111 protein-coding genes and 1 riboswitch (1 of these 112 only partly in view) are annotated in these 114261 nt (G+C 67.6%); of the genes, 37 read left to right on the top strand and 74 right to left on the bottom strand.

What is annotated here, in order from left to right; translation table 11 throughout:
* On the top strand, positions 1-1129 hold the 3' portion of the coding sequence (locus BN973_RS11775; RefSeq protein ID WP_036468271.1) for an RNA polymerase sigma factor. It extends 389 nt beyond the left edge of the window; 1129 of the gene's 1518 nt are visible here — the last part of the coding sequence; the start codon falls outside the window, past its left edge; its stop codon occupies positions 1127-1129.
* 95 nt (positions 1130-1224) lie between these two features.
* Positions 1225-1602 (top strand): RidA family protein, encoded by a 378-nt coding sequence (locus BN973_RS11770; RefSeq protein ID WP_036472313.1) that lies wholly within the window; start codon positions 1225-1227, stop codon positions 1600-1602.
* Here the strand turns inward: BN973_RS11770 and BN973_RS11765 are convergent.
* A complete protein-coding gene (locus tag BN973_RS11765; protein WP_036468269.1) occupies positions 1587-1955 on the bottom strand; it encodes a DUF952 domain-containing protein in 369 nt (122 codons plus the stop codon). The genes BN973_RS11770 and BN973_RS11765 overlap by 16 nt on opposite strands.
* A 135-nt stretch (positions 1956-2090) precedes the next feature.
* On the opposite strand from BN973_RS11765, the gene BN973_RS30460 reads away from it, so the two are divergent.
* Complete coding sequence (locus tag BN973_RS30460) at positions 2091-2279, top strand: DUF7455 domain-containing protein (protein ID WP_036468267.1); 189 nt, start codon at positions 2091-2093, stop codon at positions 2277-2279.
* Between the two features lie 65 nt (positions 2280-2344).
* A complete protein-coding gene (locus tag BN973_RS11755) occupies positions 2345-3349 on the top strand; it encodes a YihY/virulence factor BrkB family protein (RefSeq protein WP_036468265.1) in 1005 nt (334 codons plus the stop codon).
* Here the strand turns inward: BN973_RS11755 and BN973_RS11750 are convergent, their stop codons facing one another.
* Positions 3350-3589: a DUF3039 domain-containing protein gene (locus tag BN973_RS11750; protein ID WP_036468264.1), complete on the bottom strand. Its 240-nt coding sequence runs from the start codon at positions 3587-3589 to the stop codon at positions 3350-3352.
* 45 nt (positions 3590-3634) lie between these two features.
* Here BN973_RS11750 and BN973_RS11745 point away from each other — a divergent pair, with 45 nt between their 5' ends.
* From BN973_RS11745 to ideR, 3 genes are all read left to right on the top strand, one after another.
* The gene (locus BN973_RS11745; RefSeq protein WP_139830267.1) at positions 3635-4087 is read left to right on the top strand and encodes a DUF3099 domain-containing protein; all 453 of its coding nucleotides are present in this window, start codon (positions 3635-3637) and stop codon (positions 4085-4087) included.
* Between the two features lie 149 nt (positions 4088-4236).
* Positions 4237-5199, top strand: a complete 963-nt coding sequence (gene sigB, locus BN973_RS11740) for a sigma-70 family RNA polymerase sigma factor SigB (RefSeq protein ID WP_036468260.1) — start codon at positions 4237-4239, stop codon at positions 5197-5199.
* Positions 5200-5332: 133 nt separating this feature from the next.
* A complete protein-coding gene (gene ideR / locus BN973_RS11735) occupies positions 5333-6022 on the top strand; it encodes an iron-dependent transcriptional regulator IdeR (RefSeq protein ID WP_036468258.1) in 690 nt (229 codons plus the stop codon).
* A gap of 7 nt (positions 6023-6029) precedes the next feature.
* On the opposite strand, the gene BN973_RS11730 is transcribed toward ideR, so the two are convergent.
* Complete coding sequence (locus tag BN973_RS11730) at positions 6030-7088, bottom strand: DUF4192 domain-containing protein (protein WP_036468257.1); 1059 nt, start codon at positions 7086-7088, stop codon at positions 6030-6032.
* 114 nt (positions 7089-7202) lie between these two features.
* On the opposite strand from BN973_RS11730, the gene sthA reads away from it, so the two are divergent.
* Complete coding sequence (gene sthA / locus BN973_RS11725) at positions 7203-8609, top strand: Si-specific NAD(P)(+) transhydrogenase (RefSeq protein WP_139830280.1); 1407 nt, start codon at positions 7203-7205, stop codon at positions 8607-8609.
* 4 nt (positions 8610-8613) lie between these two features.
* Here the strand turns inward: sthA and BN973_RS11720 are convergent, their stop codons facing one another.
* Positions 8614-9435, bottom strand: a complete 822-nt coding sequence (locus tag BN973_RS11720; protein WP_036468254.1) for a trypsin-like serine peptidase — start codon at positions 9433-9435, stop codon at positions 8614-8616.
* Positions 9436-9642: 207 nt separating this feature from the next.
* Between BN973_RS11720 and BN973_RS11715 the strand changes: the two genes are divergently transcribed.
* From BN973_RS11715 to BN973_RS11705, 3 genes are read left to right on the top strand one after another with little or no spacing between them, the layout of a single operon-like run.
* The gene (locus BN973_RS11715) at positions 9643-10617 is read left to right on the top strand and encodes a proteasome assembly chaperone family protein (protein WP_036468252.1); all 975 of its coding nucleotides are present in this window, start codon (positions 9643-9645) and stop codon (positions 10615-10617) included.
* 35 nt (positions 10618-10652) lie between these two features.
* Positions 10653-11684 carry an alpha/beta fold hydrolase gene (locus tag BN973_RS11710; RefSeq protein WP_036468250.1) on the top strand — a complete coding sequence of 344 codons (1032 nt, stop codon included), beginning with the start codon at positions 10653-10655 and terminating at the stop codon, positions 11682-11684.
* Between the two features lie 34 nt (positions 11685-11718).
* On the top strand, positions 11719-12405 hold the full coding sequence (locus tag BN973_RS11705; RefSeq protein WP_036468247.1) for a PhzF family phenazine biosynthesis protein: 687 nt from the start codon (positions 11719-11721) through the stop codon (positions 12403-12405).
* Between the two features lie 2 nt (positions 12406-12407).
* Here the strand turns inward: BN973_RS11705 and BN973_RS11700 are convergent, their stop codons facing one another.
* The 3 genes from BN973_RS11700 to BN973_RS11690 form a co-directional block, all read right to left on the bottom strand.
* Positions 12408-12893, bottom strand: coding sequence for a peroxynitrite isomerase (locus BN973_RS11700; RefSeq protein WP_036468246.1), 486 nt, complete (start codon positions 12891-12893; stop codon positions 12408-12410).
* 5 nt (positions 12894-12898) lie between these two features.
* Positions 12899-13363: a transcriptional regulator NrdR gene (gene nrdR / locus BN973_RS11695; RefSeq protein ID WP_036468244.1), complete on the bottom strand. Its 465-nt coding sequence runs from the start codon at positions 13361-13363 to the stop codon at positions 12899-12901.
* 158 nt (positions 13364-13521) lie between these two features.
* Entirely contained in the window at positions 13522-14031 is a 510-nt protein-coding gene (locus BN973_RS11690; RefSeq protein WP_036468243.1) for a LysM peptidoglycan-binding domain-containing protein, read from the bottom strand.
* 296 nt (positions 14032-14327) lie between these two features.
* Between BN973_RS11690 and lexA the strand changes: the two genes are divergently transcribed.
* Positions 14328-15029, top strand: a complete 702-nt coding sequence (lexA, locus tag BN973_RS11685; RefSeq protein WP_036468241.1) for a transcriptional repressor LexA — start codon at positions 14328-14330, stop codon at positions 15027-15029.
* A gap of 16 nt (positions 15030-15045) precedes the next feature.
* On the opposite strand, the gene BN973_RS11680 is transcribed toward lexA, so the two are convergent.
* From BN973_RS11680 to BN973_RS11650, 7 genes are all read right to left on the bottom strand, one after another.
* Entirely contained in the window at positions 15046-17427 is a 2382-nt protein-coding gene (locus BN973_RS11680) for an LGFP repeat-containing protein (protein WP_198048919.1), read from the bottom strand.
* 526 nt (positions 17428-17953) lie between these two features.
* Complete coding sequence (locus tag BN973_RS11675) at positions 17954-19114, bottom strand: acyl-CoA dehydrogenase family protein (RefSeq protein WP_036468237.1); 1161 nt, start codon at positions 19112-19114, stop codon at positions 17954-17956.
* Between the two features lie 92 nt (positions 19115-19206).
* Positions 19207-20646 (bottom strand): GTPase HflX, encoded by a 1440-nt coding sequence (gene hflX / locus BN973_RS11670; RefSeq protein WP_036468235.1) that lies wholly within the window; start codon positions 20644-20646, stop codon positions 19207-19209.
* A gap of 46 nt (positions 20647-20692) precedes the next feature.
* The gene (gene dapF / locus BN973_RS11665) at positions 20693-21559 is read right to left on the bottom strand and encodes a diaminopimelate epimerase (protein WP_036468233.1); all 867 of its coding nucleotides are present in this window, start codon (positions 21557-21559) and stop codon (positions 20693-20695) included.
* Between the two features lie 15 nt (positions 21560-21574).
* Entirely contained in the window at positions 21575-22528 is a 954-nt protein-coding gene (miaA, locus tag BN973_RS11660) for a tRNA (adenosine(37)-N6)-dimethylallyltransferase MiaA (protein ID WP_036468231.1), read from the bottom strand.
* Entirely contained in the window at positions 22525-23217 is a 693-nt protein-coding gene (locus BN973_RS11655) for a class III extradiol ring-cleavage dioxygenase family protein (protein WP_036468229.1), read from the bottom strand. Before BN973_RS11655 ends, miaA begins: the two co-directional genes overlap by 4 nt.
* A gap of 29 nt (positions 23218-23246) precedes the next feature.
* Entirely contained in the window at positions 23247-24185 is a 939-nt protein-coding gene (locus BN973_RS11650; RefSeq protein ID WP_036468227.1) for a DMT family transporter, read from the bottom strand.
* Between the two features lie 828 nt (positions 24186-25013).
* Between BN973_RS11650 and BN973_RS11640 the strand changes: the two genes are divergently transcribed.
* Entirely contained in the window at positions 25014-26348 is a 1335-nt protein-coding gene (locus BN973_RS11640; RefSeq protein WP_084163370.1) for a DUF349 domain-containing protein, read from the top strand.
* Here BN973_RS11640 and BN973_RS11635 read toward each other — a convergent pair.
* Genes BN973_RS11635 through recA form a run of 4 tightly spaced genes read right to left on the bottom strand, consistent with a single transcriptional unit; the run spans position 26345 to position 30036 of the window.
* Positions 26345-26974, bottom strand: coding sequence for an Rv2732c family membrane protein (locus tag BN973_RS11635; RefSeq protein ID WP_139830268.1), 630 nt, complete (start codon positions 26972-26974; stop codon positions 26345-26347). The genes BN973_RS11640 and BN973_RS11635 overlap by 4 nt on opposite strands.
* Entirely contained in the window at positions 26962-28464 is a 1503-nt protein-coding gene (miaB, locus tag BN973_RS11630; protein WP_036468221.1) for a tRNA (N6-isopentenyl adenosine(37)-C2)-methylthiotransferase MiaB, read from the bottom strand. The genes BN973_RS11635 and miaB overlap by 13 nt, the downstream gene beginning before the upstream one ends.
* A 44-nt stretch (positions 28465-28508) precedes the next feature.
* Entirely contained in the window at positions 28509-29030 is a 522-nt protein-coding gene (recX, locus tag BN973_RS11625) for a recombination regulator RecX (RefSeq protein WP_036468220.1), read from the bottom strand.
* Positions 28996-30036, bottom strand: a complete 1041-nt coding sequence (gene recA, locus BN973_RS11620) for a recombinase RecA (protein WP_025735478.1) — start codon at positions 30034-30036, stop codon at positions 28996-28998. The genes recX and recA overlap by 35 nt, the downstream gene beginning before the upstream one ends.
* Positions 30037-30202: 166 nt before the next feature.
* A riboswitch (cobalamin riboswitch) is annotated at positions 30203-30330 on the top strand.
* Positions 30331-30373: 43 nt separating this feature from the next.
* On the opposite strand from recA, the gene BN973_RS11615 reads away from it, so the two are divergent.
* Entirely contained in the window at positions 30374-31051 is a 678-nt protein-coding gene (locus BN973_RS11615) for a (2Fe-2S)-binding protein (protein ID WP_051641226.1), read from the top strand.
* A 133-nt stretch (positions 31052-31184) separates the two neighbouring features.
* Here BN973_RS11615 and BN973_RS11610 read toward each other — a convergent pair whose 3' ends face one another.
* Together BN973_RS11610 and BN973_RS11605 are read right to left on the bottom strand one after the other, a co-directional pair.
* Positions 31185-31379: a DUF3046 domain-containing protein gene (locus BN973_RS11610; RefSeq protein ID WP_407067591.1), complete on the bottom strand. Its 195-nt coding sequence runs from the start codon at positions 31377-31379 to the stop codon at positions 31185-31187.
* 23 nt (positions 31380-31402) lie between these two features.
* Positions 31403-32569, bottom strand: a complete 1167-nt coding sequence (locus BN973_RS11605; protein WP_036468216.1) for a glycosyltransferase — start codon at positions 32567-32569, stop codon at positions 31403-31405.
* Between the two features lie 49 nt (positions 32570-32618).
* Here BN973_RS11605 and BN973_RS11600 point away from each other — a divergent pair, with 49 nt between their 5' ends.
* The gene (locus BN973_RS11600; RefSeq protein WP_036468214.1) at positions 32619-33050 is read left to right on the top strand and encodes a limonene-1,2-epoxide hydrolase; all 432 of its coding nucleotides are present in this window, start codon (positions 32619-32621) and stop codon (positions 33048-33050) included.
* Here the strand turns inward: BN973_RS11600 and pspM are convergent.
* From pspM to pgsA, 4 genes are all read right to left on the bottom strand, one after another.
* A complete protein-coding gene (pspM, locus tag BN973_RS11595) occupies positions 33047-33880 on the bottom strand; it encodes a phage shock envelope stress response protein PspM (protein WP_036468213.1) in 834 nt (277 codons plus the stop codon). The genes BN973_RS11600 and pspM overlap by 4 nt on opposite strands.
* A 15-nt stretch (positions 33881-33895) precedes the next feature.
* Positions 33896-34711, bottom strand: coding sequence for a phage shock protein PspA (pspA, locus tag BN973_RS11590; RefSeq protein WP_036468212.1), 816 nt, complete (start codon positions 34709-34711; stop codon positions 33896-33898).
* 75 nt (positions 34712-34786) lie between these two features.
* Complete coding sequence (gene clgR / locus BN973_RS11585; RefSeq protein ID WP_036468211.1) at positions 34787-35116, bottom strand: transcriptional regulator ClgR; 330 nt, start codon at positions 35114-35116, stop codon at positions 34787-34789.
* Positions 35117-35177: 61 nt separating this feature from the next.
* Positions 35178-35768, bottom strand: coding sequence for a CDP-diacylglycerol--glycerol-3-phosphate 3-phosphatidyltransferase (gene pgsA / locus BN973_RS11580; protein WP_036472311.1), 591 nt, complete (start codon positions 35766-35768; stop codon positions 35178-35180).
* A gap of 56 nt (positions 35769-35824) precedes the next feature.
* Between pgsA and BN973_RS11575 the strand changes: the two genes are divergently transcribed.
* Complete coding sequence (locus BN973_RS11575; protein ID WP_198048918.1) at positions 35825-36343, top strand: amino-acid N-acetyltransferase; 519 nt, start codon at positions 35825-35827, stop codon at positions 36341-36343.
* Between the two features lie 64 nt (positions 36344-36407).
* Here BN973_RS11575 and BN973_RS11570 read toward each other — a convergent pair whose 3' ends face one another.
* Positions 36408-38999: an FtsK/SpoIIIE family DNA translocase gene (locus tag BN973_RS11570; protein ID WP_139830269.1), complete on the bottom strand. Its 2592-nt coding sequence runs from the start codon at positions 38997-38999 to the stop codon at positions 36408-36410.
* A gap of 84 nt (positions 39000-39083) precedes the next feature.
* On the opposite strand from BN973_RS11570, the gene BN973_RS11565 reads away from it, so the two are divergent.
* From BN973_RS11565 to BN973_RS11555, 3 genes are read left to right on the top strand one after another with little or no spacing between them, the layout of a single operon-like run.
* Complete coding sequence (locus tag BN973_RS11565) at positions 39084-39398, top strand: putative quinol monooxygenase (protein ID WP_036468209.1); 315 nt, start codon at positions 39084-39086, stop codon at positions 39396-39398.
* Positions 39395-40216 carry a mycofactocin-coupled SDR family oxidoreductase gene (locus BN973_RS11560; protein WP_036468208.1) on the top strand — a complete coding sequence of 274 codons (822 nt, stop codon included), beginning with the start codon at positions 39395-39397 and terminating at the stop codon, positions 40214-40216. Before BN973_RS11565 ends, BN973_RS11560 begins: the two co-directional genes overlap by 4 nt.
* Positions 40217-40221: 5 nt before the next feature.
* Complete coding sequence (locus BN973_RS11555; protein ID WP_051641225.1) at positions 40222-41094, top strand: SAM-dependent methyltransferase; 873 nt, start codon at positions 40222-40224, stop codon at positions 41092-41094.
* Between the two features lie 8 nt (positions 41095-41102).
* Here the strand turns inward: BN973_RS11555 and BN973_RS11550 are convergent, their stop codons facing one another.
* Both BN973_RS11550 and BN973_RS11545 read right to left on the bottom strand, forming a co-directional pair.
* A complete protein-coding gene (locus tag BN973_RS11550) occupies positions 41103-41417 on the bottom strand; it encodes a type VII secretion target (RefSeq protein WP_036468207.1) in 315 nt (104 codons plus the stop codon).
* Positions 41418-41464: 47 nt separating this feature from the next.
* Positions 41465-42847, bottom strand: a complete 1383-nt coding sequence (locus BN973_RS11545; RefSeq protein ID WP_156959172.1) for an EspA/EspE family type VII secretion system effector — start codon at positions 42845-42847, stop codon at positions 41465-41467.
* Between the two features lie 257 nt (positions 42848-43104).
* On the opposite strand from BN973_RS11545, the gene BN973_RS11540 reads away from it, so the two are divergent.
* Complete coding sequence (locus BN973_RS11540) at positions 43105-43470, top strand: YbaB/EbfC family nucleoid-associated protein (RefSeq protein ID WP_036472308.1); 366 nt, start codon at positions 43105-43107, stop codon at positions 43468-43470.
* A gap of 29 nt (positions 43471-43499) precedes the next feature.
* Here BN973_RS11540 and BN973_RS11535 read toward each other — a convergent pair whose 3' ends face one another.
* From BN973_RS11535 to BN973_RS11490, 10 genes are all read right to left on the bottom strand, one after another.
* Positions 43500-45176 (bottom strand): ribonuclease J, encoded by a 1677-nt coding sequence (locus tag BN973_RS11535; protein ID WP_036468205.1) that lies wholly within the window; start codon positions 45174-45176, stop codon positions 43500-43502.
* Between the two features lie 7 nt (positions 45177-45183).
* Positions 45184-46086, bottom strand: coding sequence for a 4-hydroxy-tetrahydrodipicolinate synthase (gene dapA / locus BN973_RS11530; protein WP_036468204.1), 903 nt, complete (start codon positions 46084-46086; stop codon positions 45184-45186).
* A gap of 186 nt (positions 46087-46272) precedes the next feature.
* Positions 46273-47025 carry an FAD-dependent thymidylate synthase gene (gene thyX, locus BN973_RS11525; RefSeq protein ID WP_036472306.1) on the bottom strand — a complete coding sequence of 251 codons (753 nt, stop codon included), beginning with the start codon at positions 47023-47025 and terminating at the stop codon, positions 46273-46275.
* 30 nt (positions 47026-47055) lie between these two features.
* A complete protein-coding gene (locus BN973_RS11520) occupies positions 47056-48612 on the bottom strand; it encodes an MFS transporter (protein WP_232232068.1) in 1557 nt (518 codons plus the stop codon).
* A gap of 219 nt (positions 48613-48831) precedes the next feature.
* Positions 48832-49944, bottom strand: a complete 1113-nt coding sequence (locus tag BN973_RS11515; protein ID WP_051641574.1) for a restriction endonuclease subunit S — start codon at positions 49942-49944, stop codon at positions 48832-48834.
* Complete coding sequence (locus BN973_RS11510) at positions 49941-51323, bottom strand: class I SAM-dependent DNA methyltransferase (protein WP_036468203.1); 1383 nt, start codon at positions 51321-51323, stop codon at positions 49941-49943. The genes BN973_RS11515 and BN973_RS11510 overlap by 4 nt, the downstream gene beginning before the upstream one ends.
* Positions 51323-52555 carry a winged helix-turn-helix domain-containing protein gene (locus BN973_RS11505; RefSeq protein WP_036468202.1) on the bottom strand — a complete coding sequence of 411 codons (1233 nt, stop codon included), beginning with the start codon at positions 52553-52555 and terminating at the stop codon, positions 51323-51325. Before BN973_RS11505 ends, BN973_RS11510 begins: the two co-directional genes overlap by 1 nt.
* 41 nt (positions 52556-52596) lie before the next feature.
* Positions 52597-53295 (bottom strand): coiled-coil domain-containing protein, encoded by a 699-nt coding sequence (locus tag BN973_RS11500; protein WP_036468201.1) that lies wholly within the window; start codon positions 53293-53295, stop codon positions 52597-52599.
* 115 nt (positions 53296-53410) lie between these two features.
* Positions 53411-53896, bottom strand: coding sequence for a dihydrofolate reductase (locus tag BN973_RS11495; protein ID WP_036468200.1), 486 nt, complete (start codon positions 53894-53896; stop codon positions 53411-53413).
* A complete protein-coding gene (locus BN973_RS11490; RefSeq protein WP_025736172.1) occupies positions 53893-54693 on the bottom strand; it encodes a thymidylate synthase in 801 nt (266 codons plus the stop codon). The genes BN973_RS11495 and BN973_RS11490 overlap by 4 nt, the downstream gene beginning before the upstream one ends.
* Before the next feature lie 96 nt (positions 54694-54789).
* On the opposite strand from BN973_RS11490, the gene BN973_RS11485 reads away from it, so the two are divergent.
* Positions 54790-55539 carry a dienelactone hydrolase family protein gene (locus BN973_RS11485; protein ID WP_036468199.1) on the top strand — a complete coding sequence of 250 codons (750 nt, stop codon included), beginning with the start codon at positions 54790-54792 and terminating at the stop codon, positions 55537-55539.
* Here BN973_RS11485 and BN973_RS11480 read toward each other — a convergent pair.
* From BN973_RS11480 to BN973_RS11465, 4 genes are read right to left on the bottom strand one after another with little or no spacing between them, the layout of a single operon-like run.
* Positions 55536-56765, bottom strand: a complete 1230-nt coding sequence (locus tag BN973_RS11480; protein ID WP_036468198.1) for a glycosyltransferase — start codon at positions 56763-56765, stop codon at positions 55536-55538. The genes BN973_RS11485 and BN973_RS11480 overlap by 4 nt on opposite strands.
* A gap of 5 nt (positions 56766-56770) precedes the next feature.
* Positions 56771-57868, bottom strand: coding sequence for an acyl-CoA dehydrogenase family protein (locus BN973_RS11475; protein ID WP_036468197.1), 1098 nt, complete (start codon positions 57866-57868; stop codon positions 56771-56773).
* On the bottom strand, positions 57865-59046 hold the full coding sequence (locus BN973_RS11470; protein ID WP_036468196.1) for an acyl-CoA dehydrogenase family protein: 1182 nt from the start codon (positions 59044-59046) through the stop codon (positions 57865-57867). The genes BN973_RS11475 and BN973_RS11470 overlap by 4 nt, the downstream gene beginning before the upstream one ends.
* Positions 59043-59825, bottom strand: a complete 783-nt coding sequence (locus tag BN973_RS11465) for an SDR family oxidoreductase (protein ID WP_036468194.1) — start codon at positions 59823-59825, stop codon at positions 59043-59045. Before BN973_RS11465 ends, BN973_RS11470 begins: the two co-directional genes overlap by 4 nt.
* 135 nt (positions 59826-59960) lie before the next feature.
* Here BN973_RS11465 and BN973_RS30455 point away from each other — a divergent pair, with 135 nt between their 5' ends.
* The gene (locus BN973_RS30455; RefSeq protein WP_084163601.1) at positions 59961-60290 is read left to right on the top strand and encodes a PE-PGRS family protein; all 330 of its coding nucleotides are present in this window, start codon (positions 59961-59963) and stop codon (positions 60288-60290) included.
* A 21-nt stretch (positions 60291-60311) separates the two neighbouring features.
* Here BN973_RS30455 and BN973_RS11455 read toward each other — a convergent pair whose 3' ends face one another.
* Both BN973_RS11455 and BN973_RS11450 read right to left on the bottom strand, forming a co-directional pair.
* Positions 60312-63539, bottom strand: coding sequence for an acetyl-CoA carboxylase family protein (locus BN973_RS11455; protein ID WP_036468190.1), 3228 nt, complete (start codon positions 63537-63539; stop codon positions 60312-60314).
* Positions 63536-65068 carry a class I adenylate-forming enzyme family protein gene (locus BN973_RS11450; RefSeq protein WP_198048917.1) on the bottom strand — a complete coding sequence of 511 codons (1533 nt, stop codon included), beginning with the start codon at positions 65066-65068 and terminating at the stop codon, positions 63536-63538. The genes BN973_RS11455 and BN973_RS11450 overlap by 4 nt, the downstream gene beginning before the upstream one ends.
* Positions 65069-65107: 39 nt before the next feature.
* On the opposite strand from BN973_RS11450, the gene BN973_RS11445 reads away from it, so the two are divergent.
* Both BN973_RS11445 and BN973_RS11440 read left to right on the top strand, forming a co-directional pair.
* Positions 65108-65941, top strand: a complete 834-nt coding sequence (locus BN973_RS11445) for a thioesterase family protein (RefSeq protein WP_036468187.1) — start codon at positions 65108-65110, stop codon at positions 65939-65941.
* 212 nt (positions 65942-66153) lie between these two features.
* Complete coding sequence (locus tag BN973_RS11440) at positions 66154-69309, top strand: AAA family ATPase (RefSeq protein ID WP_036468185.1); 3156 nt, start codon at positions 66154-66156, stop codon at positions 69307-69309.
* Here BN973_RS11440 and BN973_RS11435 read toward each other — a convergent pair.
* Entirely contained in the window at positions 69233-70318 is a 1086-nt protein-coding gene (locus tag BN973_RS11435) for a DUF7065 domain-containing protein (protein WP_051641224.1), read from the bottom strand. The genes BN973_RS11440 and BN973_RS11435 overlap by 77 nt on opposite strands.
* Positions 70319-70537: 219 nt before the next feature.
* Here BN973_RS11435 and BN973_RS11430 point away from each other — a divergent pair, with 219 nt between their 5' ends.
* Positions 70538-71788 carry an oxygenase MpaB family protein gene (locus tag BN973_RS11430; RefSeq protein WP_139830271.1) on the top strand — a complete coding sequence of 417 codons (1251 nt, stop codon included), beginning with the start codon at positions 70538-70540 and terminating at the stop codon, positions 71786-71788.
* A gap of 79 nt (positions 71789-71867) precedes the next feature.
* Here the strand turns inward: BN973_RS11430 and BN973_RS11425 are convergent, their stop codons facing one another.
* The 7 genes from BN973_RS11425 to BN973_RS11395 form a co-directional block, all read right to left on the bottom strand.
* Entirely contained in the window at positions 71868-72269 is a 402-nt protein-coding gene (locus tag BN973_RS11425; protein WP_169718232.1) for a flavodoxin family protein, read from the bottom strand.
* A 50-nt stretch (positions 72270-72319) separates the two neighbouring features.
* On the bottom strand, positions 72320-72778 hold the full coding sequence (locus tag BN973_RS11420) for a hypothetical protein (RefSeq protein ID WP_036468181.1): 459 nt from the start codon (positions 72776-72778) through the stop codon (positions 72320-72322).
* Complete coding sequence (gene dapB / locus BN973_RS11415; RefSeq protein ID WP_036472298.1) at positions 72775-73512, bottom strand: 4-hydroxy-tetrahydrodipicolinate reductase; 738 nt, start codon at positions 73510-73512, stop codon at positions 72775-72777. The genes BN973_RS11420 and dapB overlap by 4 nt, the downstream gene beginning before the upstream one ends.
* Before the next feature lie 85 nt (positions 73513-73597).
* Positions 73598-74923 carry a type II toxin-antitoxin system HipA family toxin gene (locus BN973_RS11410; RefSeq protein ID WP_051641222.1) on the bottom strand — a complete coding sequence of 442 codons (1326 nt, stop codon included), beginning with the start codon at positions 74921-74923 and terminating at the stop codon, positions 73598-73600.
* Entirely contained in the window at positions 74904-75164 is a 261-nt protein-coding gene (locus tag BN973_RS11405; RefSeq protein ID WP_036468180.1) for a helix-turn-helix transcriptional regulator, read from the bottom strand. The genes BN973_RS11410 and BN973_RS11405 overlap by 20 nt, the downstream gene beginning before the upstream one ends.
* 150 nt (positions 75165-75314) lie before the next feature.
* Positions 75315-76403, bottom strand: a complete 1089-nt coding sequence (locus tag BN973_RS11400) for an NAD(P)H-dependent amine dehydrogenase family protein (protein WP_036468178.1) — start codon at positions 76401-76403, stop codon at positions 75315-75317.
* Positions 76400-77434, bottom strand: coding sequence for a Rieske 2Fe-2S domain-containing protein (locus BN973_RS11395; protein WP_036468176.1), 1035 nt, complete (start codon positions 77432-77434; stop codon positions 76400-76402). The genes BN973_RS11400 and BN973_RS11395 overlap by 4 nt, the downstream gene beginning before the upstream one ends.
* Positions 77435-77649: 215 nt before the next feature.
* Here BN973_RS11395 and BN973_RS11390 point away from each other — a divergent pair, with 215 nt between their 5' ends.
* Positions 77650-78228: a TetR family transcriptional regulator gene (locus BN973_RS11390; RefSeq protein WP_036472296.1), complete on the top strand. Its 579-nt coding sequence runs from the start codon at positions 77650-77652 to the stop codon at positions 78226-78228.
* A 15-nt stretch (positions 78229-78243) separates the two neighbouring features.
* Complete coding sequence (locus BN973_RS11385) at positions 78244-78765, top strand: GNAT family N-acetyltransferase (protein ID WP_036468174.1); 522 nt, start codon at positions 78244-78246, stop codon at positions 78763-78765.
* A gap of 4 nt (positions 78766-78769) precedes the next feature.
* Here BN973_RS11385 and BN973_RS11380 read toward each other — a convergent pair whose 3' ends face one another.
* The 5 genes from BN973_RS11380 to aldR form a co-directional block, all read right to left on the bottom strand.
* Positions 78770-79846 carry a PDR/VanB family oxidoreductase gene (locus BN973_RS11380; RefSeq protein WP_036468172.1) on the bottom strand — a complete coding sequence of 359 codons (1077 nt, stop codon included), beginning with the start codon at positions 79844-79846 and terminating at the stop codon, positions 78770-78772.
* 20 nt (positions 79847-79866) lie between these two features.
* Entirely contained in the window at positions 79867-81633 is a 1767-nt protein-coding gene (locus tag BN973_RS11375) for an SDR family oxidoreductase (RefSeq protein WP_036468170.1), read from the bottom strand.
* Positions 81634-81636: 3 nt separating this feature from the next.
* Positions 81637-82545, bottom strand: a complete 909-nt coding sequence (locus BN973_RS11370) for a metal-dependent hydrolase (RefSeq protein ID WP_036468168.1) — start codon at positions 82543-82545, stop codon at positions 81637-81639.
* A 123-nt stretch (positions 82546-82668) separates the two neighbouring features.
* Positions 82669-84132 carry a flavin-containing monooxygenase gene (locus BN973_RS11365; protein ID WP_036472295.1) on the bottom strand — a complete coding sequence of 488 codons (1464 nt, stop codon included), beginning with the start codon at positions 84130-84132 and terminating at the stop codon, positions 82669-82671.
* Positions 84133-84174: 42 nt separating this feature from the next.
* The gene (gene aldR, locus BN973_RS11360; protein WP_036468166.1) at positions 84175-84690 is read right to left on the bottom strand and encodes an HTH-type transcriptional regulator AldR; all 516 of its coding nucleotides are present in this window, start codon (positions 84688-84690) and stop codon (positions 84175-84177) included.
* Between the two features lie 67 nt (positions 84691-84757).
* Here aldR and ald point away from each other — a divergent pair, with 67 nt between their 5' ends.
* Positions 84758-85873, top strand: a complete 1116-nt coding sequence (gene ald / locus BN973_RS11355) for an alanine dehydrogenase (RefSeq protein WP_036468165.1) — start codon at positions 84758-84760, stop codon at positions 85871-85873.
* A 3-nt stretch (positions 85874-85876) separates the two neighbouring features.
* Here the strand turns inward: ald and bla are convergent, their stop codons facing one another.
* The 6 genes from bla to BN973_RS11325 all read right to left on the bottom strand — a co-directional run bounded on the left by bla (position 85877) and on the right by BN973_RS11325 (position 93192).
* Positions 85877-86761 carry a class A beta-lactamase gene (gene bla, locus BN973_RS11350; protein WP_139830272.1) on the bottom strand — a complete coding sequence of 295 codons (885 nt, stop codon included), beginning with the start codon at positions 86759-86761 and terminating at the stop codon, positions 85877-85879.
* Positions 86762-86768: 7 nt separating this feature from the next.
* Positions 86769-87797: a nitronate monooxygenase gene (locus BN973_RS11345; protein ID WP_036468163.1), complete on the bottom strand. Its 1029-nt coding sequence runs from the start codon at positions 87795-87797 to the stop codon at positions 86769-86771.
* Positions 87798-87857: 60 nt separating this feature from the next.
* Positions 87858-89240 (bottom strand): M16 family metallopeptidase, encoded by a 1383-nt coding sequence (locus BN973_RS11340; RefSeq protein WP_051641221.1) that lies wholly within the window; start codon positions 89238-89240, stop codon positions 87858-87860.
* Positions 89218-91482, bottom strand: a complete 2265-nt coding sequence (locus BN973_RS11335) for a polyribonucleotide nucleotidyltransferase (protein ID WP_036468161.1) — start codon at positions 91480-91482, stop codon at positions 89218-89220. Before BN973_RS11335 ends, BN973_RS11340 begins: the two co-directional genes overlap by 23 nt.
* Positions 91483-91808: 326 nt before the next feature.
* Positions 91809-92078 (bottom strand): 30S ribosomal protein S15, encoded by a 270-nt coding sequence (gene rpsO, locus BN973_RS11330; protein ID WP_036468159.1) that lies wholly within the window; start codon positions 92076-92078, stop codon positions 91809-91811.
* Positions 92079-92220: 142 nt separating this feature from the next.
* Positions 92221-93192, bottom strand: coding sequence for a bifunctional riboflavin kinase/FAD synthetase (locus BN973_RS11325; protein WP_036468157.1), 972 nt, complete (start codon positions 93190-93192; stop codon positions 92221-92223).
* Positions 93193-93335: 143 nt separating this feature from the next.
* Between BN973_RS11325 and mntR the strand changes: the two genes are divergently transcribed.
* The gene (gene mntR, locus BN973_RS11320; RefSeq protein WP_036468155.1) at positions 93336-94040 is read left to right on the top strand and encodes a manganese-binding transcriptional regulator MntR; all 705 of its coding nucleotides are present in this window, start codon (positions 93336-93338) and stop codon (positions 94038-94040) included.
* 78 nt (positions 94041-94118) lie between these two features.
* Here mntR and BN973_RS11315 read toward each other — a convergent pair whose 3' ends face one another.
* From BN973_RS11315 to BN973_RS11295, 5 genes are all read right to left on the bottom strand, one after another.
* Positions 94119-95369, bottom strand: coding sequence for an acyl-CoA dehydrogenase family protein (locus tag BN973_RS11315; protein WP_036468153.1), 1251 nt, complete (start codon positions 95367-95369; stop codon positions 94119-94121).
* A 6-nt stretch (positions 95370-95375) separates the two neighbouring features.
* A complete protein-coding gene (locus BN973_RS11310; RefSeq protein WP_036468151.1) occupies positions 95376-96566 on the bottom strand; it encodes a lipid-transfer protein in 1191 nt (396 codons plus the stop codon).
* A gap of 92 nt (positions 96567-96658) precedes the next feature.
* Entirely contained in the window at positions 96659-97552 is an 894-nt protein-coding gene (gene truB / locus BN973_RS11305; protein ID WP_036468149.1) for a tRNA pseudouridine(55) synthase TruB, read from the bottom strand.
* Positions 97549-98235: a 4'-phosphopantetheinyl transferase PptT gene (gene pptT, locus BN973_RS11300; protein WP_036468147.1), complete on the bottom strand. Its 687-nt coding sequence runs from the start codon at positions 98233-98235 to the stop codon at positions 97549-97551. The genes truB and pptT overlap by 4 nt, the downstream gene beginning before the upstream one ends.
* Positions 98232-99197: a metallophosphoesterase family protein gene (locus BN973_RS11295; protein ID WP_036468146.1), complete on the bottom strand. Its 966-nt coding sequence runs from the start codon at positions 99195-99197 to the stop codon at positions 98232-98234. Before BN973_RS11295 ends, pptT begins: the two co-directional genes overlap by 4 nt.
* A gap of 170 nt (positions 99198-99367) precedes the next feature.
* On the opposite strand from BN973_RS11295, the gene BN973_RS11290 reads away from it, so the two are divergent.
* Together BN973_RS11290 and BN973_RS11285 are read left to right on the top strand one after the other, a co-directional pair.
* Entirely contained in the window at positions 99368-99955 is a 588-nt protein-coding gene (locus BN973_RS11290; RefSeq protein WP_036468144.1) for a DUF3558 domain-containing protein, read from the top strand.
* Between the two features lie 87 nt (positions 99956-100042).
* Positions 100043-101749 (top strand): CocE/NonD family hydrolase, encoded by a 1707-nt coding sequence (locus tag BN973_RS11285; RefSeq protein WP_036472292.1) that lies wholly within the window; start codon positions 100043-100045, stop codon positions 101747-101749.
* Here BN973_RS11285 and BN973_RS11280 read toward each other — a convergent pair.
* The 4 genes from BN973_RS11280 to BN973_RS11265 form a co-directional block, all read right to left on the bottom strand.
* Positions 101708-102268 carry a DUF1802 family protein gene (locus tag BN973_RS11280; protein ID WP_036468142.1) on the bottom strand — a complete coding sequence of 187 codons (561 nt, stop codon included), beginning with the start codon at positions 102266-102268 and terminating at the stop codon, positions 101708-101710. The genes BN973_RS11285 and BN973_RS11280 overlap by 42 nt on opposite strands.
* Entirely contained in the window at positions 102265-102534 is a 270-nt protein-coding gene (locus BN973_RS11275) for a DUF2277 domain-containing protein (RefSeq protein WP_036468141.1), read from the bottom strand. Before BN973_RS11275 ends, BN973_RS11280 begins: the two co-directional genes overlap by 4 nt.
* Positions 102535-102577: 43 nt before the next feature.
* Positions 102578-103507: a histone deacetylase family protein gene (locus BN973_RS11270; protein ID WP_036468139.1), complete on the bottom strand. Its 930-nt coding sequence runs from the start codon at positions 103505-103507 to the stop codon at positions 102578-102580.
* An 81-nt stretch (positions 103508-103588) separates the two neighbouring features.
* The gene (locus tag BN973_RS11265) at positions 103589-104713 is read right to left on the bottom strand and encodes a glycerate kinase (RefSeq protein ID WP_036468137.1); all 1125 of its coding nucleotides are present in this window, start codon (positions 104711-104713) and stop codon (positions 103589-103591) included.
* Between the two features lie 241 nt (positions 104714-104954).
* Between BN973_RS11265 and BN973_RS11260 the strand changes: the two genes are divergently transcribed.
* The 6 genes from BN973_RS11260 to BN973_RS11235 all read left to right on the top strand — a co-directional run bounded on the left by BN973_RS11260 (position 104955) and on the right by BN973_RS11235 (position 110829).
* Positions 104955-105815, top strand: a complete 861-nt coding sequence (locus BN973_RS11260; protein ID WP_051641220.1) for a hydroxypyruvate isomerase family protein — start codon at positions 104955-104957, stop codon at positions 105813-105815.
* Complete coding sequence (locus BN973_RS11255) at positions 105812-106705, top strand: 2-hydroxy-3-oxopropionate reductase (RefSeq protein ID WP_036468136.1); 894 nt, start codon at positions 105812-105814, stop codon at positions 106703-106705. Before BN973_RS11260 ends, BN973_RS11255 begins: the two co-directional genes overlap by 4 nt.
* Positions 106702-108495 carry a glyoxylate carboligase gene (gcl, locus tag BN973_RS11250; protein ID WP_036468134.1) on the top strand — a complete coding sequence of 598 codons (1794 nt, stop codon included), beginning with the start codon at positions 106702-106704 and terminating at the stop codon, positions 108493-108495. The genes BN973_RS11255 and gcl overlap by 4 nt, the downstream gene beginning before the upstream one ends.
* Before the next feature lie 43 nt (positions 108496-108538).
* The gene (locus tag BN973_RS11245; RefSeq protein ID WP_269147643.1) at positions 108539-109273 is read left to right on the top strand and encodes an IclR family transcriptional regulator; all 735 of its coding nucleotides are present in this window, start codon (positions 108539-108541) and stop codon (positions 109271-109273) included.
* A gap of 47 nt (positions 109274-109320) precedes the next feature.
* Positions 109321-110070, top strand: a complete 750-nt coding sequence (locus BN973_RS11240; RefSeq protein WP_036468132.1) for an enoyl-CoA hydratase — start codon at positions 109321-109323, stop codon at positions 110068-110070.
* 177 nt (positions 110071-110247) lie between these two features.
* Positions 110248-110829 carry a hypothetical protein gene (locus BN973_RS11235; RefSeq protein WP_036468130.1) on the top strand — a complete coding sequence of 194 codons (582 nt, stop codon included), beginning with the start codon at positions 110248-110250 and terminating at the stop codon, positions 110827-110829.
* A 6-nt stretch (positions 110830-110835) separates the two neighbouring features.
* Here BN973_RS11235 and BN973_RS11230 read toward each other — a convergent pair whose 3' ends face one another.
* From BN973_RS11230 to infB, 3 genes are all read right to left on the bottom strand, one after another.
* Complete coding sequence (locus BN973_RS11230) at positions 110836-111846, bottom strand: DHH family phosphoesterase (RefSeq protein ID WP_036468129.1); 1011 nt, start codon at positions 111844-111846, stop codon at positions 110836-110838.
* The gene (rbfA, locus tag BN973_RS11225) at positions 111821-112309 is read right to left on the bottom strand and encodes a 30S ribosome-binding factor RbfA (protein ID WP_036468128.1); all 489 of its coding nucleotides are present in this window, start codon (positions 112307-112309) and stop codon (positions 111821-111823) included. The genes BN973_RS11230 and rbfA overlap by 26 nt, the downstream gene beginning before the upstream one ends.
* A partial coding sequence (gene infB, locus BN973_RS11220; RefSeq protein ID WP_036468126.1) for a translation initiation factor IF-2 occupies positions 112309-114261 on the bottom strand: 1953 nt, incomplete at its 5' end. The genes rbfA and infB, both read right to left, overlap by 1 nt.

Here is a 114261-nt window from a genome sequence, read left to right as displayed (position 1 = left end):
CGACGCGGACGACGACGCCGACGCCGGCGACGGGGACGAGGCCGAGGACGGCGCGGAGGCCGCCAAGCCGGCCGCCAAAAAGGCGGCGGCCGAGGACGAGGAGGAGATCGCCGAGCCGTCCGAAAAGGACAAGGCGTCCGGCGATTTCGTCTGGGACGAAGACGAATCCGAGGCGCTGCGGCAGGCCCGCAAGGACGCCGAACTCACCGCGTCCGCGGACTCGGTTCGCGCGTACCTCAAGCAGATCGGCAAGGTGGCACTGCTCAACGCCGAGGAAGAGGTCGAGCTGGCGAAGCGGATCGAGGCCGGCCTGTATGCCACCCAGCTGATGGCCGAACTGGTCGAGCGCGGCGACAAACTGCCCGCCGCTCAGCGTCGCGACATGATGTGGATCTGCCGCGACGGCGACCGCGCCAAAAACCATCTGCTGGAAGCCAACCTGCGACTGGTGGTATCGCTGGCCAAGCGCTACACGGGCCGCGGAATGGCCTTCCTCGACCTGATCCAGGAGGGAAACCTGGGTCTGATCCGCGCGGTCGAAAAGTTCGACTACACCAAGGGTTACAAGTTCTCGACCTACGCGACGTGGTGGATCCGCCAGGCGATCACCCGCGCGATGGCCGACCAGGCCCGCACCATCCGCATCCCGGTGCACATGGTCGAGGTGATCAACAAGCTGGGCCGCATTCAGCGCGAGCTGCTGCAGGACCTGGGCCGCGAGCCCACGCCCGAGGAGCTGGCCAAGGAAATGGACATCACGCCGGAAAAGGTGCTGGAGATCCAGCAGTACGCGCGTGAGCCCATCTCGCTGGACCAGACCATCGGCGACGAGGGGGACAGCCAGCTCGGCGACTTCATCGAGGACAGCGAAGCCGTCGTGGCCGTCGACGCGGTGTCGTTCACGTTGCTGCAAGACCAGTTGCAGTCGGTGCTCGAGACGCTCTCGGAGCGTGAAGCCGGCGTAGTACGGCTGCGCTTCGGTCTCACCGACGGCCAGCCCCGTACCCTCGACGAGATCGGCCAGGTCTACGGCGTGACCCGCGAGCGGATCCGCCAGATCGAATCCAAGACCATGTCGAAATTGCGCCACCCCAGCCGTTCTCAGGTTCTGCGCGACTACCTCGACTAGCGCACAAGCCAAACTTGTTGCCGCACAGGCAAAGTCGATGTTGCGTACTGTGCCGTGCCGGAAATCCCCGCCGGCATCGCCGTAGTGTGACACCCATGTCCGGTAACCGCAGACTCGTCTCGTCAGGATCCGACTTCGAATCCACGGTCGGCTATTCGCGCGCGGTGCGGGTAGGCGCGTACGTGGCGGTCGCCGGCACCACCGGCGCCGGGCCCGCGGACGACATCGCCGCGCAGGCCCAAGACGCCTTGCGCCGCATCGAGATTGCGCTGCAGCAGGCCGGCGCAACGCTGTCCGACGTGATCCGCACCCGCGTCTACGTGACGGATATTTCGCGGTGGCGCGAGGTCGCCGCGGTGCACGCCCGGGTCTTCGGGCAGATACGGCCGGCGGCGACCATGGTCGAGGTCTCGGCGCTGATCGCACCGGAGTTGCTGGTGGAGATCGAAGCCGACGCCTACGTCGAGCCCTGAGGACCGGCCAGCGGCGCGAAGGTGCCCCCGGGACCGGGCGAATAAGCCGTGACCCTTTTCACAGCGGTGACCGGCAGCGGCCCGTACAGGTGCGGGAACAGCATGGCTTCCGGGTCCGTCGGCACACCTGGCTCCCACCGCACGGGCGAGTCCAGCAAAGCCGAGTCGATGTGCAGCAGCACCAGGTCCCGGCGACCCCGGTAGAGCCGATTGGCCGGCAGGTGTACCTGCTCGGGCGCCGACAAATGGATGAAGTCCGCGGCGGCGCCGGGCCGGATCTCACCGCGGCGCTGGGCGTCCGACCATTCGTCGGCCGCGCACAGGTGCACGAGCAGCTCAGGAGGGAATGTCACAGTTGACGACTCTAGAAAGCCCGACGAAACCAGACGTTTACAGCTCGTGAGAAACGACACACCCGATAACGATCAGGGAACAACGCAAAAACGCCAAACGTCTGAGACAGTGAATACAAGAGAACGGAGAAGCCAGTGAATGCAACTTTGACGACAAGTGCCGAGCTGACTAGAGCCGACCGCTGCGACCGCTGCGGTGCCGCAGCTCGGGTACGTGCCAAGCTGCCTTCAGGAGCCGAGCTTCTCTTCTGCCAGCACCACGCCAACGAGCACGAGGCAAAGCTGGTCGAGCTCGCCGCCGTGCTGGAGGTCAGCGGAAGCTAGGTCCAGCGAACTCGCCCATCCACAATGTGAGGCGTGGGCGAACTCATCGGCAATGCTGGACCGGTATGAGTGATCAGACCGTAAAGCCGTCGCGCCATCACCTGTGGCGAATCACGTTGCGGACTCTCGGGAAAAGCTGGGACGACTCCATCTTTGCCGAGTCCGCTCAGGCGGGCTTCTGGTCGGCGCTTTCCACACCGCCGCTGCTGTTGGGAATGCTGGGCAGCTTGGCCTATGTGGCCCCGCTGTTCGGGCCGGACGCGTTGCACAGCATCGAGAAGAGCGCGATCTCGGCGGCGCACAGCCTGTTCTCGTCCAGCGTCGTCAACGAGATCATCGAGCCCACCGTGCGTGACATCACCGCGCACGCCCGCGGCGAGGTGGTCTCGCTCGGTTTCCTGCTGTCGTTGTGGGCGGGGTCGTCGGCGATCTCGGCGTTCGTCGATTCCGTGGTCGAGGCGCACGACCAGACACCACTGCGCCACCCGGTGCGCCAGCGGCTGTTCGCACTGTTCCTCTACGTGGTGGGACTGGTGTGCGCGGTCGTGGCCGCGCCGGTCCTGGTGGTGGGCCCCCGCACGGTGTCCGAACACATCCCTTACGCACTGGCCAATGTGCTGCGCTACGGCTATTACCCCGCACTGGTCCTCGGGCTGATGACCGGCGTCGTCATCTTGTACCGGGTGTCGCTGCCGGAGCCGCTGCCGACGCATCGGCTCGTCTTGGGCGCCATCCTGGCGACCGCCGTGTTCGTGATCGCGACGCTGGGCCTGCGCGTCTACTTGCGGTGGATCACCAGCACCGGCTACACCTACGGCGCGCTGTCCACGCCAATCGCGTTTCTGTTGTTCGCCTTCTTCGGCGGCTTCGCGATCATGCTCGGCGCCGAGCTCAATGCCGCGATCCAGGAGGAGTTCCCCGCGCCCCGCACGCACGCCCACCGGCTGCGCAAGTGGTTGATTTCGCGGTCGCCCACCCTGAAGCGGACGGCGGAGGCCCTGTCGAACCCGGTGACGACGAATCCCGCGACGCGGGAACGCGATGTCGAGCCGGCGGGGCCGCCGACCTGATCAGCCCTTCTTGAGCTGGTCGTAGATCCTCTTGCAATCCGGGCAGACCGGTGAGCCCGGCTTGGCCGCGCGCGTGACGGGAAAAACCTCACCGCACAGCGCGACCACGTGGTTCCCCATGACCGCGCTCTCGGCGATCTTGTCCTTCTTGACGTAATGAAAGTACTTGGGGGTGTCGCTGCCGGTCCCGTCGTCGACGCGTTCGTCGGTGTCAGTGCGTTCGATCGTCTGGGTCTGCATACCTCACATTGTGCCTGCCAAGGCGCCCCGACCGGAATCGGCCAGATGTGGGACAGTGGAGGAATGAAGCGCGGCCCGGAGCTAGGGTTCGATGACAACGGCCGGCCGGTGCTCATCACCGCCGCCGAACCGTCCTACGAGGAACAGCATCGCGCGCGGGTCCGTAAGTACCTGACGCTGATGGCCTTCCGGATTCCGGCGCTGATCCTGGCCGCGCTGGCCTACGGCGCCTGGCACAACGGGCTGATCTCGCTGCTGATCGTGGGCGCGTCGGTGCCGCTGCCGTGGATGGCCGTGCTGATCGCCAACGACCGGCCGCCCCGCCGCAAGGACGAACCCCGCCGGTTCGACGACGCGAGGCGGCGCACGCCGTTGTTCCCGACGGCCGAACGACCCGCACTCGAGGCGCCGCGATCCGCGCCGCCGCAACCGGGTTCGCCCGACCACGAGCACCGAGGTTACGACGCCGGTCACGGGTACGACGCCGGTTCCGGTTGACCGGCGGCGGAGCACTCTTCTCAGGACATTCTCAGGTCGTCGGCACATTTGTGCACGTCAAAGCGTGTGAGATGACGCCGACGCGGGAACTCTCAGGGCTGATATGTCGTTTAACACCATGACAGCTACAAGCCAATCGGGAGGCCGCCATGGCGAATGCCATCACAGGCAGGATCGACACCAGCGATCTTGATGCTCAGAGCCCTGCAGCGGACCTCGTGCGCGTATATCTGAACGGCATCGGGAAGACGGCGCTGCTGACCGCCGCGGACGAAGTCGAACTGGCGAAGCGTATCGAGGCCGGACTGTATGCCGAGCATCTGCTCGCGACGCGGAAGCGCCTGGGCGAGAACCGCAAACGCGATCTCGCCACCGTCGTACGTGACGGCCAGGCGGCGCGCCGTCACCTGCTGGAGGCGAACCTGCGTCTGGTGGTCTCATTGGCCAAGCGCTACACCGGCCGGGGAATGCCGCTGCTCGACCTGATTCAGGAGGGCAACCTCGGACTGATCCGCGCGATGGAAAAGTTCGACTACACAAAGGGATTCAAGTTCTCGACGTACGCGACGTGGTGGATCCGTCAGGCCATCACCCGCGGTATGGCCGACCAGAGCCGCACCATCCGGCTGCCCGTTCACCTCGTCGAGCAGGTCAACAAGCTGGCGCGAATCAAGCGCGAGATGCACCAGAACCTGGGGCGGGAAGCCACCGACGAGGAGCTGGCCACCGAGTCCGGAATCCCGGTCGAGAAGATCAACGATCTGCTCGAGCACAGCCGCGACCCGGTAAGCCTGGACATGCCGGTCGGTTCCGAAGAGGAAGCGCCGCTGGGCGACTTCATCGAGGACGCCGAAGCGATGTCCGCGGAGAACGCGGTGATCGCCGAGCTGCTGCACACCGACATCCGCAGTGTGCTGGCGACTCTCGACGAGCGCGAGCACCAGGTGATCCGGCTGCGGTTCGGTCTGGACGACGGCCAGCCGCGGACGCTGGACCAGATCGGCAAGCTGTTCGGCCTGTCCCGGGAGCGGGTCCGGCAGATCGAGCGGGACGTGATGGCCAAGCTGCGCAACGGAGAGCGTGCCGACCGGCTGCGCTCGTACGCGAGCTGAGGCGCCGCTCAGCCAGGTAGCGCCGACAGTATGCCCGCCGCGAATTCGCGGCGGGCATACTTGCTTGCCTAGGAAGCGTTAGACCCATTTCGGCAGCTGGCCAAGTAGACTCGGCGTCAATGGAGGGTGCTGAATGAACGACCTGGTTGATACCACCGAGATGTACCTGCGGACCATTTACGACCTCGAGGAAGAGGGCGTGACGCCGCTGCGCGCCAGGATCGCCGAACGACTCGACCAGAGCGGGCCGACCGTTAGCCAGACCGTCTCCCGGATGGAGCGCGACGGACTGCTCCACGTGGCCGGGGACCGGCATTTGGAACTCACCGACAAGGGCCGCGCCCTGGCCATCGCCGTGATGCGCAAACACCGCCTCGCCGAGCGACTGCTCGTCGACGTCATCGGTTTGCCGTGGGAAGAAGTGCACGCCGAGGCCTGCCGGTGGGAGCACGTGATGAGCGAGGATGTCGAGCGCCGGCTGGTCAAGGTGCTCAACAACCCCACCACCTCCCCGTTCGGCAACCCGATTCCGGGTTTGCTGGACCTGGGCGTGGGCCCGGACTCCGGCGCCGACGACGTCAACCTGGTCCGGCTGACCGAGCTGCCGGCGGGATCGCCGGTCGCGGTCGTCGTCCGCCAGCTCACCGAGCATGTCCAGGGCGACATCGACCTGATCGCCCGGCTCAAAGACGCCGGCGTTGTGCCGAACGCGCGGGTGACCGTCGAGACCGGTCCCGCCGGGGTCACCATCCTGATCCCCGGGCACGAGAACGTCACCCTGCCGCACGAGATGGCGCACGCCGTCAAGGTCGAAAAGGTCTGATCCTCCCCTATCCCGCACGGCGGCCGAACGCGCGCCGCGGCGGTAGCCGCACTCCGAGCCGCTTGGCCAGCCGGTAGCCGGTCCTCGCAAGTTCGCGGATCTGTTCGGGTCGCAGGCCCGACTGCAACGCCGTATCCAGCATGCCCGCCATCCGGTGGTCCGGGTCGCAGCGCAGCGCGGCCTCCAGAGACACCCCCGCCAGCGGGCCGTCGCCGCGCACATACGCGCTGAACGCCAGCAACACCAGCGCTTCGACCCGCCACGGCGTGGGCAGGGCGCGCGCCAGCGCCGCCCACAACGCTTCGGCTTCCCCGGCCTTCACGCCGACCGCGAGGGCGTACAGCGTGTCGCGCACCTGACCGTCGTCCAGCGCGCAGCCCTGCGCGGCCAGCTCGGCGTCGCACAGCGTCTGCCCGGCGCCCACGCGGGCGGCCGCGGCCATCGCGCTTTCCAGGTCGCGACGGATACAGCCCGCGGGATCCGCACGATGCGCCGCCGCGCGCGTGGCCGCCTGCTCGCTGACCAGATCGGCCAGCGCGGCGCTGCGGGCCGGATCCTCGACGGCGATCACCGCCTGCAGATCGGCGCGACGCGCATACAGCCGCCGGCCTTCCAGCACCGCCGCGGCGGCCAGCGGCGACGCGGACGGATCGTCGACCGTGCCACTCGCGCCGCAGCCGTCCACGCAATGCCAGCGCCCGCCGCGGGCCACCCGGTCCACCACATGCGCCGCGTACAGCTCAATGTTGTGCTCCGACAACACCTCTGCGAGCATCGCGCACAGCTGCCGGTACTCCTCGTTGCACAGTGGGCATTCGGCACCCTCGTCGTCGACGATCACGGCGATCGCGGCCTCGGGCGCCGCCGCCGCGGCGACCTCGACCAGATGCCCGAGCCGGCCTGCGAGCTCCTCGCTGAGGTCGACCCGCAGCACGGCTCCCAGTTCGCCATGTTCCAACGACACCAAAACCAATGAATTCTCCGGAACGAAGCCGAGAACGGCCGGTAGCGCGGCGATCAGTGTGCCGGGGCGGTTCAGTTCGAAATCGGGTGCATGCGGTGTCATGAGGCCCAACGCTGATCGCCGCCACCGTCAGAACGCGCTCGCGCAACGCAATTGAGCCATCCGTCTGTGGAGAAAGTCTCGACTGTGGGCTCTATCGTCTATCTCATGGGATCGATGCAGGAATACGACATGGTCGTGATCGGCTCGGGGCCCGGCGGCCAGAAGGCCGCCATCGCCTCGGCCAAGCTCGGCAAATCGGTCGCGATCATCGAACGCGGCCAGATGCTGGGTGGCGTGTGCGTCCAGACCGGCACGATCCCGTCAAAGACGTTGCGCGAAGCGGTGCTCTACCTCACCGGGATGAGCCAGCGCGAACTCTACGGCGCGAGCTACCGGGTCAAGGAGAAGATCACCCCGGCCGACCTGTTGGCCCGCACCCAGCACGTGATCGGCAAGGAAGTCGACGTGGTGCGCAACCAGTTGATGCGCAACCGGATCGACCTGTTGATCGGGCATGGACGATTCATCGACCCGCACACCATCGAGATCGAAGACCCGTCCCGGCGCGAAAAGCTAACCATCAGTGGCAAATACGTCGTGATCGCCACCGGCACCAGGCCGGCCCGGCCGTCCGGGGTCGAGTTCGACGAGGACCGGGTGCTCGACTCCGACGGGATCCTCGATCTCAAGACGCTGCCCACCTCGATGGTGGTCGTCGGCGCCGGTGTGATCGGCATCGAGTACGCGTCGATGTTCGCCGCGCTGGGCACGAAGGTCACCGTCGTCGAAAAGCGCGGCGACATGTTGGACTTCTGCGATCCCGAGGTCATCGAGGCGCTGAAATTCCACCTGCGCGACCTGGCGGTGACGTTCCGGTTCGGTGAGGAGGTGACCGCGGTCGACGTCGGCTCGGCCGGCACCGTCACCACCCTGGCCAGTGGCAAGCAGATCCCGGCCGAGACGGTGATGTATTCCGCTGGGCGCCAAGGGCAGACCGACCACCTCGATCTGCACAACGCCGAGCTGGAGGCCGACAACCGCGGCCGGATCTACGTCGACGACTTCTTCCAGACCAAGGTGCCCCACATCTACGCCGTCGGCGATGTGATCGGCTTCCCCGCGCTGGCCGCCACCTCGATGGAACAAGGACGGCTGGCCGCCTACCACGCGTTCGGGGAGCCCACCGAAGGCATCACCGACCTGCAGCCGATCGGCATCTACTCCATTCCCGAGGTCTCCTACGTCGGCGCCACCGAGGTGGAACTGACCAAGAACTCGATCCCCTACGAGGTGGGCATGGCCCGCTACCGCGAGCTGGCCCGCGGCCAGATCGCCGGCGACTCGTACGGCATGCTCAAGCTGCTGGTATCCACCGACGACCTCAAGCTGCTCGGGGTGCACATCTTCGGCACCAGTGCGACCGAGATGGTGCACATCGGGCAGGCCGTGATGGGCTGCGGCGGAACCGTCGAATACCTGGTCGACGCGGTGTTCAACTACCCGACGTTCTCCGAGGCGTACAAGGTGGCCGCGCTCGACGTGATGAACAAGGTGCGCGCGCTGAACCAGTTCCGCCGCTGACCGGCTAGCAGGTGTCGTCCAGGTCGACCGGTATCGGATCGCCCGGTCCGCCGGCTTCGGCGCGGGCCAGTAGTGCGGCGATGTGGTCGTCGAACGGCGCGGAGTAGGACACGTTCTCGGCGCAACCGCCGCGTTCGAGTCCACCGATCAGCCCGACGACGCTGGTTCCGCTGACCCACGGCGCGCCGCTGGTGCCGCCGACCAGCCCTTGGCACACCAGTGACGGGAATCCACCGTCGGTGACCGCGGTGCTGCCCTGACAGCCGATCGGCGAGCCGCCCACGCCGGACGGATAGCCCACGACGGTGACGTGACTGCTGGGCGGCGGGGCCGTTCCCAGGGTCAGCGCCAAACCGGCGCGCGACTCCACCGATCCGCCCTGGTCGCTGTTGACCCGCGCGATCGCGTAGTCGGCGTGCGGATCTTTGCTCGAAACCCAGCGGGGATCCAGGTAGACGTTGTCGGCCGTCCACAGATCCGGCGGCACGCCGTCGCCGGACAAGCCGGGCACGAATGTGATCCGGGCAGCTCCGGCCAGGCAGTGTGCGGCGGTCAGCACCAGGTTGCCGGCCTCCGAATGCAGCACCGAGCCGGTGCACACGTGCTGGGTGCTGCCGTCTAGGAAGATCGCTCCCACCCGCCGGTCCGGATCCACCGGGCCCGCAACCGCACCCGGCTCGGGCTGGCTGAGGCGCTGGACGGACATGCTCGTCTTCGGCGCCTGGGTGCTGGTGGGCAGCGATACGTGCAGCACCGGGCGCCCGCACGACGCCAGTAACGTCGCCAGGCCGACCAGTGGGCACAGCAGTAACATCCGGACGCGCATCGATTTCCATCATGCCCGACCACGGGGGTGGAAGCGGAATTCGACGCCGCACACCGCGGCGGTAGATTTGCCGGCAGATCCGGTGCCGCCGGAAATGTTCCACCCGGATTACGTTCACGCGTCATCCCGTTTCATGTACGGGTGCCTATTGATTCGGGGGACACTGGTTGGGGCACCCTGGAGGATCCCCGAGAGGAGGCGAACCCGATGTCTGACGAGCAACGCGACGACGATCTCTACTACCAGCCAGGGCAACCCGGCATGTACGAGCTGGAGTTCCCGGCGCCACAGTTGGTCACCTCGGACGGCCGCGGCCCGGTGCTGGTGCACGCCTTGGAAGGCTTCTCGGACGCCGGGCACGCGATACGGCTGGCCGCTGCACACCTCAAGGCCGCCCTGGACACCGAGCTGGTCGCGTCGTTCGCGATCGACGAGCTGCTGGACTACCGCTCGCGCCGACCGTTGATGACCTTCAAGACCGATCACTTCACCAACTACGACGACCCGGAGCTGAGCCTGTACGCGCTGCGCGACAGCGTCGGCACCCCGTTTCTGTTGCTGGCCGGGATGGAACCGGATCTGAAGTGGGAGCGCTTCATCAACGCGGTGCGCCTGCTGGCCGAGCGGCTGGGGGTGCGGCAGATCATCGGCCTGGGCACCGTCCCAATGGCGGTTCCGCACACCCGGCCCATCACGCTGACCGCGCATTCCAACAACCGCGAGTTGATCACCGATTTCCAGCCCTGGATCTCGGAGATCCAGGTTCCCGGTAGCGCGTCCAACCTGCTCGAATACCGGATGGCTCAGCACGGGCACGAGGTGGTCGGTTTCACCGTCCACGTCCCGCACTACCTGACCCAGACCGACTACCCCGCCGCCGCCCAGGCGCTGCTCGAGCAGGTCGCCAAGACCGGCTCGCTGGACCTACCGCTGTCGGCGCTGACCGAGGCCGCGGCCGAGATCCGCGCCAAGATCGACGAGCAGGTCGAGGCCAGCGCCGAGGTCGCTCAAGTGGTGGCCGCACTCGAGCGCCAGTACGATGCCTTCATCGACGCTCAGGAGAACAGGTCGTTACTAACGCGCGACGAGGACCTGCCTAGCGGCGACGAGCTCGGTGCCGAGTTCGAGCGATTCCTAGCCCAGCAGGCGGAGAAGAAGCGCGACGACGACGACCCGGCTTAACCGTCCGAAAGGGGCGCGACGACAGGGGTGCCGAGGTGACTGAGCGCAAGCGCAAGAGCAACCTTCGGCCGGTGCGCGAAGTGACCACCCCCAGGCTCGAGTTCCGCACCATCCACGGGTACAAGCGAGCGTTCCGAATCGCGGGCTCCGGGCCGGCGATTCTGTTGATTCACGGCATCGGCGACAACTCCACGACGTGGAATACCGTGCAGGCCAAGCTCGCTCAGCGGTTCACGGTGATCGCGCCCGATCTACTGGGACACGGGCAGTCCGACAAACCGCGCGCGGACTACTCGGTGGCGGGCTACGCCAACGGAATGCGCGACCTGCTGTCGGTGCTCGATATCGAGCGTGTGACGATCATCGGCCACTCCCTCGGCGGCGGGGTGGCAATGCAATTCGCGTATCAGTTCCCGCATCTGGTCGAGCGGCTCATCCTGGTGGCCGCCGGCGGCGTCACCAAGGACGTCAACATCGCCTTCCGGTTGGCCTCGCTGCCGATCGGGTCGGAGGCGCTGGCGCTGCTGCGGCTGCCCCTGGTGCTGCCGGCGGTCCAGCTGGCGGGACGGCTCGCCGGCCTGGCGATCGGGTCGACCGGATTGGGCCGGGATCTGCCGAACGTGTTGCGCATCCTGGACGACTTGCCGGAGCCGACGGCCTCGTCGGCGTTCAGCCGGACGCTGCGGGCCGTGGTGGACTGGCGCGGGCAGATCGTCACCTTCCTGGATCGATGTTATTTGACCGAGGCCATCCCGGTGCAGATCGTCTGGGGCACCAAGGATGTGGTGGTTCCCGTCCGCCATGCCTGGATGGCGCACGCCGCAATGCCCGGCTCCCGGCTGGAGATCTTCGCCGGCTCCGGCCACTTTCCGTTCCACGAAGACCCCGCCCGCTTCATCGATGTCGTCCAGCGCTTCATCGACACCACCGCCCCCGCCGAATACGACCAGGCCGCGCTTCGCGGGCTGCTGCGCACCGGCAGCGGCGAACGCACCGTCACCGGCCCGGCCGACACCCGCGTCGCGGTGCTCAACGCGATGGGATCCGACGAGCGCAGCGCCACTTAGAAAATTGGTTTGACCCGGCCCGTACAGTCGGGCCATGGGCATCGATGTGACGGTGTTGCGTGTCTTCACCGACCGAGACGGCAACTTCGGCAATCGGTTGGGCGTCGTCGACGCCAGCCGGGTCGCTCCCGCCGATCGCCAGCAGCTGGCCACCCAATTGGGTTACAGCGAAACGGTATTCATCGATCTTCCGGCCACCGGCGCAACCACGGCCCATGCCACCATCTACACCCCACGCGTCGAGATTCCGTTCGCCGGTCACCCGACGGTCGGGGCGGCGTGGTGGTTGCGCGCCAACGGCACGCCGATCAACACCCTGCAAGTACCGGCCGGCGCGGTGCAGGTGCACTACGACGGCGACCTGGTCGGCGTCCGCGCCCGCCCGGAATGGGGTCCCGAGTACGTCATGCACGAATTCGACTCCGTCGAACCGCTTCTCGCGGCCGACCCCGGCGAGTTTCCCGACGACAGCGCGCACTACCTGTGGGCCTGGATCGACCGGTCCGCCGGCTCGTTGCGCTCCCGGACGTTCGTCGCGAATCTCGGTGTGCCCGAGGACGAAGCGACCGGCTCCGCCGCGCTGCGGATCGCCGGCCAGCTGCGTCGCGACCTGAGCATCACCCAGGGCAGGGGATCGAGGCTGGAAACCGTCTGGAGTCCCGACGGCTGGGTCCGCGTCGCCGGCCGGGTCGTCAACGACGGTGTGACGCAACCAGATTGAGATCAGGGCTTGCGCCGCAGCACCGCGGCGAGATGATGCTGCAGGGGCTGCCCGACCGCACCCATCCGCACCGAGTAGGAAAGCTGGCCGCCGTCGACGCGGAACGAACGGCCAAGGGCGGAAACCTCTTTGGCGGTCGGTGTCAATCCGACCGACGTGGTGGCCAGCTCCATTTCGATGAGGCCGCCGGTCACGGAAAAGGTGCCGACCTCGATTTCGGTGATGCCGCTGGGATGTGCCAGCACCAACTCGACGTGACCGGGCTCGGGCACCCGAAGGTAGCCGGTCTCGGCGTGCAGCGGTTTGCCGTCGGCCGCACCCTTGGTCTTTTGCGCGTAGGCCAGAAACGGTTTGCCGACATGGGAAAACACCACTTCTTCGAGATATTCGAAGGGCTGGATCGTCGGGTATTCGCCCGAACCCCGGCCGGCCCAGGTGCCGAGCAGCGGGGCGAGTGCCTCGAGATCGGGATGCAGGTCCGGGGCCATCGAAGTCAGCTCGGTGACGATACTTTGCGGTGCTTGCGCAGCGCCGCGATCTCGCGTTCGAAATCGTCGGCCGACGAGAAGGACCGGTACACCGAGGCGAAGCGCAGGTAAGCCACCTCGTCCAGGTCGCGCAGCGGGCCGAGGATCGCCAGGCCGACTTCGTGACTGGGAACCTCCGGCGAACCGGCGGCACGCACGGTGTCTTCCACCTGCTGGGCCAGCAGATTCAACGCATCCTCGTCGACCTGACGGCCCTGGCAGGCGCGGCGAACGCCCTTGATGACCTTTTCGCGGCTGAACGGTTCGGTGACACCGCTGCGCTTGACGACGGCCAGGACCGCGGTCTCTACCGTGGTGAACCGGCGCCCACACTCCGGGCAGGATCGGCGGCGCCGAATGGCTTGGCCTTCATCGGTTTCCCGCGAGTCGATCACCCGGGAATCGGGATGGCGGCAGAACGGGCAATGCATGACCGCTCCTTCGCTGTGCCGGCATCTCGGAAGAACACTCCGAGCGTACCCGTGCGCTCCCCCGCCGGGCCAATGCAGCCGCAGCACGTGGTCTGCCTCCGACGGGAGAACCGAGGAGCCTTGGCGTAGAGCGGTTTTCGCCCTACTCGGTGGTGCGGTCAGCCGACCGGCGCGATCAGGGTCTGGCCGCCGGCCAGCGCCGGGGAGCGCAGGTTGTTGAGTTCGCGGATACGGTCGGCGACCTGGCGGGCCGGCGCTTCCGGCGCCACCCGGTGCGCCACGTCCTGAAGGGACTCGCCCGGCTCGACGCGCACGACGGACAGCCGGTCCGGCACCGGAGCGGCGGCGGCGGCGCCGTTGGCGATCTGACCGAGGTTCGCGACCAGGCCCAGCCACAGCGTGATCATCCCGGCCATCAGGGCCAGGCCCACCGTCGTGCCGAGCCTGACCGGGCGGCGGCCATGCGGCGCGTCCGACATCGAGACGCCGGTACCGCGGTATCGCATCGGCGCTCCGGCCGGCCGGGCCGGCACGGGCCGGCGCGAGCGCACCACGCGTTCCTGGCCATAGCGCGACCGTGCGATGTCGTAGCGAGGCCGTACGACCAGCCCATCGCTCGGGCGCCGCACATTACTGGTCCGCGGTGAGACTGTGTGCATGAGCGTCATGGTGCGTTCCTCCGGTCTCTAAATGCTCGCTCGTGTGTTCGACACTATCGCTCGTGTGTTCGAAATCCGAACATTTGAGCGAAGCGTGTCGCACGAGCAAAACGCTAGACCACGCCACCGACAACTTCTCCCGGTCGCCGTCCGTGCCATGCGCCTCAAATACCCGATCTTTGCCAGAGTTACACCATTGTTATTCGCGGAGTGCCGCGGATCACTCGCCGCGAAACACCGAGGCCGCGACACGCCAGTCGAACACATGTTTGATTCTCGGGTGCAAGGCGGCTACATTCAGTGCCATGAGCGACAGCAACGACACTTCGGCAACCGGCTCCGACACCCGGCTGCATTCCGTGGATTCATCGCTTACGCAGCGGCAACGCACCATCTTGAATGTCATCCGGGAGTCGGTGACCACCCGTGGCTATCCGCCGAGCATCAGGGAGATCGGCGACGCCGTCGGCCTGACGTCGACATCGTCGGTGGCCCACCAACTGCGCACCCTCGAACGCAAGGGATACCTGCGCCGCGACCCGAACCGTCCCCGGGCCGTCGACGTCCGCGGCGCCGACGACACGGGAGCGGCCGCGCCGGCGACCGAGGTCGCCGGGTCCGACGCCCTGCCGGAACCCACGTTCGTCCCCGTGCTCGGGCGCATCGCGGCCGGTGGACCGATCCTGGCCGAGGAAGCCGTCGAGGACGTCTTCCCGCTCCCCCGCGAGCTGGTCGGCGAGGGCACGCTGTTTCTGCTCAGGGTGGTCGGCGACTCAATGGTCGAGGCTGCGATCTGCGACGGCGACTGGGTGGTGGTGCGACAGCAGAACGTCGCCGACAACGGCGACATCGTCGCCGCCATGCTCGACGGTGAGGCCACCGTCAAGACGTTCAAGCGCGCGGGTGGTCAGGTGTGGCTGATGCCGCACAACCCGGCGTTCGATCCGATCCCCGGCAATGACGCGACCGTGCTCGGCAAGGTCGTGACGGTGATCCGCAAGGTGTAACCGCCGGAAGCCCCGGTTAGTCGGCTTTCACGAAGCCGTTGACCAGTGCGGCTTCCTCGCTGGACAGCCAGATCTCGGCCAGGGTGTCGTGGTAGAGGTCGCTGTCCGGCGTGTAGTACAAGCCGAAGCGGGCGCTGGCCTTGATCGGATAGCCGTCGGGTATCTGGTAGGGGTCTTCCAGCGGCAGGTGGATCGTCGGGCGTCCGGCCGGGCCCAGCGCCCCGATGCCCGGTGCCGGCGCATAGTCCACCTCGTCGTCCGCCGCCGCGTGCCGTCCGGCTCGTGGCCCGGTACCGGACGCGGCGCTCAGCGCGGCCGCCAGGCTGGATGCGGCCCCACCCGCCGCGGCGCCACCTGCGGCAGCGGCACCGGAGGTTGCACCGCCCGCGCCGGCGAGATCCGGCGGCGTGTGCGGCACGGCGACATCGGGATACGCGGCCTCCGGCTCTTCGGCGGGATAGGCGGCACCGGCATAGGCCTCATCCTCGGCGCCCGGGTAGCCCGCCTGCGCATAGGCGCCACTCTCGTCGGCGACTTCCGGATAGCCGGCCTCGGCGGCCGCCGCGTCGGGGTAGGCGCCTTCGCCCGCGTCGGTGTAGTCGTCTACCGCAACGACATCCGGGTACGCGGCCTCCGGCACATCGGGGCTCTCGGGGTAGCCGGCTTCCGGAAGCTCGCCGCCATAGCCGGCCTCGGACAGCTCCGCTGCCGACACCACGGGGATGGAATCGGTGTCGACGGAGTCGGGATCCCGGTCGTCGACCTCCAGCTGATCCCATTCCTCTTCGGTGACCGGCGCCGCTGGCTCGTCGTACCCGCCGTTTTCGTCCAGGTCGGCCGTTTCCGGCGAGTGCGGCCACCTGGCCAGCGGTGCGTCAGGGGTGTCGTGGTGTTCCGGTGCGTGCGCGTCGCCGAACGAGAAGTGCTCGGTGGAGGCCTGAGGGTAATCGGAGGCGTAGTCGGGTCCCCACCGCGGCTCGCCCGAGTCGTCATAGCCACCGACGTCGACGTCGCGCTCCAGGTCATAGGGTGCGCTGTCGCGCCGGGCGCGATGCCGGCGCCAGCGCAGCGCCACGAACACCGCCAGCAGCACCAGAACCAGCAGCGGAACCAGGGCGAACAGGTACCACCAGCTCCAGGTGAACCACTTCTTGGCGTGCGGCGGCGTCGCCGAACCGCTCGGCTGGTTCTGCCCCTGCACCTGCAAGCCGGACAACAGCGGAGCCAGGTTGGCCGGGTCGGTGGAGAAAGTGTTCTTGGCGCGGTTCCACGAAATCTTGCCGCCGGTGAACTTCTGCGAGATCACGTCGCCGTCGACGCTCTGATCGGCGACGGGTGCGCCCAGTTTTCCGGTGGGGCCGCGCAGCTTGTCCCAAGCGGCCTTCATGGCGCCGCGCACGACGAAAGCGCCGTGGTCGGAAGTCCAGAAGATCACCGGCTTGTCGGCCGCCGAGAAGGTGACGATCCGGCTGTTGGGGCTGACGCCGCCGTCGGACTCGTTGGCGGTCGGGAACCCGAGGTCGCTGCTGACCGGGCCACCCACCGCCTCGTACTTCGCCAGGATGTCGCTCTCGACGGCGGCCGCGCCGGTCGCGGGGCTGAAGTACACCTTGCCGCCGGCGAAGTTCTGGACGATGCCGTCGCCACCGATCGGATTCTGGCCGCCCTGCTTGGCACCCAGCGGGCCGTTGACGCCGCCGGCCGCGCGCCAGGCCATGTTGATGGCCGCGGTCGGATCGATCGCTACCTGCAGACCCTTGAGCTGTTCGGCTAAATTCCCTGGCTCGGTGGTGAACTCCTTGGTTTTGCGGTTCCAGGAGATCTGGCCGTTGCTGAATTTCTGCGAGGACACCTCGCCGTCGTAGGTCTCGTCGGAGACCGGGGCTCCGAGCACACCGCCGGAACTGCCGAGCTTGTCCCAGGCGGCATTCAGGGCGCCGCGCACGACGAACGCGCCGCGATCGGGCGTCCAGTAGATCACCGGCTTGTCGCTGGCCGAGAAGGTGGCGACCCGGGTGTCGGGCCCGGCCAGACCGGGCACCTCGTTGATCGTCGGAAAGCCCAGGTCGCTGCCGGCCGCGCCGCCCAGCATGTCGTACTTTTCCAGGATCGGCCCGTAGATGAACTTCGCTCCGGTGGCCGTCGTGAAGTACATCTTGCCGCCGTCGAAGTCGCACGCGAAGCCGTCTGCGACCGGGTAGACATCGCCCTTGCGGGGTCCCAGCGGTGACGTGTCGCCGCCGGCCTTGCTCCACTCGGCCATGATCGCGGCCTCGGCGTCACCGATCGGAGACGCCGACACGGTAGGTGCCAACAGCACGACGGCCAACGCTGTGGTCGCCACGCTGATCAGCGCCCGACCCGCGAGCCTGCGCACTTGACCTCTCTTCCCGTTCACCAAGCCTCCCAGCCGACGGATATGCCCTTATGTATGGCCATGCCCGTACCCTGCGGCCCCTGCGAGCGGTTGGTACGCCGAACGCGGGTGACGAACCCCACCGCTTTCGTATTATCGCCGGGCTCGCATAACTTTGCTCCAGCGAACGAGAAATACGAAGGCAATTCGCGAATATTACGAAAACGGAGACCACTCCGATGTCGAAATGATGCGGGACGACGATCGTGTCGCGACCGGTCCTGCCTCAGCACACGCCGGGGGCGGGCGATGACGCGCTCCGTGTGCCCGATGGACATGCGCCGACCGTACGCGAGGCGCCGGCTATCCACTCGAGCAAAGGAGCTATTCATGGGCATCGACTATTTTGCCGTAAACCCAAGCAATGACAGCGTAACCCGGCGACTTGCGCGTGGTTCGTGTCATCATCCGCGCGGATGCCGCGCGCCTGTCCGCGATTCGTTGTTGCGCGACAGCGAGATTGGTTCACCGCCGCCGACGTTAGCCGATGGGCGGTGCGATCACGGGGCTAGACCCCGAGACTGCGCCCGACGATCTCCTTCATGATCTCGGTTGTGCCGCCGTAGATCGTCTGCACCCGGGCGTCGAGATAGGAACGAGCGACTGGGTATTCGCGCATGTAGCCGTAGCCACCGTGCAACTGCAGGCACCGGTCGATCAGGTGCACCTGCTTTTCGGTGGAGTACCACTTGGCCATCGCCGCCTGCTCGGCCGTCAGCTTCTTGTCCAGATGCAGTCGCACGAACTCGTCGACCATGATGCGCACCACGGTGGCCTCGGTCGCCAGCTCGGCCAGCACGAAGCGGCTGTTCTGGAAGCTGCCGATCGGCTTGCCAAAGGCTTTGCGCTCCTTGGTGTATTGCAGCGTCTGCTCGAGCACCTGCTCCATCGCCGCGGCCGCCATGACCGCGATGTTGATCCGTTCCTGCGGCAGGTTCTGCATCAGGTAGATGAAGCCCTTGCCCTCCTCGCCGAGCAGGTTTTCGACGGGAACCTTGACGTCGGTGAACGACAGCTCCGCGGTGTCCTGCGCGTCGAGTCCGATCTTGTCCAGATGCCGGCCGCGCTCAAAGCCTTCCATGCCGCGCTCGACGACCAGCAGCGAAAAGCCCTGTGAGCCCTTGTCCGGATCAGTCTGCGCAACCACGATCACGAGGTCGGAGTTGATTCCGTTGGTGATGAACGTCTTTGCGCCGTTGAGCAGATAGTGGTCGCCCTGCTTGACCGCTCGGGTCTTGATCCCCTGCAGGTCGCTGCCGGTTCCCGGCTCGGTCATCGCGATCGCGGTGATCATTTCCCCGGTGCAGAACTTCGGCAACCAGCGTTGCTTCTGCTCGTCGTTGGCCAGCTCCAGCAAATACGGCGCGATGATGTCGTTGTGCAGTCCGAAGCCAATTCCGCTGTATCGCCCGGCGGTCGTCTCCTCGGTGATGATCGTGTTGTAGCGGAAGTCGGGGTTGCCGCCGCCGCCGTACTCCTCGGGCACCGCCATGCCGAGGAATCCCTGTTTGCCGGCCTCCAGCCAGACGCCGCGGTCGACGATTTTCGCCTTCTCCCACTCGTCGTGGTACGGCGCGACGTGGCGCTCGAGAAAGGCCCGGTAGGACTCGCGGAACAAATCGTGCTCGGGTTCAAACAGTGTGCGCTGGTACTTGATTGCACTGCCCATGGATAACCTCCGGCCGCCGGGAACTCTGCCGCCCAAGATATACCAACCAGACGGTTGGTCGGCGGCTGGCCCCGGCGTGCCTCGCGCCGTGGCTAGTCGGCGGCGTATTGCCGCAGACTGGCAGCCAGCGCCACCGGGACCCGGGCCTTGATCCGCGTCCCTTCGGGGTTGTGCTCGGCCTGCTGGACCCGGCCGTCGGAGTGCACGCGGGCCACCAGGTCGCCGCGGTCGTAGGGGATCACCACGTCGACGGCGGCGTCGGTGGGAGCGGCCAGTTCGGCCATCCGGCGGCGCAACGCGTCGATGCCGTCACCGGTGTGCGCGGAGACGAACACCGCGCCGGGCAGCCCGTGCCGCAGCTTGGCCAGCATCAGATCGCCGGCCGCGTCGATCTTGTTCACCACCAACAGCTCTGGCGGCGGCTCCCCGTTGTGGTCGGAGATCACTTCGGAGATCACCTGACGCACCGCATTGATCTGGGCGAACGGGTTGACGTCGGAGCCGTCCACGACGTGCAGCAGCAGATCGGCGTCGACGACCTCCTCCAGCGTCGAGCGGAACGCCTCGACCAGCTGGGTGGGCAGATGTCGCACGAAGCCGACGGTGTCGGTCAGCACGAGTGGCCGGCCGTCATCGAATTCGGCGCGCCGGGTGGTGGGCTCCAGGGTGGCGAACAGCGCGTCCTGCACCAGCACCCCGGCCCCGGTGAGCGCGTTGAGCAGGCTGGACTTGCCGGCGTTGGTGTAGCCGACAATCGCGACCGACGGCATATCGCTGTGCAGACGGCGACTGCGCTGGGTGTCGCGGGCCTGCTTCATGTCCCTGATTTCGCGGCGCAGCTTGGACATCCGCTCGCGGATGCGGCGCCGGTCGGTCTCGATCTTGGTCTCACCGGGACCACGCAGGCCCACGCCGCCGCCGCTGCCGCCGGCGCGGCCACCGGCCTGCCGGGACATCGACTCACCCCAGCCGCGCAGCCGCGGCAGCATGTATTCCATCTGCGCCAGCGACACCTGCGCCTTGCCCTCGCGGCTGGTGGCGTGCTGGGCGAAGATGTCCAGGATCAGCGCGGTGCGGTCGATGACCTTGACCTTGACGGCCTTCTCCAGCGCGGTCAGCTGGGCCGGCGACAGCTCACCGTCGCAGATGACGGTGTCGGCGCCGGTCGCCAGGACGACTTCACGCAACTCCTGCGCCTTGCCCGAGCCGATGTAGGTCGACGGGTCGGGCTTGTCGCGGCGCTGGATGAGCCCCTCGAGCACCTGCGAGCCGGCGGTTTCGGCCAGGGCGGCCAGCTCGGCCAGGCTGGCCCGGTTGTCGGCCGCACTGCCCTCGGTCCACACCCCCACCAACACGACGCGCTCCAGTCGCAGCTGTCGGTACTCGACCTCGGAGATGTCGGCGAGTTCGGTCGACAGCCCGGCGACGCGGCGCAGTGCCGATCGGTCTTCGAGCGCGAGTTCGCCGACGCTGGGCTCGGACGCGAGCTGGTCGGGCGGCTGATCGTGGAACGGAGTTTCGGGATGAGTCATGGGCAATTAGCAATAGTGCACGCCAAATCCGTGACGTGCATCCGAATTATTGGGCGTGCCACCAGTCCTCGCTCACTAGGCCGCGGGCCAGCAGCACCGACGGCCCGCGCAGGTAACTGGTGGCGTCGGTGACGGTGACGACGACGTCGCCGCCGGGCACCCGCACGGTCAGCGTGCCGGTGTCGGCCCCGGTGTCGGCGAGCGCGGCCACCGCCGCCGCGACCGTTCCGGTTCCGCACGAACGGGTTTCGCCGACGCCGCGCTCGTGCACCCGCATCTGCACCACGCCCCCGGCGGCCGCGGTGAGCACTTCGACGTTGACCCCGTCCGGGAACTGCGCCCGGTCGAACTGCACGGGCGCGGCGACATCCAGCGCGGCGAGCTCGTCGCCGGTCAGCCGCGGGTCCACGCACGCCAGGTGCGGATTGCCGACGTCGATCGCCAGCCCGTCGAATCTGCGGCCGCCGACGACGGCCTCCCCTGTTCCCAGCCGGTTGGCCTTGCCCATGTCGACGGTGACGTCGGCGTCGGTGGCGTCGGCGTCGTGCAGGGTGACCATCCGCGGCCCCGCCAGCGATCCGACGACGAACTCGTCGCGGGCCTCCAGCCCGCTGGCACGCAGGTAATGCGCGAACACCCGCACGCCGTTGCCGCACATCTGCGCGGTCGACCCGTCGGCGTTGCGGTAGTCCATGTACCAGTCGCCGGCGTCCACACCGTCGGGCAGCCGCTCGACGACACCGGCCTGCAGGGCGGCGCCCGCGGTGGTGATCCGCAACACGCCGTCGGCACCCAGCCCGCGGCGACGGTCGCACAGCGCGGTTACCCGCGCCGCCGTGAGCTGCAGCTCGGCGTCCAGGTCGGGCAGCAACAGGAAGTCGTTCTGGGTGCCGTGGCCCTTGGCAAAGATCATCGGCGGATCACCCGTTCAGGGTACGTGCCGCCACGCCCGCAGGGTGTCCGCGACGATGCGGGCGCGATCGGACCCGGTCGCTTCGCCCACGTCGACCCAGTGCACCCGGTGATCGCGGCGAAACCACGACCGTTGCCGCCGCACGTAGCGCCGGGTGCCGACAAACGTCAGCTCCTGCGCGTCGCGCAAGGCGTCGGGGTCGTCGGCATCCAGAGCGGCGAGAACCTGCGCGTAGCCGAGCGCGCGCGATGCGGTGACGCCGTCGCGCAGGCCTTCGCGCAGCAGCCCGCGCACCTCGTCGATCAATCCGTGGGCGAACATGGTCTCGGTGCGGCGGGCCAATCTCTCGTCGAGAATGGTTGTTTCACAGTCCAATCCGACGATGGCGGTCCCCCAGCGCGGTGCACCGATGCGGGGCGCGGACGCGGCGAACGGCTGACCGGTGAGCTCGACGACCTCGAGCGCGCGCACCGTGCGGCGGCCGTCGGTGGGCAGGATCGCCGCGGCGGCCGCCGGGTCACGGCGGGCCAGCTCGGCGTGCAGCGCGCCCGCACCGACCTCCGCCAGGCGCTGCTCCCAGCGCGCCCGCACCGCGGGATCGGTCGCGGGGAACGTCCAGTCGTCCAGCAGCGACTGGACGTAGAGCATCGAGCCGCCCACGATGACCGGCACCGCGCCGCGGGCAGCGATCGCCTCGATGTCCGCGGCGGCGGCTCGCTGATAGCGGGCGACGGTCGCGGTCTGGGTGACGTTCAGGACGTCGAGTTGGTGATGCGGGATGCCGCGACGCTCGTCGACGGGCAGCTTGGCGGTCCCGATGTCCATGCCGCGGTAGAACTGCATGGCGTCGGCGTTGACGATTTCCGCGTCCACCTCGCCGCTGAGATGCTCGACGACGTCGAGGGCCAGCTGCGACTTGCCGGTCCCGGTGGGGCCGATGATCGCCAGCGGTCGCGGGGCTTGTCTCACAGCTGCCAGGCGCCGACGAAGTACCCCACACCGTAGGGCGCTCCCCGGTACAGCTCCTTGGCCGAACGCGGTCCCGGCTCGGTCAGCCCGGCCAGCACTCCGAACGCGACCCGCCCCAGAATCTGTTCCGGCAGCGCGCTCAGCGCGCCGATATCGCCGTTGGCCAGGGCGTCGTCGAGGGCCCGTTGCGCGGCGGGACTCTCGGGGTCGTAGCCCCCGGGAGCGCCCTCGGTCAGGCTGTTCGCACCGTCGGCGACGATCAGCACACCCACCGGTTCGGGCGCCCCGTCGAGCTCCGCGCGCAGCCGCCGGCCCAGTCCCAGCGCGGTATCGACGTCATGGTCGCCGCGGTAGACGCGAACCTGCGCGCCGGCCTCGGGCCGGGCCCGGCCGCGCACCCAGCCGGCGATCAGCGCGCAGATCGGGAATTCGGCCGGCTGCCGGGCCGGCTCGGCGGTTGGCGAGAGTCCGACGCGCACGTCGGCGCCGTAGCCCGCGAAGCTGCCGATCTCGTTGTGGCCCAGTACCTCGTCGGCGCCGCCCGTCCCGATCGCGACCCACCGCGGCGGCAACAGCGCCGCCGCCGCCAGTACTGCCGTGGTGAGCTCGGCCACCTCGGCGGCCGCTGCCCCGCAGAGCTCGGGCACCAACATCGGTGTGGACGGAACGATCGCGATGGCGCTCAGCACGACATCAAACTAATCGAGGGCCACCAGGGTCAGCTGCTGCACTCGGCCTCGGCGAGCCGGATTTCGCCGGACCGGCGCAGCGCTTTTTTCGCCAGCTTCTCCGCGAGACTGCTCGACATGGTCGCGGCCTCACCGCGGGCCAGTGCCACGGTCGCGACGGCCACCACCACGACCCCGACGGCGAGCACGATCTTCGCCGTCCCGTCGCAGTCCAGGTACTCACCGAGCACGGCCATGCCCAGGATCGAGCCGACGACCGGCTTGGCCACCACAGACGTCGGCAGGGAGGCCGTCAGCGAACCGGCGCGGAACGACGACTGCTGGAAGATCATGCCCGCCAGCGCGGCGGCTATCCACGCGTAGAACTCTGGCGCGGTCAACAGCGCACCGACGCCGTCCCCGACGATCACCACGACGGCCTTGGTCAGCACCGCGAACAGCGCCAGCGACGAACCGGCGACGATGGCCAGCAGGACCGCGGCCACCGAGCCGGGCCACTTCCGGGCGCCCCACACGCAGAACACCAGCGCCGGGCCCATCACCAGTGCCACCACCAGCCAGGTTTCCAGCGAACCGCGCGAGGCGCCGGGATCCGGGTCGCCGACGACGACCACCACGGCCAGCGCGGCGGCCAGCAGCAGCGCCCAGGTCCATTCCCAGCGCGTGACCGAGCGCCGCGTCATGCGCGCGTAGATCGGCAGCGCAAACAGCAGGGCCGTCACCTGCAACGACGTCACCAGCATCACGGAGCCCAGCGTCAGCGCGGCGGCCTGCAGGGCGTAATTGGCGACGGCGCCGCCGGCCCCCAGCCACCATTTCGAATCGCGCACCGACATCCGGAAGAGCTCGAGGTGGCCTACCGGTTTGTCGGTGATCTCCTGCGCTGAACGCTGACGGACGACATTCCCCAGTGCCGACGCAAACGCGGCGAGCAGCGCGAGGAAAACCGCGGCATCTGCCTTCTCCATCTGCGACCTCCTCCCCGGCGTGCGGCCACGTGGGCCATCATCTGCGGCGGGTATTCACTACCCGGTTCGGATCCGTCTTCGTCGGTGTCGGACTGAAATCGCCCGCGCCACTTGGCGAAGAAACGGTCCTGCGCAATAACTAGTTCACGAACCTATGTAGAGCCTGTGGCAAGACTGTGGCTGGCTGGTGACGCCCGATAGGACCGAAGAACCAGCCCCCCATGCTGTCACAGCCGGACGGCCCGCCGCCGCCCCGGCTTGCTCACCGACGACGATCCCGGCGGTCGTGCACGGACCGAATCCGTTGCCGCGGCCACCCCACCCTCGCTATCTTGACGCGTCCCCTCCAGCCCCACAAGTACCAACAACACCAATTGTCACTACACGGTACCGGGCGCCGGGCGGTCGCCCTACGGGTCCGGCAACGGTGGAATCGAACCGTTACCCGGTCCGGGCGCGGCAGCTTCGCCGGTTGCTCGGCGGCGCCATCGAGCGCGGCCTCGACGCGTTTGCTGGTCGCGACGCACAGCGCGGAACTCAACGCGAGCAGTACGGCGATATCCAGCTGTCCAGGTGCGGTTTCTCCCCGGAGTCGAGGGCGGTTCACGAGTAAAGATGCTGGACGCACCCACTGTTTCACACCGAAGGCGCACGCGGCGACAATCAGGTTGCGGCGTACAGCCCGCCAAGCTGCTTGAATACTGGTGGAATCGGTGACGGAGCAGCCGTTAGACACAGCAGGTCTCCCGACCGTAGAGGTGCCGCTACGCGCGGCAGGTGCGCGGGAAAGCGAGCGCGCGAAAGGGTGTAGAAGATGGTGACGAGCGCATGACCGACGACGAGCCCCGCTCCAGCGACGCACCCAAGCCGGCACCACGTCCCGGTCCGCGACCGGGCCCCCGCCCGGGGCCGGCACCGCGACCCAGCGCCCACCCGGTGGTGTTGCCCCCGACCAGCAATCCGCACCAGTACGGACGCGTCGACGACGACGGGACGGTGTGGCTGGTCAGCTCGGCCGGCGAACGCATCATCGGCTCCTGGCAGGCCGGTGACCGCGAGGCGGCTTTCGCCCACTTCGGCCGGCGATTCGAGGACCTCAGCACCGAGGTCACCCTGATGGAGGAACGGCTGGCCTCCGGGAGCGGCGATGCGCGCAAGATCAAGGCCAACGCCGCCGCCCTGGCCGAGACCCTGCCGACGGCTTGCGTACTGGGCGACGTCGACGCGCTCGCGGGCCGGTTGACCACGCTGGTGGAGCTCGCCGACGCCGCCGTCGCCGCCGATCGCTCCCGCCGCGACGAGCATCGCGCCGCGCAGACCGCCCGCAAGGAAGCGCTGGCCGCGGAGGCCGAGGACCTGGCCGCCAACTCGACGCACTGGAAGGTCGCCGGGGACCGGATGCGCGAGATTCTCGACGAGTGGAAGACGATCACCGGCCTGGATCGCAAGGTCGACGACGCGCTGTGGAAGCGCTATTCCGCGGCGCGCGAAGCGTTCAACCGGCGGCGGGGTTCCCACTTCGCGGAGCTGGACCGCGAGCGCGCGGGCGTGCGGCAGGCCAAGGAGCGGCTGTGCGAGCGCGCCGAGGAGATGTCCGATTCGACGGATTGGGCCGCCACGAGTGCCGAATTCCGCAAGCTGCTGACCGAATGGAAATCCGCGGGGCGCGCCAGCCGGGAGGTCGACGACGCGCTGTGGAAGCGCTTCAAGGCCGCCCAGGACGCCTTCTTCACCGCGCGCAACGCCGTCACCGCGGAGAAGGATCAGGAGTTCCGGGCCAACGCCGCCGCCAAGGAGGCGCTGCTGGCCGAGGCCGAGAAGATCGACACCAGCAACCACGAAGCCGCCCGGGCGGCACTGCGGACGATCGCCGACAAGTGGGACGCGATCGGCAAGGTGCCCCGGGAGCGCTCGGCCGACCTGGAGCGGCGGCTGCGCGCCGTCGAGAAGAAGGTGCGCGACGCCGGCGAAGCGAATTGGACCGACCCCGAAGCGCAGGCACGCGCCGAGCAGTTCGCAACCCGCGCCGAGCATTACGAGCAGCAGGCGCGCAAGGCCGCCGCGGCCGGCCGGACCAAGGAAGCCGAAGAGGCACAAGCCAACGCCGAACAATGGCGGCAGTGGGCCCAGGCCGCCGCCGACGCGCTGACCCGCCGGTCCTAGCGGCCGGGGGCCTGGTCCGGCGGCGTCTCGGCGTCGGGGCTGTCGGGGGTGTCCTGGTCGCCCAGGCTCTGTAGCAACGTCCTGGACTGTTGCTCGGCGCTGATCCGGCGCCGCTGCTCTTCGGCCGCCAGCTGCACGATCGTGCGGGACCACACCACCCGGGCCCAGTGGAATGTCAACAGGATCACCAGGATCCATGCCACCCACAGCCCGATGCCGGGGCCCGGATGACCGGCGGCCGCGGTCTGGCGCGACCACACCGCCAAGAGCCCGGTCGCGCTGGCCATCGACGAGCCGGCCAGCGCGATCCACGCCAACGCCCAGCGACGGGTCAGCAACGCCAGCATGGAGAATCCGACGCCGAAAACCAGTGTCAGCCAAGCGAATACCTTGGACGGCAGCGACAGCGCGGCCGCACCGGCGCCGTGACTGCTGAACAGCACGTCCCAGCCGCGGACCTGGCCGGTGTGCGGCAAGACGAACGATCCCAGCAGCAGGAACACCAGGATGGCGACGACGAATCCCCGTGGTCCGGGGTCGATTTCGCGTGCGACGCGGCGTTCTGCGGCCTCGATCTCGGCGCGCAGGGCGTCAATGTCGGTGTGTTCTTTGGTCATCGGGCACATCCCTGGGTCTCGACGGTGTGAACGGCCGGCCCGATGCCGGGCATGCCCAAACCGATACCCCGCGGGCGCGTTCCGGCGGCGTGCGCGTCACCGGCTCGGGTACGGCGGTGGGTCAGGATGCCGGCGTCGGCGATCAGGTGGTGCGGCGCGGCCTCGGTGACCACGGTGGTGATGATGTCTCCGGGCCGCACCGCGGTGTCGGCGGTGAAGTGCACCAGCCGCCCGTCGCGGGCGCGCCCGGTCATGCGGGCGGTGCGAGCGTCCTTACGGCCTTCGCCGGCGGCGACCAGCAATTCGACGGTCTGGCCGATCAGGTTGCGGTTGGACTCCAGCGAGATCTGCTCCTGCAGTTCGATCAGGCGCATATAGCGTTCCTGCACAACGTCTTTCGGCAGCTGACCGTCGAGCTCGGCGGCCGGGGTGCCGGGCCGCTTGGAGTACTGGAAGGTGAAAGCCGCGGCGAACCGGGCCCGGCGTACCACGTCGAGGGTGGCCGCGAAGTCCTCTTCGGTCTCGCCGGGGAATCCGACGATGAGGTCGGTGGTGATGGCCGCATGCGGCATCGCCGCCCGCACCCGATCGATGATGCCGAGGTAGCGCTCGGCGCGGTACGAGCGCCGCATGACCCGCAGCATCCGGTCCGACCCCGACTGCAGCGGCATGTGCAGGGCGGGGCAGACGTTGGGCGTCTGCGCCATGGCCTCGATGACATCGTCGGTGAACTCCGCGGGATGCGGCGAGGTGAACCGCACGCGCTCCAGCCCGTCGATGTCACCGCAGGCCCGCAGCAGCTCGGCGAAGGCGCCGCGGTTGCGGGGCAACACCGGGTCGGCGAACGAGACGCCATAGGCGTTGACGTTCTGCCCCAGCAGCGTGACCTCCAGCACGCCGTCGGCGACCAGCGATCGCACCTCGGCCAGGATGTCGGCCGGACTGCGGTCCACCTCCTTGCCGCGCAACGACGGGACAATGCAGAACGTACAGCTGTTGTTGCAGCCGACGGAGATGGAAACCCAAGCGGCGTAAGCAGATTCGCGAGCACTCGGCAGCGACGAGGGAAATTCCTGCAGCGCCTCGACAATCTCCACCTGGGCGGCCTTGTTGTGCCGGGCCCGCTCCAGCAGCGTGGGCAGCGACCCGATGTTGTGGGTGCCGAACACGACATCGACCCACGGCGCCTTGCGCAGCAACGAGTCTCGGTCTTTCTGGGCCAGGCACCCACCGACCGCGATCTGGAATTCCGGGTTGTCGCGTTTGCGCGGGGCCAGGTGGCTGATGTTGCCGTACAGCTTGTTGTCGGCGTTTTCGCGTACCGCGCAGGTGTTGAAGACGACCACATCCGCGTCGGTGCCCTCGTCGGCCCGCCGGTAGCCCGCCGCCTCGAGCAGACCCGCCAACCGCTCGGAGTCGTGGACGTTCATCTGGCAGCCGTAGGTGCGCACCTGGTAGGTACGCGCCCCCGAAGCTTCTCGGGCCACCGTCGAAGTCACGGGGCCATGGTACGGCGACCAGCGCCCGAGGTATTAACCCCCAGCTAGACGCGGCGACGTTCCCGCTCGGCGTTCAGCTCGGCCAGCACAACCTCGCAGGCCAGGTTTTGGCTGTAGCCGCGCCGGGCCAGCATTCCCACCAGCCGGCGAGTGATGCGCGCGTCGTCCCCGCTGAGCGTCTCCCGCCGCAGCTTGGCCCGCACCAATTCCTCGGCCCGGTCTCGTTCGGCACCGGCGTCGATGGCGGCCAGCGCCGTGTCGATGACGTCTTTGTCGACGCCCTTGGTGTGCAGCTCGGCGGCCAAGGCGCGCCTGCTCTTTCCGGCCCTGGTATGCCGGGATCGGACCCACTGCTCGGCGAAGTCCCTGTCGTCCACCAGCCCGACGGCCGTCAGCCGGTCGAGTACCCGAGTGCTGACGTCGCCGGGGTATCCGCGTTTGGCGAGCTGGCCGGACAATTCGGCCCGGGTGCGCGACCTGGCGGTGAGCAGGCGCAGGCACAACGCCCGCGCCTGCTCTTCGCGGGAGGGATCAGAAATCGACGGGGGCTGGGAGGACGTCATCATCGGTCAACACCGCGCCAATGCCAAGCTTCTCCTTGATCTTCTTCTCGATCTCGTTGGCGATATCGGCGTTCTCCACCAGGAAGTTGCGGACGTTTTCCTTGCCCTGGCCGAGTTGCTCGCCCTCATAGGTGAACCAGGAACCGGACTTACGGATGAAGCCCTGATCCACACCCATGTCGATCAGCGAGCCCTCCCTGCTGATACCGCGGCCGTAGAGGATGTCGAACTCGGCCTGCTTGAACGGCGGCGACACCTTGTTCTTGACGACCTTGACCCTGGTGCGGTTACCGACCGCATCGGTGCCGTCCTTGAGCGTCTCGATCCGGCGCACATCCAAGCGCACCGAGGCGTAGAACTTCAAAGCCTTTCCGCCCGTTGTTGTTTCGGGGCTGCCGAACATCACGCCGATCTTTTCGCGGAGCTGGTTGATGAAGATCGCTGTGGTTCCCGAATTGTTCAGCGCGCCAGTCATTTTCCGCAGCGCCTGGCTCATCAGCCGGGCCTGGAGCCCGACGTGACTGTCGCCCATTTCGCCCTCGAGTTCCGCGCGCGGCACCAGGGCGGCCACCGAGTCGATGACCAGGATGTCCAGGGCGCCGGAGCGGATCAGCATGTCGGCGATCTCCAGCGCCTGCTCACCGGTGTCGGGCTGACTGACCAGCAGCGAATCGGTGTCGACGCCGAGCTTGCGGGCGTAGTCCGGGTCCAGGGCGTGCTCGGCGTCGATGAACGCCGCGACACCGCCGGCGGCCTGGGCGTTGGCCACCGCGTGCAGGGCGACGGTCGTCTTACCCGAGGATTCCGGGCCGTAGATCTCCACGACCCGGCCGCGGGGCAACCCGCCGATGCCCAGGGCCACGTCCAACGCAATGGATCCGGTCGGAATGACCGAGATCGGCTGACGCTGCTCGTCGCCGAGACGCATCACCGAGCCTTTGCCGTAGCTCTTCTCGATCTGGGCCATCGCCAGCTCGAGAGCCTTCTCGCGGTCGGGGGCTTGCACCATGGCGCTCTCCTATAGTCGGTGTTCTTCTGACCGGTATCGGTCGGTTGGCCGTGACACTAGAGCCGGCCACCGACAAGTCGTCTTCTTCGAGTGATCACCACAGTAGACGAACACCTGTTCGATTCAAGTTCGACACGCCGCGAGAGTCGGGTGTGGCAATATCGGCTACCGACAGGGCGCCGACGGGCCCGCATGACGAGGAAACCGGTGCGAATCCGGTGCGGTCCCGCCACTGTGATCGGGCATGTCTTCACAGCCCGAGAGCCAGATACTCACCGCCGGCGCTTCCTCGCTGGACGCTGGGGCGGATCTCCCCGGAGAGGCTGGACGCGCACGCATGGATATCTCCGGCGAACTTGCCGAAATATCGTCCTACAAAGGGTTTTTCGCGCTGACGGTGGGCGGCGATGGCCCCGGATGGCACCCCGTCCGCCGGGACTACGCCGACGGCTTTGCCGGCTTGATCGACACCACCGCACAGCGCTACCACACGACGGACCTGCGGATCGCCGCCTCGCTCGTTCACCTCGGCCACGCCACCCGGCTGTGGTCGCCGGTGCTGGCCTGCGCGCTGGCCCACGGCGTCGTTGTCGACCTGCACGACCTGCAACGCGCCGACGACGGGGCGCGGCTGCGCCTGCCCGAGCCGGTCGGCGAGCCGGTCACCGACGTCGCCGCCCAGGTGTATCGCCTGGTGGTGCAACACCACATGCAGCCGTTCGCGGCCGGCCTGCGGGTCAAACTGGCACCCGCCCTGCTGGCCGGCAACATCGCGTCCGCACTGGTCGGCGCGTCGCGGGCGCTGCTCGCGGCCCGGCCCGACCTGCGCGCGCGGATCGTCGAGATCACCGAATCGCTGCTGAACACCGGCGTGCTGTCCGGATCCGGCACGCTCACCGGCTCACATCTGGGCTTCCGGCGCGACAGCTGCTGCCTGTTCTATCGCCTCCCCGGACGATCCGTGTGCGGCGACTGCGTGTTTCGGCAGGCGGCCCAGCGGTCGGCCCGGCGTTGAGTGTGCAGCTGAGGCTATGGATGTGCGCCTAGAGCGACGACACGCCGACGGAGTCCGCCGCCAGCACACACTCAACGCCGCCAGCGCACACGCGGCGCCATGACCGCACACTCGGTGGGAAGCTCGCGGCGGCTCACCACTGCTCGCGGGGCACGTCGAAGTCGACACACAACGCCCGCCAGACGTCCCGTGGTTCGATGCCGTCCTCGATCGCCTGGGCGGCGGTCCGGCCGTCGAAACCCGGCAGCACATGATCTAGGAGCACCGATGCGCCGTAGGCGGCGCCGAATCGCAACACCACCCGCTCGTTGAACTCCGTCAGCCGCACGCCAGCTAACATACCGAGCCCGGCTATTTCGCGAGCGCCAGCGCCTGGTGGCATACCCGCACCGGGTCGGCGACGCGGTGGATGCCGGCCGCGGCGGTGCACGCCGCCTCACGGTAGCGGGGAGTCGACAACACGACGTTGACCGCGATCGCCAACGCCTCGGCGGTCAACGGCCGAATCAGCCGCGCGCTGCCCTGCCGCGCCACCCGGTTGGCGATCTCCCACTGGTCACCGCCGCCGGGAACCACCACCAGCGGCACCCCGGCCAGCAGCGCCTTGGCCACCATTCCGTGCCCGCCGCCGCAGACCACCAGGTCGGCATGCGCCAGCAACTCGTCCTGACGTCCCAGCCCGACGGCCGCCCACGGCGGCACCGTCAGATCCGGGCCGTCCAACCGGGACACCAGCAACCGGGACCCCGCCGGCAACGTCTCCCCCGGCGTCAGGCAGCCCAGCGCGACTTCGGCCAGACCTTCGGTCCCGATCAGGGCGGTCGACGGCGCGATGACCACCACCGGCCCGGAACCGGCGGGGACCTCGAGGAGGTGATCGGTCGGCTCGAAGTGCAGCGGCCCGACCACGACGGCCTCGGCCGGCCAGTCCGGGCGGGACACTTCCAGTGCGGGCAGCGTCGCGATCAGCCGTCGCAGCGGCCCGGGGTCGCGTGCCGGCAGTCCGATCTCCGTACGCGCCAACGCGCGCTGCGCCAGCCCGGCGCGCACCGACCGCGCCGTCAGCGCCCGCATCGCGGCATCGCGCAGCCGGCCGCCCAGGCCGGTACCCGGCGCCAGCCCGCTGCCGATCGGCGGCAACCCCTTCGACGGCAGGTACAGCGGATGCGGGTTGAGCTCGATCCACGGGATCCCGAGCAGCTCGGCGGCCATGCCGCCGCCGGCGGTGATGACGTCGGACACCACCAGGTCGGGCGCCAGGTCGCGCAGCACCGGGACGTTGAGCACCGCCATCCGCGCCGCACGCCGGTGGATTCGGGCCCCGGCGTCGACGTCTTCGTCGGTGGCGGCCAGCCCGTCGAGTGCGACCGCGGAGATGCCGGCGTCGCGCGCGGCCGGCAGCCATTCCTCGCCGGTGAACAGGGTGGGCTCGTCGCCCGCGTCCCGGAAGCGCTGACACAGGGCGATCGCGGGAAACGAGTGCCCGGGATCAGGCCCGGCGACCACGGCGACTCGCACCGTCTTACCCTGCCACAGCGCCCGATGGGCACGCGCCTACGCTGGCACCATGACCGAGCTGACTGGGACAGCCGTCGCGAACACGCGCACGGTCGAGACTTTTCTGAACGCACTGATGGACGCGGACTACGAGACCGCGGACGCCTCGCTGGACGACAACCTCGTCTACGAAAACGTCGGATTGCCGACGATCCATGGCCGCACCCGAGCGATGAAGCTGTTCCGCCGCATGGACGGCCGCGCGGGATTCGAGGTCAAGATCCACCGCATCGCCGCCGACGGCGCCGCGGTGCTCACCGAGCGCAGCGATGCGCTGATCATGGGCCCGCTGCGCCTGCAGTTCTGGGTGTGCGGCGTGTTCGAGGTACACAACGGACGAATCACGTTGTGGCGGGACTACTTTGACTTCTTCGACATGACCAAGGCGTTGCTGCGCGGGGTGGCGGCGCTGGTATTGCCGTCGCTCAAAGCGTCGTTCTAACGGCGCGGCAGCCCGCCGAGTTCGTCGAACGCCTGAGCCCAACCGGTCAGGCGATCGGTGGCCTCGACCAATTCGGCGCGGTAGCGCCGCTGTGCGTCGGCTAACCCGTCACCGTTTGCCTTACCGTTTGCCTTACCGTTTGCCGAGGAAACCAATTGGGCTGCGGCGGTGACCATTTCGTTGTACTGCCGGACGCCGGCGCTGAGCTGCGCGGTGAACGCGTTGATGGTGGGCACCAGATACGCCCGCGACGACTCCGAGTTGTGCGCCGCGCGCTCCATCGACACCACCTCCGCGGCGGTGGACGCCATCGCCGCCGAGGTCCTGTTCGCCGCCGCGGTCAAGTCGGCGATCTCGTCCACCGGCAACATGGCGCCGCGCTCGATCACGCCCAGCAGCGAGAAGAACCCCCGCTCGGACGCGCCGAGCGCATACATCGCGGGTCGCGCCGCCGAACCCGGTGGCGGCAGCCGGCGCGCGACGGCGGGCCGGCTGGCCGGCAGCGGCTCGGCCTTCAGCCAGTGGTAGCGGAAGAACAACAACGTCGCCGGAATCACCTCGAGAACCGCGATCGCGCCGGTGATCTGCAGCAGCAACACGAACCAGCCCCACCACGCCAGCACGGCCGTGACCAAACCCCAGAACACGCTGCCGATGGTGAAGATCCACGCCCACCGCAGCGCCCGACGACGCCGGCGCAGCAGCCGGGCCCGCGGATCGGCGGCCGCGCTGATCTTCTGGGCGACGAAGCCGGTCAAGTCGGCGGCGGTGTCCAGCCCCTGCTGCAACAGTGCCCGCCAGGGCCCGCGATGCGTTGCCTTCACCGCCACGTCACACCGGCCGGGCTACTGGCCGAAGGGTTTCTCGGCGATTTGTCCCTCGGCCGGGGTGGCCGGCGTGGCTCCAGGGGCCGCGGGTGTTCCGCCCGTCGGCAACGCCTCGCCACGCATCGACGCGCGGATTTGCTCGAGCCGCGAATGACCGGCCATCTCGACGCTGGCCTGCTGGACCTCGAGCATGCGGCCCTGCACCGAGTTCTGGGCGAGCTCGGCCGAGCCGACGGCGTTGGCGTAGCGGCGTTCGATCTTGTCGCGCACCTCGTCGAGGCTCGGGGTGTTGCCCGGCGCGGCGATCTCGCTCATCGACCGCAGCGACGCGCTGACCTGCTCCTGCATCTTCGCCTGCTCCAGCTGGCTGAGCAGCTTGGTGCGCTCGGCGATCTTCTGCTGCAACACCATCGCGTTGCGTTCGACGGCCTTCTTGGCCTGCGCCGCCGCGCCCAGGGCCTGGTCGTGCAGCGTCTTGAGATCTTCGACGCTCTGCTCGGCGGTGACCAGCTGAGCCGCGAACGCCTCGGCGGCGTTGGTGTACTCGGCGGCCTTGGCGGCATCTCCGCCCGCGGTGGCCTGGTCGGCCAGGGTCAGCGCCTGGCGCACGTTGACCTGGAGCTTCTCGATGTCGGCGAGCTGCCGGTTGAGCCGCATCTCCAGCTGACGCTGGTTGCCGATCACCTGCGCCGCCTGCTGGGTCAGCGCCTGATGTGTGCGCTGGGCTTCCTCAATGGCCTGCTGAATCTGGATCTTCGGGTCGGCGTGCTCGTCAATTTTCGCGTTGAACAACGCCATGATGTATTTCCACGCTTTGACGAACGGATTGGCCATGAGTTAGCTCCGTTTCCTTGTGTGCCGGACGGCCCTGTCGCTCAATTTAACGGGTCGGAGCCGATCGCCCCACCCTCAGGCCACCGCGAAAGACGCGACCTGCGGGATGACGACCTTGGTGGTGGCGTCGATGGTGGACGCGCTGGCCTCGGCCGTCCGCGCCGCGCGTTCCTCGTTCGCCATCCGCTCACCGGCGTCGGTGAGCACCGTCGACAGGGGGATGTCCAGCGCGTCGCAGATCGCATGCAGCAGCTCGCTGGAGGCCTCTTTGCGACCGCGCTCCACCTCGGAGAGATACCCGAGGCTCACCCGCGCGGTGTCCGATACCTCGCGCAGCGTCCGGCCCTGTGTGGTTCGGGCCAGGCGCAGCACCTCGCCGATGACCTCGCGCACCAATGGCGACATCCCGCTCTCCTTCGTCTCCAGAGCACCGCTGCTCCATCAGGTCAACGCCGGCAGCGGCCGTCTAGGTTCCCGTCCGCCGCACTTCCCTGACGGTCGAGGCCACATAGTCGATTCCGGTGACCACGGTCAGCACGATCGCGACGGCCATCACCACCGACGCCGCCACCAGGAACGGCCCCGACAGCGGCAGCACGAACAGCCCGATCGCCACCGCTTGGACGAAGGTCTTGAGTTTGCCGCCCCAGCTGGCCGGAATGACGCCGCGGCGAATCACGGCAAGCCGCAACACCGTCACACCGATCTCGCGGGTCAGGATCAGCACGGTCACCCACCACGGCAGGTCGCCGAGCATCGACAGCCCGACCAGCGCGGACCCGATCAACAGCTTGTCGGCGATCGGATCGACGAACGCGCCGAATTCGGTCGCCATGCCGTAGTTGCGGGCCAGCAGGCCGTCCAGCCGGTCGGTGATGCACGCCACCGCGAACACCACGAAAGCCACGATCCGCGCGGCGGTTTCGTGGCCGCCCCCGGCGAACAAGGCGAGCAGGAAGATCGGAACCAGGACCAGCCGCAACAGCGTCAGGACATTGGCCAGGTTGGCGATGCCGGCGCGTCCCGCCGCCGGTCCTGTCTGCGGCTGCCCCGACACCGCAACAGAATAACGGTTGACCAGCACACCCGCCCCCGATGTCAATACTGTTATCCGTGACCGAACGTTCCCGGGATAACCAGAAGGTCGTCGTCCGGCGCGCGCGAACATCCGACGTCCCCACGATCAAGCACCTCGTCGACACCTATGCGGGCAAGATCCTGCTGGAAAAGGCCCTGGTGACGCTGTACGAGGCCGTCCAGGAATTCTGGGTGGCCGAACTCGACGGCCGGGTCGTCGGCTGCGGGGCGTTGCATGTGTTCTGGTCGGACCTCGGCGAGATCCGCACCGTCGCGGTCGACCCCGCCGCGACGGGCCACGGCGTCGGCCACGCGATCGTCACCTGTCTGCTCGACGTGGCCCGCGAGCTGCAGCTGGAGCGGATCTTCGTGCTGACCTTCGAGACCGAGTTCTTCGGCCGGCACGGATTCACCGAGATTGAGGGCACGCCGGTCACCGCCGAGGTGTTCGAGGAGATGTGCCGCTCCTACGACATCGGTGTCGCCGAGTTCCTGGACCTCAGCTACGTCAAGCCGAACATCCTGGGCAACACCCGGATGCTGCTGCTGCTGTAGCCCCCGCCGAACGTGCTCTGGTGGCGAGAATCGGCGAAAAATCCGCCATGAGAGCACGTTGGCGTTATTCGACGCCGTCGTCCGCGCCGTTGGCGTCGGCCCCGCCCCGGATCAGCGCCAGCGTTCCGGCCAGCTCGTCGGGCTTGACCAGCACCTCGCGCGCCTTGGATCCCTCGGACGGCCCGACGATGCCGCGGGTCTCCATCAGGTCCATCAGCCGGCCGGCCTTGGCGAAGCCGACGCGCAGTTTGCGTTGCAGCATCGAGGTGGAACCGAACTGACTGGACACCACCAGCTCGACGGCCTGCAGGAAGACGTCCATGTCGTCGCCGATGTCGGGATCGACGTCGGTGCGCTCGCCGGTGGGCTTGGCGGTGGTGACGCCCTCGGTGTACTCGGGTTCGGCCTGCTCCTTGCAGGCGGTGACGACGGCGTGGATCTCCTCGTCGGTGATGAAGGCACCCTGCAGCCGCAGCGGCTTGTTGGCGCCCATCGGCAGGAACAGGCCGTCGCCCATCCCGATCAGCTTCTCCGCGCCCTGCTGGTCCAGGATCACCCGGCTGTCGGTCAGCGACGACGTGGCGAACGCCAGCCGCGAGGGCACATTCGTCTTGATCAGGCCGGTGACCACGTCGACCGACGGGCGCTGGGTGGCCAGCACCAGATGGATGCCGGCGGCGCGGGCTTTCTGGGTGATCCGCACGATGGCGTCCTCGACGTCGCGCGGCGCGGTCATCATCAGGTCGGCCAGCTCGTCGACGATCGCCACCACGTACGGGTAGGGCCGGTATTCGCGCTGGCTGCCCAGCGGCGCCGTGATGGCACCGGAACGCACCTTGGCGTTGAAGTCGTCGATGTGACGCACCCGCGAGGCCTGCATGTCCTGGTAGCGCTGCTCCATCTCCTCGACCAGCCAGGCCAGCGCCGCGGCCGCCTTCTTCGGCTGGGTGATGATCGGGGTGATCAGGTGCGGAATGCCTTCGTACGGCGTCAGTTCCACCATCTTCGGGTCGATCAGGATCATCCTGACCTCTTCCGGGGTGGCCCGCGTCAACAGCGACACCAGCATGGAGTTGACGAAGCTCGACTTACCGGAACCGGTGGAGCCGGCCACCAGCAGGTGCGGCATCTTGGCCAGGTTCGCGGAGATGAAATCGCCCTCGATGTCCTTGCCCAGCCCGATCACCAGCGGATGGTGGTCGCGCCGGGTCGACGGCGCGGTGAGCACGTCGGCCAGCCGCACCATCTCCCGGTCGGTGTTGGGCACCTCGATGCCGACGGCGGACTTGCCGGGGATCGGGGCGAGCATCCGGACGCTCTCGGTGGCCACGGCGTAGGCGATGTTCTTCTGCAGCGCGGTGATCTTCTCGACCTTGACGCCCGGCCCCAGCTCCACCTCGTAGCGGGTGACGGTCGGACCGCGGGTGCAGCCGGTCACGGCCGCGTCGACCTTGAACTGGGTCAGCACCTCGCCGATGGCCTCGGCCATCTGCGTGTTGGCCGCGCTGCGCTTCTTGGGCGGGTCGCCCGCGACCAGCAGCTCCAGCGACGGCAGCGTGTACGGCCCTTCGACGACCCGGTCCACCACCGGGGTGTCCGGCTTCTTGGCGGCACGACGGCGGCTCTTCGGGATCGCCGGAACGGTCGGAGTTTCGTCCGGCGGCGGGTCGTCGAACGCGACGGGGGCCCGGTCGGCCGTCGGCCAAGCCTCGGGCTCCTGGTCGAGCGCGTCGTCGTCGTAGTAGCTGTCGGAAAAGTCTTCGCGCGCTTCGTCGTCGGCGTAGTCGTCCTCGGCGGCGTAGAGGTCGTCCACGAACGGGGTGCCGAACAGGGCCCGCATCATTTCGGGCAGCTCACGCAGGGTGGTGCCGGTCAGCAACAGCAGCCCGAACAGCGCGCCGATGAACAACAGCGGTGCGGCGATCCAGGGTGTCAGCCCGTCGGCCAGTGGGCCGCCGATGGCAAAGCCGATGAATCCCGCGGCCCGGCGGCGTAATTCGGGGTCACCGGGCGAACCTGACCAGAGGTGGCGCAGGCCGAGCAGCGAGAAGCTGATCATGCTCGCGCCCAGGATCAGCCGCGGTCGTGCCTCGGGATTGGGCTGGGTGCGCATCAGCACGATCGCCACCACGCCGAGCACGGCCGGTAGCGCCAGAACCCCGGCACCGATGAACGTGCGCAACACCTCGTCGACCCAGGCGCCGATCGGCCGGGCGGCGCCGAACCATGAGCTCGCGGCGATCACGACGGCGAAGGCGAGCAGAACCAGCGCGATCCCGTCGCGACGGTGCCCGGGATCGATGTCGCGGGCCCGCCCGATCGACCGTGCCGCACCGCCGGTCCCCCGGGCCGCCATCAGCCAGATGGCCCGCATCGCGCGCCCGCCGGTCACCCCCGCGGCAACCAGCAGGGACCGGTGGTGCCGGTTGGCCGGCCTGCCGACCTTCTTGGCGGCCTTCTTGCGGGCGGGCGCCGGTCGCGCACTTCGGGACCCGCTGGACCGCGAAGTGGCTTTTGACCTGCTCGTTCGGGTTCCGGCGCGAGCAGCGGTCTTACTAGCCATGGGGTCCAGCCTAGTCGCACTGGCCTCATATCCACCATCTGCCACACGGGTCACAAAAACGTGACAATTCGGGCGCCCAACCGCCCTCGTCATCCGGGTGGACGCGGGCTGACTCACGCCGGGGCCGCGTGAGTAGGGTGACAACCATCCCCTAAGTCACCCCTCGAGGAGCCCCGCATGCCCGTCGTCGTCGTCGCCACCTTGACCGTGAAGCCGGAATCGGTCGACACCGTTCGCGACATCCTCAAGACCGCGGCCGAGGAGGTGCACTCCGAGCCCGGCTGCCAGCTGTATGCCGTGCACGAGTCGGGTGAGACCTTCGTCTTCGTCGAGCAGTGGGCCGACGAGGAGGCGCTGAAGGTACACAGCACCGCCCCCGCGGTGGGCAAGATGTTCACCGCGGCCGGTGAGCACCTCGCCGGCGCACCGGACATCAAGATGCTGCAACCGGTCCCGGCCGGGGATCCGGACAAGGGCCAACTACGCAGGTGACCGAGGGCCCGTTGCAGGGAAAGGTCGCGCTGATCACCGGCGCGGCCCGCGGCCAGGGCCGCGCCCACGCCGTGCGACTGGCCGGCGACGGCGCCGACGTGATCGCGGTCGACCTGTGTGCGCAGATCGCGAGTGTGCCCTACGCCCTGGCCACACCCGAGGACCTGGCGGCCACCGTCAAACTCGTCGAAGACGCCGGTGCCCGCATCGTGGCCAAACAGGCCGATGTGCGCGACCGCGCGTCGCTGGCGGCCGCGGTGCGGGCCGGTATCGACGAGCTCGGCCGGCTCGACATCGTGGTTGCCAACGCCGGTATCGCGCCGATGCAGTCGGGCGACGACGGCTGGCGCGATGTGATCGACGTCAACCTCACCGGCGTCTACAACACCATCAAGGTCGCGGTCCCGACCATGGTCGCCCAGGGTGACGGCGGGTCGATCGTGCTGATCAGTTCGAGTGCCGGGCTGGCCGGCGTCGGCAGCGCTGACGCGGGCTCGGTCGGCTACGCCGCCGCCAAGCACGGGGTGGTAGGGTTGATGCGGGTATACGCGAATCTGCTTGCGAGGGAGATGATTCGGGTCAACTCGATTCATCCGTCCGGTGTGGACACGCCGATGATCAACAACGAGTTCACCCGGGAATGGCTGGCCAAGATGGCCGCCGCGACCGACGCACCCGCAACGATGGGCAACGCGATGCCGGTGGAGACGCTGGACGCCGAAGACATCGCCAACGCGGTGGCCTGGCTGGTGTCCGACCAGGCGCGCTACATCACCGGGGTGACGCTGCCGGTCGACGCGGGCTTTCTGAACAAGTAGCTGCCATGGCGCGAAACCCCGCTGCGCAGACCGCTTTTGGACCGATGCTGCTCGCCGCCGTCGAGCAGAACGAACCGGCCGGGCGACGCCTGGTCGACGACGACCTCGCCGACCTCTTCTTGCCGGCCCCGCTGCGTTGGCTGGTCGCCGCGACCCGAGCGGCGCCGATCCGCCGCCTGATGGTGCGCGGATCGGAATGGAGCGGCCCCGGGCTGTGGGCGAATCTGGCCTGCCGCAAGCGATTCATCGCCGACAAGCTCAACGAGTCGCTGGGCGATATCAACGCGGTCGTCGTCCTGGGAGCCGGCCTGGACACCCGCGCCTACCTGCTGAACCGGCGGGTCCGGATGCCGGTGTTCGAAGTGGATCTGCCGGTCAACATCGCTCGCAAGGCCAAGACGGTCCGACGGGTGCTGGGCAGCCTGCCGCTCTCGGTTCGATTGGTGGCCTTGGATTTCGAGCGCGACGACCTGCTCACCGCCCTGGCCGAGCACGGCTACCACACCGATTACCGGGCCTTCTTCGTCTGCGAAGGCGTGACGCAGTACCTCACCGAGGACGGCGTGCGGCGAACGCTGGACGGCCTGCGCGCGGCGGCGTCGGGCAGCCGGCTGGTGTTCACCTACGTCCGTCGCGACTTCATCGACGGGACGAACCGCTACGGCACCCGCACGTTGTACCGCAGTGTGCGCCAGCGCCAACAACTTTGGCATTTCGGCCTGGCGCCCGACGAGGTCGCCGACTTCCTCGCCGAGTACGGGTGGCGGCTGATCGAACAGGCCGGGCCGGACGAACTCGTCGCGCGTTATGTCGAACCCACCGGCCGTAACCTCAAAGCCTCGCAGCTGGAATGGTCGGCCTACGCGGAGAAGTCGTAACGCGTCGATCAAAGATCGAGCAGCTGTTTGTCGATGCTCTTGCCCGCTTCGTCGTCGGCGCTTCCGTAAACGGCCTTCGCGGTGCGCAGCTTGCCGGCGAGCTCGGTCGACGCCTTGCTCATGGCGTCGGCGGTCTTTTTCCGCGCGGCCGCGGCTTTGGTGAAGGCCACGTTGGACACCCCGCTGACGACGCCGTGGGTGACCCAGGTGGCGACTTCCACGTTGGAGCCCGCCGATGCCGCGGTCGTCGCCTGGGTAGCCGCTTGGTCCTGCTTGGTCGCCAAACTGTCGAGGTGTTCCGGTGTGACGGCTAGGTCAGCCATGGTTGTTTCTCCTTGAATCCTGATGAATAACGTCGGTACGCAACAAATCACACGCCGCGCGGAGACGAATTCGGCCACTGCGCTGGTGTGTCGCGGGGTGGCGCGACCTGAATAGGTGCACGCTCGGCCGGACCGGCACCAGCACCCGCGTAAGCGGCTTCCTCGGTGAGGACCTCGGGCAGCACGGGCGCGCGCTCCTCCGCGACCGTGTAGGCGTACTCCTGCAGCTGTCCCTTGGCCTGGTTGACCAGGCTTTCGGGCTTGGACACCCGCCCGGACAGGCTGGTGCCTGACATCGCGGCGGCCTGAGCCAGCGTCGGCATGGTGCCGGTGGGAATGGACGAGGACGCGTACTCCGGTGCCGCGGGGGCCGCGGGTACCGCCGCGGGGGCCGCAGGCGCCGCGGGGGCCGCGGGGACCGCCGCAGGTGCCGCAGGGGCCGCGGGGTCTCGCTGGACGCGTCGCTCCGCGCGATCGGCGGCCGCACCGGCCGGCGGCGCAACGGCGACCGCGGACGGACCGGACAGGCCGGCCGAGATGGCCCCGAAGCCCGACACCGCGGAAGTGGACTGGCCCGCGACGACCGTCTTCGCCGCAGCGACCGAATCGTTCTGAACGATCCCGGATGCCAGCTGAGAGTAGCTGGCGGCCAACGCATCTGCCTTCTTGCCGTTCTCGATCGAAAAGCCGAGCAGGGTGCCCAGGAAGCTCACGGCAGCCGCGATGCCCAAACTCGCAACCGCAATTGCGAAGATCTTTGCCGCGGCGGGCCCGGCCGGGGCCGGCACTGCGAACGTCATGACTATCTCGATTATCAGAGCTGTCGCAAGGAGAGCGTTCAAGATGCCGAAAGCCAATTGCATGTGGGTGACCCAGTCGGCCTGGTTTTTCACCAGGTCCGCCAGCTGGCTGTCCAGATTGGCCATTTGCTGCGAGACGTTCTGCAGCGTCGTGTCCAGCTCGGCATACGCTTCCGAAGCCGTGCCCTCCCAGCCGGAGTCGGGAAGGGCGGACTTCAGCTGGCCGGCGAGCGTGGTGAATTGCTGTGAACCGGTTTTCAGGGAAGCGCCGTCATAGGGTGTCCCGAATCCGGTCGTCAGCTGCAACAGCTGGACGGTGGTCATGGTCCAGGAGATGATGCTGACCGCCTTACCGAACTCTTTAATGCCTTCTTTTCCGCCCATCTTCGCGGCCAGATCGAATTTGGCGCCCGAAGATAGGGACTGGATGTGCGAAGATATCGCTCTTCCGGCAACAAGACCCCCGAGGGACCCAAGGTCGGCCGCGGTATTGGTCGCCGTCGTCGCATAGCCTTCAGCGCCCGGTTGCGAGCCGCTCCAGCCACCGAAATCGAGGCCCAGGCCAGCGCCCTGTTGACCCAGGTTGGCCAGGCTGGTCAGACACCTGGCGGCGGAAGCAAATACAGACATCGGAAATTCCCTTCAAGCTTTCAGATTTCGTGCACGACGGGCCCGGGGTATCGCGCCGTCAACTGAGCGTAACCCCGGTCACGGGGTGGTCATCGCACGAATTTTTCGGCGCACCAATTGCAATTGAAAATCAGATTCGCTCAAGAAAACGGCCGATAAACACGTGCATTCGGAACGGAAAAGTGACCCTAAACTTGAGGAAATACTCGACCGAAAACCCGCATCAATGCTGCTGCCGGAAAGGAAAGGACGCCATGATGACCAACCAAATGCACCCCCAGGTCGCCGAGGCGCTGCGTCAAGCACAGCAGTTTCAGTCGGCCCTCGACGACCACATGCACCGCTCTGACACCGGTACCTTCACGGCCACCGACGAAACCGAGACCGTCACGGTGACCCTGAACGCGCAGCTGGTATTGACCGACGTCGATATCGAACCGGGCCTGCTGCGGCTGGGCTCCGAGGTGGTCGAGGAGCGCATCAACGATGCGTTGCGGAAAGCGGAGGCCGTGGCGACCGCGAACAACGAAGCCGAAGAAGAGCGCCTCGTCGCGTCACTCGCCGAAATTACCTGCTCGCTGAGCAGCATCCTGGACGTGACCTTTGCGGACACCGGAAAGTAGTGCAGCAATTCATGTTTCGTTGAGCCGCGTCACACTTCGATGACGGTCGGCACGATCATCGGCTGGCGGCGATAGGTTTCGCCCACCCACTTTCCGACGGTTCGCCGCACACCCTGAGCGATCCGGATCGGGTCGGTGACATTGTTGGCGATCAGTGATTCCAGCTCTTCGGAGACTTTGCGCACGGCGGGCTCGAGCGCCTTGGGGTCCTCGGAGAATCCGCGGGAATGCAGGTGCGGTGTGGTCACCGGTCGCCCGGTGCCGCGGGTTACCACCACGGTCACCGCGACGAAGCCCTCGGACAGGATCAGCCGCTCGCCCAGCGTGATATCGCCGACATCGCCGGTGATGAGCCCGTCGACGAACATCTTGCCGACCGGCACCGCCCCGGCGATCGACGCCCTGCCGCCAACCAGATCGACGCTGACACCGTTCTCGGCCAACAGGATCGACTCCTCCGGAACCCCGGTGCTGGCGGCGAGCTTGGCGTTGGCGCGCAGCATGCGCCAGGTGCCGTGCACCGGCATCACATTGCGGGGCCGCACCCCGTTGTACAGGAAGAGCAGCTCGCCGGCGTAGGCGTGGCCCGAAACATGCACCCGGGCTTGGGCATTGGTGACCACTCGGGCGCCGATCTTGGACAGCGCGTCGATCACGCCGTAGACGGCCTCCTCGTTGCCGGGGATCAGCGACGACGACAGCACGACCAGGTCCCCCGCGGTCAGCGTGATGCTGCGGTGCTCGCCGCGCGACATCCGCGACAATGCCGCCATCGGCTCGCCCTGCGTGCCGGTGGTGACCAGCACCACCCGCTCCGGCGGCATCATCTCGGCCGCACCGATGTCGATCAGGTCGGAGTCGTCGACCCGCAGGAACCCCAGGTCCCGGGCGATGCTCATGTTGCGCACCATGGAGCGCCCGACGAACGACACGCGTCGACCCAAAGCCACTGCGGCATCGATGATCTGCTGCACCCGGTCGACGTTGGAAGCGAAGCAGGCCACGATCACGCGGCCTTCGGCACCGCGGATCAGCCGATGCAGGGTCGGGCCCACCTCGCTTTCGGAGGGCCCGACGCCGGGGATCTCCGAGTTGGTGGAATCGCACAGGAACAGATCGACACCGGCGCCGCCGAGCCGCGACATACCGGGCAGGTCGGTGGGCCGGCCGTCCAGCGGCAATTGGTCGAGCTTGATGTCGCCGGTGTGCAAAACCGTTCCCGCGCCGGTGTACACCGCGATGGCCAGCGCGTCGGGAATGGAGTGGTTGACGGCGAAGTATTCGCAGTCGAACACGCCGTGGTGGCTGCTCTGCCCCTCTTTGACTTCGACGAACACCGGCTTGAGGCGGTGCTCGCGACACTTGGCGGCCACCATCGCCAGGGTGAACTTGGACCCGACGACCGGGATGTCGGGCCGCAGCTTCAGCAGGAACGGGATCGCCCCGATGTGGTCCTCGTGCGCATGCGTCAACACCAGCGCCTCGATGTCGTCCAGGCGGTCCTCGATGTGGCGCAGGTCGGGCAGGATCAGGTCGACGCCGGGCTCGTCGTGGGTGGGAAACATCACCCCGCAGTCGATGATCAGCAGCCGGCCCAGGTGCTCGAAAACCGTCATGTTGCGGCCGATTTCGCTGATGCCGCCGAGCGCAGTCACCCGCAACCCGCCCGCGGTCAACGGACCTGGCGGGCTGAGGGCTTCGTTCACCTGTCGATCACCGCAGTACCGAGGCCGCGCGCATGTCGGCGGCCAGCGCGTCGATCTGCTCCGGCGTGGCCGGCACCTGCGGCAGCCGCGGATCGCCGACGTCGATGCCCTGCAGGCGCAGACCGGCCTTGGACAGCGTCACTCCACCCAGGCGGCCCATCGCGTTGCACAGCGGCGCGACCGCGACGTTGATCTTGCGGGCGGTGGCGACGTCCCCGGAACCGAAGGCGGACAACAACTCCCGAAGCTGACTCGGCGCGAGATGGGAAATCACGCTGATGAAGCCGGTGGCGCCCATCGCCAGCCAGGGCAGGTTGAGCGCGTCGTCTCCGGAGTAATAGGCCAAGCCGGTTTCGGCGATGATCTGGCCGCCGCTGTGCAGGTCGGCCTTGGCGTCCTTGATCCCGACGATGTTCGGGTGCGCCGCCAGCGCGCGGATGGTGTCCGGCTCGATCGGGATCACGGACCGCGGCGGGATGTCGTAGAGCAGCACCGGCAGCTCGGTGGCGTCGGCGACCGCGGTGAAGTGCGCGATCAGCCCGCGCTGCGGCGGTCGCGAGTAATACGGCGTGACCACGAGCAAACCGTGCGCACCTTCGACCGCGCTGGCCTTGGCCAGCTTGATGCTGTGCGCGGTGTCGTAGGTGCCCGCACCGGCGATGACGCGGGCCCGGTCGCCCACGGCTTCCAGCACCACCCGCAGCAGCTCGAGCTTCTCGTCGTCGGTGGTGGTCGGTGACTCGCCGGTGGTTCCCGAGACGACCAGGCCGTCGCAGCCGGCGTCGACCAGGTGATTTGCCACCCGCGCCGCGGCCGCGGTGTCAAGCGAGCCATCGGCGGCAAACGGCGTCACCATTGCGGTCAGCAAGGTTCCCAGACGCGCGGGGGCATCGAATCCGACAGAACTCACGGGTCCCAGATTACCTGGCGGGGCCAAGCCGATTTCGTCGCCGCGCGGCCGGGACCGCGCCGCACCAGCCCTCGATTGTGCACTCGGGGTTTCGTCTGTGCGCTTAGGGCGGCGACACGCCGGGCGATGGAGACCAGGACGCACACGCGACGCCACGCCTGCACACTCGAATTCGCGCCGCGCGTCTCACGCTTCGGTGGCCAGCGGGCTGGTAGCGACCTCGGTGCCATCGGCGAGGGTGGAGATCTCGAAATCGGCGAATACCGCCGGCGCGACCTCGACGAGCCGGCGCAGGCATTCGATGGCCAGCCGCCGGATTTCCACGTCGGCGTGCTCGCTGGCGCGCATCGCGACGAAGTGCCGCCAGGCGCGGTAGTTCCCGGTCACCACGATGCGGGTCTCGGTGGCGTTCGGCAGCACCGCCCGGGCCGCCTGGCGGGCTTGCTTGCGCCGCAGCACCGCATTCGGCTGGTCGGCGAACTTGGCTTCGAGCTTGGCCAGCAGTTCGGTGTAGGTGGCGCGGCTGGCGTCGGCCGCCGCGGCCAGGATCTGCCGCAGCTCGGCGTCGCCCCCCAGGCCCGGCGGGACGACGATCTGCGACTCGGTCTCCGGCACGTAGCGCTGCGAGAGCTGGGAGTAGGAGAAATGCCGGTGCCGGATCAGTTCGTGGGTCAACGACCGCGAGATGCCGGTGATGTAGAACGACACATTCGCGTGCTCGAGCACCGAAAAGTGGCCGACGTCGATGATGTGTTTGATGTAGCCGGCATTGGTCGCGGTCTTGGGGTTGGGTTTCGACCAACTCTGATAGCACGCGCGTCCGGCGAACTCGACCAGCGCGGGTCCGCCGTCGGCGTCGGTGGTCCACGGCACGTCCGGTGGCGCCAAGAACTCGGTCTTGGCGATCAGTTGCACGCGCAGGGGCGCGATCTCGGCCACGGCGCTCACCCTAGCCCGCGGGGGCTGAGGTCAGGAAACACCGTCCGAATGTTCGCACGGCACGGATCGCTTGGCGTGCCACAGATGTCGTTGCAGCGACATCGTGCCGAGCTCGGCCCCCGGCCGGGGCCCTCGTTGCGGTGCGGTCGGCCAGACGGGAGTGGGCGTTTCGCCGGCGGCGTCACCAGGCGCCAGCTTGCCGGGGACCGGTTCATCGGGCGCGATCGGGTTGGTGATGCCGATGGCGCCGACGACGGCACCCACGAGGTACAACACCGCGGCGACCTGCAGCAGCCGGGCGAAACTGACGTTGTTCAGCGGGCCGGCGGTGATCAACCCCACGCATGCCACGGCGGTCAGCGCGGAAGTCCGTCCCACCGCGTTTTGGATCGCCGCGGCGATACCGCTGTGGGCGGGTTCGACGCAAACCAGGATGACCGAACTCAACGGCGTGATGGTGAGCACCAGACCGGCCGCCAGCACGAAGCGGCCCGGCAGCAGGTGAGTCGCGAAGTCGAAATGGTGCGCCCAGGGGCAGATGATCAGCAGCCCCGCCGCGGCCAGCACCGGGCCCCCGATCAGGAAGATCCGCGGGCCGATGCGCGCGGCCGCGTTGCCCACCCGGCGGGCGAACAACAACGACACGATCGGGGTGGGCAGCGTGATCAACCCCGCGACGAGAGCCGGATAGCCCGCGACCTCTTGCAAATACAGCGCCATCGCGATCGAGCCCAGCGTCAGGCCGCCATAGATGAACGCGGTCGCCAGATTGGCCCCGGCGAAGTTGCGCATACCGAACAGCATCGGCGGGATCATCGGATTCCGCGCGCGGCGCTCCCAGGTTACGAACGCCAGCAGCGCCACCACGCCCACGACCAACAGCGCGGCGACCAACGGGCTGCTCCAGCCGCGCCGATGGGACTCGATGAGCGCGTACACCATGGCGCCGAGCCCGACCGCGGACAATCCCGCGCCGGCGACGTCAACGCGAGCGCGGTCGACGGGGCCGGGTGTCGCACGCAGCCAGAATGTCAGGGCGAAGGCGACGACCGTCGGGACGGTCAGCAAGACATAGATCGATCTCCAGCCCAAAAAGTCGACGGCCAATCCGCCCAGCAGCGGGCCCAGCGCGAAAACTGTGCTGGTCCAGGCGGTCCACAAGCCGATGGCGGCCGGGCGGTCGGCGCGGTCGAAGGTGGAGTTGATCAGTGCCAGCGAACCCGGTACCAGAAACGCACCACCCAAACCCTGGACGAGCCGAGCGATGATCAGCACCGCCGGCCCCACGGCCGCGGCCGCCAGCAGCGCGCCCAAGCCGAAGGTCACCAGCCCCAGGCGCAGCACCGGCAGTCGCCCGAACAGATCGGAGATGGAACCGCCCGGCAGGATCGCCACCGCCAGTGCCAACAGGTAGCCGTCGACGACCCATTGCTGCAGGGTCAAGCCCCCGCCGAGGTCGTGCGCTATGGCAGGCAGGGCCAGGTTGATGACGTTGCCGTCGAGAAAGGTGACCATCGACGCCACAATCGCCACCGCCAGGACCCGAGTCGTCGGTGTGATGTCGTGCACATCAGCGCGAAGTTTCACGCGCTACCCCGTGTCGCCTACCGGTGGCGAGTCCGAGATGGCCGGCCGCGCATTGCTATTCCCGAGACGGGGGGCTACGGTGACCGGACCCTGGCGCCGCCGCCACCTTGGTGTGCAATGCAATTCGACTTCTGCCTCTTCTCGCAGGACCACCACCTGTCCCCTCCCGAGGAGGCAACACCGGGTGACGCCAGCCAGGGTAGGGCCGGTTCATGTCGACTACCTGTGAGTTGCGTGCGCGTTGACTTGTGGTGGACCCGAGATCGTTTGCCCGAGTGTGTCGCTCACCTCTACCTCACCTGAGATCAGCAACGGCAGCAGCGCGTCGCGGAACCCGGACAGCAGCAAAGATTCGCTGCGGCGGGCGTGACACAGCGCACCCAGACCGGTGATCGTCTGCGCCGCATCGGCGCTGAGACGCCGGACGTCGCGCACCGGCACATTCATCAGGTCACCCGGTTGGATGCGTTGGCGGCTGGTCGAGGTTCCGGCGACCTGCTGCCGCAGTCGGTGCGAGACTTCGGGTTGCCGCAGCGCTGCCCACAACGCGGACGTGTCAACACCGTTGGGTGTCATCACGACGAATTCCGTACTCGCGACGGCCATTTCGGAGGGCAGTTGCATGACATTCCAGACCCGCGGGATGCGTGGGTTCAGCTTGGCGAACAGCACGCACGGTTGCGACAGCACCAGCTTGCCGCTCTTCACGGATGCGCGCCCGACCCGCTGGGGTGTGGCGCCGTCGTCGAACGCCGGAAGGCTGAAATGTGCGACGACGTCGTCGAATTGGCGCGGTTCGCGCATCACGGTGCACCGCTGCGCCAGGCTCGACAGCGGCACGTGATCGGAGATCGGCTCGACGAGAGCCAGCATCAAGCGTTCGGCGGATTCGATCACGCGCTGGTTGGCGGCGACCTTGTCGTCGAAGGCGCCGAGCAGCGCGGCAATCCGCTGTCGCTGGTGTCTCGGGACGGTCCGCACCGACACGTCGCGCAGGATTGCCTGGTTGAGCAGGGGCTGCCCCGATCCGCCGCGGTGATCGCCCAGCCGGCAGGTTTGCAGCGCGTAATACCAATAGCGGGTCTCCGCGGGCTCTTTGGCCTTGCACACCAATGCGTTGTCGGTAACCCACACATCGGAATCGCAGTAACGCACGCTGCCGCAATACGATCCGACACGACCGACCACGATCAGCGGGCCGCTCGCATTGGGTCTCGCCGCGTAGCCGATCGTGCCGTTGGCGCCGTAGACGGGAAACCGCCCATCGGGCACCCGCGCCGGCGCGCCGCTTCCGGTGCGAAAATCGAGGTACTCGCCGAGCGTTGCCGTCAGCACAATCGACGCACCTGCCGCCGCACCACGGTGTCCAGTCGCGCGGACTCATCCAGCGCGCTCAGCAGCTCCCGGGTCAGTCGCGCGACCTTCTCCTCGGCCGGCTCCGCGTCCGACGCGGGCGCGGGCGTACCGACATAGCGTCCCGGTGTGAGCAGGTAACCCGCCTTGGCGACGTCGGCCAGCGATACGGATTTGCAGAACCCCGGAATATCTTCGTAACCAACGCTCTTCGCCGACTTCGAGCCACACCAGGCGTGGTAGGTGTCGCCGATCCGGACGATCTCTTCGTCGGTGAGCGCGCGCTCGGTGCGATTGACGAGACAGCCGAGCCCGCGGGCGTCGATGAACAGCACCTGGCCGGACCGATCGCCCTTATCGGTGGCAAAGAACCACAGGCACACCGGGATTCCGGTACTGCGGAACAGCTGCGCGGGCAGCGCGATCATGCAGGAGACCAGATCCGCATCGACGATGCGAGCGCGAATATCGCCCTCCCCGAGCGCATTCGACGACATCGATCCGTTGGCCATCACCACGCCGGCCTTGCCGCCCGGCGCCAGCTTTGCCAGGATGTGCTGGATCCAGGCGAAATTGGCGTTGCCCGCGGCGGGAACACCGAAGCGCCAGCGCGGGTCGTGTTCGTCGCGGGCCCAATCCTTGATGTTGAACGGCGGATTGGCCATCACGTAGTCCATCTGGACACCGGCGTGCAGGTCCTCGACGAAGGTGTCGCCCCGGGCCAGGCCGGCGTTGTCGATCCCGTGAATCGCGAGGTTCAGCTTCGCCATCCGCCAGGTCTGCTCCACGCCCTCCTGACCGTAGATGCGGACGTCCTTCGGGTCGCCGTCGTGGGCGGCGATGAAATTCTCGGTCTGCACGAACATCCCGCCCGAACCGCAGCACGGGTCGTACACCCGTCCGCCCGCCGGTTCCAGAACCTCCACGATCAGTCGCACGACGCTGGGCGGGGTGAAGAACTCCCCGCCTCGTTTCCCTTCCGCGCGAGCGAAATTGGCCAGGAAGTACTCGTAGACCTGCCCCATCAGGTCGCCGGGGCCCGGCCCGCCGATTCGCGCGTTCGCCAGCAGCTCGACCAGTTCGCCGAGCCGGCGCTGGTCGAGGTTTTCGTAGATCCGCGGCAGCGTTCCGGCCAGGGCCGGGTTCGCCGTCATCGCGGCGTCCATCGCGTCGTCGACGAGTCGCCCGATGTCGTCGGACTTTGCCTTGTCCGCCAACATGTTCCACTGCGACTCGCAGATGTGCTTGAGGAACACCAGCCCGAGCACGACGTCCTTGTACTGGCTGCCGGACAAGGAGCCGCGCAACTTGTCGGCCGCTTTCCACAGGGTGACTTTGAGGTCCCTGGGCGGCGCCATCAGCCGGCCCGCTTGGCGGCGGTGCGCAACTCTGCGGCCAGGTCGCCGCGGCCCGAGACGGTGAACCGGCCCAGGCCAAGCCAGGACGCCATCGACTCCAGCTCACCGGCCAGCGCGGCGGCCACCCGGGAGCGGGGCACCCGATCATCAGCGGGCTCGCCGAACGCGCCCACCACCCGCAGCGTGTCGGCGGCGCGGTCGGCCTTGAGATCGACCCGCGCCCTCAGCTCGCCGTCCACCAGCAGCGGCCACACGTAATAGCCGTACCGGCGCTTGGCCGCCGGGGTGTAGATCTCGATCCGGTAGTGAAAGTTGAACAGCCGCTCCACCCGCGGCCGGAAGAAGATCAACGGGTCGAACGGGCACAGCAGCGCGGTACCGCGATCCAGCCGCGGCACCGAGCGGCCGGCATGCAGATATGCGGGCGCCGACCAGCCGTCGACCTGCACCCGCTCGATCTCGCCGGCCGCCACCAGGTCCGCGATGGCCGGTTTGACCTGGCGGGCGGACAGCCGGAAGTAGTCGCGAATGTCGGCCTCGGTGGCCACGCCCAGTGCGGTGGCCGCGCGCAGGCAAAGCTCGCGGATGGCTTCGTCGTCGTCGACCTCACGGGCCAGCACGTCGGCCGGCAGCACCCGCTCCACCAGGTCGTAGTGACGGGAGAAACCGACCCGGGTGGCCGTGGTGAGCACCCCGGAGGCGAACAGCGCCTCGGCCACCCATTTGGTGTCGCTGCGACTGCCCCACCAGCTTCCCCGGGGCCCGGGCGTTTCGGCCTCGAGATAAGCCTCGATCTGACCGGCGGTGCTGGGACCGAGTTCGCTGACGGCATCGACGATCTTGTCGACGAGCTCCGGATTGGCCTTGACGATGTGGGTGCCCCACCGGCCGTGCCGGTACTGGCGCATCCGCCAGCGCAACAGCGGCCAGTCGTCGACGGCCATCAGCGCGGCCTCGTGTGCCCAGTACTCGGCCAGCAGCCGCGACGAGCGCGGACCCCAGGCGGCGCGGTCCAGCACGTCACGGTCATACGGCCCGAGCCGGCTGAACACCGGCGCGTAGTGGGCGCGCACCGCCACCGAGACTGAATCCAGTTGCAGCACTTGGATTCTCGAGATCAGCCGACGCAGGTGGGCACGGGTGATTTCGCTACCGGGCCGCGGCTCGGTAAAGCCTTGGGCCGCAACGGCTATCCGCCGGGCCTGCGCGGCGGTCAGCCTGCTGATCGACACGCGGGAAGAATACCGGTCAACCGGTCACCTTCGGCGAAGGCTCACCCCGTGCTGACCTTGTCGTCCACCGGCGCCGCGGCGGCCTGCGGCGGGTTCTTCTGTTCGTGGTAGGCCGCCTCGAGAGCGGCCGGAACCGTCTCCAGGTCGCGGTAGACCCCCATCAGTTGTTCCAGGACCTTGATCCGCTGCTCGCTGGCGGCGCGCACCGCCCGCCGCGCCTCCTCGCGGTCCCGTTCGACGCGCTCGTTGGCCTCGGCGAGCAGCTGCTCACGCGCCCGCCGGGCGTCCTCGCGCATGCTGGCCAGTTCGGCCTCGAGGGTTTCCTTGGTTTCGCGATACTGCGCTTCCATCGCCTTTTGCTGCGCGGCCAGATCCGCCAGCACCTCGCGGTGCTTTCGCTGCTCGGCCTCGATTTCGGCTTCGGCCGCCGCGATCAGCGCCTCGGCCTCGGCGCGCGCCTCGGCCTGCATCTCGGAAATCTCGTCGACGGCGCGGCTCAACATCTTCGCCATCCGTTGCTGGATCGCGTGCGGCGCGGGTGAGGTGTCGGTGAGCGCGGCCACCTCCTTGCGCAGCGCGGCCGCTTCCTCCCCGGATTCCTTCAGCCGGGCCCGCAGGCTTTCGACGTCGTTGAGCAGCAGATTCTGCTTGGTGGTCAACATCTCGATGTGGGCGTCGACCGCGGCCGCGTCATAGCCCATCCATTTGCGGCTGAATGCCGTTGTGGGTTCGGTGATCACTGCCAATTTCCCCTCCCCGGGAACTCCGGAATCCGCGTTGCTTCGACCCCGCCCACCCCCGGTCGAGTATGTCAGGTCCGGCCCCGGCGCGGACCACGCCGCCGCGGGCGAGCACTCAGGCTCGACGATAGCTGTGAAACCGATACCGCAGCCCAGAGCGGCTGACCTGCCATTCGCCCGTCTCGCCACGCCACGTCTCGTCGAGCACCGGGGCCAGCGCGTCCTCGTCCTCGCGGACCAGGTCGACCTCGATCTCGGTGACCTCGCACCGGCCGGCGTGCGGCAGCGCGAGCCGGTAGATCTGGGCGCCGCCGATCACCCACGCTTCGGGGTCGGTGAGGGCCTTGTCCAGCGAGTCGACCACTTCGGCTCCGTCGGCGGCGAAGTCGGCCCGGCGGGACAGCACGATGTTTCTGCGACCGGGCAGCGGCCGCACCCGGGCCGGCAGCGAGTCCCAGGTCCGCCGGCCCATGACGACGGTGTGGCCCACGGTCACCTGCTTGAAGCGGGCCAGGTCTTCGGGCACATGCCAGGGGATGTCGCCATTGCGGCCGATGACACCGGATGTGGACTGCGCCCACACCAAGCCGAGAAGTGTCATACAGCGACGGGAGCCTTGATAGCCGGGTGTGGATCGTAGTTCTTCACGACGATGTCGTCGTAGGTGTAGTCGAAGATCGAATCCCGGTGGGCCAAAACGAGTTCCGGATACGGCCGCGGATCGCGACTGAGCTGCGTGCGCACCTGGTCGACGTGGTTGTCGTAGATGTGGCAATCACCGCCGGTCCAGACGAACTCGCCGACGCCCAGGCCGGCCTGGGCCGCCATCATGTGCGTCAGCAGCGCGTAGCTGGCGATGTTGAACGGCACACCCAGGAACAGGTCGGCGCTGCGCTGGTAGAGCTGGCAGCTCAGCCGCCCGTCGGCCACGTAGAACTGGAAGAACGCATGACACGGCGGCAGCGCCATCTGCGGGATCTCGCCGACGTTCCACGCCGACACGATGTTGCGCCGCGAGTCCGGGTCGGTGCGCAGCAATTCCAGTGCGGCGCTGATCTGGTCGATGTGCTCACCCGAAGGGGTCGGCCAGGACCGCCACTGGACGCCGTAGATGGGACCCAGATCGCCTGTGTCGCTTGCCCATTCGTCCCAGATCGTGACGCCGTGCTCGTGTAACCAGCCGACGTTGGAGTCGCCGCGCAAAAACCACAGCAACTCGTAGACCACCGATTTGAGGTGGACCTTCTTGGTGGTCAGCAGCGGGAAGCCGGCCGACAGGTCATAGCGCAACTGCCGGCCGAACAGGCTGCGGGTGCCGGTCCCGGTGCGGTCCGATTTGGCCGAGCCCGTCTCGAGGACCAGGCGCAGTAAGTCCTCGTAGGGCGTGGGGATCGGCACGCGGAAAGCTTAACGGCGATCGCGAGCGCGGCGTAGCCGGGCGCGGCGGGTCGACGCCATTAATTTGCCGCTAGCTCCCAGGAGTAGAACGGTGCCATGCCGAACATCACCGACACCATCACCACCGCCGACGGGACCTGCACGGTCCAGCTGTTCACCCCGGGAGGTCCGGACACCCAAGCCCCGCACCCCGGCGTGATCATGTACCCCGACGCCGGCGGAGTGCGCGACACCTTCGGGCAAATGGCGGCCAAGCTGGCCGGATTCGGTTACACGGTGCTGCTGCCGGACGTGTACTACCGCAACGCCGATTGGGCCCCCTTCGACATGGCCACCGTGTTCGGCGACGAACAGGAACGCAAGCGCCTGTTCTCGATGATCGGCGGCCTGACGCCCGACAAGATCGCCAGCGACGGCCGCGCGTTCTTCGACTACCTGGCCGAACGCCCGGAGGTATCCGGGGAACGCTTCGGCGTGTGCGGCTACTGCATGGGCGGGCGAATCTCGGTGCTGGTGGCCGGCCGGATTCCGGACCGGGTCGCGGCCGCGGCGTCGTTTCACGGCGGCGGCCTGGTGTCCGACACCGCGGACAGCCCGCACCTGCTGGCCGAGAAGATGACCGCGACGGTCTACGTCGGCGGCGCCGAGAACGACGCATCGTTCACCGCCGACCATGCCGAACAGCTCGACAAGGCGCTGACGGCGGCCGGCGTGCGGCACACCATCGAGTGGTACCCCGCGGCGCACGGCTTCGCGGTCCCGGACAACCCGCCCTACGACCCGGCCGCCGCCGAGCGGCACTGGGAGGCGATGACGGAGGTGTTCGCTGCGGCGCTGCCGCGTTAACGCCGTCGCCGGCCCACCGCGTCGAGCAACAACTTTGCGGCCACCGCCGCACCGTCGGCGCGGGTCGCGGCGGCCACCGCCGTCGCCCGCGCTCGGGTCTCGTCGCCGAGGACGACCTCGAGTGCGGCCGGCAGCGAGCCCGGGGGCGGAGTCGGGCCGTCGCACGCGCTGCCGATGCCCAGCTCGGCCACCCGGCGGGCCCAGTACACCTGGTCGGCCCCCTGCGGCACGACGAGCTGCGGCACGCCCGCTCGGGCCGCGGTCGTCGTCGTGCCCGCGCCGCCGTGGTGCACGACGGCGGCCACCCGCCCGAACAGCGCTTGCTGGTTGACCTCACCGACGCCCAGGCAATCGTCGCGGTCGTCGATGGGGGCCAGCCCGGCCCAGCCGCTGGACAGCAGCACGCGTCGGCCCCGGGCGCGGATGGCCTCGATCGCCATCGGCACGACCTCCTTGGAGCCCCACAGCGGCATGCTGCCGAAGCCGACGTACACCGGCGGCGCGCCGGCGTTCAGGAACTCCTCCAGCTCGGCCGGCAGTGGGCGCTCGTCGGGCAGCACCCACGCGCCGGTCTGCACGACGTGCAGGTCGGCCAGCGGCTGCCACGGGCCGAGCGTCGGGTCGGCCGCCAACCACGGCTGGTTGGTGTAGGCGTAATTACGGACGTCGGTCACCGGGGTCAGGCCGATCGTTGCACGGTGGCTGTTGAGGGTGGGGCCGAACAACGTATTGGCGTTGTGGGCGTTGTGATTCCACATCACCCGGTTGTCCGTCTCGCTCGTCCCCATGCCGCGGCCGACGAATTCCGGCGGCGGGTGGTACGGCGACGGGAGGTGGGTCGGGTGGTAGCTGGCGTAGGCGTAGTGGATGCCGAGTTTGTCGGCCACCGAACGGGCGCCGGCCGCCGTCCACACCAGCGCGGTCGACACGATCGCGTCGCATCCCTGCGCCGCGGCGGCGACGGTGTCGAACTGCGCGGCAAGCAGCCCGAGCACGTGCGCGCGCAGATCCTGCTCCGACGACTGCGCCGCCGCGGTCGTCATCGCCCGCACCGACGGGCCGAACCCCACCAGCGGGATCCCGAAATCTGCTGCCCGCTCGGCGAATTCGTCGTCGGGCGGCGCGCATACCACCGCCTCGGCGCCGCACGCCTGCAGCTGCACCGCCAGTGCCAGCAGCGGTTCGACACCACCGCGCGAATCGTATGTCGACAACAACACCCGCATGGCTATTACGACACCGGCAGGTCGACCAGCCCGGCCAGCCGGGCCCGATGACGGTAGGCAGTGCCGAACGCCAGCTGATCGCTCTTGGCCCGCTTGAGGTACAGGTGCGCCGGATACTCCCACGTCATGCCGATGCCGCCGTGCAGCTGCACGCACTCCTCGGCGGCGTGCACCGCGACGTCGCTGCAGTAGGCCTGCGCGACGGCCGCGGCGATGCTCGCGTCCGGGTCTTCCCGAGCGCGGGTATCGGCGGCATGGCGCGCCGCCGCCGTCGCCGCACCGACCTCGAACCACAGGTCCGCCAACCGGTGCTTGATCGCCTGATAGGACCCGATCGCGCGGCCGAACTGCTTGCGCTGCTTGGCGTAGGCCAGCGTGGTGTCGAAACACCACTGCGCCACCCCGAGCTGCTCGGAGGCCAGCAGCGCCGCACCGGCCTCCAGCGCGGCGGCCACCGCGTCCTGCCCCGGACCGACAGAGGTCGACGGCGCTGCCGAAAACTGGATATTCGCAAGCGGTCTCGTCATATCCAGGGCCAGCAGCGGTGACACCTGAACCCCCGCCGCGGTGGCGGACACGGTGTGCAGTTCGAGGCCGTCGGCGCCCGCAACCGGCACCACCAACACGTCGGCTTCGGCGGCGCCGGCGACGCTGCTGACCGCTCCGCTCAAGCCGTCGGCACCGCTGCTCACCCCCGCGACCGGATCGCCGGGCGCGGTGGACAGCGGCACCGCCAACGCCGCGGTGAGGTCGCCTTGCGCGAGCGCCGACAGGGTTTCGGTCTCGCCGGCCCGCGCCAGCGCGACCGTGGCGAGCACCGCGCTGGACAAAAACGGCACCGGCGCGACGGCGCGGCCGATCTCCTCCATCACGACGGCGGCCTCGCGGGCACTCGCGCCGGCCCCGCCCAGCGATTCCGGCACCAACAGACCCGCGACCCCCAGCTCACCGGCCAGTCGCCGCCACACATCGGAAAAGTCTTGTGGCTCAGGGTCGTAAGCCCGGTTGAGGACTTCGGGTAGGCACCGGTCGGCGAACAGGTGACGAACGCTGTCCCGCAGGGCGTCCTCGGTGTCGGAGTACAGCAAGTCCCCGATGCTCATCGATCCAGGTCCTTCCACGCGACGTCCTTGTCGACGCGGTGTTCGCCGGGCAGGCCGAGAATCCGCTCGGAGATGGTGTTGCGCAAGATCTCCGAGGTGCCACCCTCGATCGAGTTCCCGCGCGCGCGCAGATACCGGTAGCCGGGTCCGCGGCCGACCAGGTCGACCGTCTCGGGCCGGCGCATGGTCCAGTCGTCGTAACACAGTCCCGCCTCGGCGTGCATTTCGATCTCGAATCCCGAAATCGCTTGCGCCAGCGTCGCAAAGGCGATCTTCATGCCCGCCCCCTCCGGCCCTGGCTGGCCGGTGCTGGCCTGCTGCCCCAACCGTTCGCCGGCGAGCCGCAACACCTCCGCCTCGACCCACAACCGCATCAGCTCGTCGTGCATCGCGGGATTACGCAGTGTGGGATCGTGTCGCCACGCGGTGGCGACCTTGCCGATGTGGCCGCTTTCGCGGGGCACACCGGAGCGGGAGCCGATCGCGACGCGCTCGTTGTTCAGCGTGGTGGTGGCGACCCGCCAGCCGCCGCCCTCGGGGCCGAGCCGATTGGCGTCGGGCACCCGCGCATCGGTGAGGAACACCTCGTTGAACTCGGCCTCGCCGGTGATCTGGCGCAGCGGCCGGATCTCGACACCGGGTTGGGTCACGTCGCACAGAAAGTAGGTCAGGCCGGCGTGTTTGGGCACCGTCGGGTCGGTGCGGGCAACCAGGATGGCCATCTGGGCGTTCTGGGCCTGCGACGTCCACACCTTCTGCCCGTTGACGATCCAGTCGTCGCCGTCGCGAACGGCGCGGGTGGACACCCCGGCCAGGTCCGACCCGGCACCCGGCTCGCTGAACAACTGGCAATAGATCTGTTCACCGGTGAACAACGGGCGCAAGAACTTTCGCTTCTGTTCGTCGGTTCCGAACGCCGCGATGGTCGGCGCCGCCATGCCCATGCCGATGTAGTTCTTCACGGTGCCGCCCACCGGTGCACCGGCCGCGGCGAGCTGCGCGTCGACCCGCTCCTGGGCTTTGCGCGGCAGGCCCAGGCCGCCGAACCCCTGCGGTAGGTGCACCCAGGCCAGGCCCGCATCGTATTGCGCGCCAAGGAATTCCCGCGGCTCGGTGGTCGCCGGGTCGTATTGGTCCAGCAGCGCCCGTATCCGGGCATCGAGATCTGCGGTACTCATGGTTTGCCCTCGGGCCGCATCTGGAAGCCCTGCGCACCGCCGAGCAGCAGACCGCCGTCGATGACCATCGTCTCCCCGGTGATCCAGCTCGCCGCGTCGGAAACCAGGAACGCCACCGCGTTGGCCACGTCGACGGGCTCGCCGATGCGACCGAGCGCGATCTGCGACGCCAGCGGATCTTCGTGGTCCTTCCACAGCGCCTCGGCCAATCTGGTGCGAACGACTCCCGGTGCGATCGCGTTGACCCGGACACGTGGCGACAGTTCCAGGGCCAGTTGTTTGGTGACGTGGATCAGCGCGGCCTTGGTGGCGTTGTACATCCCCATCGCCGGGGATTGATGCAGGCCGCCGATGGAGGCGGTGTTGACGATCGCGCCACCGTGCTCGCCCATCCATGCTTTGACTACCAGGGATGTCCACAGCAACGGCGCCCACAGATTGACCTCGAAGATTTTGGTGAATCGCGCGTGATCCTGATCGATCAGCGGGCCGTACGCCGGGTTGGTGCCGGCGTTGTTGATCAAAATGTCCACGCTGCCGAACTTTTCCAGCGTGAGCGCCACGCAGCTGCGCGCGGCGTCCTCGTCGACCGCGTGAGCGCCGACACCCAGGGCCCGTTCCCCGACTTGCGCCGCGGCCGCATCCGCTGCTTCCTGTTTGCGCGCGGTCAGCACCACATTGGCGCCCGCGGCCGCCAGCTGCTGCGAGATCGCCAAACCTATTCCGCGCGAGGCCCCCGTGACAATCGCAGTACGGCCGGTCAAATCCAGTGTGGTCATCGTTGTACACCTTTTGTTTTGTGGGGACCCGGAGTTCGCTGGCGGAGCAAGTCGATTGCAATCAATCTTTTCCGGAGAGGTTTTGTCCGCACGCGTGCGTGGTATGCGAGTCGCATGTTAGCGAAATTGACCCTCCTGAAACCACTGGTGATCGGCGGCGCCGTTGCTGCTGCGATCGCTGCTGCACCGATGGCCGCTGCGGATAGTTTTGCGACCGCCCCGGCAATGACGAGCCCGGCGCCCACCCACGTCGTCTTCAAGGACGACCCGGGTGGCGGCGGCTGCGACGCCAATGGCAACTGCGGATCCGGCGGCCAGAACAACGGGCCGGGTGGCGGGCCGGGCGGCACCGGCTGCATCCCGGGCGTCGGCTGTGGCTCCGGCGGCCAGAACGCCGGCCCGGGTGGCGTCCCGGGCGGTACTGGATGTCTGCCAGGCGTTGGCTGCGGATCCGGCCACGCCTGATTCCCCTCCGGCACGGCCCTATCAGACTCTCGCCAGCCTGGTGATCCAGGCCCGGGAGTCTGAGGGGTCGATCACGTCATCGAGTTCGAACGTCGTGGCGGCCCGAAGCGCCTTACCGTGTTGGTAGGCCGCCGCCACCAGCTTCTCGAATAGCTGCTCGCGTTCGGCGGGAGAGGCTGCCGCGGCCAGCTCCTTGCTGAAGCCGAGCCGCACCGCGCCTTCCAGCCCCATGCCGCCGATCTCCCCCGTCGGCCAGGCGACGGTGAACTGCGGGGCGTGAAAAGAACCCCCCGCCATGGCCATTGCGCCCAGGCCGTAGCCCTTGCGCAAGATGATCATTCCCAGCGGCACCGTCAGCCGCGCGCCCAGCACGAACATCCGGCCGAACCGGCGGACCGCGGCTTGCTTTTCCGCGTCCGGCCCGACCATGAATCCCGGTGTATCGCACAACGAAATGACCGGCAGCCGGAACGATTCACACAGGGTGAGGAAGTCGCCGGCCTTGTCGGCGGCCTCCGCGTCGATCGCCCCGCCCAGATGGTGGCTGCTGTTGGCCAGCAACCCGTACGCCACGCCCTCTACCCGCACCAGTGCGGTGACGATCCCGACGCCGTAGTCGGGGCTCAGCTCGAGGACGGAGCCGACGTCGACGATCGCCTCGATCGCCCGGCGCACGTCGTAGGCGCGTAACCGGTTCTCCGGCACCACATGTCGGGCCAGCCGCGGCTCGGGCGCCGCCCAGTCGCCGATGCTGCCCTGAAAGTACGACAGATACTGCTTGGCCAGCGACACCGCGTGCGCCTCGTCCCGCGCGACCAGGCTCACCACCCCGTTGTGCCGCTGCACGTCGATCGGGCCGATCGCCTCGGGCGGATACACCCCGAGCCCGCCGCCCTCGATCATCGCCGGCCCGCCCATCCCGATGTTGGCGTCCGGCGTCGCGATGATCACATCGCACACCCCGGCCAACGCGGCATTGCCGGCGAAGCAACGCCCGGAGACGATGGACACCAGCGGCACCCGACCGCGCAGCCCGGCCAGCACCCGAAAGGTCGGCACGTCCAGCCCGGCGGCGCCGCCGACGTCGGTGTCGCCGGGCCGTCCGCCACCGCCTTCGGCAAACAGCACCACCGGCAAGCCTTTTCGGCCGGCCATGTCGAAGACGCGGTCGGTCTTGGCATGGTTGCGCATGCCCTGCGTTCCGGCGAGCACGGTGTAGTCGTAGGACACCACGACCGCCTCGGCCGCCGCCCGCCCGAACCGGTCGGCGCCGATGGTCGCCAAGCCGGCGACCAGTCCGTCGGCCGGTGTGTTGGCGATCAGATCCTCGTCCGAGCGCCGGCTGCGTTGGGCGGCGATGGCCAGCGCGCCGTACTCGACGAAGCTGCCGTCGTCGACCAGGTCGGCGATGTTCTCCCGGGCGGTGCGGCGCCCCTGCTGGTGCCGCTTGGCGACCGCCGCTACCCGGCCCTCGTCGAGCGTGAGCAGATGCCGGCGCCGGACCTCGTCCAGGTCGGCACGCGGCTGGTCGAGATCGATTGCGGGAACACAGGACTCGCCGCCCACGCCGGCGCCGGTGCGGGCGAAGACGACCAGCGGGTCCCCGGTCCCCACGACCTGACCCGGTGTCACGAGATTGCGGAGCGTGCGTAGCGCATCCGGCGCGACGAGCACGTGCTGCATTTTCATTGCTTCCAGCACGACCAGCTGGTCGCCGGGCGATACCTCGGTGCCCTCGGGGGTCACCTCCACCACGGTTCCGGCCAGCTGGGCGCGCAGCGCCTCCTCACCGGGATACAGCTCGACCGGCACCACCCGGGTGTCATGCTCGTGCGTCAGCGCCGCGGCCGCCAGCTCGGGCAGCTTCGCGTCGAGGAAGCCGGTCGTCACCACACCCAACTGGATCTGGCTGTCGGACAACAGCTCCTGCAGAAAACTGAGGTTCGTGCGCACACCCTCGATGCCGAACTCGCCCAGCGCGGTGCGCGACTTGCGCAGCGCCGCCTGCAGCGACGGCCCGCGGACGTGGGTGACGACCTTGGCCAGCAGCGAGTCGTAGCGCGCAGTCAACGCCAACCCCGTCCGGCCGAAGGTGTCGACGCGCACTCCCGGACCGCTCGGCGGCGAGAACACCGTCAGGGTGCCCGCCGCGGGCACCACCGTCCCGTCCGCGGTCATGGTCTCCGTGTTGACGCGGGCCTGTATCGCGATGCCGCGCCGCGCGGCGGGCTCGCCGATGACTTCCTCACCGTCAGAAGCGATTCCGGACGGCAACCCCAGCTGGTAGTAGGACGCGCCGCCGGCGATCGCGAGCTGGGCGGCCACCAAATCCACCCCGGTGGTCTCTTCGGTGATCGTGTGCTCGACCTGGATGCGCGGGTTGATCTCGAGGAAGACGAACGTCTCACCGGCAACCAGGAATTCGACGGTGGCCAGCCCGCGCAGGCCCGCTCTGCCGCACAACCGGGCCGCGGCCAGGTGCAGCTCGCGACGCAGGGAATCCGAAAGCCCTTGCGCCGGTGCTATTTCGACGAGCTTCTGGTAGCGGCGCTGGATGCTGCAGTCGCGGTCGCCCAGGGCAAGCGCATGCGTTCGGGGCCCGGCCGGCGCCGCGACGATCTGCACCTCGATATGGCGGGCGTCGTCAAGCAGCGCCTCGGCGAACACGGCGGGATTGCCGAATCCCAGTTGCGCCTCGGCGGCGCACTGGCGGTAGGCGTTGTCGATCTGGTCGGCGCTGTCCACTCGGCGCATACCGCGCCCGCCCCCGCCGGCCAGCGCCTTGATCATGATGGCCCCGTCGTGGGCGGCGAAGAATGCGCGGACATCCTCGATGCTGCTGGGCCCTGCGGTGGCCGGCAGCACCGGCACCCCCGCGGCGACCGCGGCGGCGCGCGCCGTGGACTTGTTACCGACCGTCTCGAGCACAGCGGCATCCGGCCCCACGAACGTGTGCCCGGCGGTTGCGCACGCACGCGCGAAATCGGCGTTCTCCGCGAGAAAGCCGTAGCCCGGGTGAATCAGCTGCGCCCCGGCGTTTTTCGCCGCCGCCAGGATCGAGGACTGATCCAGGTAGGCGTCGGGACCGCTGCCGGGCAGGCCGATCGCTTCGTCCGCCGCATGAACGTGCGGGCTCTCGGCGTCGTCCTCGGCGTAGACCGCGACCGTCTGCATGCCCAATTCCGTTGCGGTGCGGATGATCCGAAGAGCAATCTCGCCGCGGTTGGCGATCAGCAAGGTCGTGGTCATCGCAGCGCGTCACCCCACTGCACCTCGCCCCGAAGCCTGGCCTTGAGGAGTTTGCCACCGGCGTTGCGCGGCAATGGTTCTGCTGCCACCGTGACGTATTGCGGGATCTTGAAGTCGGCGAGCTGCCCGCGGCAGTGCTCGAGTACGGCCGGCACGTCGATCTGCGCTGCCCCGCCGAACAGTACGGCGCCGACCTTCTCCCCCATGACCTCGTCGGGCACCGCCAGCACGCACGCATCCGCGACGTTGGGCGCGGCCAGCAGCACCGCCTCGACCTCGACGCTGGAGACGTTTTCGCCGCCGCGGTTGATGATGTCCTTGAGCCGGTCGACGATGTGCACCCGGCCCGCGGCGTCGACCCGAACCACGTCGCCGGTGTGCAGCCAGCCGTCCACGATGGTGGCCCGGGTGGCCTGCGGCCGGTTCCAGTATCCGGCAGTCAGATTGGCCCCGCGCGCCACCAACTCCCCGACGCCCGCGTCGCCTCCGCCGGCGATCACGCCGAGGTCCACCGAGGGGACGGCGTACCCCACCGAGTCGGCGTGGTCGATAGCGTCGGAGTCGGGCAGCACGGTCATCAACGAGGCGGACTCGGTCATGCCGTAACCGTTGAACACCGTGGCGTGCGGGAACGCGTCTTTCACCGAACCCACCAGCGACGGCGCGATGGGCGCTCCACCGTAGCCCACCCAGCGCACACCGGACACATCGAGGTTTGCGAATTCCTTGTGCCGCAACAATAGCGAGTAGACCGCGGGCACCGTCACCATGCTCGTGATGCGCTCAGCCCGCAGCGAGTCGATCAGCTGGTCCAGGTTCAGCGCCGGCAGGATCACCGCCGTTCCCCCCACCGCGGCGGCCACCAGAAGCTGTGTGTTGCAACCGGTTACATGGAACAGCGGCACCGAGATCAGGGTACGCAGACCCGCTCCGACATCCCTCGACAACCCTTGGCACCGAAGCACGTTCTCGATGTTGGTGAGGAACGCCTCGTGGCTGGTCGGCACGCCCTTCGGGTGGCCGGTGGTCCCCGAGGTGTAGAACAGCGCGGCCGCGTCCGTGCGCGCCGGCCCCTCGGCCACATACGGTTGCCCGTCGGGCAGCGGCACGTCCGCGGCCAGATCCACCCGGGCCCCGCAATCGGACAACACGAACTCGACCTCCGGCTGCGCCGACCGCGTATTGACCGCCACGGCAACGCCACCGGACATCACGGTTCCCCAAAACGCCAGCACCCAGTCGATGCCCGCGGGGTGGCGCACTGCGACACGGTCACCGGGTTCGACACCGGCCGCGCGCAATCCACCGGCGACCCGCGCGGCGCGCTCCCACAGCTGCCGGTAGGTCAATCGCCCGGCTCCGACTTCGACGACGGCCTCGCCGTCGGGATGGCGGTCGACCTGCTCGGCCAGCATGTCCAGCAGCGTCGCCGGCAGATCGTCGTAGCGCGGGATGCCGTCAGGATCGCGGGTCACGCCCGTCGTCGCGAACGGGTTGTGCTCGCGCGAAATTTCGATCACTTCAGGCATGCCCGGTCCTTACTATCGGCGTGTCCTATCGTGATAGCGGTGACGATCGACGATTCCGCCATCATGCCCGAGGCGTTCTTCACTGTCGACGGCGACTCCTACGTTCCGGGCCCGCTGACGCAAGGGCCATGGGGTGCGGCGATGGGCGGCCAGATCGTCGGCGGCCTGTTGGGTTGGGGCATAGAACAATCGGGCATCGATCCCGACTTCCAGCCCGCCCGCCTGACCGTCGACCTGTTGCGGCCGGTGCTGCTGCGCCCGGTGCAGGTTCAGACCTCGGTACAGCGGGAAGGCCGCCGTATCAAACTGGTCGACGCCGCCCTGATCCAGCGCGGCGAGATCGTCGCCCGGGCCAGCGCGCTGTTCCTGCGCCGCGGCGAGCATCCCGACGGCCGGGTGTGGTCCCTGCCGGTGAAGATGCCCGAGCTGCCGACCTCCTCTGACGGTTTCCCGGCCGACATGCCGTTTCTCATCTGGGGATACGGGGCCACCTTCGAAGGAAGCCCCGGCATCGCCGCGGGCGAGTGGGAGCAGTCGCACGCCCAGAAGTTCGCCTGGGCGCGGCTGTTCCGGCCGATGGTGCACGGCCACCCGCTCACACCGTTTATCCGCCTGGCCTTCGCCGGCGACATCACGAGTTCGCTCACGCATTGGGGCACAGGCGGATTGCGCTATATCAATGCCGACTACACCGTGACCGCGAGCCGATTGCCCGACGGAGAGTTCATCGGGCTGGCCGCCCAAAGCCACTACGGCACAGCCGGGGTGGCCACCGGCGCGGCGACCCTGTTCGACTGCCACGGCCCGATCGGAACCAGCTCGGCACTGGCGGTGGCCCAACCCGCCGACGCATTCAAGCCGACCCACACCTAGTCCACCCGCAAGCGTTGTTGGGCGCGCTATTGCCGTCATGGTTGTCGGTATTTGTCGCATTTTGAGCAGCACGAGGTACCACCGTGCAAGGCCGCGGACTCGCACGGCCATTCGCCTTGCGAATTCACCCATATATTTCGCGCGCGACAGTCGCGTTGAGGTTACGCTTTCGACGTATTGTTCGGGTGGTACTCCGGGATCGGTGGTGCTGCATGCCGGTTACGTTCGCGTGCATGATCTGCAGCGCAGAATTGCGGCCTAACGCCAAATTCTGCGATAAGTGCGGTGGGCCGGTTGCGGTGTCGAGCACCCCTGCCGAGTACAAGCAGGTGACGGTGCTGTTCGCCGACGTGGTGCACTCGATGGATATCGCGGCAGCGGTCGGCGCGGAGCGCTGGCGCGAGATCGTGACCGAGCTACTCAACCGTTCGTCCATGGTGGTACAGGGCTACGGCGGCAGGGTCGACAAGTTCACCGGTGACGGCATGATGGCTGTGTTTGGTGCGCCGGCGGCCTTGGAAGACCACGCGCTGCGGGCGTGCTTGGCTGCACTCGCCATTCAGGATGAGGCCAAGCGGCTGGCGGTGGAGGTCGATGGCCGCGACGGTGTTGATCTGCAGCTGCGGATAGGGCTGAACTCAGGCGAGGTGATTGCCGGTCAGATCGGTTCGGCTGCGTTGGGCTACACCGCAGTTGGTGAGCAGGTGGGGATGGCTCAGCGGATGGAGTCCGTGGCTCCGCCGAGTGGGGTGGTGCTCAGCGAAACCACTGCGCGGCTGGTCGAGGGCGCGGCGGTGCTGGGAGAGCCAGAGATGATGCACATCAAAGGCGACGACGTGGTGCCGACGCGGCGGCTGCTGGGCGTGGCCGCGCAGCGCCAGCAGACCGGTCCGTCGTATTCAACGCTGGTGGGCCGTGAGTGGGAGTTGGGCACGCTTGCGGCCATGCTGGATCGGTCGATCGCTGGACGCGGGTCGATGGTCGGTGTGACAGGTCCTGCCGGTATCGGGAAAACCCGGCTCGCCCGCGAAGCCGTGCAGCTGGCGAAAGACCGTGGCGTCGAGGTGTTTTTCACCTTCTGCGAATCACATGCCAGCGACGTCCCGTTCCGGGTGGTGGCGCGCCTGCTGCGCGCCGTAGGGCAGCTCAGTGGCCTGGACGATCAGACCGCGCGAGCGCGGGTGCGGGCGCAATTTCCCGACGCCGATCCGCAGGATCTGCTGTTGCTTGATGACCTGATGGGCATTGCCGATCCCGATGTGGAGCTGCCCAAGATCGATCCGGACGCGCGTCGGCGCCGCTTGACCGCGCTGATCAACACGGCCCAGCTGGCCCGCACCCAATCGGCAATTTTCATCGTCGAAGATGCTCACTGGATCGACGAGGCCAGCGAATCCATGCTGGCCGACTTCGTGGCGGTGGTCCCCCAGACTCGCTCGTTGCTGCTGGTCACCTATCGCCCCGAGTACCGGGGCGCCCTGCATCATGTTGCCGGCGCACAGACGATTGCTCTGGTGCCCCTCAGCAAGCCGGAGACCTCAATGCTGGTCGCTGAACTGCTGGGCCCCGATCCGTCCGTCGGCGAGGTCGCCGAGATCATCGCCGCGCGCTCCGCCGGTAACCCGTTTTTCGCCGAGGAGATAGCACGTGAGCTCGCCGAACGTGGAGTGCTAGTCGGGCAACGTGGCGGCTACGCTTGCCGCACCGATGTTGCGGCGGTCGGTGTGCCGGCAACCCTGCAGGCGGCGATCGCTGCGCGCATCGACCGGCTCAGTCCGGCGGCCAAACGCACCCTTGCCGCGGCAGCCGTCATCGGTTCGCGGTTCAGCTACAACCTGCTGGCAAGCCTGGGCATCGATCCCTGCGTCGACGAGCTGATCAACGCTGAGCTCATCGATCAAGTGCGGTTCACTCCAGGTGCCGAGTACGCGTTTCGGCATCCGCTGATCCGCACCGTAGCCTACGAATCACAACTCAAATCCGATCGCGCCGAGATGCATCGGCAGCTGGCCGCCATGATCGAAGCCAACGAGCCAGGATCGACCGAGCAGTACGCGGCGCTTATCGCCGAACATCTGGAGGCCGCCGGAGACGGGCACGCCGCATTCGGCTGGCACCTGCGCGCCGCAACGTGGGCGACCAATCGCGACATCGCCGCCGCGCGTCTGAGCTGGGAGCGCGCCCGAAAGATTGCCGATGCTCTTCCCGCCGAGGATCCGCACCGCACGGCGATGCGCATAGCCCCGCGCACTATGTTGTGCGGGATCGCCTGGCGAGTCCATGCACATGCGGCGGGCGACCGCTTCGATGAATTGCGGGAGTTGTGTGACGCGGCCGGGGACAAGGCGTCACTGGCCATCGCAATGGCGGGGTTGGTGATGGATCACGCGCATCAGGCCCGGATGCGCGAGGCTTCGCAGCTGGCATCGGAAGTCTGGTCCCTCGCCGAGTCGATCGGCGATCCGGCCTTGACGGTGGGGCTGTCCACCGCGGCCATTTACGCCAAAGGTTCAACTGGTGAGTTGGGTGACGTGCTGCGGTGGTCACAACGAGTCATCGATCTGGCCGACGGCGACCCGTCTAAAGGCAACTTCATTATCGGGTCTCCGCTGGCGAGCGCCTTTACGACGCGGGCTATTGCCCGTTATTGTCTGGGCCGTCCCGGATGGCGAGACGACTTGCAGCACGGACTCGCCATGGCCCGCGGCGCCGACCCCATGTCACACGCCTTGGCCGTCGCCTACATCTACAACGCCGGGATACCGCTTGGAGTCCTGACGGCCGACGATCGCGCGGTGCGTGAGACCGAAGATGCGCTAAGGGTTGTCGAACGATCCGGTGATGACGTTGCGTTGGCCTACACCCAGATGGCGCTGGGCGTCGCGTTGGTTCACCGAAAAACGGCTGCGGCACGTGATCGTGGGCAGGAACTCCTGGCGAAAGTCGGTGACGCGTTCGTGCGCCGGGCACATAACCTGGGCGAATTGCCAATCGTCAAGGTGTACTTGGCTCGGGAGAGGGCTAGGGGTGGCGATCTCGATGACGCGATATCGCAGATGCGCGAGGGTCAACTGCTGGCGGGCGGGGTCTGGAGGGAACCGGCGACGGGCGTGCTGGTCGAGACACTGTTGGATCGCGGGACGGAGGCTGACGTGGCTGAAGCCGAGGCCGTGGTCGAGCACATGGCTGCCGCGCCGGCCGATGAGGGTCTCGTGATGCGCGACATCTGGCTGCTGCGACTGCGCGCTCTGGTGGCGCGGTCTCACGGCGACGCCGAGGCTCATCTGCACTTCAGGGATCGGCACCGCGAGACGGCGACATCGCTTGAGTTTGCGGGGCACATAGCCTGGGCAGATGAAATGCCCTGACAGCGGCAACCCGGTGACCGGACAGCGCGAGCTCGGCGCCCCCGGGTGGGTGGCGGATCATCATCGCATGACCATCCGCGCCGCAGCGCGCAGGCGAGGCAGCACCCGTAGCAGCCCGAGTGGCCCGCCGTGCCACGCGTGCTCGGTCAGGCCAACACCGCTGCGGCGCTGACCGTCGACGGTCGTTACAAAGCGTGCCGCCGACTCTTGGATCACCAAACCCTTTCGGTACAAGCATGATTGGGCGGTTGCGCTGCCTTGAATCTCGAGCCGCAGGCCGCTGACGTCGGTGACCGTGATCCGCGACGTATTCGGCACATGAAGGCCGGCCATTTTCGTAGTCCACGGCCAACTCCCTGACCGCATGGTTCGCGCCGTCATGGTGGATGTAGCCGCAGGGGTAGGCGCGCCCACCGTTGATCAGCAGGGTGCAGTTCATGGTGAAGTCCGGGCCGAACAGCATCGGAATCCAATTCCAGCCTTCGATGGTGCGCCAATCGCGGTCCCCCCAGGACTTGTCTCGCTGACCGAGGCCATCAATCTCGTAGGTCGCTCCGTTCATCCTTATCGTGCCTGTGACCCGTCCGGACTGCTCCATGTGCACATCGGCGATTCCGGGCGGAATGTATTGGCCCGGAGGCGCTTCGGCGCGAAAATCGTACGGCGCGTGCAGCGCAGTGAAGGTCAGATCCACCTCGTCACGGCCCCGCAGCAGTATCCGCCACTTCGACATCGGTTCGCTCATGTGAAACTCCAGTGCCCCGATGCGCAGGCGGCCAGGATCGGGGGTACCGGTGAAGCGGGCGTTGAGTCTGGCGTAGCCGCCCTCAACCCGGCCGTTGCGCATGGTGTACAGCAGCGCGTCAGCGGTGTGATCGCTGGGGCGATATCCGATCCGCGCCAAGCCCGTTGCGTCCGCCCCGGCGTCGAACCAACTGAAAAAGAAGCTTTCTTGCCAGACGCGATGCGGTCCTGGGTGGTGCATGAATTCGTCATTCGCGTCGACCATTTCGTCAGTCCTCACGAGTCGGAGACAAATGTGGTGGCAAACAAGAATCTCCAACACTAACGTGACACATCGGTATTCGCGACGCTTCGGGCAGAACCCGACGTCAACATTCATTCACCTCGATAATTTCGACGCCCTCTGAGAATCTGTGCGTCGCATCGTTGTCAGATAATTCTGTGCCAGTCACCTGCCGGCCATCCAAACGTCATTCGGTGGTTTGTGTCGTTGTCGTCCGCGGCAGTTCTCACCCGAGATAAAACCTTCGACGAAGGCAAAATCTGCGATGCTGTGCGTATGGCGCGCGCAAAAAGAGACATCGGGTTGACGAACGCAAAGCTCGATGAAATGCGACAGAAAGGCGATCCGGTGGCCGACCGTGCGGTCGAAGCCGTGTTCAACCGGAACGGGGTCAGCGCTGTCAATGCGGTGATGCGAACGCTGGTGCGGGTCGATCAGCCGGTCCCTGCGGAGCTGCCGCCGGAGGTCCAGCAGTACCTGCAGGAGACTGTGGACCTGCCCGAGTGGGCAGACATGGGCAAGATCGAGCGCGGACAGCAGCTATTCGAGGTGTTTGGTTTCCAGATCACGCTGTGCCTGTTCTGCGCGTCGCTCCCGTCGTCATACGCGGCAGCCAAAGCCGTGAAGGTGTTGTACCTGACCGCTCAGCTCGACACCAACGCACGCCGACGGGTGCTGGAGACCGGCCAGTTCCTGATCGATGTGCTCAGCGCGGGCAGCCTCGATGAGGACGGCAAGGGTCGGCGCACCATCCAGAAGATTCGGCTGATGCACGCGGCCGTGCGCTTACTGATCAAGGAGCGCGGCAAACAGCAGCCGAAACTTTGGCATCGCGACTGGGGTACACCGATCAACCAGGAGGACCTACTTGCGACGCTACTGGTTTTCTGGTTTGTCGTCGGCGAACCGATGCGTCGCCTCGGCGTCGAAGTGCCCTGCGAGGATCAGGACGCGTACCTGCATTTATGGAACGTCATCGGGCACCAGCTCGGCGTATGCGATGAGTTGTTGGTGTTCGACGTCGCCCAGGCCAACGCGCTAGTCGACCTCATCCGGAGCAGGCACTTCAAGGCGTCACCCGAAGGGCACGACATGACTCGTGCGCTCCTCGTACTGCTCGACCAGCTAACGCCCTTTCATCGGTTCGACGATACGATCCCACCGTTGATCCGCCATCTGATCGGCGACAAGACTGCGGACCTGTTGCTGGTGCCGCGGTCGGATCTCGGGGGCGAGGTCAGGCGGATCGAGCGCATCAGCAACTGGTTCTATGTTCACGTTTTCGGCCGCCCGGACAAGGGCGATTCCGCGCGCTATGAATTCGTGTTGGACGTTGTCCGCCCATTCGGGCGCGATCTGCTGCGCGGGATGTTCGAACTTGAGCGGGGTGGCGAACGGGCTCCGTTCGCCTTGCCTGATCGTCTTGCCCGCAACTGGGAGCTTTCGACCTGACTCAGCGTTTATAACTAGTGGTGGCGCCGTTCGGCAACGTATCGGCAAGCCGGCGACACACCTTCGCGCCAAACGGTTTTCACTCCATCAGCTGGGCGGCGACGGTCGCCCCGAGATTCCAGCATGCCTCGACGTCGTCCTTGCTTGGTTTGCCCGAAACCACCACGGTCTCCACGGCTTTCACCCAACCCAGGCCCGTCGTGATCCCGTCGACGGCGCGCTGCGCACCCTCGGTGCCCTCGTTACCGTGTAGGTACAAGCCGAACGGTCGTCCCTGTGTCGAATCGAGCAATTGGTAATAGGCGCAGTCGAATGCGTGCTTGAGCGCACCCGAGATGTAGCCGAGGTTGGCCGTCGTGCCGAGCAGATACCCGTCGGCCTCCAGCATCTCGACCGGCGATACCGTCAGCGCCGCTCGCCGAACGACTTCCACATTTTCGATCTCGGGGTCCGTCGCGCCGGCCAGCACCGCCTCGAACATCTCCTGGCAATGCGGCGACGGCGTGTGGTGCACGATCAGCAGCGTCTTGCTCACGGGCGCCCCTCCTGTAGCTGCACGGCCGTCTTCATGGCCTCGCGGGCGCGGCGCCGGTCCCCCGCGTAGTCGTAGGCCCGGGCCAGCCGATACCAATGCCGCCAGTCGCCTGGGTGGGCCTCCACTTCGGTGCGCACCGTGGCGAACAGCGCGTCGGCCGCGTCGCGCTGGATACGACCCGAGGGTCGGCGCGGCAGCTCGCTGGCGTCGAGTTCCATCCCGTCTTCGGCGATCAGGCGAGCCAGCTTCTGGTGCGCGAATCCGGCCCGCAACGTGGTGACCATCGCCCACAGCCCGATCACCGGCATGATCAACACCGCCAGCCCGAGTCCGACCGCGGCGGCCCGGCCCGAGGCGATCATCGCGACGGCCACCCGCCCCAGCAGCACGAAGTACAGCAGCATCGCCGCGCACAGGAACGCGATGAGCAATTGCGTGCGCAGCAACCTGCTCATCGCAGATTGAGCAGGGGCTCCAGCCCCACCGTCAGCCCGGGGCGTTCTGAAACTCGGCGCACCGCCAGCAGCACGCCCGGCACGAACGAGGTGCGGTCCAGGCTGTCGTGGCGGATGGTCAGCGTCTCCCCCTCGGTGCCGAACAGCACCTCCTGATGCGCGACCAGGCCGGCCAGCCGCACCGAGTGCACCGGGATTCCGTCGACGTCGGCGCCGCGGGCACCGGGCAGGCCGGTGCTGGTGGCATCGGGGTTGGGCGGCAAGCCTTTTCGCGACTCGGCGATCAGCTTGGCGGTACGAGTCGCGGTGCCCGACGGCGCGTCGGCCTTGTGCGGGTGATGCAGCTCGACGACCTCGGCGGAGTCGAAGAAGGGCGCGGCCTGCTTCGCGAAATGCATGGACAGCACCGCACCGATCGCGAAGTTCGGCGCGATCAAAACCGACGTTTTCGGGCTGTCGGCCAGCCAGGCCTCGACCTGCTGCAGCCGCTCGGCGGTGAAGCCGGTGGTGCCGACCACGGCGTGAATTCCATTGCCGATCAAGAACTCCAGGTTGCCCATCACCACGTCGGGGTGGGTGAAGTCGATCACGACCTCGGTGTTGTGCTCGGTCAGCAGACTGATCGGGTCGCCGGCGTCGACCTCGGCGGACAGGGTCAGATCCTCGGCGGCCTGCACCCCCGCCACCATCGCCGACCCGACCTTGCCCTTTGCTCCCAGCACTCCTACCCGCATGGTCTTCACCCTAGACGGGCACCCGGACAGGCCTACGTGCGCAGGCAGCACCTTGGCCGTAGCCCGAGTTTCATGGCCTGTTGCCTCACGGTGTACCGAACGGCGGCTTTTGCGGGCTGGCGGCGTCCAGGGCGGAGTCGGAATCTCCGGATTTCAAAGACGCCGTCGGCCAGGAACGTTGGGTCCATAGTCGATCAAGGTTCGGCCGGACCGACTCGGTTCCGGGTGGAAGCGCTACGCGCTCGACAGAGCTGTATATCCGCTCCATGCACGACCGTACCGCCGCACGTGCTCGCCGTTCCCCCATGCCCCAGGAAGCCGCTTCGGCTGCCAGATCATCGACGTTGATGCGGTCGATACTCGTCTTGCCATTAATCACATGCCCCGTACCCTTGAACGCGGGATCCAGGTGCCTGATCGGCGAGGCATCGTAGATCGGCGCCAGGGACACGCTCCCATCGCGGCCGATCATCATTGAGTAGTTTTTCGAGTGCGCGTCAGCATTACCAATGACGACGTTAAATGTGACGGCCTGCAGCAACGCCAGGCGAAACCCGTCAGGGTCCAACGCTCTGGGTGCGGCCGCGCGTGCTATGCGTCGTAGCCGCGAGCCTGAACGAGTTGCTTCGCTGGTGCTCTCGTATTTGGCGGCAGGATCTAGACCTAGCGCCTGACAGAAATCTTCCTGATGCAGCCGATTGCCCTCAGGGGTTCGGTCATAGCGGACCACGACGATGGCCTCGCGTTCACCGAACCACGCTAATCGCGACTCCGCAGCATTGATGCCTGCTCCGTGTGCCACTCGTAGCGCCCAATCTTCCGTCTGAATGAGATGCTTCACGGCGCCACCGAGTGGCTCGGGTTTGATGATGTGCGTTGACGCCGCACCGGCTTCAGGCCAGCCCCATTCACCGTTGGAAAGAGCTACTAATAGCACCTTGTCCTGAATGCCGGCGAGCGATGCCTGTGGTGTGGCGCCCTCGGGCAGGTGGTAGGTCGGCAGGTCCTCGATCAGGCTGTCGACCTCCTGTTTCGTCAAACGGCGGATCTGACCGGCACCGGGCTTTGCTCCGTCGAGAAGGATTTGGACAGCACCGGCACATTCACCGCCTACCCGTTCTAATAGCGGCATCGGGTCGTTGATTGGCACGCGAGCCTCAGTGGCGATGTGACGACGCAGGTTGCCTTCCGGCAGAAGACCTTCGATGAACGCCGACACTTGCAACTTGTCGTCACGGTCTTGGATGGGTTTTCGCGAGATGGGTAACGCCAAGGACAGGACTCGGCTTCCCTCGCCGAAGGTGTCGAGCGCCTCCTCGGTGAACTCCAGACGCAGGAGAAACCGGCGTGGCTCACTCAGCCTTGCGACGTGGACGCCGTACAACCAAACGTCAAGCGCTTTGCGTGCCATCGACTGTCGTCATTCGGGAGAACTTCGGCACCAGCGCGAGCGCGACGCCGCACTCCGAAAGCGCGCGCAGCGCAATGTCTACGCTGACAGATTCCCCCCGCTCGAGACGGGAGATGGTCATACGAGTGACTCCGATACGGTTGGCGAGCTCATCCTGGTTGAAGCCGCGGTCTCGGCGCGCGCGCCGGATGTGTTCGCCGAGTTCGATGGTGTCGTATACCAGCGGGACAGTATGAGGCATATTTCGATCATACGACCGATATGGTCAAATGATCGATATTTCGATCGTCGGACTCGAGTGGCCAAATGATCAAAATTTTGATCAAGGGATCCCGGAGACCGGGCTAGTGATCCAGGGCCCAACCCGAGCGGCCGGTGGATGGCGACGAGGCTACTTCTTGAACCGCCCGGCGAACCCGCGCAGCGGAAGGTCGGCGCTGGTGATCAGCCCGGGCGGCGCGGCCACCACCGACCTGATCGACGCGAGGGCGGGCATCCCGGTGACGGTCATGCCGATGGAGGCGAAATTGTCCGGGTTGGACAGGTCCACACCGGGCTTCGGGAAGATCATGTGCTTGTTGTACACGCACGGGTCGCCCTTGATCTGAGTTATGTAGCAGCCCTTGATATCCCAGTGCGGATCGGTGTGCGGGGTCATCTGCCATTCCAGGTGCGTCTCGACGCGCGGCACCCCGTCCACCATGCCCTGGTACTTGATGTAGTTGCCGCCCAGCGAGCCCTTGGGCAGCGTGTACCAGCCCAGGTCGACGTCCTTGGTGCAGGCACCCAGCTCGTAGCTGAACTTGACCTCGTCGAGTTTCACGTCGAAGCAGTCGGCCATCATCAGCACGCTGTCGGCGAACACGCGGGTGTACTTCTCCAGCTTGGCCGGGATCGACGGATCATCCACGGGCAGGCCATAACCCACCTCGATCCAGGTGTCCTTGGAGTGATGACACGACACGTCGACGGACTCGATCGTGGTGACGTTTTCGATGTCGGCGACGTCGGCCGAGCACACCACGCCGAGGATCTGGTTGAGCCCCGGGTTCATCCCGGTGCCGTAGAAGGTCGCACCGCCCTTAGCGCATGCCTCGGCCAGCAGCTGGGTCACCAGCTTGCCGGACGGGTGCGGGTGGTTGGTGTCGCGATGCCACCCGGTGATCCAGTCGGCGGTGGTGACGATGTCGATGCCCGCCTCCAGCACTTTGACATAGAGGTCCTCGTCGGGAAACACGCCATGAAAGGTGACGACGTCAGCTCCGCTTTCGATGATCTCGTCGATGCTGCCGGTGAACTTCACCCCGTTGGACCCCACACCGGCGAACTCGCCGGTGTCCTTGCCTACCTTCTCCGGCGAATAGGCATGCACACCAATGAGTTCGAGATCGGGCTGGGTCGCGATCCGCCTGATCATCTCCGAGCCCACGTTTCCACTTCCGACTTGGAAGACGCGAATAGGTGCAGCGGGTGCGGTCATTGCATTGAGCCTTTCTGGGATGCTGCGTACACTTCGGCGGCGCTGCCACCGATGCCGTCGGGATAGAACTGCTTGGCCCACTTGCGGATTGCCGTAAACCCCTCGTATTCGTCGGCGGCCAGCGCGGGCGGATCCGAATACCGCTGGTGGCACCAGATTTCGATGTCCTGCTCGAACTGCCGGATGACTTCTCGGCCGAACTCGGCGGCCTTGGTCTGGGCGCGAACCGGATCTTTGTGCGGCGTGCGGCCGATGTAAACCATGAACCGGACATCGGAGGTGCACTCGTCGACCGGGGTGATCGCCGAAATGGTGCGGTTGTCGACCATGCCCCAGCTTTTGGTCACCGCGATGCCCAGCCCGCCGTTGATCGCCTCGACGCCGCTGTTGACGTCTTCGATCCGCTGCCCGTCGTCGCCTTCGAAGGTGATGGTGAAGTCCACGAACGACACCGGCTCGCCGAAGTCGTGCCGGGTGAACACCGGCACGATCGGCGTGTTGTGCACGTACTTGAAGTGCGCGAAGTCCACCCCGTTTTCCAGCACGTACTGCGGGTGCAGCTCCAGGCCGGCGCGGTACAGCCGTTGCTGTGGGTAGTAGTCGTCGCAACTGCTGCCGTCGCCGAACGCGGCAAACACGTCCGGAACGTCGAAGAACGGCTCGCGACGCTGCACGTCGTGCCAGATGTAGACCGACTCGTTGCGCTCCACCACGGGATAGGTACGCACCCGACGGCCGCGGTTTGGCCGGTCCTGATACGGGATGCACACGTTGCGGCCCTCATGACTCCACTGCCAACCGTGGAACGGGCACTGTAAGACCTCGCCGACGACCTTGCCGCCGTAGCCCAGATGCGCCCCCAGATGTTCGCAATACGCGTTCATCACGGTGAGCCGGCCGGAGTCGGCCCGCCAGGCGACCATTTCGGTGTCGAAGTACTTCATCTTGTGGACGTCCCCGACGCCGATCTCCCCGGACCAGGCGACCTGGAACCATCCGGTCGGCTTCATCGACAACGGCGGCTTAGCCATCGAACTCAGCCATCAGAGCTGTCCTCCTCGCAACGAATGATAGCGGCGCCGGCCAACAATCACAGTACCTTCTATGAAAAAGTAGTTGGCCCGGCCGCGGCACGCAAGCCATCGATTAGGATCGGCCGATGGCGCAGCGGGCTACCAGGCACGTTTCGGAGGCCGGGATCGTGGGCCGGCGGCCGAACCGGCGCGGCAGCGCAACCCGGGAGAACATGCTCGAGGCCGCGTTGCGGTCGCTGGGCTCGGGCGAGCCGGGCTCGGTGTCGGCCAATCGCATCGCCAAGGACATCGGCGCCACCTGGGGCGCGGTGCAGTATCAGTTCGGCGACACCGACGGGTTCTGGGCGGCCGTGCTGCACCGCACCGCCGAGCGACGCGCGGCGACGTTCTCCTCCTTGTCGACTCCGGTCCCACCGAACGCACCGCTGCGCGAGCGCGTCAGCGCCATCATCGAAACCCTGTACCGCGGTCTGGCGTCACCGGATTCACGCGCGATCGAGAATCTGCGCGCCGCCCTCCCCCGCGACCCCGACGAGCTGGAGCGCCTCTACCCGCGCACCGCCGCGGAGTTGTTCTCCTGGGGCAAGAGCTGGCTGGAAACCTGTCAGAACGCCTTCGCCGGGCTCGACGTCGACCCGGACCGGGTTCGCGAGGTGGCCGCGCTGATTCCCGGCGCGATGCGTGGCCTGGTGTCCGAGCGTCAACTCGGCTCGTACGCCGACCTCGATATGGCCCGGCGAGGTCTGACCAATGCGCTGGTCGCCTATCTCGAGCATTCCCGGCGGCAATGACCTTAAGGTGGCCCTGTGAAATCGAAGGACGTCAGCATCCGCCGGGCCGGACCAAGCGATTTCGAGAAGGTCGCGGCGATGCACTATCCGGTGTGGCGGCGGTCCTTCGCCGGAATTCTGGACGATTACCTGCTCGACCTGATCGCGACACCGAAATTGTGGGCCACCGTGAAATACCCGGAGGCGCTGATGCAGCCGGGGTGGGGCATGTGGGTTGCCGAGGCCCGCGGCAAGCTGCTGGGAATGACGGTCTTCGGGCCCGAAGCCACCGCCACCGATGACGTGCAGATCGACGCCCTCTACACCGCGGACGAAGCCAAGGGACTCGGCGTCGGCGTGCGGCTGCTCAACAAGGCGGTGCGCACCTCGTCGGGCGACGTGGTGCTGTGGTGTGCGGAGAAAAACGACGTGGCGCGAAAATTCTATGAGGACAACGACTTTCAGATCGACGGCCGCACCCTGGTCTGGGAGCCGCTGCCCGGTGTGAGTGTGTCCCACGTGGGTTATCGGCGTCGCCGACCAGCACCCGAATGCTGAGCGTTCAGGCGTCGACGACGAGCCGGTCCGCCTTGGCCCGCGACACGCAGACGAGCATCTCGTCGTCACCCACGGCCGCGCGCCCGCGGTGATCGACCTGTCCGGCAAGCACTTTGACCTTGCACGTCCCGCAGAAGCCCTGCTGGCAGGAGTACGGGGTCGTCGGGTCGAGGTCGCGCATCACGTCCAGCGCAGACCTATTGGCCGGAACACGCAGCAGCCGCTGCGACCGTGCGAGCTCGAGTTCGAACGCAACCCCATCGACGACCGGTGGGGGGCTGAACCGCTCGTAATGCAGAGGCGCGTCGGCGTGTTCGTTGCGGGCCAACCGAACCGCCTCGAGCATGCCGGCCGGGCCGCACACGTAGACGGCTGTGGCGGGCCCGGCCCCGAGCAGCAGGTCGTCGACCCCGGCGCAGCGGCCGCGTTCATCGTCGGCCCAAACCGTCACCCGGTCCGGTGCCACCGCCACCACTTCGTCCAGAAACGGCATGTATTCCAGGCCGCGTCCGGCATAGATTGCCCGCCAATCGATTCCGCGCTGCTGGGCCACCTGGATCATCGGCAGAATCGGGGTCACGCCGATGCCGCCGATCACGAACAACACCTCACGCTCGGACGTGCCGAGATAGAAGGCGTTACGCGGACCTTCGAACTCACATGTGTCGCCCACGCGGTACGCGTCGTGCATCTCGATCGAACCGCCGCCGCCGTCGGGGATCCGGCGCACGGCGATGCGGTAGTCGGTGCGCCGCCCGGGCGGACCGCACAACGAGTACTGGCGTCGTCGCCCCGAGGGCAGCAATACATCGATATGGCCTCCGGGGGTCCACGACGGCAGCAACCCGCCGTCCGGGTCGGCCAGCGTCAACGCGACCACGTCGGGTGCGACGAGTTCGCGTTTGGTGACGACGGCGGACAGGGTGCGCCGCACCGGCTTGATCCGCGAGGGCTCCCAGCGTGACACCGAGCTGAATCCGTCGAACAGCACCCGGATCCCCCACAGCACTGCGCCGAGCCGGTCCCGGTCGCGCCGGCCGTAGAGGTCGGCCGGCCGGCTGGTCCAAACGCTTTCCCGCACAGGTAAATCCCCCGCCCTGCTTACGTCGGCCGAATGTCCAACCGCGCCAGCAGCCGGATCGCCGACGGGCTGATCCGGCGCATCGCGTAGCCGATCCTGGATTCCGCGGCGACCGGCAACACCGCGGGGCCGGTCTTGATGGCCTTGACGATCGCCTCGGCGACGGCCTCCGGGGTGTAGTTGCGGCGCCGGTAGGCCCTGTCGGCCTTGTCCCGGGCGCGCTCCTGCTCGTCGTCCGACATCCCGGCGTAGACGGTATTTTTGGCGATATCGGTGTTGACGAATCCGGGACACACCGCGGTGACGGTGATGCCCTCGTCGGCGAAGTCGGCCCGCAGCGATTCGCTGAACCCCAGCACCGCCGCCTTCGTGGTGCTGTAGGCGACCATGGACTTCGACGGTAGAAATGCCGACGCGGAGGCCACGTTGATGATCGCGCCGCCCTCGCCACGCTCGACCATCTGCGCGCCGAACGCCCGGCTGCCGGAGATCACACCGCGCAGGTTGACCCCGATGATGTCCTCCCAGTTTGCCGGGCTGGTCTCCAGGAACCGGCCCGCCATCCCGATCCCGGCATTGTTCACCAGGATGTCGACCACGCCATGGTCGTTGAGTACCTGTCCGGCAAGGTCATTCATCGCGTCTTCGTCGCTGACGTCGGCCTGGTACACCACGGCCTCGGCGCACGCGGCGCGAACGGCGTCCGCGGTTTCGTTGGCCGCGTCCAGGTTTCGATCGACGATGATCACCTTGCGGGCGCCGTGACGGGCCAGTTCCACCGCGGTGGCCCGGCCGATTCCGGCACCCGCGCCGGTGATCAACGCGAGCTTGCCCCCTATCTCGTGCGGGCCGCCCCGTACCGAGGGCTCACCGGCGGTGAGGGTGCCGGCGACGCTGCGGTCGATCCACTCACTGGTCAGCCGGGCCACGACGTCGGGACGCGACGTCACCACCCAGTGACCGCCCTCGATCGAAACCACCCTTCCCCCAGCGGGAATGGCGCCGGTGAAGCGCTGCAGAGCGGGCGTCACGAAGAGGTCCATGCGCGGCACGAGCACCTGGACCGCGACGTTGGTCTTGGGCAGTTCGCGTCCCGGCATCAGCATCGGCGAGGGCATGTTGGCCCGGTACAGGTTCAACCCGTTGACATAGTCGGCGATCGACCGCGGCGTCGGGCGGCGCTGACTGCGCGTGCTCGATCGGCCGATGCGTTCCACGGCCTCAACGACTTTCACGCCGATGCCGGAATGGAACGCGGCTTCCGGCACGCCCGGGCACAGAAAGAAGCCGATGTAGGTCGACGCCATCAGCTGTCCGGCGACCTGGGCCAGCATCCGGGGATTGCGAGCCGAGCGCAAGAACCTGCCCGCGTACTGCAGATGCGGGCCCGAGATCGAGGTGAACGAGGCGATCTTGTCCATCACCGATTCGTCGGTGATGGCCGCCCAGGCCTGAATCGAGCCCCAGTCGTGGGCCAGCAGGTGGACCCGCTCGACCCCGAGGCTGTCGATCACCGCGCCGAGATCGGACACCAGATGCTCGAACGCATACCCGGATTGCTTTGCCGGACGCGATGATTCGCCCGCCCCGCGGACATCGTAGGCGACGAAGTTGTACCGGCCCGCGTAGTTCTGCGCGAACTCCTCGGCGACCGGATCCCAGACGTGGTGGTTGTCGGGCCAGCCGTGAATGGCCAGGATGGTCGGTCGCGCCGGGTCGATTTCGGTGTAGCGATGGACGGCCAGGGCCACACCGTTGGATGCGGTGAATCCGAAGTTGATGGTCATAGATCAGTGCGATGCCCTTGCTGCAGGAGAGACGGCCAGATAGTCGACCGCTCGCCCAAGCCCGCCCAGTTGCGAGGGGTGGAAGCCCGGCCGGTAGTAATCGGCGATACCACGCAGGAATCGTAGCGGGCCGGGCAGCAGCCCCCGGCGGGCCGCTTTGACGTAGTCGCGCCAGCGCGGCTTGGTGCCCGGCGGCAACAGCGGGTCCACCGAATACAGGTACCGCACACCGCGAATCCACAGCAGCAACATCGCCGGCGAGACCACCAGCTGTGCGCGCACCCGCCGCCAATACCCGGCCCGCAGATGCTTCATGGTGTCGAAGGCCACCGCCTTGTGCTCGACTTCTTCGGCACCATGCCAGCGCAGCATGTCCAGCATCACCGGGTCGGTGCCGATCTCGTCGTGCGCCGGGGTGTCCAGGATCCACTCGCCCAGGATGGCGGTGTAGTGCTCGATCGCGGAGACGAACGAGACCTGCTCGGCCAGCCAGCGGTCCTGGCGCCGTTTGCTCCACCCGGGCTTCGGCCCCAGCGCTTTCTCGAACATCCACCTGATCTGGCCGGTGTAGGGCGTCACGTCGATACCCCGCGCCTCGAACCGGGCGAGCACGCCCGAGTGCGCCTGCGAATGCACCGCCTCCTGGCCGATGAAGCCCTGCACGTCCAGCCGCAACTGGTCGTCGCGGATCAGTGGGAGCGCGCGTTTGAACACCTCGACGAAGAACTCCTCACCCGCGGGCAGCAGCAGGTGCAGGACGTTGAGCATGTGCGTGGTGAACGGCTCGCCGGGCACGTAGTGCACCGGTAGCGTCGCCCAGTCGAAGGCCACGTCACGCGCCTCGAGCACAAGACGCTCGTGGTCCAGCGATGGGTCATGTGGGCCCGCGGCCTGGTCGTCGACGGTGAACATGTGGCCCCCTAGCTGCGCGTTTACCCCGACAAGAGTCGTCTCGGTGAACATCGGGCAGGGCAAGTATAAGTTCGCGACACGAATATGCGAAACCGCCGGTACCGGGTTTCTGTCGCTTCATCGTCAGTGGGCCGCCACGTCGCGGCGCAAGTCGTACTGGGCGGGGTCGGGTTTTGCCAGCATCCAGCGGTGTTCGGCCGGCGTGAGGGGCCACACCTCGGGCATGCCGTCCTTGTTGAGGTACCAGCTGCTGCAGCCGGTGGTCCACACGGTGTCGGGCATCGCGGCACGCAGCTTCGCGTTGAACCGCTCGGTCGCCGCGGCCGTGGGCTCGATCGTGTCGAATTCGCCGGCGCGCCAGCGCTCGATCCAGCCCACGATGTGGTCGGCCTGCGATTCGGCCACGGTGGTCAGCGCGAGATTGCCCACCGGACTGTGCGGTCCGAGCATCATGAAGAAGTTCGGAAAGCCGGACAGCGCAACGGTTTGGTAGGCGCGGGGACCGTCGCGCCAGACGTCGTTGGCGCAGATCCCGTCGCGGCCGATCAGCTCCATCGGCCGGAAGAACGCATGTGTGTCGAATCCCGTTGCCAGCACCATGATGTCGGCCTCGTGCAGCACGCCATCGGCGGTGACGATGCCGCGCTGCTCCACGTGGTCGATGCCGGCGGTCACCAGCTCGACGTCGTCGCGCTGTATGGCCCGGTAGAAGCCATTCGACATCACCAGTCGCTTGCAGGCCGGCGTGTAGTCGGGGGTCAGGGCCCGGCGCAACTGCGGATCGCGTATCTCCCAGAGGCTGGCGCGGCACAGCGCCGCCATGATCTTCCGGCGCAGGCCCGGCTTGGTCAGTCCGACCGAGAAGAAGTCGTATCCCGCGCTGTAGATGCGGTACGCCAACGCGTCGAGCCACGGCATCTTGCGGCGGGTGATTCCGGTGACCCTGCTGTAGTGCGGGTTGACCAGCCGCAGCACCCATTGCGGGGTGCGCTGGAACGTCAACACCTTGCCCGCGACGCCGGCCAGCCCGCAGACAAGTTGGACTCCGGTGGATCCGTTGCCGATCACCGCGATTCGGCGTCCCCGCAACACCACGCCATGGTCCCAGCGTGCCGAATGGAAGACGGGGCCGCCGAACTCGTCCAGCCCGGCGATCGATGGCAGGCGCGGGTGATGCAGCACGCCGGTGGCCGAGATCAGGAAGTCGAACGATGACTCCTCGCCGGCAGCCGTGCGCAGCACCCATCGGCCGCCGTCGAAACGGGCATGGGCGATTTCGGTGCCGAACCGGATCCGGTCGCGCAGTCCATATTGGTCGGCGATGCCGCGAAAGTAGGCCTGGATTTCACCGCCCGGCGAGAACAAACGCGACCAGCTCGGATTCCGCGCGAAGCTGTACTGGTAAATCCGCGAGGGGATGTCGCAGACCAGACCGGGATAGGTGTTCTCCCGCCAGGTGCCGCCTACCTCGTCGGCCTTCTCATAGACGGTGATATCAGTTATGCCGTTGCGCAGCAAGGCAATTGCGATGCACATACCGGACATGCCGGCTCCCACGACAGCCACCGCGGGATCGCGTCTCGTCATCGGCGCCGGCACGCACCGGTCGTTCATCCGCAGATCATAAGCCTAGATCGGGGCCGCGCCACGGAGATGTTCGAAGATCAACGAGGTCTGCGTTCCGGCCACGTCGGCGTCGGCGTTGAGGTTTTCCACCACGAACGATCGCAGGTCCTCGGTGTCGCGGGCAGCGACGTGCAGGATGAAATCGTCTGCACCGGCCAGGAAATAGACGTCCATCACCTGTCGCCTGGCCCGGATCTGGTGGATGAAGCTGCGGATCTTGCCGCGCGCGTTGGATTGCAGGGTCACCGAGATCATCGCCTGCAGCGGCATTCCCGCCGCGACCGGGTCGATGTCGGTGTAGAAACCCCGGATCACGCCGAGGTCGACCAGCCGCCGCACCCGCCCGTGACACGTCGATGCCGCGATTCCGACCGCTTCGGCAAGCGCGTTGTTGTTGATCCGCGCGTCGGCGTGCAGCACGCTGAGAATTCTGCGGTCCACGGCGTCGAGGTCGGCGGGCCGAAGATCCTTCGGCGCCTCAGCCAGTCCGCCCGCGATATCCGTTGACTTATCAGTCATACGCCGATCTTATAGAATTAACATCAGCCTGTTTGCCGCTTGGCCGAACTTTCTTCACAATTGAGGAATGCGAGTCGGCATTCCCACCGAGACCAAAAACAACGAGTTCAGGGTGGCGATCACCCCGGCGGGCGTCGCCGAACTGACGCATCGCGGCCACGAGGTGCTCGTCCAGGCCGGCGCCGGAGAGGGGTCGGCGATCACCGACATGGAGTTCAAGGCGGCGGGTGCGCAGCTGCTCAGTTCCGCCGAACAGGTGTGGTCCGACGCCGACCTGCTGCTCAAGGTCAAGGAACCGATGCCCGCCGAATACGCGCTGCTGCGCCCCGGGCAGGTGCTGTTCACCTATCTGCACCTGGCGGCATCACGCGCCTGCACGGACGCGCTGTTGACTTCCGGTACCACGTCGATCGCGTACGAGACCGTGCAGACCGCCGACGGCGCACTGCCACTGCTGGCCCCGATGAGCGAGGTCGCCGGCCGGTTGTCCGCCCAGATCGGGGCGTATCACCTGATGCGCACGCAGGGCGGGCGCGGTGTGCTGATGGGCGGGGTGCCGGGCGTCAAGCCCGCCGACGTCGTGGTCATCGGCGCCGGCACCGCCGGCTACAACGCGGCCCGGGTGGCCGGCGGCATGGGCGCCAGCGTCCGGGTGCTGGACCTCAACATCGACAAGCTGCGCCTGCTCGACGCCGAATTCACCGGCCACATCCAGACCCGCCACTCGTCCACCTACGAACTCGAAGGAGCGGTCAGGCACGCCGATCTGGTGATCGGTGCCGTCCTGGTGCCCGGCTCAAAGGCGCCCAAGTTGATCACCAATTCGCTTGTCGCGCAGATGAAACCGGGTGCGGTCCTGGTGGACATCTCGATCGACCAGGGCGGGTGCTTCGAGGATTCGCGGCCCACCACCCACGACGACCCGACGTTCACCGTGCACGACGCGCTGTTCTACTGCGTGGCCAACATGCCCAGCGCGGTGCCGAAGACCTCGACCTACGCGCTGACCAACGCGACCATGCCGTACGTGCTGCGGCTCGCCGACCTGGGCTGGCGGCAGGCCTGCCGGTCGGATTCGGCTCTGGCAAAAGGCCTTTCGACACACCAGGGCGCGCTGCTGTCCGAGCGGGTGGCCGCCGACCTGGGCTTGCCGTTCACCGAACCGGCCGGCGTGCTGGCCTGACGCTCAGCCCGGCCCGGTCAGCCATCCCAGCACCGATTTCGTCACCTCGGCGATCAGCGGCCGCAGTGCTTGGGCGTCGGGGTTCGCCGCCTGCGAGCGCGTCATCAGCGACAGCAGCACGCGCTGCCCGGTCGGCCCGTAGACCATGCCGACGTCGTTGGTGCTGCCGTAGTCCCCGGTGCCGGTCTTGTCGGCGATGGTCCACCCGGGCGGCAGGCCCGCCCGCATAGTCGAAGTGACGTTGCCGCGCATCCAGTCCTCCAGCTGGCGGCGCTGCGGATCGGCGAGAACCGTTCCGGTGAGCAAGCTTTGGATGCCCGAACCCAGCGCCCGCGGGGTGCTGGTATCGCGCGGGTCGCCGGGGATCGCGGTGTTCAGTTCGATCTCCCACCGGTCCAGCCGGGTGCGCTCGTCGCCGATGGAGCGGGCGAAGTCGGTGATGGCCGGCGGCCCGCCGATCTGCGCCAACACCAGGTTGGCGGCGACGTTGTCGCTGCGCTGCACCGCGGCCGCGCACAACTGCGCCAGCGGCAGGGTGGCCCCGGCCCGTGGCGCGGTCACCGGGGAGTTGGGCAGCAGCGCGGCGGGATCGATGAAAACACCCTGCTGCAAATCCAATTCGCCGCGCTGCACCTTCTGCAGCACCCGCGCCGCGGCGTAGGCCTTGAACGTCGAGCACATCGCGAACGGGTCGTCATCGCGATGGGCCAGGGCGCGCCCCGACCCGAGATCAGTCGCGAAAAGCCCGATGTAGGCGTTGTATTGGCGCTCGAGCTCTGCCAGGCGGTCATAGACCTGCGCCGGATCCGCGTGCGCGCTCGCGCAGGCGCTCAGCGCCGGGACCGTCAACGCCGCCAGCAACATCCGCCGGCGGGTCAGCTCTGGCACGGCTGCGTCAGTCGTCGGGGTTGAGACTGGCGACGATATCGGCCACCGGGCCCGCCTGCGCCTGGCGGAAAGACGTTCCCGCCCAGAGGTTCATGCCCTGCGGATCTTCCCGTTCGGTCGCGGCCTCCCGGATCGGTAGCGTCATCTGGTTGACCTCGGGATAGCCCAGCGGCGCCACGTTGTCGAACAGGCGAATGAATTCGTTCTCCAGGCTGCGGGCGTACCGGCCCGAGAACGCCCGCGTGACGATGGTCTTGGCGAACAGCTGATTCTTCATCGCGACGCGTTGCGCCGTGCTGGTGCCCGCTTCGTCGCTGAGCAGCAGCGCGGTCCCCACCTGTGCGGCCACCGCGCCCCGGCGCAGCACACCGGCGACGTCCTCGGCGCTGCCCAACCCACCCGCGGCGATGATGGGGACGTCGCGATGGGCCCGGTGGATGCGGTCGATCAGCTGGTGCAGCGACTCGCTGCCGGGATCCATGTCGGGCGCGAAGGTGGCGCGGTTCCCGCCGGCGTTCGGGCCCTGGACCACCAGGCTGTCCGCACCGGCGGCGACGGCCACCCCGGCCTCGTAAAGCGATGTCACCGTGACCATCACCAACAAGCCCAGCGCGCTGAACCGCCTAATCACATCCGGCGACGGCACCCCGTAGGTGAACGACACCAGTTCCGGACGGAGGTCGGCGACGACTTCGAGCTTGCGGGCCCAGTCGTCGTCGTGCCCGTATTCGGGCCGGCCCACATAGACCTGGTAGTGCTCGGCGATCGATTCCAGCGCTTCGGCGTAGTAGTCCAGTGCCACCCAGTCGGCGACACTGGGTTGCGGCACAAGCAGGTTCACCCCGAGCGGGCCGGTGGTGGCGGCGCGCGCCGCGGCGACGTCTTCGGCGAACCGGTCGGCGCTCACGTACCCGGCGGGGACGAAACCGAGCCCGCCGGCGTTGGACACCGCCGCCGCCAACGCCGGGCTACCGGGTCCGCCCGACATCGGTGCGCCCACGATGGGCACCGCGATATCCCAAAAACCCAGTACCATCCGGCTACTCCGCCGACGGTGAGCGCCGGCACGGCGCGAGCAAGGAGGCGGACATTTGAGCTAATTTACCATCGCCCGAAGTTGTTGCGGCAGTGATCGTTTCGAAGTATACGGGCCCACGACGGCGGCACCGAAGCGCTTGGTCAGCAGCTGACTCGCCACCGCGTTGACCTCGTCGACGGTGACGTCGTCGATCTTCCGCAGGGTGTGCTCGATGCTGCGGTGCTTGCCATAGTTCAGTTCGCTACGACCGATGCGGCTCATACGAGAACTGGAGTCTTCCAGGCCGAGAACGATCCCGCCACGCAGAGAACCTTTGGCGATGCGGCATTCGGCCTCGGTGATGCCGTCGCGGGCCACCGATTCGAGCACCTCGCTGGTCACCCGCATCACGTCGGCGAACCGCTCGGGCAGGCACGCGGCATACACCGACAGCGCACCGCTGTCGGAGAACATGTCGACCGAGGAGTACACCGAGTAAGCCAGCCCGCGCAGTTCGCGCACCTCCTGGAACAGCCGCGAGCTCAGCCCGCCGCCCAGGGCGGTGTGCAGCACCGACAACGCCCAGCGATGTTCCCAGGCGCGTCCGGGGGTGCGCACGCCCAGCAACACGTGGGTCTGCTCGGCATCACGTTTGGCCACCGACAGTCCCGGTTGGCCGTTCACCCGTCCGGTGCCTTTGCGGGGCGAAATGGGCTGGCGCCCACGCACCAGACGCGATCCGAAGTGCCGGCGCACCAGGGTGACCACCTCGTCGTGGTCGACGTTGCCGGCCACCGCGACCACCATCCGCTCCGGGGTGTAGCGCCGCATGTGGAAGGAGTGCAGTTGCGACCGGGTCATCGCCGACACCGATTGCGCGGTACCGATCACCGGGCGCCCGACCGGGTGATCGCCGAACAGCGCCGAGAGGAACATGTCGCCCAGCGCATCCTCCGGGTCGTCGTCGCGCATCGCGATTTCCTCGAGGACGACATCGCGTTCCACCTCGACGTCCTCGACCGCGCAGCGCCCGTTGAGCACCACATCGGCGACCAGGTCGACGGCCAGCTCGAGATCGCTGTCGAGCACGTGCGCGTAGTAGCAGGTGTGCTCCTTGGCGGTGAACGCGTTCAGCTCGCCGCCGACAGCATCCATCGCCTGGGCGATGTCCACCGCGGTGCGGGTCGGCGTGGACTTGAACAGCAGATGTTCGAGGAAGTGCGCCGCACCGGCGACGGTCGCGCCCTCATCGCGCGACCCGACACCGACCCACACCCCAACCGACGCCGACCGCACCGCGGGCAGATACTCGGTGACCACCCGCAACCCACCCGGCAACGTGGTGCGGCGCACGGTGGTCTGCAGCGCGGGTTCGGCTTCGGCGGCGTGCTTGCCGCGCCGCAGGGCACCCACTCGAGGAGAGCGCGCCCCGGGTCCGTCAGCTGCTGGCTGTCGCGGCATCGGCCGGCGCGGTCTCCGGGGAATCTGCAGCGGGTGCCGCGCCGTCTTCCTCGACCAGGACCAGCGAGATCTTGCCCCGCTTGTCGATGTCGGCGATCTCCACGCGCAGCTTGTCGCCGACGTTCACCACGTCCTCGACCTTGGCGATGCGCTTGCCCTTACCGAGCTTGGAGATGTGCACCAGACCGTCGCGACCGGGCAGCAGCGACACGAAAGCACCGAAATCCGTTGTCTTGACCACGGTTCCGAGGAATCGCTCACCCACCGTCGGCAGCTGCGGGTTGGCGATCGCGTTGATCCGGTCGATCGCGGCCTGCGCCGAGGGACCGTCGGTGGCGCCGACGAACACGGTGCCGTCGTCCTCGATGGAGATCTGCGCGCCGGTCTCCTCGGTGATCGCGTTGATGACCTTGCCCTTGGGGCCGATGACCTCGCCGATCTTGTCGACCGGCACCTTGATGGTGGTCACCCGCGGCGCATACGGGCTCATCTCGTCGGGGGTGTCGATGGCCTCGGCCATCACCTCGAGGATGGTCAACCGGGCGTCCTTGGCCTGAGCCAGCGCACCCGCGAGCACCTGCGACGGGATCCCGTCGAGCTTGGTGTCCAGCTGCAGCGCGGTGACGAAGTCCTTGGTGCCGGCGCATTTGAAGTCCATGTCGCCGAACGCGTCCTCGGCGCCCAGGATGTCGGTCAGGGTGACGAAGCGTGTCTCGCCATCGACCTCGTCGGAGACCAGGCCCATCGCGATGCCGGCCACCGGCGCCTTGAGCGGCACCCCGGCGTTCAGCAGCGCCAGCGTGGACGCGCAGACCGATCCCATCGACGTCGAACCGTTGGAGCCCAACGCTTCCGACACCTGACGGATCGCGTACGGGAACTCCTCGACGCTGGGCAGCACCGGGATCAGGGCCCGCTCGGCCAGGGCGCCGTGCCCGATCTCGCGCCGCTTCGGCGAACCGACGCGGCCCGTCTCACCGGTGGAGAACGGCGGGAAGTTGTAGTGGTGCATGTAGCGCTTGGACGTTTCCGGCCCCAGCGAGTCGATCTGCTGGGCCATCTTGACCATGTCCAGCGTGGTGACGCCCAGGATCTGGGTCTCGCCGCGCTCGAACAGCGCGCTGCCGTGCGCCCGCGGCACGACGGCGACCTCGGCCGACAGGGCGCGGATGTCGGTGATGCCGCGGCCGTCGATGCGGAAGTGGTCGGTCAGGATGCGCTGCCGGACCAGCTTCTTGGTCAGCGAGCGGAACGCGGCGCTGATCTCCTTCTCGCGGCCCTCGTAGGTCTCGGCGAGGCGTTCGACCACCTCGGCCTTGAGCTCGTCGGTGCGCGCGTCGCGCTCGGCCTTGCCGCCGATGGTCAGCGCCTTGGCCAGCTCGTCGGTGGCCACCGAGGCGACCGAGTAGTAGACGTCGTCGGCGTAGTCCGGGAACGTCGGGTACTCGACGACGGGCTTGGCGGCCGCGTCGGCCAGCTCCTGCTGCGCGGTGCACAGCGCGGCGATGAACGGCTTGGCGGACTCCAGTCCTTGGGCCACAACGGTTTCCGTCGGCGCCTGGGCGCCGCCCTCGACGAGTTCGATGACCTTTTCGGTGGCCTCGGCCTCGACCATCATGATCGCGACGTCGGGCTTGCCCTCGCCGTCGGTGCCGACGATGCGACCGGCCACGACCATGTCGAACACGGCGCGCTCGAGCTGCTCGACGGTCGGGAAGGCGACCCACTGGCCGTCGATCAGCGCGACCCGCACGCCCCCGATGGGACCGGAGAACGGCAGACCGCTGATCTGGGTGGAGGCCGACGCGGCGTTGATCGCCAGGACGTCGTACAGGTCGTTGGGGTCCAGGCTCAGGATCGTCACCACGACCTGGATCTCGTTGCGCAGGCCGGAGACGAACGACGGCCGCAGCGGGCGGTCGATCAGCCGGCAGGTCAGGATCGCGTCGGTCGACGGCCGACCCTCGCGACGGAAGAACGAGCCGGGGATGCGGCCGGCGGCGTACATCCGCTCCTCGACGTCGACCGTCAGCGGGAAGAAGTCGAAGTGTTCCTTGGGCGACTTGCTGGCGGTCGTCGCCGACAGCAGCATGTTCTCGTCGTCGAGGTAGGCGACGACGGCCCCGGCGGCCTGCAGGGCCAGCCGGCCGGTCTCGAAGCGAATGGTGCGGGTACCGAAGGTCCCGTTGTCGATTGTGGCGGTCGACTCGAACACGCCTTCATCAATTTGAGCTACAGACATGGGTGTCCGTACAGCCTCTCTAGTTATTCAGCTTTTTCGCGTCGTCACACGCGACCCGAAAGGGTCCGGAGCTGCCCTGAACAGAGAGTCTGAATACGGCTACGGCCATCGATCGAAGCGGCCGAGAAGCCCCAGATCCGGAGCGCCCGGCTGCCACTACCGAAGACCGCCCGATACAGACTGGGCTGCTCCCGTCGTGACACGCTGGAACGGAACACGCGGATCTGCGCGGACCGCACCGTTTGTTCGGGCCAGATCGGCCCAGAACGCATCTACTCTACATGGGCGAACTTGGCTCGCCAGAGTGACGTGGGATCGGCCTCGCGTCAGCGACGCAGGCCCAGCCGATCGATCAGCGAACGGTAGCGCTCGACGTCGATCTGCGAGATGTACTTGATCAGCCGGCGCCGGCGACCCACCAGCAGCAGCAGGCCGCGCCGCGAGTGGTGGTCGTGCTTGTGCACCTTGAGGTGCTCGGTGAGGTCGGCGATCCGCTTGGTCAGCAGGGCGATCTGCGCCTCCGGCGACCCGGTGTCGGTGTCGTGCAGGCCGTATTGGCCCAGAATTTCTTTTTTCTGCTCGGCAGTAAGCGCCACGAAATTAACTCCATCAATCGGTCCGCGAAGGTTTCATGTCCGGGCGCGGCCACCGCGAACCGCAGCACGCGCCGATGTCGTCCGGCAGTTTAGCAGCCAGGAGGTGCCCGACCCGAATCGTCGGATGCCCGGTCAGCTGCGCTCAGTCGGAGAGCAGGCTGCGGGTCCGGTCGGTGTCGACGCCGATCTCGGCCACCAGTTCTTTCACCGAATCGAACTTGTGCTGTCCGCGGATGCGCGCGACGAAGTCCAGTGCGACATGCTGTCCGTACAGGTCAGCGGTGGTATCGAGGACGAACGCCTCCACGGTGCGGGTGCGCCCGGAGAAGGTGGGGTTGGTGCCGACGGAGACGGCGGCCTGGTAGCGCTCCCCCGGGACGACGGTGCCGGTCACCGGTCCGTGCCCGAGCACGGTGAACCACGCGGCGTAGACGCCGTCGGCCGGGATCGCCGAGTACATCGGCGGCGCGACGTTCGCGGTGGGAAAGCCCAACTCGGCGCCCCGCCCGTGACCGCGGACGACGACGCCCTCGACGCGGTGCGGACGGCCCAGCGCCTCGGTGGCCGCCACCATGTCGCCGGCGTCGACGCAGGAGCGGATGTAGGTCGACGAGAACGTCACGGTCTCGTTGCTGTGGTGCTCGGACAGCAACGACATCGACTCCACCGCGAATCCGAACCGGTCACCGGCCTTGCGCAGGGTCCCGACCGTGCCGAGCGCCTTCTTGCCGAAGGTGAAGTTCTCCCCCACCACGACCTCGACGACATGGAGATGCTCCACCAGCAACTCGTGGACGTAGCGCTCCGGCGTGAGCTTCATGAAGTCCGTGGTGAACGGCATCACCAGGAAGACATCGACGCCCAGCTCCTCGACGAGCTCGGCGCGTCGGGTCAGCGTCGTCAGCTGCGCCGGATGACTGCCCGGATAGACCACTTCCATCGGATGCGGATCGAAGGTCATCAGCACGGCGGGCACGTTGCGTGCCCGCCCGGCCTTCACCGCATGCGCAATCAATTCGGCATGACCGCGGTGCACACCGTCGAACACCCCGATCGTCAGGACGCATCGGCCCCAGTCAGTGGGAATCTCGTCTTGGCCGCGCCACCGCTGCACGACCGCAAGCCTACGATGCACACCGGCCCGACGCGCCGTAGGATGCCGATTCCGTTGTAACGGGGCCGGTGTTTCGGCACGACGGCACCGCCCGGGACGGTCAACACGCCGGATCAGACGTAGATTGCCTAAACTTTTTGTTTGTGAGGGCTGACGACGAGGCTGGCGGTCTCACCGCGGTTGGCCAGGACTATCTCAAGGTCATCTGGAATGCCCAGGAGTGGTCCCCTGATGGAACGCCGCAAAAGGTCAGCACCAAGATGCTGGCCGACCGGATCGGGGTGTCGGCCAGTACGGCCTCGGAGTCCATCCGCAAACTCGCCGAGCAGGGGCTGGTGCACCACGCGAAGTACGGCGCGGTGACCCTGACCGACGCGGGCCGGCGCGCGGCGCTGGAGGTGGTGCGCCGGCACCGGCTGCTGGAGACCTTCCTGGTCAACGAGCTCGGCTACGGCTGGGACGAGGTGCACGACGAGGCCGAGGTGCTCGAGCACGCGGTGTCGGACCGGCTGGTGAACCGCATCGACGCCAAACTGGGATTCCCGCAGCGCGATCCGCACGGTGACCCGATCCCGGCGTCCGACGGGCAGGTGCCCACCCCGCCGGCACGCCAGCTGTGGGCGTGCGCCGAGGGCGAAACCGCGGCGGTGGCCCGCATCTCCGACAAGGACCCCGAGATGCTGCGGTATTTCGACAGCGTCGGGATCAACCTCGACTCCCGGGTGCGGGTGGTGGCGCGCCGCGAATTCGCCGGCATGATCTCGGTCGCGATCCAAGCACCAGACGGCGCCGAGGCCACCGTCGATCTGGGCAGTCCGGCCGCCCGGGCAATCTGGGTCGTGCCCTAGCGCGGATTCGCTTCCTCGCGCCGAACGTGCTCTGATGGCGACAATTCGCCCCCGATGTTCCGCCCTGAGCGTGACGCCCTAGCCCGCCAGCAGCCCCTTGGCGATGTGGGTGACCTGAACCTCGTTGCTGCCGGCGTAAATCATCAGCGACTTGGCGTCGCGGGCCAGCTGCTCGACGCGGTACTCGGCCATATAGCCGTTGCCGCCGAACAGCTGCACGGCCTCCATCGCCACCTCGGTGGCCGTCTCCGAGGAGTACAGCTTGACCGCCGAGGCCTCGGCCAGCGTCAGCGGTTTACCGGCCTGCTGACGCTCGATCGTCATGAACACCATGTTCTGCACGTTCATCCGGGCGATTTCCATCTTCGCCAGCTTGAGCTGGATCAGCTGGAACTGCCCGATATTGCGGCCCCACAGCGTGCGATTCTTCGCGTAGTCCACGCACAGCCGGTGGCATTCCTCGATGATGCCCAGCGCCATCATCGCGATCCCGATCCGTTCGGCGGCGAAGTTGTCGCGGGCGCTTTCGCGGCCGTCGCCGCTGGCGTGCTGCTCGCTTTCGCCGAGCAGCCGGTCCGGGGTCAGCCGCACGTTGTCGAAGAACAACTCGCCGGTCGGCGAGGACATCATGCCCATCTTCTTGAACGGCTTACCCTGCGTCAGGCCTTCCATTCCCGCGTCGAGCACGAACACCAGCACCGGCCGGTTCCGCTTGCCTTCCTTGTCCAGCGACGCGTCGCCCTCGTCCAGCTTGGCGTAAACGACCAGCACATCGGCGTAGGGTCCGTTGGTGATGAACGTCTTCTGCCCGTTGAGGATGTAGTCCTCGCCGTCGCGGCGGACGTAGGTCTTCATCCCGCCGAACGCATCCGATCCGGAGTCCGGCTCGGTAATCGCCCACGCCGCAATCTTTTCCAGCGTCATCAGCTCGGGCAGCCAGCGCTCCTTCTGGGCCAGCGTGCCGCGGCTCATGATGGTCGCCGCGCCCAGGCCGAGGCTGACCGACGCGGTGCTCAGCAATCCGATGCTGACCCGGGCGATTTCGGAAACCAGTACCGCGACCATCGATTGCTGGCCGCCGAGACCTCCGGAATCGTCTGTGTTGTCCGGCTTTTCACCATTGGCCTTGGCGCGCTCGCGGTCCAGCATCTTCTTGACCGACTCGGCGGCCATCGCGTCGAGGCCGAACTGGCTGAAGAATTTGCGCGCGATCGGATACGGCGACAGCGCACCGGTTTCCAGCTCGTCCAGATGCGGGCGGATTTCGGAGTCCACGAACTGACGGACGGCATCCCGCATCATCAGGTCGGTTTCGGACCATTCGATCATGGCGTCCTAACGCTCGGCCCGCTGATAGGCGGTGACGACCGCCGCCCCGCCCAGCCCGATGTTGTGTTGCAGTGCGGCGCTGACGTTGTCGACCTGACGCTTGTCGGCCTGGCCGCGCAGCTGCCAGTTCAGCTCGGCGCACTGCGCCAGCCCGGTCGCTCCCAGCGGGTGCCCCTTGGAGATCAGGCCGCCCGACGGGTTGACCACCCAGCGCCCGCCGTAGGTGGTGTCGCCGTCGTCGATCAGCTTGGGCGCCTCACCCTCACCGCACAGCCCGAGGGCTTCGTAGAGCAGCAGCTCGTTGGCCGAGAAGCAGTCGTGCAGCTCGATCACCTGGAAGTCCTCCGGACCGAGACCGGACTGGTGGTAAACCCGTTGCGCTGCTTGAACATTCATGTCGTAGCCGATGAGGCCCTTGGCGCTGCCGTCGAAGGTGGATTTGAAGTCGGTCGTCATGGCCTGCCCGACGATCTCCACGGCCTGGCCGGCCAGTCCGTGCCGGTCGACGAATCCCTCCGAGGCCAGGATCGCCGCGCCCGACCCGTCGGACGTCGGCGAGCACTGCAGCTTGGTCAGCGGGTCGTAGATCATCTTCGCCGCCAGGATGTCGTCGAGGGTGTAGGAGTCCTGGAACTGCGCGAACGGGTTGTTCACCGAATGCTTGTGGTTCTTGTGGCCGATCTTGGCGAAGTGCTCCGCGGTCGAGCCGTACTGCTTCATGTGCTCGCGCCCCGCCGCGCCGAACATCCACGGCGCCGCCGGGAAGGCGAACTCGCTGATCTCGGCCATCGCCTTGACGTGCTTGTCCATCGGGTTGGCGCGGTCTTCGTAGGTCGTCGCCAGCGATCCGGGCTTCATCTTCTCGAACCCCAGCGCGATCGTGCAGTCGGCCAACCCGCCGCGAATCGCCTGCGCCGCCAGGAACAGCGCGGTGGATCCGGTCGAACAGTTGTTGTTGACGTTGACGATCGGAATGCCGGTCAGGCCCAGTTCGTAGAGTGCGCGCTGTCCCGCCGTCGACTCGCCGTAGACGTAGCCGACGTAGCCCTGCTCGATCTCGGTGTAGTCGATGCCCGCGTCGTTCAACGCGTTGGTGCCCGACTCCCGTGCCATGTCCGGGTAGTCCCAACCCTCGCGGCGGCCCGGCTTCTCGAACTTCGTCATGCCCACGCCGATGACATAAACCTTGTTGGACATCGTTGCCCCTTTCAAATGGCCCGAACGGCCCGGGTTGTTGACACCCGTCTAGTCGGCAGCTTAGCCGTGCCGGTCTGGCGGCTGAAACCCCGTCACAGCGTCGCGGGACGGATCACCACCACCGATTTGGTCCGCGAACCCTCGTCGCGCAGCAGCGCGACCACCCGGCCGTCGTCGCCGCCGGCGGCATAGACGCCGTCGATTCCGGCCGGTGACAAGGGCCGGCCGTGGCTGGCAGACTCGGCCTCCTCGGCGGTCAGCACCCGGCGCGGGAACACCAGCAGGCATGCCTCGTCCAGCGTCCAGCTCAGCCCCGGCCGCTCGGCCAGTTCGTCGAGGGTGCGCGCCTGGTCCAGCCCGAAACGGCCGACGCGGGTGCGCCGCAACGACGTCAGATGCCCACCCACCCCGAGCGCGGACCCGAGGTCGCGGGCCAGCGCACGGATGTAGGTTCCCGACGAGCAGTCGACCTCGACGTCGAGGTCGATCACCTCACCGCCGCGCCGGGTCGCCGAGACCTCGAACCGGTCGATGCGGACCGGGCGGGCCTCGAGCTCGACGGCCTCCCCCGCGCGGACCCGTTGATATGCGCGCTTGCCGTCGACCTTGATCGCGCTGACCGCCGAGGGCACCTGCTCGATGTCGCCGCGCAGCCCGGCGACCGCTTCGGCGATGGCCCGATCCGTCACGTGCGAGGACGAAACGCTTTGCAGCAGTTCACCTTCGGCGTCCTCGGTGGAAGTCGTCTGGCCCAGGCGAATCGTCGCGGCATACGACTTCTCCGATGCCGTCAACAGGCCGAGGATCTTGGTGGCGCGATCGATCCCGATCACCAGCACGCCGGTGGCCATCGGGTCCAGCGTGCCGGCGTGGCCGACCCGTCGGGTGGAAAAGATCCGGCGGCAGCGGCCCACCACGTCGTGACTGGTCATTCCGGCGGGCTTGTCGACGACGACCAATCCCGGCCCGGTGGGGCTTTCGGTCATAGCACGATCGCGGTGAGCACGAGTCCACGGTCGACCGACCAGCGGCCCCGCAACGCGGTCAGCGGCGGACCCGACAGCGCCTCCGGATCGATCAGGACCTGCGAGACAAAGGTGCCGGCCGTCGGGCCGTCGGCCTCGAAGCGGATGTGGGCGTCTTCGAAACCCAGCCATCTCTTGGTCAGTGGGAACCACGCCTTGTACGTTGCTTCCTTGGCGCAGAACAGGATTCGATCCCAATGCAGGCCGTCCGGCATTGCCCGCGGAATTTCGCTGCGCTCCTCGGGCAGGCTGATCGCATCCAGTACACCGTTGGGCAACACGTCGTGGGGTTCGGCGTCGATGCCCACCGAGCGCACCGCGGCACTGCGCCCCACCACCGCACCGCGATACCCCGTGCAGTGGGTGAGGCTGCCGACCACACCGTCGGGCCAGCAGGGTTCGCCCTTGTCGCCCTTGAGGATTGGCACCGGCGGCAGGCCCAGCTCGCCCAGCGCGACCCGCGCGCAGTACCGCACGGTGATGAACTCGTTGCGCCGCTTGGCCACCGACTTGGCGATCAGCGGCTCTTCTTCCGGCAACGGAGCCAGCCCGGGCGGGTCGGCGTACACCTCCGCGCAGGCCATCGACTGCGGCTTCTCCAAGGTCGCCGGCACCACCGACGACGCCAGCAGCCCGGCCGTCATCGCGACTGCCGCTGACGCAACTTTTCCCGGAACTGCTCGGACTGCGCCTTCATCTCGGGGGTGATCACGAAGTGGCCGCCGAAGTCGTTGAGGTAGCCCGGCGCGTACTGCGGGTCGGGAAGGATCTGGCGCAGCCAGCTGTACGGCTTGCGGCGTCGCCATTCGCGCGGGTAGCCGACCGAGACCTCCTCGAAGCGCACGTCGTCGTACCAGGTGGTCCGTGGGATGTGCAGGTGGCCATAGACCGAGCAGACGGCGTTGTAGCGGGTGTGCCAGTCGGCGGTCTTGGTGGTCCCGCACCACAGCGAGAACTCCGGGTAGAACAGCGCGTCGCAAGGGTCGCGCACCAGCGGGAAATGGTTCACCAGCACCGTCGGCGTCATCCAGTCGAGCTGTTCCAGGCGGGCCCGGGTGATGTCCACCCGCTCGCGACACCAGGCGTCGCGGGTCGGGTACGGCTCCGGCGAGAGCAGGAATTCGTCGGTGGCCACCACGTTGCGCTCGCGCGCGATTTCCAGGCCCTGGGCTTTGCTCAGCGCCCCCGCTGGCAAGAAGGTGTAGTCGTAGAGCAAGAACATCGGCACGATCGTGGCCGGGCCGCCGCGTTCGGTCCACACCGGGAACGGATGTTCCGGGGTGATCACGCCCATCTCGTCGCAGATGTTGACCAGGTAGTCGTAGCGCGCCTTGCCGAAGACCTGGTTGGGATCGCGGTTGGTGGTCCACAGCTCGTGGTTGCCCGGCACCCAGATCACCTTGGCGAACCGGCGTCGAAGCAGGTCAAGGGCCCAACGGATCTCGTCGGTGCGCTCGGCTACGTCGCCGGCGACGATCAGCCAGTCCTCCGGCGACGACGGATGCAGCGACTCGGTGACCGGCTTGTTGCCCATGTGACCCGTGTGCAAGTCGGAGACCGCCCACAGCGTCGGCTGTCCGGCGTTGCTCGAGTCCCTTGTCACCACGAGTAACCAGCCTAACGACCCGGCGCGATGACCCCGGTTCGGCCGCGGCTTTCGGCCTTGCCTGCGGCCTTTGCCACCTGCCGATTAGAACAAGTTCAGGTTTGGCTGTGACCTCGCGCACGTGACTTGTAAACTCCCCGCAATAGGGACGGCCGAGGGTAGGGGGTGTCATGTTCACCACGGTGCGCCTGCTCGGGGCGCTTGGTGCGGTGATCGCAGCGGTCATCGGCGGCACCGTGGGCTGGCACAGCGCGTCGCCGGCACCGACCGGAGACGACCGGGCCGTCGGGCTGCGCTCGACCGCGCAGCCGATGGAAACCACGATGAAGAGCCCGATCATCGCGACCACCGATCCGAGCCCGTTCGATCCCTGCCGCGACGTTCCCTTCGACGCGCTGCAGCGACTCGGGCTGGCGTTCACCCCGCCCGAACCCCAGGACGGGCTGCGCTGCCAATTCGACGCGGGCAACTATCAGCTCGCCGTCGAACCCATCATCTGGCGCACCTACGAGCAGTCGCTGCCCCCCGATGCCCTCGAGACGACGATCCAGGGGCACCGGGCGGCCACGTACTGGGTGTTGAAGCCGACCTACCACAACAGCTACTGGTTCTTCTCCTGCATGGTGGCGTTCAAGACCAGCTATGGCGTGCTGCAGCAAGCGTTGTTCTACTCGACGGTCTACTCCAACCCCGAGGTCGACTGTCCATCCACTAACCTGCAGCGGGCCAACGACCTCACGCCGTACTACAAGTTCTAGCCCGGCCGCGTGGGCGAACATGCTTGTGACTGAACCGTTTTCGAGACGCAGCAAAGATTCGCTGTCGTCGGCCTTAATCTGGTGGACGTGACTACGACGTCGACTCGACCCGGCGAACCCGCGCGGCACAGCCTCGCCGAGGCCGGCGTCAACGCCGCGGGCCGGCTGTTGGGTCTGCGGCCGGCCACCACCGGCTACACCGTGAACCGTGTCGACGTTCCGATGCGCGACGGGGTGCGACTGGTCGCCGATCACTACGCGCCGATCACGTCTCACCCGGCCGGCACCGTGCTGGTGCGCGGACCCTACGGCCGTGGCTTTCCATTCTCGCTGCTGTTCGCCCGGCCCTACGCCGCGCGCGGCTACCACGTCGTACTGCAGAGCGTGCGTGGGACGTTCGGGTCCGGCGGTGCCTTCGAGCCGATGGTCAACGAGGCCACCGACGGCGCCGACACCGTCGCATGGCTGGTCGAGCAGCCCTGGTTCACCGGCCGCTTCGCCACCATCGGGCCGTCGTATCTGGGATTCACCCAGTGGGCGATATTGCAGGATCCGCCGCCGCAGTTGGCCGCGGCCGTGATCACCGCGGGTCCGCACGATTTCGCGGACTCGGTGTACGGCACCGGGTCGTTCGCGGTCAGCGACTTTCTGGGCTGGAGCGACCTCGTCGCGCATCAGGAGGACCCGATCCGGCTCACGTCCGGCATCCGGCAGATACAGACGCCGCGGCGCATCGCGGCCACGGTCGCCCAGGCGCCATTCGGGGCGGCGGCCCGGCGGATGCTGGGCAACGGAGCACCGTGGTTCGAGTCGTGGGTGGAAAACCCCGATCCGCAGCACCCCTTCTGGGAGCGGCTGCGGTTCGGCTCGTCGCTGGACCGCGTGCAGGTGCCGGTGTTGTTGCTCGGCGGCTGGCAGGACCTCTTCGTGCGGCAGACCATGCAGCAGTATCGCCACCTGCGCGGGCGCGGCGTCGATGTCGCGATGACGATCGGCCCGTGGACCCACACCGAGCTGCTCACCAAGGGCCTGAGAACCAGCCTGCGCGAATCGCTGGACTGGCTGGACACCCATCTGGCGGGCGTCACGGCGGGCAGCCGCCCCAGCAGGGTTCGCGTCTGTGTGACCGGCCAGGGCTGGCGCAACCTGGCCGACTGGCCGCCGGCCACCTCACGGCGCGCGCTGTACCTGCGGCCGGGCCGCTATCTGGACGACACGTCGCCCACCGACCTGCCGAAGCTACCGCCGGCGACGTTCCGCTACGACCCCGCCGACCCGACCCCGACGATCGGCGGCGGGCTGCTGTCCCCGATCGGCGGCTACCGCGACGACAGCCGCCTCGCGCTGCGCGACGACGTGCTGACCTTCGACAGCGCCACGCTGCTGCACGATCTGTGCGTGTACGGCAGCCCGGTCGTCGAGCTGGCGCACCGCTCGGACAATCCGAACGTCGACCTGTTCGTCCGGGTCAGCGAGGTCGACGCGAAGGGCCGCTCGCGCAACCTCAGCGACGGCTACCGGCGCCTGGGCGCGCCGGCCAAGACCGTCACGATCGAACTCGACCCGATCGCGCACCGCTTCCGCGCCGGCTCGCGTATCCGGCTGCTGATCACCGGAAGCTGGTCGCCCCGCTACGCGCGCAACCCGGGCACCGGTGAGCCGACGCTGACGGCACGCCACATCAAGCCGGCCACTCACGCCATCGCCTACGGGCGCTCCCGGCTACTGCTCGCGGTCGGCCCGCCCGACCTGTCAGCCAACGGCATCGCGGACCCGGGCGGCGACATCGGCTAGCACGGCCTGGTCGTGAATCGGCGACGCCACCGCAGGCCGGGCGGGTAGCTGCACCCAGCTGGTGCAACCCCCGTACTCCGGCGTGCGGGTCAGCGCTATCGGCTCGACCAGTGGACTCACCGACACCACCAGCGCGGCGAGTTTGTGCTTGGGCCGGAAATCTAGCCGGTCGGCGCGTATCGACTCGGCGGTCCAGATGTGCAGGTCCTCGATCTCGCCGAGCCGCTCGGGACGGTTAACCGCCAGTGCCGCAACCACTTTGGCCGCCCCGCGAATCACCAGCCGATCTTCGGTGCTGTCGGCCTCCGCCGCGGCCAGCAGGTCGCGATGCTCGGGCCGGACCCGCTCGGCGTGGCTGTGCGCGACGGTCGGGAACAGCAAGAACTCACCGGCTGCGACTTCGAATCGCTTCTCCCCGATGCCACCCTTGCGTAACAGCAGGTACTGGCGGCCCTGCAGCAGCGCATGCACGGCCGCGCTCCACTCCTTGAGTGCGGGAGTCGTTGCGGTCAGCGTCATTTGGTGGCGGTGAGGCGGGCGACGACCTCGGGCCGGCGCAGCGGCGGGACGGTTTTGGGCGGTTGGCGACGCGGCGGCAGGGAATCCAGCAATCGCGTCGTCGTCTGCGTGACCTCGGCGACGGCGGCCTCGAACGCCTCGACGTTGGCCGCCGACGGGCGCGTGATGCCACTGACTTTGCGCACATACTGGCGCGCGGCCGCGGCGATCTCCTCAGCCGTGGCCGAGGGCTGCAAACCGCGCAGTTCGGTGATGTTCCGGCACATCCTTCAACGATAGGCGGGTTCCGTCTTGGCGCCCAGCGCTCGCCTAACCCTTGAGCAGCTCGCCGACGTGGGCCGCGACGGAATCCGCCAGCCCCTGAAGGTCATAGCCGCCCTCCAGCACCGCCACCAGCCGCCCGTCACAAAGCCTTTCGGCCGACTTCATCAACTCGCGGGTTACCCAGCCGAAGTCGTCGGCCGTCATCGTCAACGAGCCGAGGGGGTCGCGCTCGTGCGCGTCGAATCCCGCGGACACCAGCATCAACTCCGGAGCGAACCTGTCCAGCGCGGGCAGTATTCGTTGCACGAAGGCCTCGCGTAGCTCGGCCCCGCCGTCGCCCGGCTTCAGCGGCGAGTTGAAGATATTGCCGACCCCGGTTTCGATCGCAGCACCGGTGCCGGGAAACAGCGGCATCTGATGGGTCGACGCGTACAGCACGTCGGAGTCGGAGTAGAAAATCTGCTGAGTCCCGTTGCCATGGTGAACGTCGAAATCGACGATTGCGACCCGCGTCAGCCCGTACTTCTGCTGCGCATGCCGCGCTCCGATGCTGATGTTGTTGAACAAGCAAAAGCCCATCGCCCGTTCGATTTCGGCGTGGTGGCCCGGCGGCCGGCAGGCTACGAAAGCATTCTGGGCCTGCCCGGTCAGCACACTGTCGATCGCCTGCAGCGTCCCGCCGACCCCGCGCAAGGCCACTGCCCACGTCGACGGCTCCATCATGGTGTCGCCGCCGTCGAGGTACACATAACCCTGCTCCGGGCAGGCGGCTTCGAGGTCGTCGACGTAGCGGTTCGAATGCACATAGCGGGCCGCCGCCAGGTCCGCCGGCTCGGCGTGCTCGCGCACCAGCGGGTCGAACTGCGGCTGACTGAGCACGGCTTCCACCACGCGGTAGCGGTCCGGCCGCTCCGGATGGCCGGCCGCGGTCTTGTGGTTGGCGAAACTGGGATGGTGCAGCAGCAGGGTGGACATCGCGGCGGACCTCTTTCCAGGATCGTGGGCTACCCGTTTGCAGTATCGCCGAGGTGCCCAAGCACCGATCGATTTTCGGTATCAGTCGGTACTTTCGCGGATCAGCCGTTCGGTGACCAGGGTCAGTAGTTCGGCGGCGTGCGTCGTGCAGCGCGAAAGGTCGGGTTCGAGTTCGTTGAGGGTGCGCACCGCGCCGAAGCCGGCGGTTTGGGCCGCGGCCCTGGTCAATGTCGACACGCCGGCGATGGCGACGGTCGGTATGCCGCGTGGCCGGGCACATCGCGCAACGCCCACTGGGGCCTTTCCGCGCAGCGACTGGCCGTCGAGCGACCCCTCACCGGTGATGACCATGTTGGCGCCCAACAGCTTTCGATCCAGCTCGACGAGGTCGAGGATCAAGTCGATCCCTGGGCTCAGGCGGGCGCGCAGCACGGCGAGCGCGGCGAATCCCACCCCTCCGGCGGCACCGGCCCCCGGCGCGTCGCGGTAGTCGGCGCCGACAGCTCCCTCGACCAGGTCCGCCCAACCGGACAGACCGCGGTCCACTTCGTCGATCCGGTCGGCGCGGACCCCTTTTTGCGGTCCGTAGACGGCGGCCGCGCCGAGCGGCCCGCACAGCGGGCTGTCGACGTCGGCGGCCAGCGTGACCGTGGCAGTGCCGACGCCCGGGTGCAGCCCACCGAGATCGAGGCGGGCAGCGTCGGCCAGGCCCCGAGCACTCGGTGCAATCGGACGGCCGTGCCGGTCGAGTATCTCGGCACCCAGCGCCATCAGCATCCCCGCGCCGCCGTCGGTGCTTGCGCTGCCGCCCACACCGATGACGATGTCTTGGCAGCCGTCGTCCAGCGACCGGGCGATCACGCTGCCCAGCCCATAACTGCTCGCCGTCAGCGGCGCCGGCGTTGCCGACGGAAGCCGTTGCAGGCCACAGATATCGGCCATCTCGATGACCGCACGGGCACCCTTGCGGGCGTATGCGGTGTGTACCGGCGCACCGGTAGGTCCGCACGCATCGGCGTGGACTGCTTCGAATCCGGCCGCCACGACCGCGTCCAGGGTGCCCTCTCCCCCGTCGGCGACGGGGCAGAGGATCGGGGTGATCATCGGGTCGGCGCGACACACCCCCCGCGCCATCGCCCGCGCAGCCTGCTCGGCTGTCAACGAGCCCTTGAACTTGTCCGGCGCCAACACGATGTTGCCCTTCATGAGCAGGCCATCCCATCACGGTCGAGTCGCCCGCCGGCGGCGAGGGTGATGGGCAGGTATTCCGATACCACCCGCGCATCATATGGCTGTCCGAGGCGGGTGCGCGACGGTCATCGAAACCGCCTGTCAAGGCTGACAATTCGGGTTGTACGAGGCTGCCGATCCTTGACACGTATCGCGGATATCGCCTTGACTCGTTTCGTATCCCGATGCGGCAATTCCGCGATACGGAAGGACAGCGATGGCCGGTGCGACGTATACGGTGAACTGCTCGATCCTTTTCACCGACCTGCCCGTGCCGGACCGGCCGGGCGCGGCTCGAGCGGCAGGCTTTGAGGCGGTGGAGTTCTGGTGGCCGTTCGCCGAAGCGACGCCCCCGGAGCCGGACGTCAAGGCATTCGTCCGCGCCATCGAACAGGCGGGTGTGCAGCTGTCCGGACTGAACTTCTTCGCCGGTCACATGGCCGGCGGCGATCGGGGAATCCTGTCGGATCCCGCGCTGACAACCGAGTTTCGCGACAACGTGCAAGTCGCCATCGGCATCGCCGACAGCCTGGGCACCCGGGCGTTGAACGCCTTGTACGGCAACCGCATCGAGGGCATCGCGCCGGCGGAGCAGGACCAGGTCGCGGCCGAGAACCTGGCCTACGCGGCCCAAGCCGCCGAGCGCATCGGCGCGACGGTGCTCATCGAGCCGGTCAGCGGCGCGCCCCGCTACCCCCTCGAGACGGCGGCCGACGCGGTTCGCGTCATCGACCGCGTTCACGCCGAGTCGGGTGCCACCAATCTGCGTCTGTTGGCGGACGTGTATCACCTGTTCGTCAACAACGACGATGTCGCCGCGGCCCTGCTGTCCAACTATGAACGGATCGGGCACGTTCAGGTTGCCGATGCCCCCGGACGCGGGGAGCCGGGCACCGGTGAGGTCCCGCTCGGCGACTATCTCGCCATCCTGCTCGGACGTGACTACAGCGGCTACATCGGTTTGGAATACCGGCCTTCTCGCCCCGACACCTTCGACTGGCTGCCGCGCGACGAACGAGGTCGCGGCGGCGTCAACGTCGAATCCCTGAGAACACCGACCGGAACGAGAAACCAGTGAGCACTATCGGCTTTATCGGACTGGGCATCATGGGCAACCCGATGGCCTGCCATCTCGCCCGCGCCGGCCACACCGTCGTCGGTTACAACCGCTCGCCGGGTCACGCCGCGGAGCTGATCGAAGCCGGTGGGACAGAAGCGGACTCGATCGCGGAGGCGGTGAAAAACGCCGATGTGGTGGCGGTCATGGTGCCCGACTCCCCCGACGTGCAAAACGTGTTGCTCTCGGAGGACGGTGTTTTCGCCCACGCTCAGCCCTCGACGCTGGTGATCGACTTCTCCTCGATCCGCCCCGACATCACCGTCGAGCTGGCCAGGGAAGCCACCCGGCGCGGCCTGCGCCTCATCGACGCCCCGGTGTCCGGCGGCGAGCCCGGCGCCCAGAACGCGACGCTGTCGATCATGGTCGGCGCCACAGACGACGACTTCGCCGCTGCCAAACCAATTCTCGAGAGCGTCGGCAAGACCATCGTGCATGTCGGCGGCAACGGCGCAGGACAAACCGTCAAGGCCGCCAACCAACTGATCGTCGCCGGCAACATCGAGCTCCTTGCCGAGGCGATCACGTTCCTGCGCGCCTACGGCGTCGACCTGGACGCGGCGGTCAAGGTGCTCGGCGCGGGTCTGGCCGGCTCGGCGGTGCTCGACCAGAAGGCCCCGAAGATGCTGGCCCGCAACTTCGACCCGGGTTTCCGGATCCAGCTGCACCACAAAGATCTGGGCATCGTCACCAGCGCGGCCCGCGAAGCCGGCGTGGTCATCCCGCTCGGCGCCCTCGTCGCGCAGCTGATGGCCTCCGCCCTGGCCAACGGAGACGGCTCCCTGGACCACTCCGGTCTGCTGCGGGGCGTCGAACGCCTCTCCGGAGACAACGAAGGGGGCATCCGGTGACACGGATGCGTACGGTCGACGCGGCCGTCAAGATCCTCGAAATCGAGGGTGCCACACAGGCATTCGGGTTGCCCGGCGCCGCGATCAATCCGTTCTATTCGGCGATGCGGGCCCACGGCGGAATCCGGCATCTGCTGGCCCGCCACGTCGAGGGCGCCAGCCACATGGCCGAGGGCTATACCCGCGCGGCACCGGGCAACATCGGTGTGTGCATCGGCACCTCGGGACCGGCGGGCACCGACATGGTGACCGGATTGTATTCAGCCAGCGCCGATTCCATTCCCATCCTGGCCATCACGGGCCAGGCCCCCGTCGACAAGCTGCACAAAGAGGACTTTCAGGCCGTCGACATCGCCGCCATTGCGGCCCCCGTGACGAAAATGGCGATGACGGTTCGCGAAGCAGGCCAAGTCCCCGGCGCCTTCGCCAAGGCGTTTCACCTGATGCGCTCGGGGCGTCCCGGCCCCGTCCTCATCGACCTGCCCATCGACGTCCAGCTCGCCGAAATCGATTTCGACCCGGCTACTTACGCACCCCTGCCGGTCTACAAGCCCACGGCCACCCCCACGCAGATAGCCAAGGCGCTCGACATGCTGGTCACCGCTGCGCACCCGTTGATCATCGCCGGCGGGGGCATCATCAACGCCGACGCCGCCGAACTGCTCGTCGAGCTCGCCGAGGTGCTCAATGTCCCGGTGGTGCCCACCCTGATGGGCTGGGGCACCATTCCCGACGACCACCGGCTGGCCGCCGGCATGGTCGGGTTACAGACCGCCCACCGGTACGGCAACGCCACGCTGCTCGAGTCGGATTTCGTGCTGGGCATCGGCAACCGGTGGGCCAACCGCCACACCGGCGGGCTCGACACCTACCGGCGAGGCCGCCGCTTTGTCCACATCGACATCGAACCCACCCAGATCGGCCGGGTCTTCGCCCCCGATCTCGGCATCGTCTCCGACGCCAAGGCGGCCCTGCAACTCCTGGTCGCCGCGGCATCCCAGCGACGCGCCGCGGGCAGCCTGCCTGATTGGGCCGGCTGGGTGCGCGACTGCCAGGAGCGCAAACAGACGATGCACCGCAAGACCCACTTCGACGACATCCCGATCAAACCCCAACGCGTCTACGAGGAGATGAATCGGGCGTTCGGCCGTGATGCACGCTATGTCACCGCGATTGGGCTCTCCCAGATCGCGGGTGGCCAATTCCTGCAGGTGTTCAAACCCCGGCACTGGATCAACTGCGGACAGGCCGGACCGCTGGGATGGACGGTTCCCGCCGCACTCGGCGTGGTCGCCGCCGACCCGAGCGCCACGGTGGTGGGATTGTCGGGTGATTACGACTTCCAGTTCCTCATCGAAGAACTCGCGGTGGGCGCGCAATTCAACCTGCCCTACGTGCATGTCGTGGTCAACAACTCCTACCTCGGGCTGATCCGGCAAGCTCAGCTCAACTTCGACATGAACTACTTCGTTTCCTTGGCCTTCGACAACATCAATGCCCAGGAATCCGGTGACGACGATTTGCCGAAGGGCTACGGGGTCGACCATCGTCGGGTGGTAGAAGGGTTGGGCTGCAAGGCGATTCAGGTCACCGACCCCGCACTGATCGCGCCGGCACTCGCCCGTGCCCAGCAGCTGACCCGCGAGCACAAAGTGCCCGTGGTGGTCGAGATCTTCCTGGAACGCATCACCAACATCGCGATGGGAACCGACATCGACAAGATCGCCGAACACAATGAACTGGCAACCAGCATCGACGATTCACCCACCGCCGCAGCGTTATTCGACTAACCCCGTGTCCTGCCCCGCCGACCGCACGGGCGGCGTCCAATCCGTGGAACGCGCACTCGGAGCACTCGAGATACTGGCCGCCATGGGCGGGACGGGCGCGCTCGGGGAGCTGGCCGCCCGCGCGGATCTCCCGCAACCCACGATGCATCGGCTGGCCCGAACCTTGCTTCACCTGGGGTATCTGCGCCAGCTGCCCAACCGGCACTACTCGTTGGGGCCCGGGCTGATCCGGTTGGGCGAGAGCGCGGCCGCACTCGTCGGCGTATGGTCACGGCCGCATCTGAGCGGGCTGGTAGACCGCACCGGGGAGACGGCGAACATGGCGGTGATGGACAACGGCATGGCCGTCTACGTCGCTCAAGTCCCCTCCCCCCATTCCATGCGCATGTTCACCGAGGTCGGCCGGCGGGTTTACCCGCACAGCACCGGAGTGGGCAAGGCGCTGCTGATGCAACTCCCCGACGACGCACTGCGGGCGCTGGTGGCACGAACCGGCATGCCCGCAGCGACCGAGAATTCCCATACGACGGTCGACGGGTTGCTGCAAGACATCACGTTGTGCCGCGCCCGGGGTTATGCGGTCGACGACGGTGAGCAGGAAATCGGCGTCCGATGCTTTGCCGTGCCGGTGCCCGGCGCACCGTCCCTGACGGCCATTTCGATATCGGGCCCGGCGGTCCGCGTCGCACTGACCTCCGCGCCGACGATCACCCCGGTCTTGCAGCGGGTCGCGCGCGACATCGCCGCCGAGTTCGACAACGGCGCCGCCGCTAGGTGACCGGCCGACCGCATCGAGGTCCCTCGCGACCCTCTACGGTGATGGGAATGAGCGACGACATTCTGTTGATCACCACCGACGAGCGGGTACGCACCCTGACCCTGAACCGGCCGGAATCGCGCAACGCGCTGTCCGCCGCGCTGCGAGATCGGTTCTTCGGGGCGCTGACCGAGGCCGAAACCGACGACGGCGTCGACGTCGTGATCCTCACCGGGGCCGATCCGGTGTTCTGCGCCGGACTCGATCTCAAGGAGCTCGGCGATTCGACGGCCCTGCCCGACATCTCGCCGCGATGGCCGTCGATGACCAAGCCGGTCATCGGCGCGATCAACGGAGCCGCGGTCACCGGCGGGCTGGAGCTGGTGCTGTACTGCGACGTGGTGATCGCGTCGGAGCGGGCACGCTTCGCCGACACCCATGCCCGGGTGGGCCTGCTGCCGACCTGGGGCCTGTCCGTGCGGTTGCCCCAGAAGGTGGGCATCGGCCTGGCCCGGCGCATGAGTCTCACCGGCGATTACCTGTCGGCCGCCGACGCGCTGCGCGCCGGGCTGGCCACCGAGGTGGTGCCGCACGACCGGCTGCTGCCGACCGCGCGCCAAGTGGCCGCGTCGATCGTCGGCAACAACCAGAACGCGGTGCGGGCGCTGCTGGCCTCCTACCACCGCATCGACGAGTCCCAGACCAGCGAGGGCCTGTGGCTGGAAGCCATGGCGGCCCGGCAATTCCGGACCAGCGGCGACGACATCGCCGCCAATCGGGACGCAGTGCTGCAACGCGGACGCGCGCAAGTCCGCTAATCACCGCGATGGCGCGGATTCACCCGCTTGGGGCAAGAGCAAATGGCTTACCCGGCGCCGCAATTTCGTTTTATATGCCGTTGACCTGTACCGCGAAACTTTTGATCGCCAGCAGCGGCAATAGCCAATACGATCCCAACAACGACCCGAAACAATGCAGCAGAGCAGGAGGAATCGATGCGCATCATCGTCGACCTCACGATGCGGGTTCTCGGCGTCCTGACCCTGGTCATCGCGTCCGCGATCGCGGCCGGGCAGCACGCGGCCGCGGAGCCGCCACCGCGATTTCCGAATCTCGACGGATTCACCACGGTTCCGGCCGACGGGTATATCTCCACGTCATTGCCGGGAAACGCGCCCCGGATAATCTTCTCGACCCAGAACTCGGTGGTGTGCGACTTCTACGGCGGGCCCGCGCCCGCACCGCAACCGTCGCAAGACATTAAGTGCAATGGCGAAGTCCCCGGAATGGACGACGTTCTCTTTCCCGGCGGCGGTCACCCGAAACCCGGCGACTGCGTGGAAGGCTCGGTGAATTTCAAGGGGCCCGGCTACGAATTGAGCCGGATGACCTACGGCGGATGCGGCGGCAACCCGGCCGCATTGCGCTACGGCGGCAAGACATTGGCCGCCGGGCAGAAGCTGTCCTACCTTAACGTCACCTGCGCGGTGGGTGCCGACAACCTGATCGCCTGCCTGGATACCACCAGCGGGGACCACGGATTCGTGCTGCAATCCGTCGGAAGCTGGGCGTTCTAGCCCGGCCTAGCCCAGCGCCGCCCGCAGCGAGGCCACCACATCGTCGATCGAGCCGGAGGTCGAATAGCCGGCCGCCAGCCGGTGGCCACCGCCACCGAACACCGACGCGACCGCGGCCAGATCCACATCGGCCTTGGCCCGCATCGACACCGACCACTGTTGCGGGTCAACCTCTTTGAACACCGCGGCCACCTCGGCCTGCTGGGTGGTGCGCACGATGTCGACGATGCTCTCGACTTCCTCCGGCCGTGAGTTTGTCCAGTCGTCGTTGTCGACGACCGCATAGACCAGCCCGCGCCCCTCGACCGCGTCCGGCACCAGTTGCGCCGAGCCGAGCACCCGCGACAGCAGCGGGAGCCATACGAACGGGTGGGTGTCCAGCAGCGTGCGGCTGATCTGGGCGTTGTCCACGCCGAGCTCGACCAGGCGGGCGGCCAGCCGGAACGCGCGGGCGCTGGCCCAGCGGAACGAGCCGGTGTCGGTGGTCAGCCCGGCGTAGATGCAGTGCGCCACGTCGCGGTCGATCTGCTTGCCCCAGGCGTCGAGCAGCTCGGCCACCAACAACGTCGTCGAGTCCGCCGACGGGTCGACGTAGTTCGCGGTGCCGAACAGCTCGTTGGAGGCGTGGTGATCGATCACCAGCAGCGGCTGTTCCGGGCCGAGCACGTCGCCGAGTGCCCCGAGCCTCTTTTTGCTCGGAACATCCACCGTCACAACCAAATCCACGTCGCGACGCATCTCCTCGGGGCTCACCAGCAGCTGACACCCGGGCAACGAACGCAACGACTCCGGCAGGGTGGCCGGTGCGGCGAAGCTGACCTCGACCTCCTTGTCGCTCCGGTCGAGCACCGTGGCCAGCGCCAAACCCGCGCCGATCGTGTCGGCGTCGGGATGCACGTGGCAAATCACACCGATTGTCGTTGCGGCCGACAGCAATTCGGCGGCGCCGTCCGCGTCTACCCGCGTCCCCGCGATTGGGACGCGGGCCAGCTCAGTCTTTCCGTCGATGGTCGTCACCGCGGTCCTCCGCGTCCGCTGCCACCGTTGTCGCCCCATTCTCCCGATACGGATCGGCCTCGCCGGCCGGCTTGGCCCGCAGGCGAACCCGCGCCACGTCCTCGTCGGCGGCGCGGGCGCGCGCCAGCAGCTCGTCCATCCGCTGCACGGCGTCGGTGGTCGTGTCGCGGGTGAACGTCAACGTGGGAGTGAAACGCACGCCGGTGCCCGCACCGACCATGGTGCGCAGCGTTCCCTTGGCCCGGTCCAGCGCGGCCGCGGCGGCCTCGTAGTCGGGCTCGTCGTCCAGGGTGCGTCCCATCACGGTGTAGAACACCGTCGCGTCGTGCAAGTCGGCGGTCACCTTCGCGTCGACGATGGTCACGCCGTCCAGCCCGGGATCCTTGATCTCGAATTCGATCGCCGAGGCGACGATGGTGTTGACCCGTTTGGCGAGCCGGCGCGCCCGTCCGGGGTCGGCCATCAGGCGCGCTCCTTCTCGACCAGCTCGAAGGACTCGATGATGTCGCCTTCCTTGATGTCGGAATAGGTCAGCGTCATACCGCATTCGAAGCCGTCGCGAACCTCGGTCACGTCGTCCTTCTCGCGGCGCAGCGAGGAGATCGTCAGGTTGTCGGCGACCACGATGTTGTCGCGCAGCAACCGCGCCTTGGCGTTGCGGCGCACGATGCCGGAGGTGATCAGGCAACCGGCGATGACACCGACCTTCGAGGACCGGAAGATCGCCCGGATCTCGGCACGACCCAGCTGGTTCTCCTCGTAGATCGGCTTGAGCATGCCGCGCAGGGCCTTCTCGATCTCGTCGATGGCCTGGTAGATCACCGAGTAGTACCGGATGTCCACGCCCTCGCGGTTGGCCAGCTCGGTCGCCTTGCCTTCGGCACGCACGTTGAAGCCGATGATCACCGCGTCCGAAGCCGACGCCAGGTTGACGTTGGTCTCGGTGATGCCACCGACGCCGCGGTCGATGACGCGCAGCTCCACCTCGTCGTCGATCTCGATTCCCATCAGGGCCTCTTCCAGCGCCTCGACGGTACCGGCGTTGTCGCCCTTGAGGATCAGGTTCAGCTGGCTGGTTTCCTTCAGCGCCGAATCCAGGTCCTCCAGGCTGATCCGCTTGCGCGAGCGCGCCGCCAGTGCGTTGCGCTTGCGGGCGCTGCGCCGGTCGGCGATCTGGCGGGCGATGCGGTCCTCGTCGACGACCAGCAGGTTGTCCCCGGCGCCGGGCACCGACGTGAAACCGATGACCTGCACCGGCCGCGACGGCAGCGCCTCGTGGACGTCCTCGCCGTGCTCGTCGACCATCCGCCGGACGCGGCCGTAGGCGTCGCCGGCCACGATCGAGTCACCGACCCGCAGCGTGCCGCGCTGGATCAGCACGGTGGCCACCGGCCCGCGACCGCGGTCCAGGTGCGCCTCGATCGCCACCCCCTGGGCTTCCATATCGGGGTTGGCGCGCAGGTCCAACGCGGCGTCGGCGGTCAGCAGCACCGCCTCTTCGAGCGCCTCGATGTTGGTGCCCTGCTTGGCCGAGATGTCGACGAACATCGTGTCGCCGCCGAAATCCTCTGCCACCAAACCGTATTCGGTGAGCTGGCCGCGAATCTTGGCCGGGTCGGCGCCTTCCTTGTCAATCTTGTTGACCGCCACCACGATCGGCACGTCGGCCGCCTGCGCATGGTTGATCGCCTCCACCGTCTGCGGCATCACGCCGTCGTCGGCGGCGACCACCAGGATCGCGATGTCGGTGGCCTTGGCACCGCGGGCACGCATGGCGGTGAACGCCTCGTGACCCGGGGTGTCGATGAAGGTGATCAGCCGCTCGCTGCCCTCGAAGTCGACCCCGACCTGGTAGGCACCGATGTGCTGGGTGATGCCACCGGCCTCGCCCTCGCGGACGCTGGCGTTCCGGATGGTGTCCAGCAGTCGGGTTTTACCGTGGTCGACGTGACCCATCACGGTCACCACCGGCGGGCGGGTCTGCAGATCGTCCTCGTCGCCCTCGTCCTCGCCGTAGGTGAGGTCGAACGACTCCAGCAGCTCACGGTCTTCGTCCTCGGGACTGACGACCTGGACGACGTAGTTCATCTCGCTGCCCAGCAGCTCGAGCGTCTCGTCGCCGACCGACTGGGTCGCGGTCACCATCTCGCCGAGGTTGAACAGCGCCTGCACCAGCGAGGCCGGGTTGGCGTTGATCTTGTCCGCGAAGTCGCTCAGCGATGCGCCGCGGGCCAGCCGGATGGTCTCGCCGTTGCCGTGCGGCAACCGCACGCCACCGACGACCGGCGCCTGCATGTTCTCGTATTCGGCGCGTTTCGCCCGCTTGGACTTGCGACCGCGCCGGGGCGCGCCGCCGGGACGGCCGAACGCACCCGCGGCGCCGCCACGCTGGCCGGGACGGCCGCCGCCGCCACC

This window comes from Mycobacterium triplex (assembly GCF_000689255.1).
GTDB lineage: Bacteria > Actinomycetota > Actinomycetes > Mycobacteriales > Mycobacteriaceae > Mycobacterium > Mycobacterium triplex.
This window is presented reverse-complemented; position numbering and strand designations above follow the sequence as displayed.

What these genes read in the sequence shown, in the direction of transcription:
- BN973_RS11770 (WP_036472313.1), top strand. Translation starts at nt 1,225, where the DNA reads ATGTCCGGTAACCGCAGACTCGTCTCGTCAGGATCCGACTTCGAATCC.
- BN973_RS11755 (WP_036468265.1), top strand. Translation starts at nt 2,345, where the DNA reads ATGAGTGATCAGACCGTAAAGCCGTCGCGCCATCACCTGTGGCGAATC.
- BN973_RS11750 (WP_036468264.1), bottom strand. Translation starts at nt 3,589, where the DNA reads ATGCAGACCCAGACGATCGAACGCACTGACACCGACGAACGCGTCGAC.
- BN973_RS11745 (WP_139830267.1), top strand. Translation starts at nt 3,635, where the DNA reads ATGTGGGACAGTGGAGGAATGAAGCGCGGCCCGGAGCTAGGGTTCGAT.
- sigB (WP_036468260.1), top strand. Translation starts at nt 4,237, where the DNA reads ATGGCGAATGCCATCACAGGCAGGATCGACACCAGCGATCTTGATGCT.
- ideR (WP_036468258.1), top strand. Translation starts at nt 5,333, where the DNA reads ATGAACGACCTGGTTGATACCACCGAGATGTACCTGCGGACCATTTAC.
- BN973_RS11730 (WP_036468257.1), bottom strand. Translation starts at nt 7,088, where the DNA reads ATGACACCGCATGCACCCGATTTCGAACTGAACCGCCCCGGCACACTG.
- sthA (WP_139830280.1), top strand. Translation starts at nt 7,203, where the DNA reads ATGCAGGAATACGACATGGTCGTGATCGGCTCGGGGCCCGGCGGCCAG.
- BN973_RS11720 (WP_036468254.1), bottom strand. Translation starts at nt 9,435, where the DNA reads ATGCGCGTCCGGATGTTACTGCTGTGCCCACTGGTCGGCCTGGCGACG.
- BN973_RS11715 (WP_036468252.1), top strand. Translation starts at nt 9,643, where the DNA reads ATGTCTGACGAGCAACGCGACGACGATCTCTACTACCAGCCAGGGCAA.
- BN973_RS11705 (WP_036468247.1), top strand. Translation starts at nt 11,719, where the DNA reads ATGGGCATCGATGTGACGGTGTTGCGTGTCTTCACCGACCGAGACGGC.
- BN973_RS11700 (WP_036468246.1), bottom strand. Translation starts at nt 12,893, where the DNA reads ATGGCCCCGGACCTGCATCCCGATCTCGAGGCACTCGCCCCGCTGCTC.
- nrdR (WP_036468244.1), bottom strand. Translation starts at nt 13,363, where the DNA reads ATGCATTGCCCGTTCTGCCGCCATCCCGATTCCCGGGTGATCGACTCG.
- BN973_RS11690 (WP_036468243.1), bottom strand. Translation starts at nt 14,031, where the DNA reads ATGACGCTCATGCACACAGTCTCACCGCGGACCAGTAATGTGCGGCGC.
- lexA (WP_036468241.1), top strand. Translation starts at nt 14,328, where the DNA reads ATGAGCGACAGCAACGACACTTCGGCAACCGGCTCCGACACCCGGCTG.
- BN973_RS11675 (WP_036468237.1), bottom strand. Translation starts at nt 19,114, where the DNA reads ATGGGCAGTGCAATCAAGTACCAGCGCACACTGTTTGAACCCGAGCAC.
- hflX (WP_036468235.1), bottom strand. Translation starts at nt 20,646, where the DNA reads ATGACTCATCCCGAAACTCCGTTCCACGATCAGCCGCCCGACCAGCTC.
- dapF (WP_036468233.1), bottom strand. Translation starts at nt 21,559, where the DNA reads ATGATCTTTGCCAAGGGCCACGGCACCCAGAACGACTTCCTGTTGCTG.
- BN973_RS11650 (WP_036468227.1), bottom strand. Translation starts at nt 24,185, where the DNA reads ATGGAGAAGGCAGATGCCGCGGTTTTCCTCGCGCTGCTCGCCGCGTTT.
- BN973_RS11640 (WP_084163370.1), top strand. Translation starts at nt 25,014, where the DNA reads ATGACCGACGACGAGCCCCGCTCCAGCGACGCACCCAAGCCGGCACCA.
- BN973_RS11635 (WP_139830268.1), bottom strand. Translation starts at nt 26,974, where the DNA reads ATGTGCCCGATGACCAAAGAACACACCGACATTGACGCCCTGCGCGCC.
- recX (WP_036468220.1), bottom strand. Translation starts at nt 29,030, where the DNA reads ATGATGACGTCCTCCCAGCCCCCGTCGATTTCTGATCCCTCCCGCGAA.
- recA (WP_025735478.1), bottom strand. Translation starts at nt 30,036, where the DNA reads ATGGTGCAAGCCCCCGACCGCGAGAAGGCTCTCGAGCTGGCGATGGCC.
- BN973_RS11615 (WP_051641226.1), top strand. Translation starts at nt 30,374, where the DNA reads ATGGATATCTCCGGCGAACTTGCCGAAATATCGTCCTACAAAGGGTTT.
- BN973_RS11600 (WP_036468214.1), top strand. Translation starts at nt 32,619, where the DNA reads ATGACCGAGCTGACTGGGACAGCCGTCGCGAACACGCGCACGGTCGAG.
- pspA (WP_036468212.1), bottom strand. Translation starts at nt 34,711, where the DNA reads ATGGCCAATCCGTTCGTCAAAGCGTGGAAATACATCATGGCGTTGTTC.
- clgR (WP_036468211.1), bottom strand. Translation starts at nt 35,116, where the DNA reads ATGTCGCCATTGGTGCGCGAGGTCATCGGCGAGGTGCTGCGCCTGGCC.
- BN973_RS11570 (WP_139830269.1), bottom strand. Translation starts at nt 38,999, where the DNA reads ATGACGAGGGCGGTTGGGCGCCCGAATTGTCACGTTTTTGTGACCCGT.
- BN973_RS11565 (WP_036468209.1), top strand. Translation starts at nt 39,084, where the DNA reads ATGCCCGTCGTCGTCGTCGCCACCTTGACCGTGAAGCCGGAATCGGTC.
- BN973_RS11555 (WP_051641225.1), top strand. Translation starts at nt 40,222, where the DNA reads ATGGCGCGAAACCCCGCTGCGCAGACCGCTTTTGGACCGATGCTGCTC.
- BN973_RS11550 (WP_036468207.1), bottom strand. Translation starts at nt 41,417, where the DNA reads ATGGCTGACCTAGCCGTCACACCGGAACACCTCGACAGTTTGGCGACC.
- BN973_RS11545 (WP_156959172.1), bottom strand. Translation starts at nt 42,847, where the DNA reads ATGTCTGTATTTGCTTCCGCCGCCAGGTGTCTGACCAGCCTGGCCAAC.
- BN973_RS11540 (WP_036472308.1), top strand. Translation starts at nt 43,105, where the DNA reads ATGACCAACCAAATGCACCCCCAGGTCGCCGAGGCGCTGCGTCAAGCA.
- BN973_RS11510 (WP_036468203.1), bottom strand. Translation starts at nt 51,323, where the DNA reads ATGGCGCCGCCCAGGGACCTCAAAGTCACCCTGTGGAAAGCGGCCGAC.
- BN973_RS11495 (WP_036468200.1), bottom strand. Translation starts at nt 53,896, where the DNA reads ATGACACTTCTCGGCTTGGTGTGGGCGCAGTCCACATCCGGTGTCATC.
- BN973_RS11485 (WP_036468199.1), top strand. Translation starts at nt 54,790, where the DNA reads ATGCCGAACATCACCGACACCATCACCACCGCCGACGGGACCTGCACG.
- BN973_RS11480 (WP_036468198.1), bottom strand. Translation starts at nt 56,765, where the DNA reads ATGCGGGTGTTGTTGTCGACATACGATTCGCGCGGTGGTGTCGAACCG.
- BN973_RS11475 (WP_036468197.1), bottom strand. Translation starts at nt 57,868, where the DNA reads ATGAGCATCGGGGACTTGCTGTACTCCGACACCGAGGACGCCCTGCGG.
- BN973_RS11470 (WP_036468196.1), bottom strand. Translation starts at nt 59,046, where the DNA reads ATGAGTACCGCAGATCTCGATGCCCGGATACGGGCGCTGCTGGACCAA.
- BN973_RS11465 (WP_036468194.1), bottom strand. Translation starts at nt 59,825, where the DNA reads ATGACCACACTGGATTTGACCGGCCGTACTGCGATTGTCACGGGGGCC.
- BN973_RS11455 (WP_036468190.1), bottom strand. Translation starts at nt 63,539, where the DNA reads ATGACCACGACCTTGCTGATCGCCAACCGCGGCGAGATTGCTCTTCGG.
- BN973_RS11450 (WP_198048917.1), bottom strand. Translation starts at nt 65,068, where the DNA reads ATGCCTGAAGTGATCGAAATTTCGCGCGAGCACAACCCGTTCGCGACG.
- BN973_RS11440 (WP_036468185.1), top strand. Translation starts at nt 66,154, where the DNA reads ATGCCGGTTACGTTCGCGTGCATGATCTGCAGCGCAGAATTGCGGCCT.
- BN973_RS11435 (WP_051641224.1), bottom strand. Translation starts at nt 70,318, where the DNA reads ATGGTCGACGCGAATGACGAATTCATGCACCACCCAGGACCGCATCGC.
- BN973_RS11425 (WP_169718232.1), bottom strand. Translation starts at nt 72,269, where the DNA reads ATGTTCGAGGCGGTGCTGGCCGGCGCGACGGACCCCGAGATCGAAAAT.
- BN973_RS11420 (WP_036468181.1), bottom strand. Translation starts at nt 72,778, where the DNA reads ATGAGCAGGTTGCTGCGCACGCAATTGCTCATCGCGTTCCTGTGCGCG.
- dapB (WP_036472298.1), bottom strand. Translation starts at nt 73,512, where the DNA reads ATGCGGGTAGGAGTGCTGGGAGCAAAGGGCAAGGTCGGGTCGGCGATG.
- BN973_RS11410 (WP_051641222.1), bottom strand. Translation starts at nt 74,923, where the DNA reads ATGGCACGCAAAGCGCTTGACGTTTGGTTGTACGGCGTCCACGTCGCA.
- BN973_RS11405 (WP_036468180.1), bottom strand. Translation starts at nt 75,164, where the DNA reads ATGCCTCATACTGTCCCGCTGGTATACGACACCATCGAACTCGGCGAA.
- BN973_RS11400 (WP_036468178.1), bottom strand. Translation starts at nt 76,403, where the DNA reads ATGACCGCACCCGCTGCACCTATTCGCGTCTTCCAAGTCGGAAGTGGA.
- BN973_RS11395 (WP_036468176.1), bottom strand. Translation starts at nt 77,434, where the DNA reads ATGGCTAAGCCGCCGTTGTCGATGAAGCCGACCGGATGGTTCCAGGTC.
- BN973_RS11390 (WP_036472296.1), top strand. Translation starts at nt 77,650, where the DNA reads ATGCTCGAGGCCGCGTTGCGGTCGCTGGGCTCGGGCGAGCCGGGCTCG.
- BN973_RS11375 (WP_036468170.1), bottom strand. Translation starts at nt 81,633, where the DNA reads ATGACCATCAACTTCGGATTCACCGCATCCAACGGTGTGGCCCTGGCC.
- BN973_RS11370 (WP_036468168.1), bottom strand. Translation starts at nt 82,545, where the DNA reads ATGTTCACCGTCGACGACCAGGCCGCGGGCCCACATGACCCATCGCTG.
- BN973_RS11365 (WP_036472295.1), bottom strand. Translation starts at nt 84,132, where the DNA reads ATGACGAGACGCGATCCCGCGGTGGCTGTCGTGGGAGCCGGCATGTCC.
- aldR (WP_036468166.1), bottom strand. Translation starts at nt 84,690, where the DNA reads ATGACTGATAAGTCAACGGATATCGCGGGCGGACTGGCTGAGGCGCCG.
- ald (WP_036468165.1), top strand. Translation starts at nt 84,758, where the DNA reads ATGCGAGTCGGCATTCCCACCGAGACCAAAAACAACGAGTTCAGGGTG.
- BN973_RS11345 (WP_036468163.1), bottom strand. Translation starts at nt 87,797, where the DNA reads ATGGTACTGGGTTTTTGGGATATCGCGGTGCCCATCGTGGGCGCACCG.
- BN973_RS11340 (WP_051641221.1), bottom strand. Translation starts at nt 89,240, where the DNA reads ATGCCGCGACAGCCAGCAGCTGACGGACCCGGGGCGCGCTCTCCTCGA.
- BN973_RS11335 (WP_036468161.1), bottom strand. Translation starts at nt 91,482, where the DNA reads ATGTCTGTAGCTCAAATTGATGAAGGCGTGTTCGAGTCGACCGCCACA.
- BN973_RS11315 (WP_036468153.1), bottom strand. Translation starts at nt 95,369, where the DNA reads ATGATCGAATGGTCCGAAACCGACCTGATGATGCGGGATGCCGTCCGT.
- BN973_RS11310 (WP_036468151.1), bottom strand. Translation starts at nt 96,566, where the DNA reads ATGTCCAACAAGGTTTATGTCATCGGCGTGGGCATGACGAAGTTCGAG.
- truB (WP_036468149.1), bottom strand. Translation starts at nt 97,552, where the DNA reads ATGACCGAAAGCCCCACCGGGCCGGGATTGGTCGTCGTCGACAAGCCC.
- pptT (WP_036468147.1), bottom strand. Translation starts at nt 98,235, where the DNA reads ATGACGGCCGGGCTGCTGGCGTCGTCGGTGGTGCCGGCGACCTTGGAG.
- BN973_RS11290 (WP_036468144.1), top strand. Translation starts at nt 99,368, where the DNA reads ATGTTCACCACGGTGCGCCTGCTCGGGGCGCTTGGTGCGGTGATCGCA.
- BN973_RS11280 (WP_036468142.1), bottom strand. Translation starts at nt 102,268, where the DNA reads ATGACGCTGACCGCAACGACTCCCGCACTCAAGGAGTGGAGCGCGGCC.
- BN973_RS11275 (WP_036468141.1), bottom strand. Translation starts at nt 102,534, where the DNA reads ATGTGCCGGAACATCACCGAACTGCGCGGTTTGCAGCCCTCGGCCACG.
- BN973_RS11270 (WP_036468139.1), bottom strand. Translation starts at nt 103,507, where the DNA reads ATGTCCACCCTGCTGCTGCACCATCCCAGTTTCGCCAACCACAAGACC.
- BN973_RS11265 (WP_036468137.1), bottom strand. Translation starts at nt 104,713, where the DNA reads ATGAAGGGCAACATCGTGTTGGCGCCGGACAAGTTCAAGGGCTCGTTG.
- BN973_RS11260 (WP_051641220.1), top strand. Translation starts at nt 104,955, where the DNA reads ATGGCCGGTGCGACGTATACGGTGAACTGCTCGATCCTTTTCACCGAC.
- BN973_RS11240 (WP_036468132.1), top strand. Translation starts at nt 109,321, where the DNA reads ATGAGCGACGACATTCTGTTGATCACCACCGACGAGCGGGTACGCACC.
- BN973_RS11235 (WP_036468130.1), top strand. Translation starts at nt 110,248, where the DNA reads ATGCGCATCATCGTCGACCTCACGATGCGGGTTCTCGGCGTCCTGACC.
- rbfA (WP_036468128.1), bottom strand. Translation starts at nt 112,309, where the DNA reads ATGGCCGACCCCGGACGGGCGCGCCGGCTCGCCAAACGGGTCAACACC.